Source organism: Rufibacter ruber (genome assembly GCF_014138425.1).
GTDB lineage: Bacteria > Bacteroidota > Bacteroidia > Cytophagales > Hymenobacteraceae > Nibribacter > Nibribacter ruber_C.
Map to the genome: position 1 here is coordinate 1 of NZ_JACJIQ010000006.1, position 115343 is coordinate 115343.

Genomic DNA, 115343 nt, shown 5'->3' on the forward strand with positions numbered 1-115343 from the left:
AGGGCGCAGCACTGGCTTGCCCTGCATCTGCTAGCCTTTACAGCCTTGTTTATCCGAAAATTCAACCAAAATCAAAAACTCTAAACAGCTTCTATATCATCCTTTATGCCTTTTCAGCTTTTGAAAAAGCGCTTCTCTTCTCAATCTACTCACAATTAAAATGCTTACAGCAAAAATCACCAAATGGCAACTAAAAGCTAATAACCTCTCAAAAAAAGATTCTTTGGAAATTATTGTCCAGCTACTAGGGAGAAAGTCCCTGTTTAAGAGTGGCAGAGAGGAGATTCTATCAAAAAGAAAATGAGTGAATAATAGAAGGAAAGCGATGAGAAGCAAAGTAAATCTTGAAGCCCTAACTTTTTTTGACCATAGAAAAGAAGTTGCTACTAAGAAGAGTATAGGTTTTAACCAGAAATAAAACCAATAAGGGCCAAACATTCTATTGATAACCGCAAAGTAAGAATCATCAACTAATGAAAATTCATTGTTCCAAAACGCTTCTAATATCAAAATTGGCAAATACAGGAACCCCGCCCACTTTACAGCCAGTAACATAGAAGCTTCTATGTTAGGCGAGAAAATGGTGTCACTATCTTTTCTTGAATAACTAACCAAATACCCTAATAGATAGAATACTCCAAAGCCAACAAAATAAGATTCTGTAATACTGACCAACATTTTTGCTTCTACAGACTTAACAACAAATGCGCCACCAGGAAATACACGCCCAGTCCTAACAAGTCATTGGCAGTGGTGATGAAAGGCCCGGCGGCTACAGCGGGGTTCACGCCGTATTTATCCAGAATCATTGGTGTGACGGTGCCCATGAACGAAGACAGCAACACCACGCTGAACAACGCCACGGCCACTACCAATGACAAGGTCAGCTCCACGCCAAACAACAGATTGAAACCCAGCACCAGCCCTGACATGACTAACCCGTTGATGATAGCCACCAGCAATACTTTCACAATTCTGGTGGTGAAATTATCAAACAGCACCGTCTTGTTGGCCAGCGTCTGAATGATGATGGATGAGGACTGAATGCCCACGTTTCCGCCGGTGGCGGTAATCAAAGGGGTGAACATGGCTAAGGCGGGAATAATGGCGATATCGCCTTCAAACAGGCCAATGAAACGGGCACCCAGTAAACCGCCCACCATGCCTACCATGAGCCACGGCAAACGCGCACGGGAGAGCCGGAACACGCTGTCGTCTTCCTCAATGTTTTCGGTGATACCGGTCATGAGCTGGCGGCTCAGTTCAGCTTGTTCCTGAATCACGTCAATGACGTCGTCAATGGTGATGCGGCCCAGCAAACGGCCTTGTATGTTGACCACCGGAATAGCGTCCAGATCATATTTCTGCATCACGCTGGCTACTTCCTGTTCGTCTTTGAACGACTCAATGGCAATCACATCGGGGTCGTAGACTTTGGCAATGGGCGTGTCATCTCCGCAGAGAATAAGCGTTTTCATGCTCAAGCGGCCCAAGAGTTTGTCGCGGTCATCTACCACGTAAATGGCGTAGACTTTCTCCACGTCTTCGGCTTGCCGCCTGATTTCATCTATGCATTGCCCCACATGCCAGTTGATGTTCACTTTGATGAGCTCCTTGGCCATGAGACCGCCGGCGCAATCTTCGTCATAGTGCAAGAGGTCAATAATGTAGGCTACGTGTTCGCGGTCTTCCAGCTGGGCAATGATTTCCTCTTTGCGCTGCACGCTTTGCTCGTTGAGCACGTCTACCGCGTCATCAGAGTCCATCTCGGCTATGTAGCGGGCCACCTCCTCAATGGTGAAGTTCTTGAGGAAATTGGTGCGCACATCGGTATCCAGGTCGCTCAGGATTTCAGCGCCCACCTCGGCGGGCAGTAAATCCATCACATACTTGCTCTGCTCCAGGTTGAGTTCATAGAGCACCGTGGTGATGTCTGGAGGGTACATTTCCTCCATGTTGGAGAGAATGAACGCGGCATCACGGCGCTCAATGGCGTCTTCTATCTGGTCAATGAACTCGCGGGTGATTTCAGTTTGCATGCTGCTGAATCAAGAGGGTCAACTGGATAAACTCGTCTACGCTCAACTGTTCGGCGCGTTTATCAAACTGCGGGTCTTGCGTGACCGCCACAGGTAAATTAAAGGGTTTTAGGCAGTTTCTTAAGGTTTTCCGCCTAGTGGCGAAGCTGGTTTTGACCACCTTGAAAAACAGTTTCTCATCACACGGCAGCTGCGCCACTTCATTACGCGTCAAGCGCACCACGGCAGATTTCACCTTAGGCGGTGGATTGAACACGTGCTCATGCACCGTGAACAGGTACTCAATAGTATAAAACGCCTGCAAAAGCACACTCATGATGCCGTAGGTTTTGGAGCCATGCGGCGCGGCAATGCGTTCGGCCACCTCTTTCTGAATCATGCCCACGCTTTCGGGCACCTGGTCGCGGTGCTCCAGAATCTTGAAGAAAATCTGGCTGGAGATGTTGTACGGGAAATTCCCAATCACCGCGAAGGGCCCTTTGAAGAGCGTTTTCAGGTCGGTTTTCAGAAAATCGGCGAAAAGTACGCGGCCCTCCAGCTGCGGAAAATGTTCGTTGAGCCAGGCAATGCTTTCGCGGTCAATGTCTACAATGGTGGTCTGGTACTCTGGGTGCTGCACCAGAAATTGGGTGAGCACGCCCATGCCGGGGCCCACCTCCAGCACCTCCTGCACGCCGTTGGGCAGCCTGAGCGCCTCTACTATCTTCTGGGCGATGTTGAGGTCGGTGAGGAAGTGCTGACCTAGGTGTTTCTTGGGCTGGACGGGCTTCACAGGTTTTCGGTTTCCGTTTGTTCAGGCTATATTGCAGCTCAAAGATACACATCTTATGCGCACAGAACTGACCTACGCCGCAACATTACCGGCAAATACCAGCACCGCCGTGCTGATTCCCGGCCGCGAGCAACTCCCCGTGGAGCTTTTCTCCGCTGATGAACTGGACTACATCAACCGCCAGCTGGAGCTCAAGAGCACGCTGGTGACCCTGAATAAACTCACCCACCAACTCTACCTGGTGCTCACCGAGCCCAAGAAAAAGGAAACGCTCACCCAGGAAGCCCTCCGCAAAGCGGGAAACGCCCTGCTGCAGCGCCTGGCGGCGGATAAAGTGGAGCATGTGGTGCTGCTGGACGGTGCCGACGGCGAAGCCGCCCTATACGTAGCCGAAGGGTTGGTGTTGAGCAACTACGCTTTCACCGGCTATAAAACTGAAAAGAACACGCCGCCTTGCCTGAACACGGTGACCATTACCGGCGTGGGCGTGACGCAAACCCAGGTGAATGAACTGGCCAACCTGCTGGATGCCGTGTATCATACCCGTGACTTGGTGAACACGCCGCCCAACATGCAGACGGCGGTGATGCTGAGCGAACAGATTGCCGAAATGCTGGAAGGCACCGGCGTGAAGGTGGAAGTGCTGGACGAGGTACAGATTCAGTCCCTAAAAATGGGCGGTCTGTTGAGCGTGAACCAAGCCTCTGACCAAGCCCCGACTTTTAATATTCTGGAGTGGAAGCCCGAGAATGCCACCAACGCCCAACCGGTGATTCTGGTAGGCAAAGGCGTGGTCTATGACACCGGCGGGCTGAGCATTAAGCCCACCCCCAACTCCATGGACTACATGAAGTCAGACATGTCGGGAGCGGCGGCTGTGGCCGGAACGTTGTACGCCTTAGCAAAGAACAATGTACCGCTGCACGTTATTGGCCTGATTCCGGCTACCGATAACCTTATTAGCGGCAAGGGTTTCGCCCCCGGCGATGTGATTACCATGCACAGCGGCCACTCTGTGGAAGTCTTGAACACCGATGCTGAAGGCCGCCTGATTCTGGCTGATGCCTTGCACTTTGCCAAACGCTACAACCCGGCCTTGGTCATTGACATTGCCACCCTCACCGGGGCCGCCGCCCGCGCCATTGGCCGCGAAGGCATCTGCATGATGGGCACCGCCGATGACCTGCTTAAAACCGATTTGAAATTGGCCGGCGAAATGGCGCATGAGCGGCTGGTGGAATTTCCGCTGTGGGATGAGTACCAGGAGCACCTGAAATCAGACATTGCTGATTTGAAGAACATCGGCGGGGCCGAAGCAGGGGCTATCTCGGCGGGAAAATTTCTGGAGTTCTTCACCAACTACCCCTGGATTCACCTGGACATCGCCGGTACGGCGTACCTCTTGAGCCCAGACTCTTACCGGGGCAAGCACGCCACCGGCAGTAGCGTGCGCCTGCTGTACCATTTCCTTACCTCACAAGCTACTGCTTAAGCAATGGAGCCAAAACAAAAGCCCCGCATTGGGATTACCATAGGTGACGTGGCCGGCATTGGGCCGGAAGTGATTCTGAAAACCTTCGCCGATAACCGGGTACTGCATTTCTGCACGCCCGTAGTCTACGGCACCGCTGCTGCGCTGAACAAATACCGTAAGCTGCTGGCGCTGGAGAACTTCAGTTTTCACACCATTCAGGCGTTTGACCAGCTGCATTTCAAGAAACTGAACGTTCTGAACGTGCAGGAGGAGGAAATTGATTTTACGCCCGGCGTTCCTACTCCTGCCACCGGCGCCATTGCCCGTACGGCATTGCTGCGCGCCGCTCAGGACTTGAAAGATGGCCATATACAAGCCATTGTCACCGCGCCCATCGACAAAGACAACACCCAGGGCGAAGGCTTTCAGTTCCCCGGACACACCGAGTTCTTCACCACGTTTTTCAATGCACCGGAGAGCCTGATGTTCCTGGTTTCCTCCAGCGGCTTGCGCGTGGCTACGGTAACCGGGCATTTACCGCTGAAAGATGTAGCCAACACCCTCACCCCGGAACTGCTCATCCGGAAACTCACCATTCTGGACAATTCCCTGCGCAAAGACTTCGGAATTCAGAAACCGAAAATTGCGGTGCTGGGTCTGAATCCGCACGCGGGGGAAAACGGATTGCTGGGCACTGAGGAAGCAGAACTGATTCTGCCCGTGATTGAGCAGTTGAAGAACAAAGGCAACCTGGTCTTCGGGCCGTTCCCCGCCGATGGTTACTTTGGTACCCGCAGCTATCAGAAGTTTGATGCTACGCTAGCGCTGTACCATGACCAAGGGTTGATTCCGTTCAAGACACTGGCCTTTGAGAACGGTGTGAACTTTACCGCCGGCCTGCCCATTGTGCGTACCTCCCCTGACCACGGCACCGCCTATGACATTGCCGGTCAGAACAAAGCAGATGAGACCTCGTTCAGAGAAGCTCTGTTTGCGGCCGTAGATATTCTAAGGTCGCGGGCTGGGGTGTAACTCTTAGCCTGGTAAAATTTTCTTGAATGCGTTTTCGGCCTGTTTTCTGGAAAACGGGCCGAAAACGCATTTTAGTTTATTGTACATATTTAAAAGAACCTTCGTATATTGGGTATATGAGAACAGTGGTTTTACATCTGCCAGCAAATATAGATCTAGATGAACGGCAAACAGCCCGCTTTCTAGCTGCTAAACTCTATGAGTCAGGCAAACTATCTCTCGGCCATGCGGCCGAACTTGCAGGCCTTTCCAAGGTGGCTTTCGCTGAAATCTTGGGAGACTTTAATGTTTCCTTGTTTAACTACCCCGCGAGTGAAATAGGTAGAGATGCCGCTGCCATCTAAAATAGTCATTGCAGATACCAGCTGCTTTATCCTGCTAGACAAGATTGGCGAACTGCCCCTACTTAAAGCTCTCTTCAGAGAAGTAGTGACCACTACTGTTATTGCCACTGAGTTTGGCTCACCGCTTCCAGACTGGATTTCTATTGAAGAAGTAACCAATATAAGATATCAGAAATTACTCGAATTAGAAGTAGACAAAGGAGAAGCAAGCGCTATTGCCCTAAGCTCTGAAAAAGAAGAGAATGTGCTAATTCTTGACGACCTTCAAGCTCGTAAACTTGCTCAAAGACTAGGGTTACCTTTCACTGGAACATTGGGAATAATTGCCAAAGCGAAACAAGTAGGTATTATATCATCTGTAAAGCCAATTATTGAAAAGATAAAAGGCACAAATTTTCGCTTTAGCGAAGAAATTTTCTCAAGTATGCTCAAAGTAGCGGGTGAGGTTTAGAATAAAGTAGGGTATGAACAAGAAGCCTGTCATAATCTCACAAACTATTAAAACCCTGCAGATCAGCACCATTGCCAAGCTACCTTGACTACAAGAAAGAATTGAAGAAAGTATTATGGAATAAATATTTGGGTTCAGATTCATGTAAGCCATAATTCCCACCACATCTACTTCCAATTTATATCTCCCTCATTATGAACCACTCCTGTTTTTAGCCTGTTTTCCCAAAAGTAGGCCAAAAACGGCTTTTGTTTAACCCCAGCAAAAAAGGCATTTGTATTTTATATTTAAGATATTTCTGCTAATTTTGCGACTTGCTAAAAAAGAGGCAACGTGAAGGAGATAAAGAAATACGACATCAACCTTGTACGGCTCGCGAACAAGCAGCACACCTACGAGTTTGAATTGGGCGAACCCTTCTTTGAGTTGTTCAGCCGGGAGATCATCCATGGCGGCAACCTGAAAGCGGAGGTGACGCTGCACAAGTCAGAGCTTCTTTTGCAGTTTGACTTCCATATCAAAGGAACGGTTCGCCTGACCTGCGACCGGAGCCTGGAGGAATTTGAGCACCCCCTGGAAGTTAACCAGACGCTGCACGTGCGGTACGGGCCAGAAGATTTGGAACTGGACGAGAACGTGCTGCAGATAGTACCAGAGACGCAGTATATCAACATCGCACAGCACCTGTATGACTACATTGGGCTGGCGGTACCCATGAAAAAGCTGTGCCCCCGGTTTGTAGAGGAAGATTTGGAGCGGGAAGATGACCCGGAGGCAGACGGCCTCTTAATCTACTCCACTCCTGTGGAAGACAATGACGACGAGGACGATGATGAGGACGGTCCGCTGGACCCCCGCTTCGCCGCCCTTAAAAAGCTTAAATAAGTTTCTAACCAATTTTGTAATAATTACCTGAGATGGCACATCCTAAGCGAAAAATCTCCAAAACCAGAAGAGATAAGAGAAGAACGCACGACAAATTGACGCCCAAAGCGATTTCTATCTGCCCTAACACCGGTGAAGTACACCAATACCACAGAAGCTACGTGGTAGACGGTGATTTATACTACAAAGGCAAAGTGGCCATCAAAAATTATACCTCTGTTGCGTAATAAAGCTTGCCTGGTCAGGCTTTATTTTAGTTACTTGTAGTATAATTTACGAAATACGCTTTACATGAAAATAGCTCTGGATGCAATGGGCGGCGACTTCGCCCCCGAAGCAGTTGTAGAAGGCGCACTTTTGGCGGCTGAGACGTTAACGGATGAGATTGAGATTTTCCTTATTGGAGATGAAGATACCGTTCATTCCCTCCTGCAAAAGCACCACTACACCGGTTCCAGAGTTCAGGTTGTTCACGCATCTCAAGTCATTGGGATGGGTGAACACCCTACCAAAGCCCTCACCCAGAAACCAGACTCCAGCATTGCCGTGGGCTACGGCCTGTTGGCCAGCAAGAAGGTAGACGCCTTCTGCAGCGCCGGCAACACGGGGGCCATGCTGGTGGGGGCAGTTTTCAGCGTGAAACAGGTAGAGGGCATCCTGCGGCCGGCCCTGGCAAGCTTTATCCCTAAGCTCTCCGGCGGCTACGGCGTTCTTTTAGACGTGGGCGCAATAGCCGACTGCAAACCGGAGATCCTGGAGCAGTTTGGGGAGATTGGCTCTATCTGCGCTGAATACCTCTTAGATATTGAGAAGCCCCGCGTAGGGCTCATGAACCTGGGCGAGGAAGAGGGCAAAGGCACCATGGTGACCCAACCCGCCCACAAACTCCTCAAAGAAAACAAATCCATCCACTTTATCGGCAACATTGAAGGGCGTGATGTCTTTAATGACAAAGCAGATGTCATTGTGTGTGACGGTTTTACCGGTAACGTGATTCTGAAAATGGCGGAGTCTATCTATGACATACTCCGGGAGAAAAACTTCAGAGACCCCTTCTTTGACCGTTTCAACTATGAGGCGGTAGGCGGTAGCCCCGTGTTAGGGGTGAACGGCAATGCAGTGATTGGCCACGGCGTGTCCAGCCCCACTGCTATCTGCAACATGGTGCACCTGGCCAACAAAATGGCAGAAAGCCACATTGCAGATAAATTCAGGAAATACTTCAGCGCTTAAACGGCGCCCTTCACCAGACAAGCCCAACCGAACCATATGAGCAAACTTACGGCCGCCATCACCGGTGTGAGCGGATATGTCCCTGACTATGTGTTAACCAACAAGGAGTTGGAGACCATGGTAGAAACCAATGACGAGTGGATTGTTTCCCGTACCGGCATCAAAGAAAGACGCATTCTGAAAGGCGAAGACCAGGGAACGTCGGCCATTGCCATTCCGGCGGTACTGGAACTGCTGAAGAAAACCAATACCCAGCCAGAGGAAGTAGACCTGCTCATCTGCGCCACCACCACCCCAGACATGGTGTTCCCGGCAACGGCTAACATCATTTGTGCAGAGGTAGGCGCCGTGAACGCGTTTGGCTATGATTTACAGGCGGCCTGTTCCGGCTTCCTGTTTGCGCTGGCTACCGGTGCCCAGTTTATAGAAACCGGCAAATACAAGAAAGTGATTGTGGTAGGGGCTGATAAAATGTCTGCCATTGTTGATTATACAGACCGGGCCACCTGCATCATCTTTGGAGATGGCGGCGGCGCGGTGATGCTGGAACCGAACACTGAAGGCCTGGGCATACAAGACAGCATCTTGAAGTCAGACGGCTCGGGAGCCCCCTTCCTGCACATGAAAGCCGGCGGCAGCCGCAGGCCCGCTACCGCAGAGACCGTGGCCCGCAGAGAGCATTACGCCTTCCAGGAGGGCCAGCAGGTATTCAAATTTGCGGTGAAAGGCATGGCAGACGTGTCTGCCGAAGTCATGGAGCGCAACAACCTCACCCATGAAGATGTGGCGTGGCTGGTGCCGCACCAGGCCAACAAACGCATCATTGACGCCACGGCCAACCGCATGGGCGTGGGTCCGGAGAAAGTGATGCTGAATATCCAGAAGTACGGCAACACCACCAGCGGTACCATTCCGCTGTGCCTGTGGGAATATGAGTCTCAGCTGAAAAAAGGGGATAACATTATTCTGGCCGCTTTTGGCGGAGGTTTCACCTGGGGTGCCGTTTACCTGAAATGGGCCTATGACCCTAAGTAATCTGCTCATTTTTAGACGTTATTTCTGAAACAGAATCAAAAAATTCGGCTATCTTTGGCCGAATTTTTTTATGTCAAATCGGGAGAAACCCGCAGGCATTTTAAACCGAAACACACACAACCACTATGGCAACTACCGCTGATTTCCGCAACGGGCTTTGCATTGAATTTAACGGCGACCTCTGGATCATCACTGAGTTTCAGCACGTGAAACCAGGGAAAGGCCCGGCGTTTGTCCGTACCAAACTGAAAAACATCAAAACCGGCAAAGTGGTAGACAATACCTTCACGGCCGGTGTCAAGGTAACCACCGCCCGCGTGGAGCAGCGCCCGCACCAGTTCATCTACAAAGATGACTACGGCTACAACTTCATGGACATGAGCACCTTTGAGCAAGTGGTGCTGGAAGAGAAGATGGTGCCGTTTGCTGACCTGATGAAAGAAGGCCAGGAGGTAACCATTCTGTTCCACGCTGAGACAGAAACCCCGCTCACCGCTGAACTGCCCACGTACGTAGAGTTAACCATTACGTATACAGAGCCGGGCATCAAAGGTGATACCGCCACCAACGCCTCAAAACCTGCCACCGTAGAAACCGGCGCCACCATCTCAGTGCCGTTGTTTATTGGCCAAGACGAAAAAATAAAGGTAGACACGCGTACCTATACCTACGCCGAACGAGTAAAATAGAACTATGAAAGCTAAGGAAATCCAAGAACTGATTGATTTCATTGCGAAATCAGGCCTGAACAAAGTTGACATTGAGACAGAAGAGTTCAAGATCTCTGTGCAGCGCGAGGCAAGCCAGAAAGTAAAATTCACTTCGGCCCCGGCCGCCGCCCCGGCTCCTGCCCCGCTGGCTGCTGCTCCGGCCCCGCTGGCTGCCCCGGCCGCTGCCCCGGCAGCGCCAGCGCAACCCGCCGCTGATGATACCAGCAAGTACATCACCATCAAAGCGCCCATGATTGGTACCTTGTACCGCTCTGCCAACCCAGAGTCACCCGCGTTTGTAAACGTAGGAGATGAAATCAAAAAAGGACAGGTGATCTGTATCATTGAAGCCATGAAACTGTTCAACGAGATTGAATCTGAGGTTTCTGGCCGCATTGTGAAAGTGCTGGTAGACAACGCCTCACCGGTTGAGTACGACCAGCCGTTGTTCCTGGTTGACCCGAGCTAACTAATTATGAATTAAAAATTAAGAATTATGAATGGGTGAACTATTCATAATTCTTTGGTTTAGAAGAGTCCGTTTAACCTCCGCCTTCTTTCAAGCAAATAGTTCTTTTCTTACAAGGTCTGCCGTTTTTGGCCTACTTTTTCAAAAAGAGGCCGAAAACAGGAAATTCAGGAAAGGCACTTGGCATTGAAGCCACGCAAAGTTGAAAGGCAGAAACAGGACAGGTTCTTCCATTTTTAATTCTTAATTTCTAAATCCTAATTAAAAGAACTGTGTTCAAAAAAATACTAATTGCCAACCGGGGTGAGATTGCGCTAAGGATTATCCGGACGTGCAAGGAGATGGGGATCAAGACAGTGGCGGTGTACTCAACCGCCGACAAGGAAAGCCTGCACGTGCGCTTCGCGGATGAGGCGGTGTGCATTGGCCCCGCCCCAAGTGCCAAGTCTTACCTGAACATCCCTAACCTGATTGCCGCGGCAGAAATCACCAACGCAGACGCTATTCACCCGGGCTACGGTTTCCTGTCTGAAAACGCCGAGTTTTCCAGAATCTGCGCCGAAAACGGAATCAAGTTCATTGGCGCCACGCCAGAGATGATCAACTCCATGGGAGACAAGTCATCTGCCAAAGACACCATGAAAAAGGCGGGTGTGCCTACCATTCCTGGTTCTGAGGGTCTGTTGACCTCTGCCGAGCAAGGCAAGAAACTGGCTGCCAAGATCAAATATCCGGTGATCATCAAGGCTACGGCCGGGGGCGGTGGCCGCGGCATGCGCATCATCAAGTCTGCCGAGGAGTTTGACAAGGCCTGGAACGATGCCCGTCAGGAAGCCAAAGCGGCCTTCGGGAATGACGGTATGTACCTGGAGAAGTTTGTGGAGGAGCCCCGCCATATTGAAATCCAGATAGTGGGCGACCAGTACGGCAAAGTGTGCCACCTCTCAGAGCGTGACTGCAGCATTCAGCGCCGTCACCAGAAGCTGATTGAAGAGACACCGTCGCCGTTTATTGATCAGGAACTGCGCGAGCGCATGGGCCAGGCAGCCATTGCCGGGGCGGCGGCCATCAACTATGAAGGCGTGGGCACCATTGAGTTCCTGGTAGACAAGCATAAGGAATTCTACTTCATGGAGATGAACACCCGTATTCAGGTGGAGCACCCCATCACGGAGGAGGTTGTGAACTATGACCTAATCAAAGAGCAGATCAAAGTAGCGGCCGGTATTCCTATTTCAGGCAAAAACTATTACCCGCAGATGCACGCCATTGAGTGCCGCATCAACGCGGAGGACCCAAAGGCTGGCTTCCGTCCCAGCCCAGGGAAAATCACCGTATTGCACATCCCGGGGGGGCACGGGGTACGGGTAGACACGCACGTGTATGCGGGCTACACCATTCCGGCCAACTATGACTCCATGATTGCCAAACTGATTGTGAGTGCCCAAACCCGCGAGGAGGCTATTGTGAAAATGAAGCGTGCGCTGAGCGAGTTCGTGATTGAAGGCATCAAGACCACCATTCCGTTCCACCTGGCCATGATGGATGATGAAGGCTTTAAGTCTGGCAACTTCACCACCAGCTACCTGGACAGCTATGACTTTACCCAGTTCTAATCAATTCAATTATTCCTAGAAACAGAAAGAGCAGCCGGTTTGGCTGCTCTTTCTGTTTTTGGCGTGTTTTTGGAAAAACAAGCCAAAAACAGGGTCATAATTTCTAGCTTAAGCAGGCTATACAACTGGTTTCAGCTTCTGGTCTGCGGCCACCAGTTCTTCCAGCTCCTGAAACCACTCCTCGCCGTATTTCCGCACCAGCGGCTCCCGCAGGAATTTGTAAACCGGCACCCCTAACTCCTGCCCAAATGAACAGGCCGGGTTGCAGATTTCCCAGCGGTCATAGTTGAGCGCCTCAAAGCCGTCATATTTCGTGATTCTGATGGGGTACAGATGGCAGGAGATGGGTTTCTTCCAGGAGATGATCCCTTCCAGGTACGCCTGCTCAATGGCGCATTTGAGCGTGAGGTTCTCGTCATAGATGGCGTAGGCACATTCCCGGTCGCCAATGGTGGGCGTGCTGTAGTCGCCTTCAAAATCCTCCACAAAGAGGCCTTGCTCCTCTACGGCCTTGATTCCCTCTACAGACATGAACGGTTTTACGTACTCATACGCCTCCGCTAGCAGCGGAAGCTCATCTTTATCCAGGGGGGCACCCAAATCACCCTCTACACAGCAGGCACCTTTGCATTTCTCCAGGTTACAGACAAAGAACTTGTCTTTGAGATCATCAGAGAGAACGGTATTTTGTAAGACTATCATGGCGGTTAACTATCAACAGGAAGACAAAAGTACCGCTAATTAAGTTCGGCCGCAAAACTGAGGGCACAACCAGAAACAGCAGCTGCGTTTTTGACCTGTTTTTCAGAAATCAGGCCTAAAACAGCTATCCTGCCATTACCCAGGCAAAGGAGTCTTCTTGGTTGTCAAAGAAGTGGGTGTTGAAAGGAACCGTATCACTAGACCTCTGGATTATGTTTTCTACTGCCATTTTATTGAAGATATCACTGGCCACAATCACTGCCATTTTCTTTAAACTTCCGGCTCTTGCAAACCGAGGGGCCCATTCTAAGGCTGTATATTCCTGGTCAGCTGGTCTTATAGCCTTGGCGTTGGTATTGTCGCCAATCCACCGCACCACCTCCTTCTCTTGTACTACTTGTAGATACACGTCCAAGACGGCCCGGTACTCATCACTGTTGGCAAACCCTTTCCAGCGGGTGCGCACCAGCTTCAGCTCCTCCTCATACGTGATAGAGATGATGTCACTTTTATAATAATCCATTGATATACCTATTGTCTGTCTGTCTGTCTGTCTGTCTGTCTGTCTGTCTGTCAAAGTTGGTTTAGTCTCTCTGCTAGCCCAATATAAGCTTTCACATGAAGACGGAAATATTTTGACCATTTGAAACTCAGTGGTTCCAAGCGCTCTGGTTAGTGCCCCCGCACAAACCTGGAACAGCCTACCAGAATCGCTGAAACCACAATATGTTTAGAAAAGCTGAATTTTAAAAGAAAAAGAGCTTCTTATACAGAAGCAGGCTTTCTTTTGGCTAGCCCCTGAACTTGCCACCTTTTTCCGTAAATTTGTGTTTCTTCTGAAGAAAGGACGATAGTACGCATGGATTATTTAAAACTCCTGAATGACTCGCAGCGCGCCGCTGTTTTAAATACGGAAGGCCCTTGTATGATTATTGCCGGTGCGGGCTCCGGCAAAACCAGAGTGTTGACCTACCGCATTGCGCATTTGCTCAACAAGGGCGTAGACCCGTTCAACATTCTGTCGTTGACCTTTACCAACAAGGCGGCCAAAGAGATGCGCGGGCGTATAGAGAAGGTGGTGGGCCCGGAGGCCAAGAACCTCTGGATGGGAACCTTCCACTCTGTTTTCTCCCGCATTCTGAGGGCAGAGGCCCAGAAGATTGGCTACCCCAGCCACTTCACCATCTATGACTCAGATGACTCCAAAACCCTGATCCGGAACATTGTGAAGGAGATGAACCTGGATGACAAGCTCTACAAGCCCAACGTGGTGCTGGGCAGGATTTCAGGCGCCAAGAACAAGTTGATCTCTGTAGCCCAGTACCTGCGCGACCCCGCCATTCAGGCAGATGATGAGGCCGCCCTTCGGCCCAAGATTGGGCAGATCTTTAAAACCTACGCTGAGCGCTGTTTCAGGGCCGGCGCCATGGACTTTGATGACTTGCTCTTCAACACCAACGTGCTGTTCAGAGACCATGTAGACGTGCTCAACAAGTACCAGCACATCTTCAAGTACGTGATGGTAGATGAGTACCAGGATACCAACTACAGCCAGTACCTGATCACCCGCAAGCTCTCAGCCAAAGACCGTAACATTTGCGTGGTGGGTGATGATGCTCAGAGTATCTATGCCTTCCGCGGCGCGGATATCCAGAACATTCTCAACTTTGAGAAAGACTACCCGGAGCTGGAGGTGTTCAAGCTGGAGCAGAATTACCGGTCTACCCAGCACATTGTGAACGCGGCCAGCTCAGTGATCAAGAACAACAAGGCCCAGCTGCGCAAGAATGTGTTCTCTGAGAATGAGGAAGGCCAGCTGATTGACGTCATCAAGGCCAGCTCAGACAATGAGGAGGGCAAGCTGGTGGCACACGCCATCTTTGAGGAGAAGATGAACAACCACCTCTCCTATGAGGATTTCGCCATTCTGTACCGCACCAACGCCCAAAGTAGGGCCATGGAAGAGGCGCTGCGCAAGATGAACATCAAGTACCGCATTGTGGGCGGCTTGTCGTTCTACCAGCGCAAGGAAATCAAAGACCTGATTGCATACCTGCGGCTGGCCATCAACCACAATGACGAGCAGGCGCTGCGCCGGGTCATCAACTACCCTAAACGTGGCATTGGCGAGACCACCGTAGAGAAACTCATTGTTACCGCCAATGAGATGAACCACAGCATCTGGGAAATTGTGAGCCACGCCAACCAGGTATTAGCCGGTAGAGCCGGGGCCGCCATTGAAGAGTTCGCCACCAAAATCAAGAGCTTTGCCGTGATGGCTGAGCAGAAAGACGCCTTTGACGCCGCCACCTACATTGCCAAACACTCAGGGCTGGTAGATGATCTGTACGCAGACAAATCAGTGGAAGGCCTGGCCCGCTATGAGAACATTCAGGAGCTCCTGAACGCCATCAAGGAGTTTGTAGACGACCCCGAGCGCGAAGACAAATCACTGGCCAACTTCCTGCAGGACATTGCCCTGCTCACAGACGCAGACACCAAGAAAGAGGACGAAGGCGAGTACGTGACCATGATGACCATCCACTCGGCCAAGGGTCTGGAGTTCAGGAACGTGTTCATTGTGGGCATGGAGGAAAACCTGTTCCCCAGCCAGATGATGATGCAGAGCCGTGCTGATCTGGAGGAGGAGCGCCGTCTGTTCTACGTGGCCATTACCCGGGCTGAGAAAAAACTGACCCTCTCCTACGCCACCAGCCGCTACCAGTGGGGCAACCTGCGGGCCGCTGAGAAAAGCCGGTTCATTGACGAGATTGACCCCAAGTTCCTGAACTTCAAGTTTGGCGATGAGCGTGGCCCGTTAGAGAAAGTGCTGCAGCGCAAGACACCCGCGGCGCAATTGATCACGCCCGCTCGCAAACCGGCAGCGGCCCCGTCTTATACCCCGCCAACCGACTTCACGCCCAGTGACACGTCTAACCTGCAGGCCGGAATGCGCGTAGAGCATCCTAAATTCGGGTTTGGCACCGTCACCAAGATGGACACCCAGGGCAATTCCACCAAAGCCATCATTACTTTTGAGGGCGTGGGTGAGAAAACACTGCTCCTGAGTTTTGCCAAGCTGCGTATACATGCGTAATTAGTAGTTATTCGTTCTTAGTTATTAGTTGTTCGCAATCCGGCCATTTCCGTTTTGGGGCTGTTTTTGTGAAAACAGCCCCAAAACGGAAAATGGTTTATTCACTTACCTTTCCTTCTCCCAAATGGCTCCTCATTTTGAGGTTTTGTCCTAACTAATAACGAACAACGAATAACTACCAACTAATTTTTCCTATTTTTGACACAGCAATCCAACCCATAGATATGGTAGCCAGTTCAACTTTCAAGCAAGAGCTTTTACTGCGGGAGTACGGCCGCAACGTGCAAAACATTGTCCAGTATATCTTAACCGTTGATGACCGCACCAAGCGTACGCAGTTGGCCCAGTTGCTGGTAAACCTGATGGGGCGCCTGAACCCGAATGTGAAAGACATTCAGGATGCCCAGCAGACTCTCTGGAATCACCTGTACGTGATGTCAGACGGCAAGCTGGACGTAGACGCCCCCTTCCAGCTGAGTGCCATGGAGTACCTCAATGACAAGCCGCAGAAGGTAGACTACCCCAGCCATACTCCCAAGTACATGCACTATGGCACCAACCTGGAGCGCCTCATTGAGAAAGCCAAGCAGATCAATGATGCCCAGGAGCGGGAGGCCGCCATCATCTCAATTGGCAAACTCATGAAAGTGCTGTACCGCACCTACAACAAAGACAGCGTCACAGACCAGGTCATCCTGGAAAACCTGCGCGACCTCTCTAAAGGTGAGCTGGACCTGGATTCTGCGTTGTTAGAGAAAGGCGGCCTCTTTGAGAGCAACATCAAAACCCCGCAGGGCCCCAGCAACAACAACTACCCTAACAACCAGAAAAACAAAGGGTACCAGAACAAGAATCAGAACAACAGAAAGAATAAGTAAGAACGCATGGCTTCTTTTGAAGTAATAGGTGGCCGACCTTTAAAAGGCGAAATTATTCCGCAGGGAGCAAAAAACGAGGCGCTGCAAATTCTGTGTGCGGTCTTACTGACCCCTGACCCCGTGATTATTTCTAACATCCCTAACATCAGGGACGTGAACAAGCTCATTGAGCTTCTGCGGGACATGGGCGTACAGGTGGAGCAGACAGCGCCAGACACGTATATCTTCCAGGCCGAAGACGTGAACCTGGACTACCTCACCTCAGAGAAATTTATTGACCAGGCCCGCGCCATTAGAGGATCTGTGATGATTTTAGGGCCTTTGCTGGCCCGTTTTGGGATGGCAAAGCTGCCTAAACCGGGCGGGGACAAAATTGGCCGCCGCCGTCTGGACACCCACTTTATTGGTTTTGAGAAACTAGGGGCTAAGTTCACCTATGACTCTGAAGACAGCTTCTACCACCTGGAAGGCAAGAACCTGAAAGGCACGTACATGCTGCTGGATGAAGCTTCTGTGACCGGAACCGCCAACATTGTGATGGCGGCCGTGCTGGCCGAAGGCATCACCACCATCTACAACGCCGCCTGTGAGCCGTACCTGCAGCAGCTTTGCAAAATGCTGGTGCGCATGGGCGCGAAAATCAACGGCATTGGCTCCAACCTGCTTATCATTGAGGGCGTGGAGAAACTGGGCGGTACTGAGCACCGCATGCTGCCAGACATGATTGAGATTGGCTCCTTCATTGGCTTAGCGGGTATGACCGGTTCTGAAATCACCATCAAAGACGCGCAGATCAGGGAGCTGGGGCTAATCCCAGATACGTTCCGCAGGCTGGGCATCCAGATGGAGTTCAGGGGCGATGATATTTACATTCCGGCCCAGGACTCTTATGAAATTGACACCTACATAGATGGCTCTATCCTGACTGTTTCTGACCATACCTGGCCCGGCTTCACGCCAGATTTGCTGAGCATCGCGCTGGTGGTGGCCACCCAGGCCAAGGGAACGGTACTCATTCACCAGAAAATGTTTGAAAGCCGCCTGTTCTTTGTAGACAAACTGATTGACATGGGCGCGCAGATTATTCTCTGTGACCCACACCGGGCCACAGTGATTGGCCAGAACAAGCAGGTGCCGCTGCGCGGAATCTCCATGACCTCCCCTGACATCAGAGCGGGTCAGGCCCTGTTGATTGCCGCCCTTTCGGCCGAAGGCCGTAGCGTGATTCACAACATTGAGCAGATTGACCGCGGTTACCAGAACATTGACGGCCGTCTGAACGCCATTGGGGCACAGATTACGCGTCTGTAACTGAAAATTATTTTTGAATAGCAAAGGGAGCCCGGTACAGGCTCCCTTTCTGCGTTTACAGCCATTCCGGGCGCATTTCACCAGAGTTCTGGTTTGGGTCTGTTTTCTTAAAAACAGCCCGGAAACGCAAAAGCAGCCCTTTTTATTGTGCTCAATTTTTGGGTTACCATACTGTAGATGAATGCATTAAGGGGAAAACCTTCGGCTATGGAAACAAAAAACACCTCTCTCCTTTTTGGCCTTCTGCTGGTAGCCCTTTCTTTGCTCAGTGGCTGCGCTGCCCCCCAGGAAGAAGGCACAATGACAGCCCAGATAGAAGCGGCAGAGACCGGGGCAGCTTCTGTGAACCCTGCAGCACCCACGGCGGCCAACCCAGAAAAGCAAATGCTGATTAAAAACGCCCAGGTGAAATTTCAGGTGGAAGACCTCGCTAGCAGCACCCAGCGCATTGAAGCTACCGTTAAAAATGCTGACGCCATTCTGGTCTCTACGTTTCAGCACCAACAACAGGATCAACTGGCCATGAGCTTTAAGATCAAGGTGAAGCCTGACCAGTTTTCTGCGCTGCTGGAGCAACTGGAGCAGGAGAGCATCAAGCTGGACCATAGAAAACTGGGCGCAGAAGATGTGGCCATGGAATACATAGATGTACAGGCGCGGTTGGTGGCCAAAAGAGCCGTAGAGCAACGGTATCTGACCCTGCTGAAACAGGCCAACAGCATTCAGGAGGTACTGGACGTAGAGCAGCAGCTGAAGAGCATCAGGGAAGAGATTGAAAGTGCAGATGCCCGCCTGAAGCACCTCCAACGCCAAACGGCCTACAGCACCATTGAACTGGAGGTATATCAGATTGTGCCCATGAGCTTTTCTGAAAGAAGTGGGCTGGGTGTACGGCTCTACAACGCCCTTGGTACCGGCTGGCAGATGTTTATCACGCTGGTGGTGGGCGTATGTTACCTGTGGCCCCTGCTGTTGATTTTGGCCGGTTTCTGGTTCCTGCGCCGGCGCAGACTCATCTAATCATCTGTTTTTGCCCTGATTTCAAAAAAATAGCCCGGAAACGCAACCGGGCTATTTTGTTATTCTTCTTCCCCAACCAGATGCTCCTTCTCCCGCCGGCTGCCCCCGTACAGCTCGTACTTAAACAAGCGGCATTCTATGGGCCCGTTATACAGCGGAATTCTTCTGGAGGGCTTTAAGCCAATATGTTTGGCGGCCTCCAGGTTGCCCGTGAAGACAAAGGCGTCCCAGTTCTGGAAATTGGTCTTGAGGGTGTCGCCTATCATTTTGTAGAGGCCGTTGATTTCACGCTCGTCGCCAATTCGCTCCCCGTACGGGGGGTTCATAATCAGGAGGCCCTTTTCTTCTGGCTTGGAGGCCACTTTGAAATCCACCTCTTTTACCCGCACATACTGGTCCAGTTCGGCATATTCTAAATTTTGGAAGGCGGCCTCCACAAAGTCTGGGTCTATGTCTGAGCCGTAGATCTCTACCGGATTGTCTGGGTCCTCCTGGGCCAGCACCGCCTGGTACACTTTGTGGAACATGGCCTCATCATAATCTGGCCAGCGCATAAACCCGAAGTCTTTGCGGTAAACACCCGGCACTATGTTATGCGCCAGCATAGCCGCTTCGGTCAGAAACGTACCGGAGCCGCACATAGGGTCATAGAGGGCGGTTTTCTTGTCCCAGCCGCTCAACAGCAGAATACCTGCGGCCAGCACCTCGTTGAGCGGGGCCACGTTGGTCTGCTGCCGGTAACCCCGGCGGTGGAGCGAATCACCCGATGAATCAAGCGCCAGCGTGACAATGTTCTCGTGCATGTGCAGGTGCAGGCGTACGTCTGGGGTGGTCACGTCAATATTGGGGCGGCGGCCGGTCTTCTCCCGGAACTGGTCTACAATGGCGTCTTTGGTGAGCTGGGCCACGTACAGGGAGTGTTCAAACGTGGAGCGGGATACCACGGCATTAATGGCGAAGGTGCTGTCCAGAGTCATGAATTCATCCCAGTCGCGCTCCCGCACCTTCAGGTACAGCTCTTTTTCGTCGCGGGCTTTGAACTGGGCAAACGGCTTTAAGATTCTGATAGCAGTGCGGCAGCAGAGGTTGGCCTGGTAGAGCAGGTACTGGTTTCCGCTGAAAGTCACGGCCCGCACCCCCGGTTTCACAAACTTCGCCCCCAGGTCACTGAGTTCCTGCGCCAGTACTTCTTCCAGCCCTGCCAGGGTAATGGCCGTCATGTTGAAATCTTGAGATGCTTTTTTTGCCGCCATGGTATCTAAATACTAGTTGATCCTGAGATTGAACCTGCAAGTTCGTAAAAAATACAGGCAAACGTGCTATCCTGTTTTAGGCCTGTTTTCTGAAAAACAGCCCCAAAACTGGAATTATGCAGAAGCGGCGGCTTGCCGGCTGCCGCAGCTTCTGAATTCTGTTGCGGTTTCCGTACTTTTGCGGGAACACACCATTTTCTGCACATGAAGATTCAACGCCAGGCCTCACTGCAACCTTACAATACCTTCGGGATAGACGCCAAAGCCGCGGTACTGGCAGAGTTCACCTCTGTACAGGAACTTCAGGAGCTGCTCCAGCACCCTGAGGTAAAGCCGCTTCCGTTGCTGATTCTGGGCGGCGGCAGTAATGTGCTGCTTACGCAGGATGTGCAGGCCGCCGTTCTCCTGAACCGCATCAAAGGCCTCTCACGGCAAGAGGATCCGGACGGAACACATGTGCTGGTGACGGCGGGGAGCGGCGAGACGTGGCATGACCTGGTGCTCTACACCATTGAGCAGGATCTGGGGGGCATTGAGAACCTCTCCCTGATTCCGGGCACGGTGGGTGCGGCCCCGCTGCAGAACATTGGCGCCTACGGGGTGGAGTTGAAAGACACCTTTGTTTCGCTGGAGGCCCTGGAAATTGCAACTGGCCAACTGGTTTCGTTCAGCAAGGAGCAGTGCGGGTTTGGCTACCGCGAGAGCGTGTTCAAGAAAGAGGCCAAAGGCAACTACATTGTTACCTCCGTTACGCTGCGCCTGACCCGGGACGCCCACCAGTACAACACGTCTTACGGGGCCATTCAAGACACCCTGGCGCAGCAGCAGGTAAAAGAGTTGAGCCTGAAAGCCATCAGTGCGGCCGTTTGCCACATTAGAAGAAGCAAACTGCCAGACCCCGCCAAGATTGGCAACGCGGGCTCCTTTTTTAAAAACCCCGAAATCCCAAAAGAACAGTTTGACGCCCTGAAAGCCCAGCACCCCTCCCTCCCGGGATACCCGGTGAGCGGAGACGTGGTAAAAGTACCCGCGGGCTGGTTGATTGAACAGTGCGGCTGGAAGGGGAAAGTCCTGGGCAAACACGGCGTGCACAAAGACCAGGCGCTGGTGCTGGTAAACTACGGCGGCGCCACGGGCAATGAGGTAAAAGAGCTGGCCTACGCGGTGATTCAATCTGTGCAGGAGAAGTTTGGCATAGCCCTCACCCCAGAAGTGAACATTATTTAGCGCTCTTTCTGTTTTGGGCCTGATTTCAGAAAAACAGGCCCAAAACAGAAAAACCATTACAGAGCATGTTTAAATTTGCCTTTTGCGCTGCAAACGGGTGTCAAAAGAACCTGACTTCGCGGTTGACTCGCACCATAGCGGGCGTATGCTGCTCAAAAAACGCTATAGAAGAACCTTTCGCTCCCCGTTTTCGCTTGCAGAATCAACATGTAAACAAGCTCTCACCTTAACTGTATGCCATGACCACTACTGAGTTGATTTCGGCCCTGGCCGAAGGAAAGAGCGCAGGAAAAGGCCGCGCCGATGAGGTAGCGGCTTACCTGCTCCAGCAGGGGCAGGAGGCACTGGAACAGCTGTGGCCGGGGTTGTATCATACAGACGCTGTACTCAGAGCCAGAGCCGCCCATGTGGTGGAAGCCGTTGCCAAGCAACAGCCGCTTTGGCTCCAGCCGTACCGAAAGGAAATTTTACACCAATTGGCCCAACCCAATCTGGACCCGGCTTTTAACTACTGCCTCCCGGCGCTGCTGGGGCAGCTGTCTTGGGAGGAGGAGGACCTGCCGTTGGTAATAGAGCGGCTGGAATTCTGGCTGCAGCACCTGCACAACCAGTTTGTGAAAGCCATCTGCCTCCAGTCACTCACTGACCTGTCTATGCAACAGCCCTGGTTGCAGCAGGAGGTCCTGGAGCTGATTCACCAGCACATGGCCAAAGGCGGAAAAGCCATCAATGCACGGGGGCGCCTACTGCTGAAACAACTGCAGAAACAGGAAAGGCTGGTAGAATGACCAGCCTTTCCTGTTTTACGTTTTGGGGCTGTTTTTAGAAAAACAGCCCCAAAACAGCTTATACCAGGTGCCGCTGTGGAGAACCCGCCTGCGGCAGTCTGTTCCTCTGCCCTTCCGGCCTTTTGAACGGCCCTGCTTTCGGGCCTCGGCCGCCCAAAGCAATTACTTCAGCACAATCACGGTGGCACCGTCACCGCCCCGTTCAATGTGTTCATCACTCACGCTGGCTACTTCCCGCTGGCTGCGGGCGTAATCCCGTACCACCTGCTTAAGGATGCCGTTGCCGCGGCCGTGAATGATCTTGACTTCTGGTATGCCCAGCATAATGGCGTCATCCAGAAAATTCATGACGGTGGTCAGGGCGTCTTCGGCATATTTGCCGCGCACGTCCAGCGTATGGACAAAGTCAGCCATGCGTTGGGTCACATCCAGCCCCTTAGAAGGGGCTGAAGCCTGTTCTTCATTGGCTTTCTTCTCTTTCTGCTTGACCACGGCCATGTCTGGCCGCTCCAGCTTCTCCAGCTTCACAATGGTTTTGAGGCCGCCAAAGCTCACCTCGGCGGTTTTTCCTTTCACCGCCAGAAGTTCGCCCACCGAGTCCTGCCCCACCAGCACCACCTTTTCACCGGGTTGCAGCGGTCCGGTAGGTACAGCCCCGCTGGTGCGCCTTACAACCGGTTTAGGATCAGGCGTCAGCTTTTCTTTAAAGGTCTCCAGCTGCTGACGGGCCGCTTTGGTTTGCTCCTTTTCAGCCTGGCTTTTCCTGATCTGCTCAATGGTGCTTTCTATCTGCTGGTTCGCGTCTTTGAGCAGAAGCTTGGCCTGGCCTTTGGCCGTCCGGATAATGTCCTGCTTGCTTTCCTCCAGATGTTGCTTCAGGGCAGTGTATTCTTCTACCGCCTTCTGCAGCTTGCGCTCCTGCTTGGCCACGGTGGCATTGCGGCGCTCAAAGTCGGTTTTTTCCTGCTCCAGTTGCTCCAGGAGTTTATCATATCTGATCTTCTCCTTGCCCACCAGGGTTCCGGCTTTTTCAATGATGTTCCTGGGCAGGCCAATCTTGCGGGCAATCTCCAGCGCGAACGAGGAGCCGGGCTTGCCAATCTCCAACTGGTACAGCGGCTGCAGTTCAGCGGGATTGTAGCGCATGGCACCGTTCACCATTCCAGGGGTGCGCTCGGCAAAGTTTTTGAGATTGGTATAGTGGGTGGTGATCACGCCAAACACTTTCTGCTGATGCAGCTGCCCCAGCACAGCCTCGGCAATGGCCCCGCCCAGCGAAGGCTCGGTCCCCGTGCCAAACTCGTCTATGAGCACCAGTGACTTTCTGTCTGCAAACAGCAGAAACTGCTTCATGTTCTGCAAATGCGAACTATAGGTACTCAGGTCATTCTCAATGGACTGTTCATCGCCCATGTCCAGGAACACATCCCCAAACAGACCGGCCTCAGAACCCTCGGCCACCGGAATCAGCAGCCCGCACTGCAGCATGTATTGCAGCAAGCCTACTGTTTTCATAGCCACTGATTTACCCCCGGCGTTTGGCCCTGAGATTAACAGGATACGCTGCTCCTGGTCCAGTTCCAGGCTTAAGGGCACCGCCTTCTTGCCCTGTGCCTGCATGGTGAGGTGCAGAATAGGGTGGCGGGCATCTTTCCATTTGATAAACGGCCGCTTATGCAGCTCTGGCATGACAGCTCCTATCTTATTGGCCACTACCGCTTTGGCTCTGATAAAGTCCAGGAGCGCCAAAAACTGGTACGCCTTTCTCAGCGACGGCAGATGGTGCCGCACCTGATTGGTCACCGCCGTCAAGAGCCTGATCAGCTCCCGGTGGTAGGCATTCTCCAGGTCTTTGATGTCATTGTTGAGCTCAAACACGCTCTCCGGCTCCAGGTACACGGTCTGGCCGGTGGCCGATTCATCATGGATCAGACCTTTGATCCGGCGTTTGTATTCGGCAATGACAGGAATTACCAGACGGCCACCGCGCACGGTAGGCTCGGCATCACCGGGGGTCCAGCCCTCTTGTTTGGCATGGCGCATAATGCTGCTGATCTGCTTGCGCAGCTGTGTCTGCTGGCCAATCAAATCCCGCTTTACCCGCTGCAGCTCAGGAGACGCGTCTTCTTTCACGTTTCCGGCGTCATCTACCAGTTTCTCCAGGGCCGCCACCAGTTGGCGGTCTACCTCCACGTCTTTGGTCAGGGCTTTGAGCGCCTCGTACATGCCTTCCTCAGACTCCACGAAGAACCCCAGCGCCTGCCTTATGGCCCGCAGTGACATTTTGATTTCAAACACGCCCCGCACCTCCAGGAACGCCCCCTCTAAGGCGGCGCGGCTCAAATGCTCAGTCACGTCAAAATAGTAGCTGGACGGAAAATCTTCCCCGGCCCGTAAGATGTTGGCAAATTCATGCGTTTGCTGCAACAGGCGCTGCACCAGGTCAAAGCGGTCCAGAAACTGCACGCGCTCCACAAACCGGCGGCCCAGCGCACTTAGACAGGCATCTGCCAGCATCTCTCTGATCTGGCCAAACCCTATCTTCTGTTCAAAATTAGTTGGATATATCAAGCTTACTTGTTTGTTCTGTTGTTGTTCTTTTTACTTGTCTACCATCTGCCTATTCTGCTACGAAGTCTCAGAATAGCTTGCCCCGGCTGTTTTACCACCCCACGTCTGCCTTCATCACAAACCGCACAGGGTGCACCTTCTCCTGCCTTTTCACGGACAGATAGTTATTTCAGCTGGATGTAGCTGAGGTTGTTTCTGTTTTCAGGCTGTTTTCGCAAAAGTAGCTTAAAAACGCTATTGCCCAGCATTGTAGAACAGATTGCCGCGGCGGCTTGTTCCGGCAGGGGGAAAGAAATTTGTTATAATTTTGATCTTTAGTAAATATATTGTTACAGATAAAGACCCGTCTGTGCTTTCACGTTTTTTTTAACCATTCTTTCGCACTCTGCTGAAAATCCTCCCTTAGCAGGTCTGTTCCTGTTTTTGGTTTGTTTTCAGAAAAGTAGGCCGAAAACGGAAAAGGCTCCTAAAACTTCTCCTCCACCCCCAGCCCAAAGAGGGCGTAATCATATTTCACCGGATCTACCGGGTCAAAGGCTCTCAGGTGCTGGGTCAGTTCTTCGGCCATGGCCCAGTCTGACTGCGTGCGCTGAAGGAGCCCCAGCTTTCGGGCCACCCGCTGCACATGCACATCACAGGGGCAGACCAGGTCTGCGGTGGGAATTCTGCCCCAGATCCCGAAATCAACGCCGTGGCTGTCTTTCCTGACCATCCAGCGCAGGTACATATTGATGCGCTTACACGCTGATTTCCTGGCGGGCGTAGAAATGTGTTTGCGCGTGCGGTGCGGTGCGTCAGGCAGGGAGAACACCAGTTGATAGAAATTCTCCAGCCTCTGCTTCTGGTTCACGGCTTCTCTCTCAGGACTGCCCAGAAAAGCCACCTCCAGGCTCTCGTGCTGCTCATAAAACCACCGGAAGAAGTACACCAGGTACAGCAAATCAGTGTCATTGAAAGTGCGGTGCTTAAACCCGAGCAACTGCTTCAGGTCATTCTCCTGGTGCTGCAGAATGAACTGGTACGGCGCGTGGTCCATGCGCTGCAGCAGCTCCCTGCACTTGTTAATGATGGTCTTGCGCTGTCCCCAAGCCAAAATGGAGGCAAAAAAACCGGCAATCTCCACATCCTGCCTGCGAGAAAACAGGTGCGGAATAGACACCGGGTCATTTGGAATAAAGTCTGGGGTGTTGTACCGCTGGTACCGGTCATCTAACAGGGCTTTGACGTGGGCGTGGGAATAAGACACCTTATTTTAATTAGGGATTGGGAAGTAAGAATTGATACTTTTTAGGGCTCTATGAACGCGGTAAAGACAAAAGAGGCGAAAAGCGGGAGCTGCGGCAGCTTTCCGTTTTTCGCCTCTTTTCCGGAAAACAAGCCGGAAACAGGATTTAAGGCATGTAAGACACCTCTACCCTGAACCGTTTGTCAACCGCGCCAATTTGTTGGCAGGCCTTTTTTGAAAGCTTCAGCACCAGTTTGTCATTGTCACCGGTTGCGGGCAATTTGCCTATCACGCGCACATACACGGTCTGGTCGTTCATGGGGTTTTTTACCGCCATGATGGTCCCCACCGGGGCTGTTTTGTGCAGCGCAAGGAACTTGTTGGCATCTGATCTCGTGTCAATCTGCTCTGCCATCCCGCTCTCATTGATGCGCGATACATACTCAGTGGTTCTGGCGGAAGTCTTCTCCTCTTCAGGTTCTGCTTTAGGACTGGGCTTGGCGGTGGTAGCGGTCACCGGAGCAGAGTTGGCGGGCGGGGTAGAAGCGGCGGGTGCCTCCGGGGTTTTAGCGGCAACCACGGCATCATCTTTTTCAGGAACGTAGATGTCAGCCTTGCCAGATGCTGTATTGGCGCCAACCCCCACAACCAGGTTCTGCCCCACTACCACATTGTTGCTTGTAAGTTTATTCCATTTCTTGATGTCCTCAACGGTTACCTCATGCAGCCTTGAAATGGAGAACAGGGTCTGGCCCGCTTTCACGGCATGCATTTTATTGCCTTTGCCATCAACGGCGTACGTGCGGCTGGCCGCAGGGCTGGCGGTGGTAGCGGGTGAAGGTTTGGCGGGCGTGGCAGCGGTGCTGGTGGCAGCTTTTGCCCCTGCCACGGGAATCAGGACAATCTGGCCCACCATGATAGACTTTTCAATGTTCTTGTTGGCTGCCACAATCTTGTCAACGGCCACCCCGTATTTGCGCGACAACGCATACAAGGTTTCATTGGGTTCTACCTTATGGGTGATGTAGGTTTTGCCATTCTGGGTTTTTACACCAACAGAATCCCGCACAGCCATGGTACCAGCTGAAGCAGTTCCCCCCAATGCCAGGCATACTCCCAATCCAAACACAAACTTCTTCATTATGAACTCTTAACTCTTAGTAGTAAACGTTGATCAAAGGCAAGTGCAAAAAAAGTGCAATGACTACCGTACCTCCCCACCCTTCAAAAATCAGACCCGTTTTTTTTAACCTCTTTCGGAACAAAAAAAAGAATTTGCGGTTCCAATTACGGTGTAAGTTATCAAAAAACTGCGGGTTCTCCAATTTATACAGAGGCAGGATCTGTTGGCTTAAGGCTTTTTGGCAGCCGCTTTTGGTTTATTCTTCAGGTTTCCTTCTTTTCTTTTTCCCTCTACCGGTACCTGGCTGCCAAACGGAAGAACGGCTTTAAGTTGTATCTTTGAAACCGAAGAACCGGATGAACTTTAACCAAACGCAACTGCCTATGAAAGCCCTTGGCATACTACCTGCCCGCTACGCCTCCACCAGATTTCCGGGAAAGCCGCTGGTTGAAATAGGCGGAAAATCAATGATTCAACGGGTGTATGAGCAGGCGCAGAAATCTACCCTTGACGGGGTGGTGGTAGCCACAGATGATGCCAGGATTTTTGACCACGTCATGGCCTTTGGCGGAACTGCGGTGATGACCTCTCCTGACCACCAAAGCGGTACTGACCGGTGCTACGAGGCGCTCCAACAGGTACAGGAGCCGTTTGAGGTAGTGGTGAACATACAGGGGGATGAGCCTTTTATTCAGCCGGAGCAAATAGACAAGGTCCTCGCCTGTTTTGCCCAACCCGAGGCGCAGCTGGCTACCCTCATAAAGGTGGTGCAGAGCCAGGAGGAGCTCTTCAACCCCAACAGCCCCAAGGTGGTGGTGGGCGAGCAGGGGCAGGCCCTCTATTTTAGCCGGCAGCCAATCCCGTATCTGCGCGGTGTGGAAGAGCAGCAGTGGCTAGATCAGCACACGTATTTTAAACACATTGGCATTTATGGGTACCGCAGTACAGTACTCGCTGAAATCACGCAACTCCCCCCCTCTTCTTTAGAGAAGGCAGAATCTCTGGAACAGCTGCGTTGGCTGCAAAACGGCTACCGTATTGTCACCGCCATCACAGAAATAGAAACCATTGGCATTGACACTCCCGCAGACCTGGAAAAAGCTTTGTCGTACTTGCAGAATAAGTCTTAAAAGCAGCGGTAACCAATGCCATTGGTGGCGTTTCTGTTTTGGGGCTGTTTTCTGAAAAACAGCCCCAAAACAGGAAAAGCTACTTTCTTTACCCGCCTGCTTTCTTAGCTTTGTATCCTTGGTCTACCAGCAGTTGGAGAACCTTGTCCCTGAAATCACCCTGGATAAAGATTTCGCCGTCTTTGGCACTCCCCCCTACCGCACATTTATTTTTCAGGAGTTTCCCCAGTGCCTGCAGGTCTTCGTCCTGCCCCACAAATCCGGTGACCAAGGTCACCTGCTTGCCGCCCCTTGCTTTCTTGTCTAACTGCACCCTGAGGTTCTGCTGCTGAGGCGGCAACGTAGTCACCTGCCCCTCCTGCTGGTAATCATATTCAAAGTCTGGGTTGGTGGAATACACCACCCCCTCCCGGTTTTTCTTGTTTTTGCTCATACCTTATATTAATTGGTCAGCGGGCGCCACTACTTCTAGGGATGTAGGGAACATTTGTACTTCAAACGCATTCGCCAGCCCCACAAATTCCCCATCTGCGTGAAAATGCAGGGGCTGCTCACTGTGCACCGACACCGTGGCGCACGTGTGGAACTCTGCCAAGTTGGAATGGGCTATCTGTTTGGTCAGCAGGCCATACCCCAGCTGCAGGGCCTCTGCCAACCCCACGTGCCTAATCAGACAAACGTCTAATAATCCGTCTTGTATATTGGCCATTGGCGCAATATAGGCGTTGTTCCCATATTGGGACGCGTTGGCAAATGCCACTACAAAGAAATCAGACGTTAGTTCATGGTCATTGACCCGCACGGTGGCCATCTGTGATTGATAGCTCCTGAATTCTTTCACCACCAGTTGAATATAGCTGCTCAAGCCCCGCTTGGTGCTGTTGGCAAACGCAGAGCTCACCACCCCGTCAAAGCCAATACCGGCAGTACAGAAAAACGGATGGCCGTTAATGGCGCAGGAGTCTATTCTTCCAAATGTGGGTTTATTGAGCAGGGCCAATGCCTGCGGGAGAACCAGCGGAATCCCCAGGTGGCGCGCCAGCCCGTTGCCAGACCCTTTGGGGAGAATTCCCAGCGCCGCGGATGTTTGAAGAAGCCCCCTGGCCACTTCGTTCACCGTACCGTCTCCCCCTACCGCCACCACCAGCCTGGCCCCCTGGGCAGCGGCTTCCTGGGCTAGTTGGGTGGCATGCCCGGCGTGCTCTGTCAACAGCAGCTCATACTTCCAGCGCGAATGGTCAAGATGCGCCTCAATCAACGCTGGAACGTTCACACTGCTCTTTACCCCAGATTTGGGATTCAGGATAAAATATGCTTTCTCTGGTATGCCCATGACTAACTTCTGCGCTTGGCGGGTTGGCCAACAGCCCCTTTTCACCCGCCCCCATTGCCTGGCACCGTAGTGCCATGGCCTTTGGGCCGGAATGCGACTGTTGAGGTAAAACTACATAAAAAAAGTGGTGCCGCCCTGAGGCAGCACCACTTCAAAATGCTATTTGCCTGGTTAAGCGCCCAGACGCTCAATTAAATCAGCGGCACGGTTAGAGTATCCGAACTCGTTGTCATACCAGCCTACTACTTTGGCCAGGGTGCCGTTGGTAGAGGTCAGTTCGGCATCAAAGATGCACGAGTGTGGGTTGCCTACAATGTCAATAGAAACAATTGGATCTTCAGTATACTGCAGAATTCCTTTCAACTCATTGTCAGCGGCTTTCTTAACGGCAGCATTAATTTCTTCTTTGGTTACCTCCCGCTTCAAGATCACAGTAAGGTCAGTTAAAGAACCATCTGGAATTGGAACGCGCATGGCAATACCGTCTAATTTCTTGTTCAGGTGGGGCAACACCAACCCTACGGCTCTGGCAGCACCGGTTGAGGTAGGCACAATAGAGTAGGCCGCGGCACGGGCCCGGCGCAGGTCAGCGTGCGGGGCATCCTGCAGGTTCTGATCTGCCGTGTACGCGTGCACAGTAGTAATATACCCTTTCTCAATCCCGAAGGCCTCGTCTAACACCTTCGCCATTGGGGCTAAGCAGTTAGTGGTACAAGAAGCATTGGACACAATGGTCTCTTCACCGGTCAGGGTCTCTTCATTCACCCCTAACACCACTGTAGGGATGTTGCCTTTGGCAGGAGCGGAGATCACTACTTTTTTGGCACCAGCCTCTAAGTGTCCGCCTGCACCTTTCTCATCTACGAAACGGCCGGTAGACTCTAATACCACGTCAACGCCAAGTTTACCCCAGGGCAGATTCTTGGGTTCCCGCTCGGCGTATATTTCAATACGCTGGCCATTTACCGTGATGCTGTTTTCATCAGCAGACACTTCTCCGTTGAAACGGCCGTGTACGGAATCATATTTTAATAAGTGTGCAAGTGTAGCGTTGTCTGTCAAGTCATTGATAGCAACTACTTCTACATTACCGCGCTCAATCAGGGTCTTAAAGGTAAGACGGCCTATGCGGCCGAAGCCGTTGATGGCTACTCTTATTTTCTTAGACATGTTTGTTACGTTTTATTACTCGTTTAACCCCGGCAATTTACATGTTCCCACAGGTAAAACAAACTAAAAATTTTTCCCGCTCATTTTGAGCATTTTATCCATTACTACGAATTATTTTAAAACGAGGGCTTGGCAAATAAAAAACAGCCTTCTATATTTGCACCATCAAAACCGAAAGATGGTCCGTTCGTCTAGGGGTTAGGACACCAGATTTTCATTCTGGTAACAGGGGTTCGATTCCCCTACGGACTACGAATTAACCTTCAAAAAGCCGCTTAAACTGATGTTTGAGCGGCTTTTTCTGTTATAGAGTAACAAAAAAGTAACAGAATAGATTTCTTATTCTGTTACTCTCCTTCGTTTCCTGATTACTCAAATTCTAAACGGTTGCAAATTCCGGTGAATCTCCAGCTTAATTGCTGGAAATTACTACTGTCTTTGTTCCACCCAATAGACTGATAGATTCACCTAACTATTCCTATAGAACTGCTCAACCCTGGAAACATTAGCGCCTCCCTGAATACAGGCTCTGCTTCCACTCATCAACCTTAGCAACGAAATCAATTATTGCGTCAGCAACCATTTTCTCCTCAGCTGGCGCCGGTTCATTGATCGTTTTTGTCTGAATAGTCTCCTTAGTAGTGGCCATCACCCTATTATAGTCACCGTCCCTATGGGGTACCAAGGAAATTGCCAAGCCTTTCCCAAAGTAGTGGCTTCCGCTGCTCTTTGCCTGGAGCTCCTCAAACTCACGCTGGGTCACGATCCCTGTGATCTGCAACACTCCTCGCGCGCTGTCAACGCTTGCAACATAGGTGTTGTTGGTCTTTACGCGGATCTGGTTCTCGTTCTCTTGGATCCAAGGCTCCCACCCGCTAGCCTTGGTGATGCCGTTGAAAAGGTATTCCCTCCAATCAAAGCTCTCAACTTTAGGAAGGTTCTCCGTCTCCCTCACCTGTGAAGTAGAGGAACCCACCAGGTATCGCATGTAGTAGGCCACAAGCTCCTGATACTCCACCTCCGTTGTGGTTTTGTAGGCGATCTCCAAGGAATTGGTCTCTGAGCTCAGGAGCAGGTTCATGGAGGAGACGATCCCGTACTTCTCATTCAGGTACAACTTGGCATGCAGATGCGGAATCTCAATGGGATCGAAGCCCACCGCCCTCACCTCGCATGCGCTTTCGTACTCCCCCTCCCTTACGTAGAACTCCACGCCTACCCTCCTCCTCTTGAAGTCCTCCAGCTTATTGAGGAGCTTGTACCACTTACTGATCCGGCAGTACGGCGTGACGATGATCAATTTTTCGTCCGCCTCCTCTATAAGGGTCATGATCTCACCCGAGATCATGCTGGGCTTTATTAACTGCATACTTAGTTTAAAAAATATAGGCCTGAAAATAAGGATAAGAAGGCAGATGTGGAATAAGATGGCTGTCCACTTAGCCTGAACCAGACTAAATTTGACCAATACTCTCATTAATTTTTAACTTTTGGTTTTACAGCCAGGCCGTTACGCGATAGACTCAAACATGAGTTTTCATCCGGCCAAAACATCACTCTGCTTAAACCCTAACATTTACCTCGTTGAATATGGAAGTAAAAACCATTACAAGACAGGAACTTTATGACATGGTGTTGGAGGAACCCATGACCACCCTCTCCAAACGCTACGGGCTCTCGGACAACGGCCTCAGGAAGATATGCCTCAGGATGCAAGTGCCACTACCCAAGGCTGGGCACTGGATGAAGGTGAAGGCAGGAAAAAAAGTCAAGAGGGTACCCTTGTCCGAGCCTAACAAAGGGGAGCAGCAGACAAGGCTTAGTGTTGGAATGGAAACGAATGACCATGATCCGTACGGTCTTGCTGCGCTGAACTCCTTGCAGAAAGACCTTGAGGAGAAACACGCAAGTCTGTTCACAGTGCCTGAAAGGCTGACAAGACCCCATCCGCTGACCGCAGCCGCGAAGGAGGCCTTCGACCGGAAAAGAAAGGATAAAACCTACAACGGCCTCTACTCCAGCGACGGGAGGCTAAACATCTACGTCTCCCCTTCCACCGCCTCCAGAGCATTCAAGCTCATGGACACGTTAGTCAAAGCCTTGCATGCACTGGGGCATGAAATCATAATTGACAACCGGGGCTCCTTTGCGATCATCAGCGGGGAGCGGCTTGAGATCGGGATCCGGGAGAGACAGAACAAGCACATGGTCAACCGCGGCACCTGGACCAGCGCAGAGTATACGCCGTCCGGCACTTTGGTCTTCTGGTACAAGTACATTCACACGAAGGAATGGGCGGATGACACAAAGTTGCTAGAAGAGCGGCTTTCCCGAATTATTGCTTCCTTGATCTTGAAGGGCCGAAAGGAGCTTCAAGAAAGGCTAGAGAGAGAAAGGAGGCATGCCGAGCGCGAGGAACGTGCACGGGCGCGCCGCGAGGTGGAGGAACTGCAGGAACGGGAGCTTTTCAGGCTAAAAGGACTGATGCTGGAGGCCGAGCGCTGGCGGCAGGCGAAGGTGATGCGGGAGTACGCCAATGAGGTGGAAAGCATAGCCCGTTCGGGAAACAGCCACACTGACCAGCTAAGCGAGTGGGCGGATTGGGTGCGGAAGAAGGCGGACTGGCACGATCCCCAGGTCAAAGGATATGACGAGCTGCTGACCGAGGTGGATTGGGAAACGATGACCCTGAAAAAGAAGCCTTCCTCCTTTTTTTATTAAAACACTATGCACATCATTTACTAATTCATATATACGGATATAAACAGTATGTTAAATTTGAAGTTCTAATTCACCTGGGCCGGGCAACCTCCCCATTTGACTCGCTTCCCCGTTTGCTGGCTACCCTTGGGTTCTATGCCCTTCTTATACTACTTGTCATCCTGGGCCTCGGCTTCTCCAGGTGGCGCAGGTACGAGAAATCCAGAAAGGTGCTCTACGATTACCTCCTGAGCAGAAAGGGCGAGGCGGTGGAGGCGCTTTCCATGTTCCTGTACCGTGATCGCCTGGGTTACTTTACCAATCACGACTTAACTGAGTGGCGCACTAGATACCAGGGACTGTATTCCACCCTTAAAAAGAACCCTATAGCGGCGGCGAAACTCCCCCAGACGGACCTGATGCCGTTGAACCAGTTCATCTCATACTATGAGACCTCCGAGGCGCAGCGGGACCTGTGCAACCAAGTGTTCCTCCAGCGGGAGCTAGAGAATTACAAGGGATTCTTTGACACAGTGACGGGCCACCCGCTGGACCTTCAGCAGCGGACCGCCATCGTGCAGGACGAGGACGCGAACCTGGTGATCGCGGGGGCGGGCTCAGGGAAGACCACCACCATCGTGGGGAAGGTCAAATACTTGGTGGACCGCTACAAAACCGACCCCAGCCGTATCCTTCTCATCTCCTTCACCAAGAAGTCGGCTGCCACGCTCGCCTCCCGCGTGGGCGTGGAGGGCGTGCTCGCCAAGACCTTCCACAGCTTCGGCATCGAGGTGATCCGGGAGGCGGAGGGCCGGCAGCCCACCATCTTCGATGACAACCAGCTTAAGCCCTTCCTCTCCAAGACGTTCAGGGAGCTGACCAGGGACGAGGAGTACCTGAAGTCCGTCACCGACTATTTCACCCACTTCCTTAAACCCGCCAGGGAGGCATCGGAGTTCGAGGACCAGGGGAAACACATCCAGTACCTGAAGGACCAGAACTTCAGGACCTACAAGGCTGTCGAGCACACCTTCCAGGGCAGGACCACCTACCGGCAGGAGGTGGTCAAGAGCATAGAGGAGTGCCAGATCGCCAACTTCCTGCTCTTCCACTCCCTGGACTACCAGTACGAGCAGCCATACGAGCACGACACCGCCACCTATGAGAGGCGCCAGTACCGGCCCGACTTCACGGTGACGCAGGGAGAGAGGCGCGTCTACATAGAGCACCAGGCCCTCTCCAAGGAGAACACCGTGCCCCCCTTCTTCAGGAAGGCCGGGCAGACGCAGGAGCAGGCAAACGCAGCCTACCTGGCCAAGGCCCAGTGGGCTCGGGATACCCATAGGGAGTATAATACCGCGCTGATCGAGACTTTCACCCATGAGATGGCCGACAACACCCTGTTCCCCAACCTAAAAAGGAACCTTGAGGAGGCGGGCATCGTCCTCACCCCGAAGACCCCGAGTGAGCGGTGGGAGATCATCCAGCAGGCGGCAAGCGAAGAGGTGGAGGCATTCCTCACCCTCTTCCAGACCTTCCTCAGCCTGATGAAGTCGAACAACCACTCCTTCCTGGACCTGCTGGAGAAGAATGACCGCATCAAAGACAAGGTCACCAGAAAAAGGAACAAACGCTTCCTCCAGATCATCCGCCCGATCTTAGAGGCGTACGAAAGACATCTTTCTGAGCGGCAGGAGATCGACTTCAGCGACATGGTCAACCGCGCCGCGGCCCTGGTCCGGGAGGGCCGCTACAAGAGGGAGTTCGACTACATTATCATCGACGAGTTCCAGGATATCTCCGTCGGGAGGTACAAACTGATCAAGGCGCTCCGGGAAGCCAACCCCGCCTGCCGGCTCTTCTGCGTGGGGGACGATTGGCAGTCCATCTACCGCTTCACGGGTAGCGACATCTCCCTCTTTAAGGACTTCGAAAGGTACTTCGGCTTCTCCATCAGGTCCAGGATAGAGACCACCTACCGGTTCTTCGAGCCATTGATTAAACTCTCCGGTGATTTCATCCTGAAGAACCCCAACCAGACCAAGAAGGACCTTAAAGCCGCCTTCCCTGACAGGAGGACCGATTTCAGGTTGCGCTATTCCAGAACAGGCGACCATAAGGACATTGCCGCGGTGGCCGCGATTTTGCGGGAACTTGCGGTTGAGTTCGGTGACCTTAATAAGAAGTCGGTTTACATCCTGGGCAGGTACGGTTTCGATATCGACCGTCTCTCTGACGACACGGGCACCTTCACGATCCACAGGAACAGGGAGATAAAGGAGCAGATTAACGGAAAGGTGTTCTCCCGCACTACGGACCTGGTGGAGTATTCCCCATTAGGATTGGGTACGGTCAGGGCCGAGTTCATGACCGTCCACCGGTCTAAAGGGCTAGAAGCTGATTTTGTGGTCGTCATAACTGCAACTCGGGTAGGCTCGGTTTCCCAGCCGAGATGTCTGACGACCAGTCACTGAACCTGCTGCTGAGCGAGGCCGACCGGTTTGAGAACGGCGAGGAGCGCCGCCTCTTCTACGTGGCCATGACCAGGGCCAGGGAGCGTGTGTACTTCTTGGCCCACGAGCAAAACAAGTCCAAGTTCATCACGGAGCTTGAAACAGAGCACCGGGAATCTGCTTCCCGGAGCAAATGCCCGAGGTGCAAGACCGGGGAGTTGGTGGCCAGGTCAAAGGGAACCTCCAAAAAAGGATATAACTACACCTTCATGGGGTGCAGCAACTACCTCTATGGGTGTGAGCACAATGATAAAGTTTGGGAACCTGCACCCGGCCTAATCATCAGCTAGGTTCAGCTAATTAGAAAAAGCCATACTACCCAAGGCAAGCTATTACAATTTCAGGGGCAAGCTCGCACAGCACAAAAGCCCTCCCTCCGATGCAATCTCATTGTTGTTGGCAGGCTTTATATTCCGTCTGGAAAGACGCCTTGATTACTTCCAGAGCCTCCGAATCTCTGTTTCCCAATATCTCAAATACCGGGAACAGGATCACCTCCCCTATCTCCAAGTAGTTGACATAGCAACCTATTGCTGAGTAAGGGTGGTTCTAGGTCTCGGTGCTCAAACCACGGCATCTCCGCGAACCTATGGCCCACCAGCAGCAATCCTTTTTAAATCCATTTTGCTAATAGGCGAACTCCCGCACCAGTTCATTCACCTGAACCTCCTATCAAACAATGAACCGCAGGTATCCCTCGGCATTACCGCTCATATCCCCTGTGATTTCAACATATGAAACAGGCAGTCCCTAATTTTAGTTAATTTCTACCGAGTGAAACTCTATAAATTTGAAAAGTGAGCCGAGTAATTTAATTAAGAAAGGCATGTAACACAGACAGCTAAACCTATTTTGAACTGGCCTATGCTTATATTGCAACAATCTTGCTAATTATCTATTCTTCAGAAATAGGAGTTAGGTTCCAATTTTTTTTAGAGCTAATTAGGAATTTGTTATTCCTACTACGATCAGAAGGTTTTGGGTTCGACTCCCTACGCGACCACAGTTAAATTCATAAAGACCTGCAAGACAATAACTTAAAGGCCTTTATTTTTTTTATTGCGTACATATACACGTACAACTTTCTTATTCAAGCTGTCCTCTGGTTTGATGAATAAATCTCATTCCCTACAAAATATATCCCAACTTACTAAATCAGGTAATCGATTTTCTCGTCCTAGAATTGAAATCAAAGTATCGATTAAGAGTTTTGTATAGCTAAATCCTACTCATCTACATATCAGATTATTTAATCATTCTGAACGAATAAAGGGCCTTGCCCCTGTAATTCTAATTCAAATACACTTACTTCCCGAAAAGTGAAACAGATAACTGAGCAAAAAATATGCAATCAAAGCTATCCCCCTTCCAGCTACAACTATTGCGGCACCTCCTCATAACGAAGGCGATCATCCTAATCTGCTTTATTCTTTAACCAAACATCTTCCTATCATTTATCTGTTTAGTTGAAAGGGTATTAATCATTTGTATTATATTCGCTGAGGGCTACAAAGGGCTTGCTACTATTTAAAGTCCACCAACTGCTACTAGTCATCTGATGGAACTAGACAGCAAATATTTCATTTACCTATGAAAATCCTTTTAAGTTTTATCCGCTGGTCATTCGGGCTCTTCTTCTCTCTCGTCTCCATTGCCGGATTCGCAAGCGGTGACACTGGGATGGCACTGTTCATTCTGACGATCGGACTTTTATTGATCCCCCCCATCTGGAAAGCGATCCGAAGTATGGGCAGCAAACCCAACAAAGACCCAATTCAGTCTCATAACCCCCATTCGGCAATCAATGGAATCAATAAATCCAGCCGCAGGGACTTGAAAGCGACAATTGAGAATACTAATCCAGTCAACCACTCAGGAAAAGCACATAGGATAATAGTAAGAGATGTGAGTCAAACAGGCAATACCAGTCTTGGGAAAGAAAAAGATAAGGGTCTGTATGGATCGAAAGAAAATAGTATGGTTTATCCCGCACAGGACGATTCCATCATTGATGTCACAGGACTTGATGTCAGGATTGACTTTTCAAAGGAACCACAACCGAAGGAGCGGTTTCAAGAACTCTCCCATAACACAGCGAAAGAGGGATTCAAAGGGAGAGTACCCTTCTGGAGCCACCAGTATGTCTATCAATACAGCGAACTATATGGCGCCTCCTTGGAGCAGCGCAAATTCTATCAGTACTTCAAAGAGTCATTCTTGGCAGGCACTTATCTGGATCTGAACGGGAACACCAATTATGCCTTCATCCTGCTCTTCGATCTGCTAGATAACGACTACGAAAGGCACCGCAACCTGGCCATCTTGGAAAACCACCTGGCCGCGCTGGCGCTGCATTACCCGAAAACCGGAAACTACAGCACATCCTTCCTGATCACCAAAATGAAACAGGCGGGGGACCACCTGGGGGTTGAGAGGCTGCAGCGGGACACCTACCAGAGCAGCTGGTACGATGAGCAGTGGAAACTGGGGAACCGATACAAGAAAAAACTGAACCTGACCGATGCGGAGGCTGCGACCCTCAACAACCTGTGGAGCCCGGGGAACAACTTCTGTGCGATAGAGTTCTGCATGGAGCAGGTCCTGAGGCTGTTCCTGGCGGTTATGAAGGGGATGGAGGCCGAATACTCCTTGGAGGGCTCATCGGTGCGGGCCGAACTCGACGCTGTGTCCGACGCCATCGCGCGCAAGCACTTCCGATACAGGAAGGGCTCCAGCAATTACAGGTACAGTTTGGAGTCCACCAACAGCGAACTTTACAACAACCTCTTCAAGCATTGCGAGAACGCCGTGCGGGAGCATTACGGGCACAAGCGGAAGCTGAGCACCGAAACCCCATACCATGCTCTCCCCGAAGTGGCCACCCTTTATAGGGAGAGAATCGCCACCAGGCTGGACCGCATCCTGCCTGCGTGCACCCCTCTTATAAGCCCTCCGGATGAGGACACCGAAATTGAGCTGAACTCCCGCAACACCAGCCGCTGGAAAGGGCAGTTCGAAGCGCTCACAGCCACTTTCAAGGGCCCGGACGGGAAGCAGTTTGTCGAGGATATGAAAAGACTCGGGACGCTCAACCAGAAGAACCCATCCTTGGAGAACATCTTTTTCGAGGCCTCCAAATTCATCGCCGCGACGGACCGGGAGGCGGCCCTCACCCTGTATGTCCATTACCTCTATTATGACCTACAGTCCACCACCTTCAACCACAAACCGCTGACCAAGACCCTCCAAAAGGGTCTGTTCAAGACTGAGCAGCAGTTGAGCGACTTCGAGGCCATCATAGCCGCCCTGATCAAAGAAAAGGACCTTGAGAAGGCCGTCCAGTCCGTCTCCTCCCTAAGCGCCCCCAAGCGCAAGAGAATCCAACTGGACTCCTCCCTGATCCAGGAAGTGCAGAAGCAGCACTCCAGCACAGTCGAACTCCTGAACGAAGTCCTCCAAGATGAGGAGGATCCGACTTTCCAGACAGAAAACCTAGGCAGTGGCCAGGAGGAGATCTCCTTTGAGAGGATGGCCCCGCAGGAAAAAGCGAAGGAAAGCCTTTTCTTGGAAACCCTTGCTCTGAGCGAAACCCAGGGGGGCCTTCTGCAACTGTTCCTCAACAGTGACTTCTCCATATCGTCAGATGAGGTTGAGAGTTTCGCCCGGCAGAACGGGTCCATGCGGAACCAGCTCATCGACAGCATCAACGAGATATGCTATGACCATCTGGACGACGTGTTGATCGAGGAGGACGGGGAAGCCTATACCATTTACGAAGCCAACTTCCAACAACTCATAAAACAATGATCGACAACATCAAACCGAAAGAGGCCACCGCCATAGTCAACTCACTCCTGGGCGGTGTGGTACCCAAGATAGGCATCCAGCACATCACCGTGGGGCGTTCGGCGGAGATCGAGGCGTTCCTCAAATCCCTGGAGGACGTCAAGAACGGACACAGCATGGTGAAGTTCTGGATAGGGGACTTCGGCTCCGGGAAGTCCTTCATGATGCACCTGCTTAACACGGTGGCGCTCAAGCAGAAATTCGTAGTGGCCAACGCGGACTTCACCCCGGACAACCGCCTGTACTCAAACGACGGCAAGGCAGTGGCCCTGTACTCCGCCATCATGGACAATATCGCCATCCAGACCAAACCTGAGGGTGGGGCCTTGCCTACGCTCATGGAGAAATGGATTGAGCAGGTCATCACCAAGGCTGCAACATCGAACGGAATTCCGCTGACGGACATCAGAAGTGAGCGGCACATGCCCCTGATCCAGAGAAACATCATGGACACCATCAACGGGCTTACGGACGTGGGAGGCTTCGACTTCGGGATGGTTATTATGAAATACTATGAGGGCTATATCACCGACAATGAGCCGCTGCGCAGAAGCGCGCTCAAGTGGCTCAAAGGTGAGTACCGGACCAAGACCGAGGCGCGGCAGGACCTGGGGGTGCGGGAAATCATAAACGACCTGAACTACTACGACATGCTCAAGAATTTCTGCCGCCTATTCGTGAGCATGGGCTACAGCGGGTTCATGGTCAACCTCGATGAGGCCATCAACCTCTACAAGATCTCAACGGGCGCGGTGCGGGAGAAGAACTACGAAAAGATCCTGACCATTTACAACGACTGCTTCCAGGGGAAGGTCGAAAACCTCTTTATCAACTTCGCGGGCACACGCGAGGTGCTGGAGAACGAGCGCCGGGGGCTGTTCAGCTACCACGCCCTGAAGTCAAGGCTTGAGACGAACAAGTTCGAGACCATGGAAGTGCGGGACTTCTCCCAGCCGGTGATCAGGCTCATGCCCCTGAACCACAGCGAGATCTTCGTTCTCCTCAAGAAACTGAAGGCGATCTTTGACTTCAACTACAAGATCCAGCTGGACATCACCGACGGCGAGATCCAGCTCTTCATGGAGGAGATGTTCAACAAGCCGGGGGCCAGCGAGTTCCTGACGCCGCGTGAGGTGATCCGCGACTTCCTCAACATCCTGAGCATCATCCGCCAGAACCCCGGGGTCGACAAGCAGCGCCTTTTCGGGGAGATCGAGATCCAGGACGAGCGGCCCGACGAGACGGCCGTGGACAGCCTGGTGGACAGCATAGAGGTTCTGTAATGGCCTACGAACTGCTCTCCGAGCCCATACGCCGGTACGTCCGCGACAAGCGCTGGGAGTCCCTGCGGCCGATCCAGGCGGCGGCGATCCAGCATATCCTGTCATCAGAGGCCAACTTCATTCTGGCCTCCAGGACGGCCTCCGGGAAGACGGAGGCCGCCTTCCTGCCTATCCTGTCTAAAGTGAATTTCAGGGAGCCCGGGGTGCAGGTGCTATACATCTCCCCGCTCATCGCCCTGATCAACGACCAGTTCCACCGCGTCGAGGAGCTGTGCGCCTACCTAAACGTGAAGGTGACCAAGTGGCACGGGGAGGCGAGCCGCGCGGCGAAGAAAAAGCTCCTTCAGTCACCTCAGGGTATAGTGCTGATCACACCGGAATCGCTGGAGGCCATGTTTGTGAACGCCCCCTACTCCGTGAAAGCGATGTTCGCCCACCTCAAATACGTGGTAATCGATGAGATCCACTCCTTCCTAGGGACAGACCGGGGGATACACCTGAAGTCAATTCTCTCGCGGCTCGACGGGGTGAACCAAGCCGGTTTCCGTGTAGTAGGGCTCTCGGCCACCATCGGGGACTACCAGGAGGTGAAGAACTTCACCGGGGACGCAAGCAACACCAAGGTTCTGCGGGACAACAGCTCAAAGGAAATGGTCACCTCCTTCTTCTACCACAAGGCCAGCACCCAGGAGCTGCCGCTGGACCTGATGAAGGACCTCTACAAGCAGACCTACAACCACAAGGTGCTTATCTTCCCCAACTCCCGCGGGAGGGCGGAGGAGATAGCCGTCAAGCTTAAGAAGATCTCCGGGAAGACGAACGGACACCCCTTCTACTTCTCCCACCACTCCTCTGTGGACAAGGAGGTGCGCGAGTATGTGGAGGACTTCGCCAAGAACAACCAGCGCCACAATTTCTGCATCGCCTGTACCTCCACCCTTGAGTTGGGCATAGACATCGGCTCCGTGGATAAGGTCGTGCAGGTGGACGCGACCCAGTCCATCGCCTCCCTGATCCAGCGGGTGGGCAGAAGCGGCCGGCGAAACGGGGAAAAAAGCGAACTTCTCCTTTATGCGACGGATCCTTGGAGCTTGTTGCAGTCACTTGCCTGTTGGAAACTTTACCAAGAGGGATACATAGAGTCTGCCCCGGTCGCACAGAGGCCTTATGATATCTTGCTACACCAGCTGCTCTCTACTGTAAAGGAACTCTCTGGCTGTACTAAGACACAGTTGACTCAGCGACTTACGAGTAATTACGCCTTCGCTGGTATCGAGGAAGGAGATATACAAAAAATCACACAGGAGCTGGTTCAACAGGACTTCCTAGAGGAGCTTGGGCAGGAGGTGATCATCGGGGTTGAGGGTGAGCGCACCGTGAACTCAAGGGACTTCTACAGCGTGTTCAAGACCGAGCCTTACTTCAAGGTGGTGCACGCGGGCAAGGCGGTCGGCGAGATCCCGCTCACCCCCCAGGTGACGGAGGACGAGAACCTGCTGTTGGCCGCCCAGATCTGGAAGATCAAATTCGTGGACATGTCCGCTAAGAGGATTGAGGTAATGCCGACAAAGGACGGGAAAAAGCCGCTCTTTTTTGGTAGTGGCGGTTTGGTGGATGGCAGGATCCGGGAGAAGATGCTTCATTTGCTGTTCTCCGGTGAAGAATTCCCTGAGCTGGATGAGGCGGGAAAAGCGACTCTTAATGAGATGCGCCAGGATTTCAATGTGTTTCCCCTGGTGGAGCCTGTCATTGAAAGACCGTTGCTGGAAAAGGATGGGAGCATTACTCTATACACCTTCCAAGGAACTAAGGTGAACCGAAGCCTTTCCTTCCTTATTGGCTGCGTAGGCCTGGAGACAGGTTACAATGAACAAAGCAGTAGCTTCACCCTCTCCATCAAAAAAGAACTGATCAGTGACCTGATTGAACAGTTGCTCCTATTCATAGATGATGTGGACTTCCACTTGGAGCAAGCCTTAATGGAGAATGATTCATTACTTGATTTCTCAAAATGGGGAACCATGCTCCCTCTGAAGTATAAGACTATGATTCTTAAGGAACGATACTATGATTTTGGGGAGGCAAGGCGATTCTTGCAAAGCGTAAAACTAGTTACTAACCAGATTATGAACACAACAGAATAGTAGATTAAAATTTCAAGATTTGGAAAACCATTTACAAAAAACTATAACATTTCGTTTAAATCCATTTTTCCCAAAACAAGCATACTTAGACTCAAACGCCAAGTTACCTAACTTTTTGCAGCAAGATTTACGCTCATTAGGCCACTTTTTTAGAAATGAAAACCTTAAACAACAAAGCTAATGCTACCGTTAGGATGAGTTAAGCACCTTCAGTTTGATCTTTGTGTTCTTCTCCCAAGTTCTTCAAAACCTTTAGAGAAGAACTCCTCAAGGGTAACACCTAGGTACTGGCATACTGCCTCGAGTGTGCTTAGTGTCACGTTCGCCCTCCCTGCCTCAAGCCTTGCCAAGTGGATGCCTGTGTCAAGAAAGACTACCTCAAGCGTCACACCCTTCGCCTCGCGTAGTTGCTTCACCCGCGCCGCCACCGCGCCTATAAGCCGTTGGTTTCTCAATCTTGCCATTCCTTTCGGCAAGCTGGTGAAAGAAAAATTTTATTTTAATGACATATTTGTCATTATTGGTTAAAGGGAGTAGATTTGGTAGAGTATTCAATCTCCCCTTTTGTATATTCAACTACGGGATAAACATTTCTCAGGGACCGGCCACAACGCATTTTACATTTGGCCCAAAACCCAGAAGACTATTAATAAATTTTGACACCTAATCATTTACTATAAACCAATTCCACTAAAACTGCTTTTGGCCCTTCCCTGAAAACAAGACAAAACAGAAAAATCCATCCCATATGGTAGAAGAACTTAATCCATTAGAAGAGATACTAATATGGTATCACTCCCTTGACAACAGGACTAAGGTAGATGTTGTTGAGTCATGTCGTAGCTTTCATCCTGCCATGTCAGAGCACGAATACGATCTAGATGTGTTTCTGCCAGAGTTTGAGGGATACCTAAAAGACCAAACACTTTCACCTCTAGAAATCATACATAGGGCCTTCTTCATCAAGGCCCTCATTGATATGCACTTTCATAATAGAAACACAGAGGCGCAATTGGAGGAATGGCGTGACAGAAAACAAGAGTACAGGCAAAGATTCATTCTTCTCGGGATAGACCCAGACGCTTATACAGAACCCGATGAATCCTATTATGAAAGGAAACATTCTTGGCTAAAGGCCGCGAATTCATGGAAAGAACTTACTACATATAGAGATCCTTCCATACCGTCAATCTCCAAAGGTCAACTTCTGAAATGGTACCTGTTTAATAAAGATTGAAACTCATCATTTATGAGCTCCCGGGCCCTGGTGGCAATTGGTTTATATAAGTGGCTATCAAAATGATTGCTGAATTCACGGTCTTCGCGTTTCTCTTATAAGTCCGGACAAATACCGGACAAACTGTATGGGATATTTGTCTCCAAATCCTATAATTCTTTACCCCCTAATGGGGTTATTGTTTCTCATTTTTTCTAAATATGTATGGCATAATCTTATTTACTACTTCGTTAGCAGCTTTGTCTAAGATCACCTTAGTTAAGATTGTGTTCTCTGGTAAAGAGCCAAGTGAGTCCTTAACAGCTTCATCAAGTAGTTCTGCACGATGAAAGTCGTCTTGGCGTTTTAAGCCAATAGAAATGGCATGATCAAAGGCTTTTTTTACTCTATCAAAAGGTTTTTTATCTTTATTAATAAAAAAATCAATAAGTGTATTTTTGTTATAATCTAGATTTACTCTGCGGTTTAATGTCTGATTGTTTATCAAATCATAGCAATAGGTCTCTGTTAATTCTTCACCTTTATATTCTTCATCCAGTAAGACTAAGTATTTATAAGTGCAGAAATAATCAACGTAACAGTATAATATTCCTTCTTTTGGATTGCCAACTAAATGAATTATATGGAAGATTTCATCTGATCCTAATTCATATAAGTTATCTTGGTAATGCATCCATACTACATTCTTTTCTTCTTCTCCCTTTATATAAGAGAGTAAATGATTGATAGCTGACGAGCTACCTCCTTTATAGATAAAGAAGTTGATTGCGCATTACAAACAGCTCTAAAGACATCTTTACACCCAATAGTATTTTGGAAGTGCAATGGCTCATCTAAATATTCTTTTTGCCATTTTGCTGATTTTAGTGCCTCCTCAACATCAAAGCCAGGATATTTATTGCCTAGACCTTTAAGTATATCTTTTAGTTCCTTTTCACTCCTAGCCTCAATAGAGACTTTAGATATCTCCGCATCTTGAGTGATTTCTATATTAGGTTTTAACATTTTTGGCTTCCCGCCAACTTCAAGAATATACTTCTCTATTCGATTTTAACTCTCCTAAAATTGGCTGTGGGTTACCTCGATGGCGTTTTACCATCAACATATTAGATAGGTTGTTCAATTGATCCGCAAGCAAGCTATCTATTTTTCCTCCGAATGTGGAATTGCAATCTTTACATATTAAATCCTTGGATTTGAGTCTTCCTCCAGCGGCGTTTATAATAATATGTTCTTCTGTTTCAGTTTCAGAAGTAATCTCTATGCTGCATACATAACATTTCATATTATGATAATTGCTTTTATAAAAATCCTAAGAATAATATTTATAATGATAGGTACTGTTCAAATAATATCTTGGAGTAATAATTCCCATATCTTTTGATGAAAAATTTGCTCAAAATTATTGGTATTAGGTAGACAAGTAATAATATTATTCCTGTTGCAAATAATAATTCTATTCCTTTAAAATAAGAATATACGGTAATAAAAATTGAAATGAATGTTGCTAAAAAAGAACCTCCAATAAGGTTTCTAAAGAATCCATATTCTATATTATGTTGAAATAGTAAAGGGTTATCTCTTAGCTTATTCCTTATTTGTGATACTGCAGTGGCATTAATCTTTCTAGCTCTATGTTCATTGCTTCTTTCATCAAGTTCAGACAATAGCTCAATACCTAACTTTTCTTTTATTTTTTTATGTAGCGCCTCTTTTATTTGAGTATCTAAGTAGTCGTTAATCCAGAGTAAATACTCGGTTGTTGGCATCTTTAATTCGTCATTAAAAAAGAGATGTTCAAATATCTCTTTTGAAACGACCCTGTTGATCTGTGTTGATAGGAAAATTACTGCTGCGGATAAACCAAAGTTGGTAATGATAGGTAAGACTTCGTAGATGCTTTTTAAGCTATCTTCATAAAATGGTGTAATCACCTGATTTAAAAAAATTAGTAAAGGGACACATGTAAGTAAGGTTGGGAACAGTCTAGCTCTTAAGTAATATGGATCCGTAATCATGCCTAACTAATTTTATCTATTTTTATAAAAAACATATGGATGAAGTTTGTTTGGTGTCACAATTAAGATAAATGTTGGTAAATTAACTTTGTCTAAATAACTTTTAAGTTCGCGAACCGTCTCTCTATCTTTACCACTTAGTTTAGAGCCACCCATTGGATGAGTATGCCATTCACCTACAAAATCAAGCATGCCTCCAGTTAACTTCCTTACCCTCTTGATGATTTTACTAATACCTGTTATGCCTCTTGTAAATAAATAGGGTGTCATTATGCTATCTTCTGGAGCGTCAAGAAACCTTGTAACATAAATAGTTTTATTGCGGAGATCGGTACGGCCTACCAGTAAGCCTCCAGTTTCATTTGGAGAGTTTAAAGAAAGTTGTTTAAAAAGTTGATCAGCTATTCCATTTTTCAGGCGTACTTCCCATCCTTGTAGATTTCTTGCTTTAAGAATGTCGAGTGAGCCAAATTTTACTTCTTGGGCATTCACTTTAAACCCTGCTTTTAAGCTTATATGGTTGAATAGAATCTTCCCGTCATGTTCTTCCTTATAAATTGTATTTCTAAGTCCTGCTACAATGGTAGAAGTATGTAAAGAAACAGTTTCATCAGCCAATTTGACAGAATCAGAACTGCAGTTAAGGCCAATTGTGATTCCTTCATCTGCTGCAGATCCATTCTGTTGCGAGTTCTTATTTCTTATTAGCCACTCTGAAAGCGAGGTGTCTTCAATAGCTAAATCATAGGTTAACATTTTTAAATCATCCATTCTAGGGTTTCTGCTCGCCCCTTCAATTCTCAAAATTCCAAGATTGCCCTCGTCACCAATCTCCATTCGTGAATACCTTATGTGTGAAGGCAAATTTGAATAAGTTAAAAATTTTTCTACTATGTTAGAAGCAGTAGCATCAATGATAAAATTGTGATTTCTTATATCTAAAGTGTTAGTTTCACTATTGAAGAGCTCAACTATTGATTCATTATAGGTTTTTACATTTAGCTTTTGATTTGGAAAAAGCTTTTCAATCTCTGATTTTACAGCTTCAGCCTTGTTTTGCCACAGGCTATCACCTAACAAAGCGTGCCTTGCAAGATTATGAGGAAGAATGGAGTCATTATCTACAAGTGTTAAATCTGTACTTCCACTTTTAGCTAAATGGAAAATGGCTTTTGAACCTACGGCACCGCAACCAATAACCAACACTTTTTCTATGCTTTTAAGTGCTTCAAAACCTGATACCGCTTTTGCTCGAAAAGGAGAAAGCGGATTAAGATTCATCATAGGATGCACAACGCTTTTATCGTCCCACTTTTTACCCTCTTTCTCTTTTGTTATAGTTGGGTAAGTTATAAAGCTAATTATTTCTTGATTTGTACTGTGACCAATGAGTTTCCTTGGCCTTGGTAAAATTAATGTGATTGGTATGCCCGGTAATAAATTTAAGTCCTTCTTCAGCAAATCTGCGAAAGACTCTCTAAGTGGAATATTTAATGTTTCTGCCCAATCTAAAAATGGGCCTAGTTTATCAGGAACTGACGAAAAGTATTTATGTATTATATCAGTTTCTGTAGGCCAAGCTAAAATACCAAAGGTGCAATAGTCATTACTCTTACCTTCTAAGGATAACTGATTTCGTTCTTTGCAATGGTCTGCAACTTTAAGAGCTGCTGAAAGGTCAAAAACGTAGTTATTGTTCCGTAGGAAGTAATCATCAGAGAACTGTGGTTCAGAATTATTCCTTTTTGTTAGTACATCATATAATACAAATATTGAATCACCATGGATCTTGTTTTTTTTTCTGTGTAAAGACAATATTTTTAATAGGTCTTCTTCTAGAAAAACACTACATCCAAATTTGTTATTAAAAAGTACTGGTTCGAAGTCATCGTCTTGGCGATTTAAGTTGTCACATGCAGCATCCTTTAGCCAGTTGCAGACCCTGTCAACTAAATCTATTATATTATGTTCCGCAAACCACTCATTGATGTTGCCTCTATGTAAACAGAAGCATGCAGGATGTTCTTTAGGGGTGGGATTTAAATGAGCTAAGTCTCCTTTTGGAAATCTTATTCTATCGGATAGTACTTTCGGCGCTTCATGAGGATATAGATACTTGTTGAAAAGAATGATAATAGGTTCTTCTTCTCGTATGTCAATACCGTTCACAGTGCCCCTAGAAGGAAGGGAAACAGGTACTGTTAAGGCAACTGCTGTCCTCTTTTCTCCATGCCATTTTTTTACTTTTAAGTTTTTATCAATTTCTCTCAATTCTGTGATCGCCTCTCTTATCTCTATGGATAAGGTGCTTTCATCATCATTGTCAAACTTTTCGGTAAATAAATTAACCATAAGTTTTAGGCGTGCTAGTGATAATACCTATAGTTGCAGCTTTTGATCCACTTTTTGATTTTTGCTCAGACTGCTTTACAGGTCCATTGCTACTAATTGTAAAAACAATGGTTTCTAAAGGTTTATCCATTGTTACTAAAAAGTTTTCTTTTACTTTTTTCTTATACTCTTGCTGTGCGGGATAATGAGGAGGGTTGTCCTCATCATCTACAATCTTCTTAGAAGAGGAAATAACCCAAGCGCCTTCCATTCTCTTGTCCAAAAACTCTATGGATGAATCTTGGGGAGTTGTATTGTCTTCATACGGTGTCATGTTGAAGTAAGTCCAAGAGCAATGATGTGGTGCTAAGAAAATATCCCAATTTAAGTCAGCATCATTTCTGTCTTTTAGTAATCTAGCAAATCGGTTGTAATCTGCGTCGCCGGCAAAAAATAATAGACCCGCATTTTCTTTACCTCCAACTTTAAATCTCATTTGCAGGATTACACTAGTCTCATTTCTATCCTGTGAGTCTTCAGTTGGTGTTTTGAAAGGAGCGTGAACGAAAATTGAAAAATCGTTTTTATCAGAATTGTTGATATTATTTGTTGCTGTTCCAGGCTCTATGATGATGTTGATTAACTCTTTATTATCTTCATTATCTTTAAAATCAATGATTTTTAGTCTGTTCCCTGGCTCTTGTGCTTTCGATTTATCTTTTTTATAAAGATCTTTTCTTCTTTTTGCTTCCTTCTTGAAATTCTTGGCTGCTTCAGATAAAGGTGCTTTGAATCTATTGAATAGAGTTTCGCTAAACCAGAGTTCATCAATTATTATAGCGTCTCTCTCTTCATCACTTTCATTATAATCGTCTGGATCACCTGTATGAAAGGTATCTTTAAACCCGCGGCAATGATCTTGATCAGGATGAGTTAGAATAAAAGTATCCAGATGAGGTCTGTCTTTCTCATCCCTCCTTAACACTTCTAACAAATCTGCCTTTACATCAAAACGGTCATCGTTGTCTTCTGCATCATTGCAAATGTTACAATCAACTAAAATTGTAGTCTCATCTGATAGCGTTACTAAACTCGTATCTCCGTTTCCAACAGGATATACTTTATATTGAGGTTCACTCATGATTACCGGCTTTTAGAAATGAAATTGATTGCTAGAGCAAGTCCAATAAGACCAAAAGCGTTAGCGATTTGTCTGCTTGAAGGCTTGTTTGAGACTACATCATTAACAAAGTGTTCGCAATTGTAGTTGATAAGATCATAAGGCTTGCCAAGCTTAGACAATGCGCTTCTAACAATCGCTGTTCTTCTGTGATATGGCTCGTTAAGTTTTTTTATTTTGGTTAATCTAGGGTATTTGTTAATGAACTTACTTAGGCTAGACATGACTACACCTCTGCCATAGGCGTTTTCACAAACGAAGTGGTTGCCATAGTGGTCTTCACCTAAATAAATAGCATGATGCTGAATGATGTCAAAATCACTTTTGGGAGCAATAATTGTGTCTCCAGGAGTAAGTCCTAGTTGCTTTGCAATAATTTTATCAGGATGCATGATATTAGCCTTTAGGTGGATGCGGATCATTTCCATAGCTGTTCCTTTCGCGGATTCTACCATCGCGACCATGAACTAGCATTTCTGAATTCTGATTAGAAGCAATCTGTTTTGCATATTGAATTGCTTCGTTTTGAGTTTGAGTGACTTTAGTCGCCTTCTCATTTCCTGCGCCTCTGACTGCCCAGCCATTTGAGTGCTTTACTACATGTTGATTTTTCCCCATTAGTTTATAGTTTTTATTGTTTGGATGCCACAAAGGTAAATAACTTTTTAGATTCATATCAAGTCAGATAAAAATTATTTGATGTTTGTAATGCAAACAGTTTGTAATATTAGCTTTGTGAACTATATTTGTATCAATATCTAATGCAGATGCTAGAAGAAGATAAAGAGTTTTATGCTCTTATTGGAGAGAATATAAGGAGGGTGCGTGAGGAGGCAAATCTCAAGCAGGAAGCATTTGCAAATATGTTCGGCTTATCTCGTGCATCTATTGTCAATATTGAGAAGGGGCGCCAAAACCCAAGTCTTTATTTTGTAGTAAAGATTGCTGTTACCTTGAATATCAAGATTGAGAAAATACTTGGTAGTACCTATAGCGTAAATGACAATGCTCCAGATGATGGACTTTCTCATTCCTTCGAGAGGAAGATTTCTCAACTACAAACGGATCAATTCAGGAATCCGGAAACAATCAATAAACTTAGAAGTTTTTTAATAGAAAATATCTCTAAATAAAAGCCATGTACAACAGAATAGAAAATCAAGCTATTTCTATTTTAAAAGAACTGGATATTAACACTTTGCCGATACCTATCGAGGATATTGCGAAGAGAAGGGGAGTGCAAATTAAACCTTATGATTTAGGTGAAGATGTTTCAGGTGTATTACTTATTGATAAAGATAAAAGTGTAATAGGGTATAATCCTACTGAATCAGTAGTAAGACAAAGATTTACAATTGCCCATGAGTTAGGCCATTTCGAATTACATCGAAAGTATTCTGAGTTATTTGTAGATAAAGATAAGCCTCTCTTTAGAAACCAAGACTCAAGCACAGGTGAATTTAAAAGAGAAAAAGAAGCTAATGCTTTTGCTGCAGCTATATTGATGCCTGAACATTTAATACAAAAAGTAGCAAATAACCTTGGATTAAATTTTATTGATGAAGTAGCTATCAAACAACTAGCTAAAATTTTCAATGTTAGTCAACAAGCAATGACGATTAGATTGACTAAGTTAAATTTATTTTGGTAATTATTTTATTGATTAGATTTGCTAATTATAACCTCTGAGGCTGATATTCTAAGATTATCGGAGATTTTTAAATGCAAATCGAAAATTTTGAAATTCTCTTCAATTAGTAAATGAAAGGCATCTTAAAAGCCCCCACCTCCAGCAATTGATTCGCAGTTAATATATCTAATTTTTTCTTATTATCTCTAGATAATTTTGTCTTAAAACTATAGAATAACCCATTGTCTTCTTCAATAGTTGAGGTATTCATATGTATGCTCCTTTTCTTAGCATTTAACCAGGCAGCTTATGGTGGCCTACATGTTCCCTATAGATTTTTGCGTGTAAGCGGTCCAGTAACCTGAATTGCACCGTATCCTTTTCCACTATTTTGATCATCTGCCAATGCTTGCCCCAAGAGTTCCGCTACTTCTCCTAGGGTGTGCCCCACCATTTTCCTAGGCTTCCACAATACTGGTTAGAACACGAAGCCAAATACGCCCCTGATGGTCTGCCAGCCTTGCCTCCTTCCCAGAAAGAGACCAGGTACTATAGGGAAAAACCCAAGAAAACATATAGGTTGGCGGAGTGTAGCAGGTCCCCTTCCACCAAATCATCGACGGCCCGGAGTGGTACCTGCGAATTGATCAGAAATCGCTCCTGGGGGGAAGGTCATGCTCCTGACTGAAAAGAGGGAGGCTTCCTAACGAAAGTCTCCCCTCACGTGTTAACTTACCCATAGGCTCTGGCGGAAAAATCCATACGGTGTAATTCAAGGGGGATCCGAATAGATCATTTGCCCTTTAAGGTAGGGAATTTATGGACGATAGGAAAATCACTTTAATGTTGGTAAGCAGACAATGTGAATGAGAAGTGGAACCCTAGGTATTCGTTGACGGCTATGATATCTGAGCAACATCCTGCAATCCTCAATTCATCGAAAATCTCCGGATCCGGGTGGGAATAGTGTGACAGAGCCCAATGGTGTATGCCATAATTAATAAATTTTCTTGCCGACCTGTTTACCCGTGTGAACAAGTTCCTGTTGGCATTTTTCTTCGAGCCGTGGTGTGGGATCTGGAAAAGCCAGAACCGTTGCCAGTACGCTTGGTACCGATGGAAAAATGCGTCCACTTCCGTTTGGTGCAGTAAGAATGAATCTGAGGTAAGAAGGCAGTTAGGGAAAAAATCTCTATCATAATACGGTTCGTAATCACCATGGAAACTATGGTAGGGAAAGAGGTTATGTTCAATCCTTGTCTTGTTGGTGCCGTCAAATTTTTGGATCAGTCCTGTCCTTCTTTGATAATATAAACCGTCCGCCTGCCCATGGGGCAGTAATGTTGCCGCCAAGCTTTCGTAATAGGTTGGGTTCAAATGGAGCATGGAGAGGGCTGTGGTGTTTAAGTTCTCAGCGTCCTTTGCCAGGATTTCCAGGTCAGCTGCAAATACGGTAATCGCTGCCCAATAGATCTTTTTCCTTAAAGTGGTCCCTCCTCTCAAGCTCCTCAGCTTCTCCAGGATTTCCTTTTGCACAGCTTCAGGGGAGGAACCATTTTTGATGCCGAAATGGGCACAGAAGCGTTGGAAAATATCCTTATAAAAAACTCTTTCTCTTTTGGTGATCCGCCTTCTATAAAAGAGGAATTCCATCACGTTTACCCCCTCATTGATCAGGTGGATATAACCTTTTTCAGAGTCTTTTACTATTCTAAGCTGTTCAGAGACGGTCATTGCTTTAGTTCCAAAAAAAACTCTATCCTTAGCGGTGGCTTTCCGGCCCAAGCTGCCGAAACCGAAGTCCATTCGGGGGGCATCGGTTCTCTCGGTATCTCTGCCCTTCCTGCCCGGGAAACCCTTTCCATCGCCGTCACTCCCTTCTGAGGCTGGCCGTGGGTCTCCTGTGACAAGGTAGACAGTTGAGTCTCCGTCCAAGTTCTCACGGAGAGTTCCCAAGGGGTCTAACACGAACTGAATAAAAAACGAATCTTCCCTTTCCTCGTCTGCAGGGGCAACCCCCTTCCTAAGGAAGTGCTTTAGGACGAGGAATAGCCTCTCCTCAAATAGGGTGAAGGGGAGAATGAGATGGTCCACTTTCACCTTTCTCTGCAGCAGGGTGCCGATTTGGTTGACATGGTCGCCGTCAAAATGGGAGACTACGAGCATGTCCAGCCTGCCGCTTGCCTCTAAGTAGTTTCGCCTGAAGGTGTCCGCCTCCTCATACCCAGCCCCTTTCGTCATGCTGCCGCAGTCGAATACGAATTTGAAAGGGTTTGAATTCCCTGTCTTGCCCTCTGCAGTGACAACTCCAGAATAGAAGAAACCCTGGCCTACTGGGTGGAGGGTGAAGCACTGCTTTAATAGATTTATTCTGGTATATGCCATTTCAATCGGTGTTGGATTCGTCTGCCTTCTCTTGAAGGAGATAGGGAGGTATGTCTAGAGCCTAGGTAGAGAGAGAATGCTTCTCGATGGCCGCTCTATCAATCTTATCTACGATTCCCGCCACATACTTTAATTTGGCGCAAATTTCATCAATAGGCATCCGGTGCTCCGTGTTGATAGGGTGACCGACCGGGAAATAGGCCAGGAATTTCTCATCCACCATGCCGTTCCTATGGGAGTAGAGGTGCCGTATCTGGAGCAGCCTCTCCAATTCCGTCTGCTCCCCTGGGCTCAAGGCATTGAGGTCTTTGATTTGCTGGTTCTCTTTGATGAATCCGGCGACGCTGCCCTTCTGAAGCTTGCCGATTTTCTGTTTGGCCCAGTAATGGACAAATTCCTGTAAGTCCGCGCAGTTCAATACCTCCGTGATGGTTACTTTCTGCTCAGATTTTAGCGTCTCGGGCTTGGCCAGGAAAATCTCATAGAGGAGATCGGAAAGGTAAGTCTCGAAGTTGTCCATGGCGGAGGAAAACAGGATGCGGTTGAGTATCCTGCCTTCCGGATTGGAGGTGGGCTCGAGGGGGGAGTCTGGGTACAGTATTCCCCCTAGGTCATTGAACATCCGCAGCGTACTTAAGTAATGGTCCAGGAATTTCGCCTTAGAACCGGTGGATGAGGCCTTATACCCATTGAATAGTGCATACAGATCCCCTACCTTACTGAAGCCGGTGGCTTCCATTGATGGGGAGGGGGCTCCTTGCAACGGCTTTTCCTGGGTGAGGGAACCCACTTTGATGAAGTGTTTTCCCTCTACATAGACCGTGCCCTCAGAAGTCCCCACCTGGATGAAAAAAAGCTGTTTCCCCTCCACCTGGATATAGTTGAAACTGACGTTTGGGCGCGGGGTGAGCATGTCCAGTGCTTTATGGGTGATGTCCAGCGCGTGGAAATCGCCGCTCAACCCTTTTACCTGGTTGGCACCGGCTCTCACCAAGACCCCCAGAAGGATTGTCCCTCCGAGGGTGTTGGCGAAGGAGGCCAACAACTGGGCAATAGTCTTCGAGGGGGGGAGCACCGCCTTGAGCTCCAGAGTCTCACTTCGCTGTTGGCTGATGAGCGCGTGTATTTGGTTCTTATCCATCCTTAGACAGGTATTCTGTTGAATTCAGTGCTCCGCAGCAGTTTGCCCAGTGTCATCTTCTCAGGAAGGTCGACCCCATTCTCGTACCAGAGTTCAGCCTCCTCATACTCCAGAGCGTCCATCTCCGCAGGATAATAGACGATGACCTCGCCGTTGTCAGACGGCCGGGTGATGATGTAAATATCCCGATCCCCCTTCCGTATACCCCCGATGATGCTCGGGGCAAGGTCCTCGCTATCAGTGCAGGTATATTCAGGCAAGTTGTTAAGATGCGCCAGTATGCGTGCCTTGGCCCGGGCGATTTTTTCCATCGCCTTCTGAAACATTTCCAAGGTGGGCGTCGATTCATGGAAAAATTGGGAAAAATCCCTTGTCTGCCTAAGGCGGGCCAACTCTTCGAGCGAGCCAATCCCCAAACTGGAGATGGTCTCCTCGGTTAAAGGCAGCGTCTGGGGGCTGTCCTGGCCCTGACCTTCCGAAGATGTGGGGACAGGCTCAATTTCCTCTGGAACATCTGGAAGGCTGATGTTCTCCTCCGTGAAAAATTCCCTTACCTCCTGGTTTTCTGCCCGCAGGAGGAACTCCAGCTGCCTGGCATAGCCTTTCACCCCCAGAAAAGAGCTCAACTTCTCCGCCAACTGCAGGAACACCTTGTTGCTGTTCCAGGGAGACGCCACAACCAGGACGCTGCCGTCTAAGTGCACATTGACGGATTTAGTCCAGTCCTGCCCGAAATGCACTGTCATCCTGTCCACCTCATACATCGTCAGGGATTCCACCCTTTCCTCTAGGCGGGAGGGTGCCACCTCCACCCCTTCAGGCTGGGACTTCTTTATCCATTCCCCCAGATAGGGAAGAATGGTTTTGAGCCTCTTCCGTAGGGTTACCGCCTGCCGCTGTCCTTCGGGCACCATCATTAGGTCACTTTGCCTTATTAGTCTGATCTGCAGCAGGGATAGCAGCCGTTCTAGGTTTGGGTGCTGGCTATTTTCCGCGCTCAGGTTCAGGAAACGGAATTCCCCTAGGAAGATGGCGGGGCTGCCGTCCAGGAAATAATGCAGGTCCGTGCAGGGAGCCAATTCCAGAGACGTGTCCGGCAGGCTGGCGGATCCAGCCCACTCCTCCAGCAGGGTTGCCTCTGCTCTACCCCAATGCCCGCACCTATCCAATAACAATCCGAACATCTCCTGTACCCTCTTTTTGTTCTCCGGCTTCAGTTTACCCTGCTCGGTTGTGTCCGCAGCGATTTTGGATAACAGCAGTAGGTAATCTCCTACCTTCATGACATCCCTGAATTTGAAGAATGACCGCCATTCTGGGGAAAGTTGTTCGCCGTTGAAAATGGGCAGGTAGCTTCCCCCTAGCTCCAGCATTTCCTCCGTGTTGAGGAAAACCTCAGAGGCGGGCAGGCATTCGCCGGTAAGGGTGGGGATGCTGGGGATATGGCGTACAAACCAATCAAGGTAACTTTGGACTTCGGTCCCCACGAGTTTCCCTCTGTGTCCTTCATCCCCCCAAAAGGCGGTGGCAGGGGCAATTAGGTCGAAAGGCTCCAAATTTTGGATCACGTCCGCCCAGAAAAGTTTGGCGAAAGGAAGCTCCTCTGTGTCCTTTATAAACAGAAGCGACCACAAGTTAGAGTATTCGTCAGGTTTGAAGGTCCTAACTAGGGGTTTGAATGACCTTTCAGGAGCGTCAAAGTACTCTTCCTTCATTCCGTAAGCTTGACGGAGTGCCGCCACCGACGTCTTGGCTTCGGAACCTATGAGTTCTATCCCCTCCCTTACGCCCATGAACTTGAAGAACCGTTTCCATTCCCCCTTGTCCGCCGAGGCGGGTAGGTATTTCTCACTGACATACATGTCTTCCAGTAGTATTCCCTCCAAGGGTAGCCTCGGGTGGTAGGCATTGGAGAAATAGCAGGAGGCGGCCGGCCTCATGGTCCCTTCCTGCGTCAGGATTCTTAGCTTGGAGAGCTTCTGGAAAAGCTCAGTATCAAGTTTATGATGGCTATAGAGATTGAAGATGTTGAGGATAGTGGGCAGGGTGTTTTCCACTGTCCCATACTTTTCCGGATCTTTTAGGATGTTTTTTTTGAGGAAGGCCTCATCCGTTCTTTCGAAGACCCCTAAACTTTCCACCCATTCCCGGAACGACTGGTTTTCCTGAAGCCAGACCTGGAGACCGGGGTGCAGAAATTGAATCTCGCTGTCGGGGCTGTTCCAATTTGAATCATCCGCCGTGGGGAAGTAAATGTCCGATGGTTTTTCCAAGGCCCCTTTGTGCGTGAGGAGAAATGGGGTCTTTTTCAGCAGCAGGTCCTGTACTTCCTTTGGCGACTCTTCGTCCCTGAGGGTTTTCAAGTGGAAAATGAGCTCTATGTTCCTTTCGGGCGTGACGCTGCTGGAATAGAACTCGGAGGAAAGGAAATCGGGCAGATCCGACCACTCGAAAACGGGCGCCCCCGCCCGCTTGAGGAGATGGCCTAACCCGGAATAGGCGGCAAAGGGGGAATCGGGGATCGACTCCCCTTCACCGCAATTCTGCCGGACGAAGTCGCGGATGGCATCCGGGCCTACAAATGGTTTTTCGGAAAGGAAGGTAAAGTCCACGATGGCCTCCTTCAGTTTTAGGAGCGTCCGGTGATCCCGGGCTAGGATAAAGGGCACAGATTCCTGAGCCTCCTCCACCCCTTCGTTGTAAGCAACGCTCAAAGACAGTAACGTGGGAGGACTGGCCGAAGACGGCTTTGAACCCGATGCCTTTGAACCCCGTCTTCTCTATCTGGTCTTTCTTGGTGCCGTCACGCACACCGCAGAGCGCCCTTACATCCCGGCTATCAAACGGTTTCCCGGTGTGGGCCACCACCAATGCCCCCTCTTGGAAGGTGATGCTCACCTTCACCTTTTGCCCCGGCTCGGCGGAATCGTCGGCATTTTGAAGGAGTTCGTAAATAAAACGCTTTGACTCGGTGTACAGATCACCTGACAGCGATTTAAGGGACTCCGCCTGGTTGATGGCCTGTTCCGGCGCGTTATAATTGGTATTGATCAAGTACTGTTTCCTAATCTCTTCTTTCAATGACATCATAGGGTGGGCGTTTACATCCTTCAGAGTTGGAAGGTAAGTAATTTTTAACAGTCTTTTAATCTGAAAATTCACATCCTATCGCCTGGCTGATAATGTCGGGGAATCCAACTAGGCATTCTTTTTGACCGTTAAAAAATTTATCTTTCCCAGCCCAAGCGATCGGCCTTTCTCCCGCGAAGAAGATATGGCTTGTCAGAACTTCAATCTATCCTATGCGAGGCGCGTCTCAAAGCATCCAATAGGATGGTATGTTATTAAAACTATGAGTGGAAACACCAATTTGCAGATAGTGATCGATGCCTCCACAAAGGACGTTTAATTGACCCAATCCATCACTAGCATCGGTATCAACAAAACAGAGCTCTTTATATTAGGACTTTCGCTTAGCAGCAATCGTACTATTTTCAGTAGGGAAAAGGATGTTAAGCAAGAAAGAATATGTCGAGTATCTATTGAGTATACCATTCAACTATACGTGTACGAACCTAGCCGCCCATAAAGAAGCGATGAGCCATAATGTGGTCAGTGATTTCCTGCAACGGGAACGGTTCACCCCCTCCCAGCTGTGGGATATCGTCAAACCCCATATAGAGGACTCGTCGACATCGGTCATCATCGCCGATAACAGCGTACAGGACAAGCGATACTCTAATTTCATTGAGTTGGTGAAACGGCAGTACTGGGGCAGCGTGCACGGCTTGGTAAAGGGCATCGGCCTGGTGAACTTCGTGCATTCCTCGGGCAACGACGGTGATTTCTTTCCTATTGACTACCGGGTGTATTCCCCTGAAACGGATAGAAAGACGAAAAACGACCATTTCCGAGAGATGTTCCTGCGTTTGGTCACCCACAAGCAGCTTAAAGCCAGAACCATCCTCTTTACAGTTGTTACGTCTCTGTCGGCAACCTCAAGCTCATCCACCGCCACGGCTGGACATTCTTCACCACACTGAAAAGCAACCGAAAGGTGAGCGTGAGCGGGGAAACAGGCTACCAGAGCCTGAGCGAGCTGGTCTTTGAGGGGCATACGCTCGTTGAAGGGCAGATAGTAAAGTTGAAAGAGGTCCCTTTCATTGTCAGATTGTTCAAGATAGTCTCCCCACACTGAGGCATTGACTGGGTCATCACCAATGACCTGGACCATTCTGTGAACCTGTTCGTCGCTGAGCTCAGAAACGACAACAGGTGGCAGATCGAGGATTTCCACAGAGGCTTCAAGCAACTCACCGGATCGGAGAAATGCCAGTGCCGCAAGGCCAGGTCACAGCGAAACCATCTGGCCTGTTGTTATCATGCCTGGGTTTCCCTGAAAATAAAAGCCAAACAACAGATTGCCAAAACCATGTACCAGGTCAGAAACGAACTCTTTAGAAACTATCTGATTCAACAGCTCAAAAAATCAACTATCAAAGCTATTTGACTTTAAGCGAAAGTCATATATATGTCTTCTGGATGTGGGAAATCCCAAGGCATATCGAAGAATCTGATTTTGAGTATCTGCAATCCAAGGTGTCCTATCTGGAAGGAATGATGTCTAATATTTTCCACTATCAGAGAAAATAAGTGGCTTCAGCAAACCCCTCGCCAAGCGATAGGACCTCCAGAAGGCTCTCGCTTTTATGGACCAGGAGGGCGTCAAGTGCCTGCTCGTCCACGAGATCTCTAGGCTTGGCCGAAACACGGCAGAGGTCCTGAACCTCTTGAAGATACTGGAGGGAAAAGGAGTTTCTGTCTATATCCACTACCTAGTCCTCACCTTCTCAGCGAAGGAAGACTCGAACCAAATCTTTACCACGCTAGAGATTACCATCAAAGTGGACCTTGCGAGAATGTGGAGCGAGGATCTGAAACTGAGCATCAAGTCGGGCATCCGCAATAGTAAGGCACAAGGGCTGCATTCTTGCCGGAGGGGCAACTCTACAGAGAACAGAGAAAATTTCCTAGGCAAGCACAAGGAAGTGATAAAGTATCAGAAACGGGAGGTGCTACAGCGAGATTACTAGGCTGACCGGGGTCCCGACCTATACCATCTCAAAGGTGAAAAATGCGCAGGCGCAGGCGTAGGGGTGACAGTCGTATTCGAGAAAGTTGTGTCTCTCAATTACAAGCCCCAAAAACTAGTAACGTACTTTGATTCGTGAGTCGGCAAATTGGGGCGGACTTAATACAAAAGTTATGGGTTTCTGCAAGACTTCATTCTGTCTCATAAAACGGCCGTTTTATAAAACAACAAAGTAAACGCTTGTCAAAGGCAAAAACCACTGGTTGCTTCTTTCTCCACTGTAATAACAATATTAGTTTACGAAAGAGCAACTATTTCTCCTCTCCGGATATTTGGACCTACGAAAACTCCGCCTGAAACATGTTCAACCCCATATAAGAAGCCATGTGCCGCCGCGTGCAGAGTCCAGAGCCAGCCAGGGGGAGCCGCCCGTGAGGGCAGGCGCCTGGCTGCGCGTCGGCCGGCCCGCAGGCACGCATAACAGGGGCTGCGGCTGGATTTTTTGCGGCCGAGCGCAACGGAGTGGAGTGAGGCGGCAAAGAAGACAGAGAAAGCAGCCGTGAGGAGCGGCGCAGCGTGTGCAGGCGGGCAAAGCAGGCGGGCCACGGCTGGAGCCCTCGGCGGAAGCGGTGGAACGGCTGCGGCAAAGCAAGGCCGAACGAGGCACGAGTGAGCCGCAGGGAAGCCTTGCTTTGTTGCCCGCCGGAACTAAGCGAGCAGCGCACGAACACCGCTTAACCTGCCAAGAACCTGTCAAACGGCAGTAGCCCCTGCCCTCTGGATGGACGGCTCCCGTTTTGCGGCTACTTTCCGGAAAACAGCTCGGAAACAGGCTTCAGTTGAAAAAAGAAAAGCCCCTCCGGGAAGGGAGAGGCTTTCTTATTTATGCGCAATACGCCAATCGGAGATGGGCATCACCTAAATGCCTAGAGCGCTCCGCTAACTCTACGAATAACGGGGTGGCAACTATTCCCATTGATTCCAGACAAGATCAATAGGATCTCGCCAAAGTCCCTTACCAACTTCTAAATGAACCACAGGTTCAAGAGATTTATCACTACCCAATAATACACCCAGAGGAACTATACGAATCTCTTCTTTCGGCACATCAGGCCCAGCACCTGAGAATACTTCCCACTCATCCGTTTCCCATCTCATTACCTCTGTAGATTTTTCTCCATAAAGAACCTTTAAGTTAGTTACAGCAGTTGAGTTTCGGGGAACAGGATAATCCCACTCCCGAACTAGCCACTGCCAAATTTGCTGAGAACCAACATCAAACTTCTCTGACATGTTGGGAACATCAATAGTGTTATGCTCTTTATCTGGCAGAATCTGCAAGAAGTTAATTACACTTTGATTATAATAATCAAACACGCCTAAGGCCACCAATTCACTCCAAGATCTGTCAACCTCTGAAAGTGAGAATGAACCTAATGAGTCAATTTTTATGTAGAAAGTTTGCTTACCTAAGCCCTTTTTAAGCTCTTCTACTGTTTGTTGTATAATAGTTACGACGCTATCTTTTGAATAGTACTCCCCACCAGCAAAAATAATTTCTGCCCCGAAGATTTCTTTGCATCCAATAGTATATGCAAATCTTGGCAAGTCTATGCCATTTACAATGGTTATGTGATACTCATCTTTCTCAATATTTGCTTGAACTATTTTAAAAAAATCTACTCTGTCTATCATACGTCTATATTAATATTACCACTACTGACCGTTCTTATGTACTAGTTTGTGACAGTCTGTGCAAAGATTAGCTGTATTTTCTTTAGTCGTAGCTCCTCCATCAGCATGTCTTTTAATATGATGCCCCTTAACGTCTTTTGCTGTGGCAGGAGTATCACATCCTTCACATTTTCCACCTCGCTCGTTCAGCATTTCTTGTTTTTCAGAATTCGACACGACTCTCTTTTTGTCTCTTTGCCCAGGAGGCACGGAACCTTTACCTTTTCCAGGGGCTGGTAGTTCAGACCCGTTCGGCATTTTAACCTTTGCCTCACTAACCTTATCGGCCACCCTCTTACCAGCTACCGCAACTTTGGCAACGGTCTGCTCAGTCTTATTAACTTTAGTGGCAGCGGCTCCAAGCTTAGCTATACTCCCTCCAGCTTTCAACACTGAAAGCCCTGAGGTCGCTGCACCAAGCGCTGCGCTCGCACCTATAGACCCCACGTCTACATCGGTCATCGCGTCTCCCAGGTCCTTACCCTGGATCAGGTTTGCCGCCACCTGGATGCCGTAGTCTGTGGCCGCACCGACAATTGCCCCAACTATGAAATTAGGCAGTTGCCCGTCCGGGTCTGTATGTGCCAGCGGGTTATTATAGACGTAGTGGTACGGCGTCCAGCTCTCCTGGTCTCCATCGTCAGCCTTAGGATCTATGGAGTGGAATCTGGCCATCTGCGGGTCGTACATCCTGGCCCCGTAGTCGAGCCAGTCGAGGCCCAGCTCGGTCTGCTTCTCCTTCCCGTTGTACTGGAACTACAATCCCGCTGCGCCACTTTCCGCCTTAAAAGCAACCGCCGCCTATAGCGCACTTCTTTTCAGAGAACGTCCGGCCCTAAAGCCTAGCCCTAAGATAGCGGTTTTATCTTCAGCTGTTTCTCCGGTTGAAAAAAAGAAGGGCTATAGTCCTTTAAGGAGTGACGCTATTTTGCCCGGCCGTTGCAGTACTCGTAACTCCGCATTCACTTGATTTAAGTCCACCGATAAATCCGGATCGCCGGGGTAATGCTGAAGCAGATATTTCAGGTAATTAATCTGCCATTTCTTTCTTTGTATTTCTTTTGCTCTGTTCATATAGCTTATACACCGGATTCTTTTTAAGTTGTGTCGGAAGGCAAAGTTTTTATCGTTTTCTTTTTGACCTGCTGTCTCAAGTTGGTTAGACGCTTACCCCCTGAATGCTTTTCTATTGCAGCGGATGGTATTTAGCGATCACGGCTTTTAGTTCTTCCAGCCCCGTCTGGCGGTATTTCTCCGTGGTGCCTGGCTTGCGGTGACCGGCGAACGCCTGCACCACCCGCAGGTCTTTCCCCGCCTTGAGCATGTTGGCCAGCACGCTCTGCCGGATGGTCGTCGGGTTCAGGTTGCGCTCCGGGAACAGCGGCTTGAACGTTTCCACCAGGTACATGACGCCCTCGCCGCTCTCCCGCTGGCCGCGAAGATTTACCAATAAATATTCCGTCTCGTTTTTCAGGAGCCTGGGCCGCACCTGGTGGATGTACTCGTAAAAGAGCATGACCTGCTTGGGCTTCAGGCTCAAGGTTCGGCTGTTGCTTTTGGGGGTCTCGCCCACGTAAACCGTCCCTTGCTGCAAGTCCACGTCATCTGTTTTCAGCCCGACCAACTCGCTTAACTTCAAGGCCTGGTAAACTAATAAGCTGATGATGACCTGGTTCTTTACCTTGGCCGCTTCATACCGTTCTTCCCTTTGTAAAAGAAGTTCGAGTTCTTCGGCTGTAAACAAGTCCTGGAGCTGCACGGGCAGGTCTTTGGCGTCCTTCAGGTTCAGGTAACGGCACGGGTGGCCGTCTCTCTGGCCGGTGGCAATCAGCCAGAAGTAATAAGCCTTGATGCTGTAGATTGTCCGGCTGACTGTCCTGGGGTTTGGGTACTTTTTGCGCAGGTAATCCACGTAAGGCAGCACATCCCGGTAAGTGGCCGCCCTGGCTTTTTCCTCCGATAGGTAAAGCAAGAACAGCTCGATGTCGTGCAGGTATATTTTCACCGTGGCCGGGGTGTGCTGTTCCAGTAAATACGCTTTCAGTTTACCGGTTTCCATAGGTTTGGCTCGCTAGGTATTTTTGACTGATGCGGGTGTAAATCTGGGTGCTCTCCAGGCAGTTGTGCCCCAGGAAGTCCCGTACCTGTTCCAGGCTTAAACCGCCTTCCAGTAAGTGCGTGGCGATGGAGTGGCGCAGGTGGTGCAGGCTGTAAGAACTTGGCAGCTCCGCTTTCTGGAGCAATAGCTTGAACTTGCGGCTGTAGTCCTGGCCCCGCATCCGCTGGCCGTAGTAGTTGAGCATGAAGGCCTGCTGGCTGTCTTCCGTTTGTTTCTGCAGATATTGGCTGCGTTCCTGGTAAAAGTATTCCTGCAGGTCTTGCGCTACCTGTTTGCCCATCGGCACCACGCGCCGCTTTTTGCCTTTGCCTTGCCGCACGTACAGAAGCTGGTTCCGGAACTGCACGTCGGCAATATTTAGTTGCTCGCCCTCCGAACGCCTTAACCCGCACCCGTAGAAGATACCCAGCAAAGCCCTGTCCCTCAGGCTGCCGCAGGCGGCGTAAAGCTGGTTGATTTGCTCTATGGTTAAGATTGCCCGCTCCGGTTGCGTGTGGCGGGGGAAGATCAGGCCACTGATGGGGTTGGATATAATGGTGCCCAACGTCTCTTGCCACTTGAAGAACAGCTTGAGCGCGTACAGGTGGCCCTCGACGGTGCTGCCGCTCAACAGTCCGCCCCGCTGCTGGTTGGGCCTTTCGAGCAGGTAATGATAATGCTCCTGGATGTGTTTGGGTGTGATGCTTTCCAGCTGCGTGATGCCCTGTTGTTCCATTTGGTGCAGGAACTCGCGCAGGCTGGCGGGTTGGCTTTCCCAGCTGGGTTGGTTGTAGCCCAGCCGCTGCAGGTGCCGGGAGAACTCCCGCACGTAGTTCTGATAGGTAGATGTATGAAGCGGCAGTCTTTTCATGGGCTTGTGCTTTTTCAGAACGCCGAACACCAGGGGCGTTTTCGGCCTTATTTTCGGATTTGAGCCCAAAAACGCACTTGCTGGCGTTCGGCCTGGTGTTCCGTGGCGTTCGGTCTCTTGTTTCTTTCGGTCGTACTTACAGGTTTTGCAGCTGGCCTTTCAGGTCTTCCTTTATCCGGGTGCGCAGGGCGGCCATGTTGTCCCAGTGGGCTATCTTATATTTAAAACCCCGGTTGGCGAAGCCGAACTGCTTTATGTATTCCAGCCCCACGAGGCGGCCGATGTAGTAGTGCTGCTGGGTCTTGCTCACGCCGGTGGCCGCCCTGACCTCGAAGCGGTTGAACTCGTAGTCCTTGCCCTTGGGCTGCACGAAGCTTTTTAATTGCTCGTAGAACTGCCGCAGCGAGCCGTCCAGCTCGTCCACCTTCAATAAGATACTCTCGAAGAGGATTTCGCAGGCGGTCTGCATGTCCTCTTTCTGGGTGATGAGTCTGCCCTGTCCGTCTTTCTGCCGCTGGTATTGGTTCAGGATGGTGACCTGCCGCACGATGCTCTGGTACATCTCGTTGAGCCGCCTGATCTTGTGCGCCTCCGGGGGCAGCTTTATCTTGTTGGCGTAGGGGTTGATCACCGGGCAGGGCTGCAGCAGCCGCACGCAGTTCTGGATAAAGTTCTCCGTTTCCCGTTCCTGTTTCTCGTTTATTTCCCCAGCCGCCCGGTTGTTCTGGTAACTGATCACCCGCTGGGTCTGCTCCCGGCTCTCGTCCACGGCGATCAGGAAACAGCGGCTGATGTTGTCCTCGTAGTACTCGCCCCTGGTGGTGCAGGAGAGCGTGGCCACGGGGCCGCGCACCGTTCTCTCGGCGGAGCGGATGTGGCCCTCCTCGGACTTTACCGAGGTGGAGCTGATCAGTATGTCGTTGCTCTGTAGCTCCCGAAGGGCAAGCTGCGCTTCTTCCTTCAGGCCGTCCACGTCCTCGAAGCAGAGGAGCTTGTTCTGCAGGTCGTATTCCCCGTAGTTGTAAAAGCTGCTCTCCGTCACCCGCGTGAACCGCTTCACGTCCTCGGGCGGCATCAGGGAACTGATTATCTTCAGGAGCCTGGTCTTGCCCGAGCCGCTGCTGCCCTGTATCAGGCCGTGCAGCGTCTGGGGCATCTTGTAGGAGGTGGCTATCACGAACAGGAATATCCGGTTCACTTCCTCGCCCGTCACGCCCGCCTTTCCTATCAGCTGGTTGAAGCGGCTGAGTAAGTCGGGCTGCTGCAGGAACCTAATGCATTCCTTTGCGCTGGCCTCGGGCACTTTGATGCTTTGCTTGGCGGTTGGGCTTTGGCCTTGCTGCAGGTACTGCTCGCGGTAAGCTTCCAGAAGGTTGGTGAGCTGCATCAGGTCTTGTTCAACTAGATCTCTCCGGCTGCCTAAAATTTCGGTGGCGGTTTCGGCTACTTGTTGCAGCTGCTTGTACTCGTACAGGTCGAGTTTGCAGCGGTAGTCCCGGTGGCCGCTGATGATCTGCAGGGCTATCTTCAGGCTGTCCAGCTGGGGCTTTACGCCGCCCTTCACCGCGTACGTGGCCGCAAGGCCCGTGAACATTATATTATTGGGGTTGCCGGTGTTGAGGACATATTCCGGTTGCTGTTTTTGGCCTGTTTCCGGAAAAACGGGCGATAAACGCCCTGCCGCCTTTTCTTTTTCAACTGACTTTTCAACTGAAAAAAGAAAGGGGGTTCTCTCGTTTATCAGCTGCATTAATATTTCCGGCTCGTGGCCCTGCAAGAGGCTGTTCACGTCCTCTTTCTCCGGCGTCTGGACAACCGATATCTTTACCTGGGGCAAGTCCCGGTGCAATAAAACGGCATATTTACTCACGGCCTCTTGCCCCGCCTGGTCGCCGTCAAAGTAGAAGACAAGCTCCTCCAGCTCCGGTAAATCTTTGATGGCTGCCTGGTGCTCCGTCGTTAAGCCGTTGGTGCCGTAGCCGGACAGTACTGCAAACTGTTCCGTAATAACTGTTTCCTGTTGCAGAAGGCTGGCCGCGTCTATGATGGCTTCGGTTAAGATTAGCTTTTTCGTGCCTGGCTTTGGGTAGCCCGGGTACAGGCCCTCCCGGTTGGCCAGATAGTAATGCCTCTGGTCGGACTCGTTCACCGTGCTCCTGAAGTACAGGCCGGTTATCTTGTCGGCCCTGCTCCTGAGCGCGAACACCAGGCAGTACTTGCCGAACACGCCGTACGCCTTCTCGCCCGTCTTGGCCGTCAAGCCCCTGTCCTGCAGCAAACCTACCTCCAGGCAGCTCTTTATCAGAGCCTCGTCCCGGCGGCTGCCGTGGTGGAACTGGCCCGAGTTGTAGCCTATCTCCAGTCTGCCGTAATCCAGGTTTCTGCCTTTGATGTATTCCTGGGCGGGCTTTGAGTTGTGCACCGCGTTCCGGAAGTAGGTGAACATCTTCAGTAATACAGCCGCCTTGGTTTGCGGGGCGTCTCCGCTGCTGTTTCCCTGCAGCATGGCCTTGGCCTTCTCTATCGCCTCGTGCTTTGTGCAGCCTTCCTTGTGGAGGATGAAGTCGATCACGTCCAGGCTCTTGCCGTGCGTTTTGCAGTTGCTGGAAAAGCAGTAGGCCGTGTGGGTTTTGTAGTAGAGCTGCAGGCTCGGCGTCCTGTCCTCGTGGAACGGGCAGCGCAGCCGCTGGTGCTTGTCGGGCTTCAGGCCGTAGTGATTGAGCACCTGGGCGAGCGTCAACTGGGCTTTAATGTCGGTGATCTCCATGGCGGGAAAAGGTAGTTGCTTATTTTTCTACCGTAAAGCTATTTACAAGTTTACATTTTAGCAACCATGTTATTTACTTTTCTTCCATATATTGCGTAAAGTTTACATATCGCCTATTTTTACGGTATGAGCTTAGCCGACAACATAAAGGCCATCCGCGAGGAGAAGGGCCTCAAGCAGATGGAGGTCGCCGCCCACATCGGCGTGGACAAGTCCACCTACAGCAAGATAGAGAAGGGAACCAGGGCCCTGACCGTGGACGAGCTCCAGAGGGCCGCCCGCCTCTTCGGCCTGACCACCGACCAGGTGCTCAACTACGACGGCGGCGTGCCGCAGGAGGTCACCGTCGAGGACAAGACCGCCGCCGAGCAGGTGCGCCTCATCTCCCAGCTCGACGAGGACGACAGGCAGACCGTCTTCAAAATCATCGACCGGATGCTCACCACCAAAAAATTCAAGGACTTCTTCCAGAAGAACGTCGCCGCACTTTAACCTACCGCCATGGAGACCGCTACCGCAAAACCACACATTGGCCGCAAGATCGGCCGCATCCGCGAGCTGCGCGGCATCAAGCAGGAGGCCCTCGCCCACGAGCTCGGCCTCAGCCAGCAGTCCGTCTCCCGACTGGAGGCCAGCGAGCACGTCGACGAGGAGACGCTCCAGAAGGTGGCCACCGTCCTGGGCGTCACCCCCGAGGCCATCCGCCGCTTCAGCGAGGAGGCCGTCTTCAACAACATCAACAACTTCCACGACAACTCCGTCCAGAACGTGTTCAACCCCATCGAGAAGATCGTCGAGCTTTACGAGCGCCTGCTCCAGAGCGAGCGCGAGAAGGTCGAGCTGCTCAAGGCAATGAACGGCAAGTAAACCAGCAACATTACCTTACAAACAGGAAAGCCCGGCCATAAGCCGGGCTTTCCTGTTTTCGGCCTTATTTCCCAAAACGAGGCCTAAAACGCATTGCTTCTGACCTTGCCGGGAGTGGGTGGGCCAGCGGCCCGCACGCGAGCGGCAAGGCTCGGGGGTGGAAGGGGGCGGAAGGCCCCCTTGGCCTCGCGCGTCGGCCATCCGGTCGCCACGCAGCGATGGCCGTGCCGTCCGAGGGCGGAGCGCAAGCTTTTGTCTTGCGTGCCGCCGCGTGCGGAGGCCAGAGCCAGCCAGGGGGAGTCGCCCGTGAGGGCAGGCGGCTGGCTGCGCGTCGGCTGACCCGCAGGCACGCATAAAATGGGCTGCGGCTGGGCCGCAAAGGCTGCGTAGCCTGTCGGAGCAGGATTGCGGAACAGAGGGAGCAGCCGTGAGGAGCAGCGCAGCGTGTGCAGGCGGGTAAAGCGCAACCGGCACGGCTGACGGCAGGAAGCGGTGCCGGTTGCGCGGCAAAGCAAGGCCGAGCGAGGCACGAGTGAGCCGTAGGGAAGCCTTGCTTTGTTGCCCGCCGGAACTAAGTGAGCAGCGCACGAACACCGCTTCAACCTGCTTGGACGTTTCCAATGGTAATGGCTTATGTTCCCTGAATGGCGGTGCGTTTTTGGGCTCTTTTCAGGAAAACAGTCTATAAACGTAAGCCCCTGTGGAAAAAGAAAAAGCCCGCTCTGGAAGGAGACGGGATTTTTCTTATTTTCTGCTTAGCTAGATAGGTAATAAATTGGCTCACTAAATATATAAATCTTTAAATATATAAATAAGCTTGCTGCAACGAAAACTGCTATTAAGCTTACCGCTTTGTTATATGACGTAAAATAGCTTCGAAGCAGTAAAAACCTAAGCACCAAAGATATAAAATCATAAATAACAACCCCTTCATCTGGTGCTCCACCATAACCAACCATGTATCCATCTTTTATCAGCAAAAGCCTAATCAGCCAGATAACTAGTTCAATTATTACGAAGACTTTCTGAAAATTTCTATTATCGGATCGGAAGGCTATAAAAATTAAAATGGCTGATTCCAGAAAAAACAACAGTTGGTACCTAAAGACCAAGCTGTTCGTATTTATCCCATATTTAACAGCATCAATACCCCTGCTGGAGGAGTAAGTAGTATAGTCAAGTCCAAAAATCAGACCTATTAGCAACCAGAGCAATAGAATTACAAACAGTGCTTTTTCCTTTCTCATCGTTCTAGCGCTTACGTTTTATCTCTTTCACTCTTTCTCCTGTATCATAGGTCTTTCGTGTAGCCCCAGCAGGAATAATTCTTTTGCTGCCATAATCTGTTCTTATTTTCTTCTCTCCAAATGCTACTCGTGTTCTATTTTCTGTTTCTACAGCTCTCCTTTCACCTTTCTCACGAACAGTAGAAGGATTGTTTTCTTTTTGATCTTTTGCAACTGTTCCATCTGCAAAATCTTTTGCATGTCGAAGTTCATGGGATAAGGTGAAGTGTGACTTAGATTCCACTCCTCCTATATCTGCACCATTAATTTGGGAATATTCTAAAGTAATAATTCCTCCAGAAATTTTTTGATTTGTCCCTGACGCTAATACGTGGTCTGTACTTCCGTCCATGCCTACAAGCTCCTTTAAACTACCTAATATACTACTAGCTTCCGACACCACTACAAGACAATTACAATCCTTTTCTAGAAATTGAAGCATAGCTGCTCCTTCTTTTGTTTGAGCAAGGTTTGCCCTATCTAAATTATACTGTTTTTTGAATTCCTCAGAGCCATTGACTACGACCGAATCACCATTGACATCAATATACTTGATTGGATTATTTAGCGTGTAGTGGTAGGGTGTGTTATCCATGTACTTCTCGGCGAACCTGTCTTGGGTGTGGAACCTCCCTATCTGCGCGTCGTACATCCTGGCCCCGTAATCGAGCCAATTTAATCCTAATTCTTCCTGTTTTTCTTTCCCGTTGTACTGGAACCTGTGGTCCGGGTTCCCCTGCCTCTCTATGCCGGCCAGGTTGAGCCCCCACGGGTCGTAGTGGTTCTCCTGCACCAGTTCCGGCTCACTCGCCGTCACCTCGATGTCGTCGAACCACAGGCCCATGGGCTCATAGCTCACCACTGAGACCTCCGCGAAGCCGTCCTCCTCGGCAAGGTAACCAATTTTGAGTTCCTCCCAGCCCCCCTTCGCCGCCTCCGTCACCGGCCTGTGGCCCGTGGTAACGAGGGTGGAGTCCCTCCTGTACACGCTGTACACCAGGAACGCCTTGGGGCCCTTTTTGTTGCCCCCCCTCAGCAGCGGGGCTATCGCGATGCCCGCCCCCAGGTACGGCGCATACTTTTTCGCCTGCGGCTGGGCTCCGTCTCCTGTTACGGCCGCGGTGCCCGCCCCGCCCAATCCGGCTATCACCACAGGGGCGACCTGTGCCAATACGCTCTTTCCGTCCTCCTCCTTGGCGTACATGGCGCGGGCCACCGCCCTGAGGCTGTCGCCCGCCTGCAGCGCCACCCTGGCCGTTGGCCCCAGCCGCCGCCCGTTCGGGCCCAGCAGCGCCGCGTGGCTCCCCGAGAAGGCCCTAGCCCTGTCCAGGTGCCGCGTCTCGGCCACCTGCGTGAAGGACTCCTCCTCCCGCCCGGCCTGGCTCGGCTCCATGGTGGCCGCCATGGTGGTCGTCTGCGCCTCGGCCACGCTCACCCTGAGGCTGCCCAGGTGGTCCCTGAGGTGGTACTCGTAGCGCCACTTATGGTCTTTGCCCGGCGTGTGCAGCGCCCGCCCCTCTGCCGTGTGGGCGAAGCGGAGCGTGTCCCGCTCATAGACGAAGCCGCCCGCGTAGTCCGTCACATGGATATAGCTCTTGGTTGCATCGTGCACCTCCTTGCGGAGCTTCCGCCCGTCGGCAGTGTAGGTGTATTTGATGTAGCCCTTGGTCGGGCCCATGTGCACGGAGTCCGGCAGGTTCAGCAGGTTGTAGCGCACGTGCCCGATCTGCTTGTTGGCGTCCGACACCATGTTGCCGTTGGCGTCGTAGCCGTACTCCCAGGCAGCGGTGCCGAGGTTCTTCCCGCCGCCGTCGCGGAAGTCCCCCGCGTCCCCCGCGGCCGCGGCGGCGTCGTCAACGGCCCTGAGGCGGTTGCCCGCGTAGGCGTACCTGAGGCTGTCCACCTGCCCGTACTGGGGTGTGGTCTGCGGGTCGGTCAGCCCCTTGTTGGTCATGCCGTTGCGCCGCATGCCCAGGATGTTGCCGTTGGCGTCGTAGGTGAGCCCTGTGACCGAGAAGCGCCCCTGCCCGCCCGCCAGCCGCTCGCCTGTCCAGGCGGTGCCCTCCAGGGCGCGGTACTCGGCGCCCTGGAGGCGGCCGGCCCTGTCGTAGCCGTAGGCGTAGCCCCGCTGCGCGCGGTCGGTGCCCGTGGCCCAGACGGCCTCGGCTATGTTGCCGTTGAACTGCGCCGCGGAGAGCCCCATCCCCAGCCCCCGGTCGTAGCGCAGCTCCATCCCGAACCTGTCGTTGGCGTCATCGTTGTGCTCCCCGTCGTCCGAGAGGGAGGCGTTGTTGATGTGGGTGAGCCAGCCCCTGATGTTGTAGCGGAAGTCCACGCTCTGCAAAAAGTGCAGGCTGTCGCGGCTGTGCAGGCCTTTGTCCGCCAATTGCCCCAGCGCGTTGTAGCGGTGGCGGGCCAGCAGCACCTCGGGGTCAGAGTCCATCCCCTGCCACTGCTCCGTGAGGCGCCCTGCGTGGTCGTAGGCCATGCGCCCCGCCGTCACCACGGTTTTATTGGAGGTCACGTGCGTGGCCAGGGTCTCCAGGGGCTTGTCTGTGAAGTCGTAGGTGGCCGTCTGGCGGTCGTTGCCGCCCAGGTGGTTGTCCGCCAGGCTTTGGATGACCCGGTAGTCCCTGTCGTAGAAGTTCACGGAGGTGAGCCACTGCCGGCTCCCCAGCACACGCACCCTTGAGCCCGTCACCTGCCCGCGCACCCGCGTGTTCCTATCAGACTCCTGGAGCCCAAGCTCCGGGGTGAAGCTCTTGCCAGATAGGGCCTGGTAATCGTAGCGGTCGTAGTAGGTGATGGTCAGCAGGTCATTCTCCTGCACCGCGGGGAAGGACCTGTCCAGGGTGAAGCCGGCGGGGCAGTTCAAATCAGGGCCCTCCCAGTTCTCCCTGCCCGCCTGCGCCGGGTAGGCGTCGGCCCGCGCCTGCATGCCCGCCCTTCCGGTGGTGTCTGCCAGCTCCCCCGTCATCACGGGGCGCCCCAGCGCATCGAACTTGGTGAAGGACCAGCGCCCTCTCTGCGCCTGCAATGCGTCCCGCTGCAGCACGGGCTGGTCCAGCCGGTTGTAGACGGTTTCCACGGGCCCCGCGCCCGGCACCTGCTTCTCTACTAACCTGCGCAGTCCGTCGTAATTGTAGCGGAAGCACCACTGGCCAGTGAAGGTAGCCGTCAGCGTTATCTTCCCGTTCACCGCCGCCGGAAGCTTGCTCCGGTACCCCTCTGGCTGTATCACCAACCGCAAGTCGCCAACATTGTCGTAAATATAGTGGGTCACTAAGAAACCGTCGTCATTGGCGGTGTCCGCCACTGCGTAGGACTCCTGCACCTTTTTCTTCACTACCTGTCCCTGTTTGTCTTGGTAGATCAGCGTCATGGTTCCATGCTCGTCGCGCGTCTGGGTCACGTAAAGCTGCCCGGCCCCGTAGAAACCAGTCGAGGAAACGGTTCTGGTAGTGTGATCAAATTTCCAAAGCCGGACCTCGGAGGAGCCGTTAGCCTGCTCTCTCGTTTTCACCGTCCGGTCTTGGCTAGTCTTGACCTTCACCCCATCGGGTTGCCAGGCACCCCCCGGAGCGCCCTGTTTTTCCAATTTCCCCAGCGGGGATGCCTCGTAAACCGACACGGCATACGGTGCACTGTCCTTAGGGGTGAGAGGATCGGGGTTAGATGGGGCGTAGAAGGCGGACTGCTCTGAGACCGCGCCCGGCCTGAGCCGCCCCGTGGCCAGGGAGGTATAGGGAAGGTATTGCCGGTTTGGCCGCCCGAAGGCATCATATGTTGTTGTTGTCACAATGTCCATAAGGGACGGGGAAGCTTGGACGGCGACCGATTGCTTAGGTCTGCCCAGCCCATCGAAATAATCCACCTTCATCAGCGCGTCCTTCGCCGGTAGCCTACTTATCAGAGAAGTGTCAATTACCCCTTCCTTAAGTAGAGTGTAGGAGACGATATAGTTCTCGTTCTCCTGCAGTTGCCTTGTCGCCGACACGGTGATGGACTTCGTCTCTGGGCATCCGTTCTTAAAGCCGGTGACCGTGTAGGTGGTAGTCGCTGTGGGGGTCACCGTGACAGATGCAGAGGTGGCCGAAAACCCAGAGACAGAAGTCCAGGTATAGCTGTCGGCCCCAGAGGCAGTCAACTGGGCTGGGGCACCGGGAAGGATGGAGACGTCGGGGCTTGTCGTGAGGAAGGCCGCCTGGGCAGAGGAGATTGAGAGGCTGAAGCTCCCCGCGCTGTTGCCCGAACCCTCCACCACCGCATAGTATTCACCAGAGGAAAGCTGCTGACGAAGTGAGGCCTGTGTTGTTGGGCAGGCCGGACCGTTATCGTCCTTGGAGGCGATGGTGTTACCATACTGGTCCAGAAGGTGCAAATATGTATTGAGACTCGTCCCTGCACCGCAAGTGGAAAGCGTCACAAGGGTGGGGGCTGTCACAACAAATTTGTAGAACACATCATCACTGGGTTGGTTCCCCTGCCCGGCAAAGTAATTACCGAACCCACTCTGCGGTATATTGTTGCCCTGCCGGCTGACAGCGGGTGAACAGGCGCCGAACGAGCCGATAAAAATTGCGCTTGATTGGCTTGCGCCTGGGGTGGAAGGCGAAGAGGGGTAACTTACCGTCACCTGAAACTCATAGTCCTGCTTGGTGTTTACATCATAGTAGTAGACAGAATGGACACCCGGATCAGTCCAAAGGACCTCCACACTATGCCACATCGGGTCACTGTAGTTATAATGTTCCGCCCCAGCCGTTCCCCCTCCTGAGATGGAGTATAACCCTGCAGGGATAAACATGAAGTCCCAAGGCAATGTAAATGTGTAGGTGTGAGTCTCCCCTGCCTTTACCTGGGAGGGACCGTAGAGGTATTGCCCCTGGGAGACCTGCGGCAGTAGCAGAAGGAGCGTGGCCAATAAGAACCAGAAGGGAGTCCAAGGGGTTTTGCCAGGCTGCCGAAGGGCACCAATGGCTGTCGGTGGGAAGGAAAAAAGCATATAGATTTTCAGAGGGGTATCTAATTGATTTTATGTGGTTTTCTTCCTTCTAGCGCTCGCGCAAATGGTAATCGTATTTATGGGTTATGTTGCCCTCGGCGTCGCGCATTATTGAGAGGCGCCCAAAGGCATCATACTCATAGAATGAGGGCATACCGTTAGGGTCAGTGGAGCTGGTCATGCCCTTCCCAGGGTCGTGGGTATAGGTTGTCATCTGCGCCTCCGAGGGGTGCAGCCGAACATCGTCGAACCAAACGTTATTCCCTCCGTTGGCCTCCCTTTTGTTGCCAAGGCGCAGGCCCAGCTGCACCACGTCGGCCGGCACCGTCGCTCTCCCCTCCAGCAGGGTCCACTGGCCACGGTCGGTGGTGGAGACCGTAGCCACATGCGTGAATTCTACTCCCATGTCGCGCCCGGTAGCGTCGCGCATGAAAAGTGAAAGCTCCGCTTCTGGCCCGTCGCTATATACCCAAACCGAGTAGGTGAACTCCTTGGGCAGTGACAGGGAAATGTCGAGCCACCTGTAACTGCCGGTGGATTGGTCGGTCGGATGCGCGGTCAGTTTATCGGTCAGGCTCTGGTTTACAATCCTGCCCGAGGTGCGTCCTGTGTGGGCCCGGTCAGTGTCATACTGCACGGTCCCCTGCCAGCCAGCGCCCTCCTCGAAATTGGCATGGAAAATTTGGCTGGCTGGAGCGTTGCGGGCCTCGGCGATCTGCAGGCGTCCCCTGTATCCCCAAATGTAGGCCACCCGGCGGGTTCCCTGCTCTAGGATCTCCTCTGGGAGCCAGTTAGGACCGTATTTCACGATTTGGATTTCTCGCTTGTCTGCCCCCCCTGATGGATGCACTATCTCCCTGTGAGGTAGAAACTTGGGGATTCCAGGCTGGCTGGGGTTTGTCCAAGCTTTGTAGTACACCTGCCGCTCATATATTGAGGTTCCATCCCTTAGACGCCTGGTCCACAGCGGCTGGATCACATTCGCGGCCCTTAAACCTTCCACCGCCGCCCGCTCCCCGGGCGAGTAGCCTATTAGGGTTACGTCCGAGTTTGTGTAGAGGGTAGAGTCCAGCTCCAGCACTCCATCGCTGCCGGTACGCGAGGCGCGCACCGGCTCAAGCAGGAGGCTGTCGTAACCGTAGTTCGTCTCAACAACTACCTCGTCTCCCCCCTCGTAGCGGCGCGACACCGTCTTCGTCAGATATATCGGCACTAAATCTAAGCGATGGTCTCGCTGGAGGAGGACAGAGGGATAACAAAGCGAGAAAGTAAACCCTTGGTCTTGAGATCCTATCACAGTATTCTGAATATCAGGCCGAACCATCTCCAACTCTTTCATGAAAAGACGGACCTCCCTGGGGTTTGAAGGCAGCTGAAAGAATGGTTCCGTGTTACTCCCTGGGTTTCCGTAGTCCCGGGACAGGGAATAAAAGCTTTCCTCAGACTGAACAATGTCAAATGCACTATTCTCCCATTTATAAACATGCTTCTCTGTCAGCAAAGGGGGAAACCTGATAAATTCCGTCCTCCCATATCTCTCTAGATTAGTGTCATACTTATACACTATTTTGCCGGCCTTCCCTTTGCCGTCGGCCTCTTGGCTGTCATAAAATTCTGAAACCTCGAAATAGCTCAGCGAATTATCAAACCAACTGGAGAGCAGGGGAACCACAGGTGAGGACTGCTCCTCAAAGATAGTGCAGGTTAATACTTCCAGTAGTTCCCTCGGGATATCGGAGTTCTCGTATCCGCTGGGCATGCTCCCTAAGAAGCTGAACTGGCTGAAACTTTCAAAGAGCAGTGAATTCTCGGTAACACCCTCGTAGGTATAAGAGCGCTTTTTGAGATTCATACCTCCAAAATCACTTTCTAAAATCTCTTTTACCCTGAGTCCGCTCCAACCACCTGTGTTCAGCTCATAGGCGAAGGAGGTGCTCCCCCCTGTTGGGTAAATCATCTTCGTTAGAATAGAAGCTTTTGCAAAAGAGAGGTTGGGCTGCCGTTCTGAACGGCTTGGTAACAGTGAACTATTGGTAGCCCCATTGTAGAATCCACTGATATCAATGGAAGTAGACAATCTATCGGGAAGGTTCAATGGGTCATACTCAAAAGAATACAGTTCACCATTGGTGCTACCAGACTTCTTCTTCAACCCGTAAAGCTTAAGTCTCCTGTTGGCGCCATTGGGGCCAGAGAAATAGTCCTGTAGCAGTTCCATATTGTATTGCTCCGCCAACGATCCGTTAACTTCCTCATAAAATGTAACTTTTGAGAGCCTTCTGTTAGAGGGGTGGTCCAACCGGGTACCATATTCAAAACTTACCTGTTGCCCATTGGAGGCGACAATCCTCTTTAGAAAAAACTCAGTAGCGCTGGCTTGGCCAGGCATGAGCGTTTTAAATTCTTGCCCTCCCTCCAGGTGGCATCTGGTGCAATCATAGGCATTTACCCTTTGTTTAAATTCTATTCCTTGGGTGGCGTACCCATAAAAGACTGTCTCATATTCGAAAGTCAGGCTTCCCCCATCGTAAGTGTCAATCCTGGTCAGGGCATAGGTGGGGTTTCCCATCATCCCTCCCGTCATGGATGCTTCCCTCCTCCCGAAGGTATATCTGTTCCCCTTAGTGTCTACAAAATAGTAAGTGGGCGAGGCCCCATCTGGAGTACCTGGATCCTCCACCCATATCCTATTATCGGAGATCGGCACCGTATAGCCGTCTGTTCCATTCATAAGGAATCTTGCACTCTGGGTAGGCATATTGATGTAATAGATGTCTGGTCTGTAAAGCCTCCCAGTTTCTATATAGTAGAGGGCGGTTTGTGCGTCTTGGGGATTGTTGTAGATTTGGTCCTTCGTGGTGCATGGGCCCGTGAATGGATTTGCCGTAATGGAAAGGTCAAGGAATCGTTCGACTTTTTCGGTATGGGGGGTTCCCATTATTTTGGCAGAGATAAACCCGCCTGCGTTTAGGGTCCACCCCAATCCTGCCACGGAGGCAAAGTCCTCCACTTTGTTCCCCCCAGAATGGTAGCTGAGGCTAATAGGCCATGTGAAACTCCCTACCACCATTTGCCCCAGCGGGACCTTAATTTCAGGCACACCGGTGTTGTAGTTCACAGGCACATCGCCGTACCGTTGGAATGATGCCATTTCAGGACTTGAAGGAACGAAAGTTTTTATGACCCCGTAACCACTGCTTTTGCCCTCCCCCCCGACGCTAGCCTGCCCTAAAGCTTTACTGTAAAGGAAGGGTGATGCTATAATTAGGATTACTTTAAGATGTCTCTTTGCTGCCTCCCTTACTTTAGCTAACTGTCGTTGGGTGCTTCCTTTAGTTGCGGGGTATAAATATATCATATTTTATTGTAGGGAATTTGATATGAAGTGTTCTGCTGAATATTCCTGCCATTCCCCTCGCGAGTAGAAGGTACTCGTAACTTTGGCAACTTTTCCCAGCCGTCTCTCAACCAAGGGGGTAGCCTATGGTTTTCAAACTCAGATTTGAGGGGGTGTTGTTTTTATTGGTTTTGTATCTGTTTGTGTAGAATCATCTTTGAGAGGCCTATCATGGTATGTGGCTACGATCGATATCTCAAAGCAATTGGTCCTAATGATCTAAAGTGATTTAGGCCTGGGAGCAAGTGGCAAACCTTAATTAGTTCTGTCTGGATCATTCCACCTATAATGGCTTTTGACAGTTCAGGTAAGGCATAGGAGTTTAGGAAAGCCTAAGACAGTATGAACGTATTAGTAGGTTTTTACGTTTAGGGGAACTCCATCAGTGGATACCATACAAACAACCATTAATTTTTTAAATAAAATCACTTATAATCACACAACTATAAATGATTTTTAATAAATATCAAAATTATATTGATTTTTTTTTACAAAACAATAAAATAACAACCTACATAATTAGAAGCTATCTCATAAATGATCTTAGCAGAATTAGCATGCAAGCCAGCAAAATGAATGGTTTGTAGTTCTCCACCTTGTACTCATATCGAGTGACACATCTTCTGTGATTGAAGAGCTAGGCGAAGGACCTTTTCACTTTCCATCTTCTCTTGTAGCACCTTAGTTTCCTGCCATCCTGGGTCTTTTTCTTTTTCCTGTTGCCCCTATGGGGAGCAATCATGTCAATGCCTTGCTGATGAAGAGCCTCATCCGGAGGATCAGAATCATAGGCTTTATCGCCAATGGGCTTTCTAGGTGAAGGCTCGGTAAACCGCTCTTCCAGCACCTTTTCCACCAGCTTCACTTCATGGGGAGATGCTGATCCGACTAAGACAGATAGTATAGTACCACCAGCGTCAGTGACTGCCATGATCTTGGTCCACTTCACTCCGCTTAGTCTTGCCAACAGAAGCCCCCCTTTTTGGCCATGCATAATGAGCCATCGATAAAACACTCGCTCAAATCCACACCGCCTCTTTCATGGAGGTCCCTTGCCAGGGCCTCTACCGCCTTCTGCATCACTCCCTGTTCTCTGCACTGCTGAAATCTTCTATGGCAGGTCTGGTAAGGAGGATACATGGGTGGTAAATGGCTCCACTGTGCCCCAGTCTTCAGGATCCATAGAATCCCCTCCAGTACATCCCCCCTATCTCTCCAGGGTCTGCCTTTGCCGTCAGACCGTTTAGGACCGTCTAGAATCAAGTCCTTTATTACCTCCCACCGCTTATCTGCCAACTTCATGACAAATTAACAACCTCCTAAGAAATAAGGTCCCCATTTATGAAATAGCTTCTAGTAACTATTTTCAATCTTATAACGGCTTTTATGTAAAGCCGAAGGGGATTCACTTAGCTTAAGATGTGTCTTATGTTCAAAGGATAAATAACAAAGATTATTGGATAGCCTATCTTCAAAGCAGCCGTTTTATGGGATATGACTATTTTTATTTGAGATACAAATTCGATTTAGCTCTCAGGCTTCTGATATCGTGATTTTTAGAAATCATAGGTCAGCTGAGTACCAGGACATAACCATTTGATATGTCCTGGTACTCAGCTGAAATTCACTTTGAGTCCCCTGTCTTATACTTGTGAGGCTTCAGATCTGGGTGCTTAGGTTGTGTTGCAGGAGTAACGCGTATTCTCTCATCAGGTGTCCCATCTTGTTTTTTCGGCTTAGGTCCTGGCTTAATTGCTTCTATTGTTTGCATAAGATAAAGAATGTACGGTTAAAGGTCGTATCATAAAAATAGAATTCATTTTCCAAGGTAAATGAGATGATTCAGAAAGAAGGTTATGGGTGAAAGGGCTGCCCAAGGAGAAAGGCTCATCCGAAAACGCGCCGGACGCGGTCCTAGGCCAGAGGGGATCCAATCATCCTCCTCTTCTCTGGATTTAAACTACCAGGCTGGTAGAAATTGCCCGGCGGCAAAAACCTTTCCCCTGCCGCTCCCAAATGTGATTCCAGCCAAAGAGTAATCACTGGGTGCAGCGGGCATCGGGGTGCCACTGGAAAACTGAATTAAAGACTTATTTCCCCAAGCCCCCGTATTATTTGTTAACTGGTAGGCGCCGGCAAAAGGCACAAGTCGGTGCGCATACTGATATGGAATCCCTAATGGCGCCGTACCCCGACGGCTTTTCAAAATGGACGGCAGGAAATTTAACAGTCGGACTCAGAGCTGCCGGGAGGACTGTGAAAAGGATGTATGGAATTCTCAACCAGCCGACCACGGCTCCAAGAAAAATAGGACGGGGCATGTTTCCCCAACGCACATCCCCCTGCAACACCCTGTACTAACTCTCTATGAGTCACTTTCATATAGGTCGTATTTATTTACTCATCACCCATACCTGTTTAACCATTCTCTGACGCCCGCCGGAGCCTTTCCGGCTCATGGCGCCTTGGTCTCCATCCACCATCTTAAGCACCGGTAGGAGGGACACGGAGATCACATCCGTTTAGGGACCACAATAGGTAACCGGCTACACTGTCCTGTTTTGGTTTTAGAATAGAAAAAAAATAAAAGAGCAATTGAAAATTTATGACCTAGAAATAAGGTGAGCATTTTTTTATCCAAGTTTAATGGAGCGGCTGTGAGTAAGTCCTCCCTTTCTCTTGGCTTTCCACTTGAACTTGACCCTATTTAATCACGGCATGTTAAGTAGTAACAGTAAGTAACAAACCTCAAGTCAAAGCTAGAATTACTTTTTCTCTTTATTTATTTTCTGGCACTGCCTCTGGTTAAAAAATAGGACTAGGCACATCACCATTATTAGGAGGCTAAGGACCAGCAAAAATTTGATTGAGAGGTTTTTACCACCCACCGCTACTTCTCCGGTGAAGAAGAGATCATCGGGATCGATCATAAAATTATTTTCCTCCATAATTAACCCCTCCTTGTTAATTGAACATACTTTTTATTTTTGTCTGCATAGGCCCAACCGTAGCTCCCCGAGAAGTAAAAGTTCTTCTCCCCCTCCGTAACACCCTGTGACATGACATTGAACCTAAAGCCTTCCTGTGCCATAAGCTGGCGGGGGACTGGCTCGGCGCCGTGTCTCCCATACAAGTCACGCATGATCTCATCGTTGCGCAGGAGGGCCTGCAGGCTGGAGGCCATGGGCTCCCGTACCCACGGGCTGTCCTCCAGTTTTTGCTGTAACTCATTGTTATACATGAGTACCTCTTGTAACTTTTCCTTTACCGGTTGAAGGTCCGTGTTCCCGTACTGGCCCAGGGAGAGCGTCATGGCCACGTACTCTGCCAGACTCAGGTCCAGGGAGTCCGCATCCCTGAGTAGATCGCTATGCATCTGGGGGCTTACCCTACAGGCCACAGCCACAGTGGGGTCCTTTTTCTTTTTCATTTGTAACATTAAGTGAGTTAGACATTGTTAAACTAATACCTGTGACAGGTCGATTCAGCCGGGAACACCACCGGGTCGCACATGCCCAGGATGCGCTCGGTGGTGCGCTTCCCGTACTCCTGCTCCAGCCTGTCCCGGCGGTAGTTGGTGGTGAAGTGGGTGAGAAGGCTGTGGGAGTCGAAGAGCTCGGCCCGGATGTTGACCAGCTCCGCGGTGGTGTCCACCTCCTGCCCGCCGTAGTACCTCCCCCTGCGCTCTGACAGGATGTCGTCGAAGGCGAACTCCATGAACCTTCCATTGTACATAGTCTTGGCGGTCCTCTGGATGGAAGCCGGCCCCTCGGTCTCGAAATCATGCATTATGCTCTGGGCGGATTTCAACCCAAAGGATCTGTCGCGTCCCCACTCGTTCCTGAAAAGCCGGAGCAGTTTCAAAATATGGGTCTTCCCCACGCTGGGCGGCCCGCTCAGGAGTACGCCGTGGTAAGGACGCATGCCGAATCTCTCCAGGGCCCCCAGGTCCTGGGCGAAGCAGGCGCAAACCTTGAGAAGGGGAATACGGTTCCATTCGTCAACTGTGAATTCGGCTTTCCAGCTCCTCTTCTCCTCCTTGGAGGCCTGGCGGGCATGGAAGTCCGCCAAGCAGGCCAGCAGTTGCTCGGCCCCCATCCCGTGCAGCGGGCTAGAACCCCGTCCCCTGGTAATCCGGGATGTCGTGGTTGGCGCGGACCGACCTTCCTTGAGTAGGTTTCCTATCTGCATCTTTTCTGTGGTTAAATCTGTGTGCCTTCAAAATCCACCCTTTAACTGCGGCATGCATATCCCGCATCTCATTTAGGCCGACCATCCATCCTTTGGACTGGTAATAATTATGGAACATTTGGCTCTCTGCTGTCAAATCCAAGTCCTTCACCATCTCTGCCGGCAGGAGCCCCATCTCCTGCCTCACCTGGTCCACCGTGGGCACAGACCTGGCAGCGAAACTTGGATTAGATTTTTCCGTTCTGGCGGGGGTTCCCCTTTCCCTCTTGTCATTCTTATTGTCATTCATTTTACCTATATAGAGTGACGGCAAGGATTGTGAACACGGGTGTCCCACCCCCTGGACTTGTGTGTCCAGTCCCCCAGACTCCGGCGTCCCGGGCAGGGGAAGCAGGTGGATCTCCCGGCGGTCGAAAGGAAGCGGGCTCACCTTTACCTCCACATAGCCGAGCTTGGACAATTTACTGATCCCGCGGGAGATGGTCTTGGTGGTCTTGCCGTAGAGTTCGGCCAAGTACTTGTTTTTAGGCCAGCAAAACCCATTCCGGCCGCAGAGAGCCACGATCTCGGCATTGAGGAGCTTTTCCCCATCCAAGAGCCTCTCGTCGAACCGCACCGCCGCCGGCAGCACGGACTTGTTGCTAGGTCTTTTAATGTCTACCATCTCTCCCCCTTTTTTCTGTTGATGGCCTGTGCCTCCAGGCCGATCTCGTCGGCCGAGCGCACGACGTTGGAGAGGGCGAACCGTTCGCACTCGGCCCGCTCGAAGTAGATCTTCTTGCCGCCCGGGCGGCTGTAGCGTAGCTTGCGGGCGCCGATCAGCTTGTAGACCTGGTGCTCGGAGAGGTCCAGGAAGCTGGCGCACTCGGCCACGCTCAGGAAGGGCTTGTAGTAGGCGGCCTGCCTGTTCAGGAGGTCCTTTATCGCGGACAGCTCCTCAAGTAGTTTTTCCATTTGTTATGGGTTTAGGTTTAACTGATACCCAATGTTACAACCCTTTTGAGACCATGAAAAACCACCGCAAATTCCTATGTCCCTTATCTCAATCCTATGTCCAAATGCCGAATCCTATGTCCTTGCCAAATGCGGTGGGATTAAGTTCCTATATCCACCGGCCTATTAGATAAGGAGACAAGTCTTTGATTATGGCTTTGCAAAAAAAAGACCGCAGGGTGCAGTCTTCATTATCGGAACTAATTGTTACAGAGATATGATCTTCTTGTTTAGGGCCTCACTGAAGTAACGCTCCATTTCACTGATCCATGGCCTCCCTACAGACGAGGAGATGTTGAGCTTATTAGCTGCCTGGGAGAGCGCTATTGATTGGAAACTGTTGCCTTCCCCGTCCCTGAAAGTCCCGATCAGCCTGGGCAGAAGCCAATACCCGAACCTACCCACCTCTTCCTTTGAGTAGTCCTCCAAAGGAGGGCCCTTCTCGTCCTCGTTAAGCACATTCTTCCCCAGCCACCTGAAAATATGGACTAGCTTCCCAGGGTTCCCAATCCAAGCAATGGGGGCTGAGGGGCCAGACACACTGAATAGCAAGTCGAACTCTTCCTTAGGAAAGGATCTATCCAGCAGCCCTTCCCTGATGAAATAATCGTAGAGTTGCTGCATTGTAATCGGCTCTGGGGTAAACGCCCATGGGAAACCGTGAAGCCTGCCCATTAGGTCCTTTCTGCTTTGCCTACCCCTCTTCCTTTTGTAACCGGTTGTTCCCTGCTTCCCCTCAACCTTTGGAGGCTCAGGAATCTGACCTGCTGCGGAACCCTTTCCAATCACGGGCAAACCTTGTATCTGATTGTTACCGCCATTCTGCCCTTCAAGGGTTTGCTGTCCATCAGAGATCTCCCCGTACCATTTCACCAGTACCTGCTTGACAGTAAATAACCGCACCGCCTCAGAGAGCATGCATACGTAGCGGTTGTCCTTTTCAAGCCCCTGGAGTGTTTCGCAAGCCTCAGCAGTAGTTTCACCAGATAGATGTGCCCTGGCAAAAACCTCGGAAACCTTACCGACGCTAACCTCTGTCAATGAATGGACGAAATGGTTTTGTTTGGAGGCTTCCAACATCAAGGAAACGTGGTGCTCCAACTTAGACTCTAAAGCCTTAAGGAAAGACGCATCACTGTATGAGCCTGTCCTCAGCTCTGCTTGGATTGCTCTCAAGGAGTACCTGGCCCAGTAATTACCTTCGTCAATGGCTATAGAAGCAACACGCCTAAGCTCTCGTATCAGCTTTGGGTCATCACTCTTCCAATGCTCCTGCAGTTCATCCACCTTCAACCACATATAACGCTAGCTATTTTAAGTCTTAGAAAATGATCTCGGGCAGCCTCTCCACCGCCTTCTCCTTGAGCGACTCCACCAGCCGGACGTACTTCTGCGTCTCCACCAGGCTGGAGTGGCCCAGCAGACCCGAGACCGAGCGCACGTCAGCCCCGGAGATGAGCAGGTTCGTGCCGAAGGAGTGCCGGGCGCAGTGCCAGGTCACCTTCTTGCCTATCTCCGCCTTGTTCGCCCAGCGCTGCAGGTGCTTGGCGCAGGTCGTGCTGGAAGGCAGCTCGAACACCTTCCCGTCACGCTTCGGTTTCTCTCCCAGTAGTCTGAGTGCGGTGTTATTTAGATTAACGACAACCTCCTTGGAGGTCTTCTGCTGCTTGAGCCGGATCACTGAGCCCGCGACGCCCTTCCACTCCAGCGCCTGGATGTCGCAGAACCTGAGGCCCGTCACGCAGCTGAAGAGGAAGGCCCGCTTCACCTCCGGGAGGTAGCACTCAACATTCGCCATCAGTTGGATCTCCTTTGTGGTGAGCACCTCCTTCTCGATTCCCTCAGCGTAGCGGTTCTCCACCTCCTCGGCCGGGTTGCGGTCGATCAGGCCATCCTTCACCGCCTGCCGGAGCACCTTGCGGAACTTCTTGAAGTAGTTGTAGGGCGTGGAGCCGGTGCACTTTGATTCCAGGTGGCTGCGGAACCTGGCGCAGAGCCGCACGGTCACCTCCGAGAAGGGCAGCGCGCCCGTCTCCCCCAGCATGGCCTTGAACTGCTTCCCCATCGCCTCCATCACCCGAAGGTCCTTCTTGGGGTAGGACTCGACGTACTCGTCCAGGTAGGCCAGGAAGTCCGCCCGTCTCTGGACCGAGGCCTTCACGATGAGGCTGTTCTTTGACAGCTGCAGCTCCCGCTCCGAGCGGATGCGCTCGGCCAGCAGCTGGTTGTCCCTGTTCTGCTGCCGGTCCCTGGAGGTCTTGGGGCTTTCCATCAGGTGCAGGCCCAGGAAGTCGTAGCGGCGCTTGCCGCCCTCGTTGTAGTCCAGGTAGAGTGTCTCGCCGCCCGCCGGTAGTCTGCGGGCGCGCAGCTTCACCAACTTCCCCTTCACGATAACGCGCGTCTGGGATACCTTCCCCGCCTCGGCGGCAGGGCTTGTCTTTGCCATAGTTTTATTGGATTTTCAGAAGGTGCAACTAGCACCTCTCAAACGTAGGAAAAGGAAGTATGAGTAACAAATAAGTAACATAATTTATTTTACCACCTATTTTCAACTACCACCAAAAACTATAAAACGTGCCTTGAAATGCTTAAAAAAAGGTTTTTACTTGTAGTTGTTTGCACATCTTAACCTATTGTATTCCCCTACGGACTACCAGAGGGGAAAAGCAGGAAATATCCAGCTTTTCCCCTTTTTTCTTTTTCAGCATTTTAGAAAAGTAAAATCCATCTGTCCCCAAAACGATTTGATACGCTCAATTCCCCAGTAAATAATTTCTTCCACTTGCCGGATTGTCATTTCACTTGTTATAAAATTGTAATAAACCACTCACTATTAAAAGGAACTTCCCTTCCATTAATTCTTCCCTTCCATTAATTAAAAAGTGCCAAATAAAGCAGTCCCATGTGCAAATTGCACATAGGACTGCTTTCTTTGGCACCGGAAGGGTATTACTCTGGTTGGTCTTTTCTGTTATTTCCAGCCGCCGCCAAGCGCCCGGTAAATATTCACTACGGCCTGCATCTGCTGCATCTTGGTTTCCACCAGGTCAAATCTGGATTCCAGCGCATCGCGTTGGGTCATGAGCACTTCCATGTAGTCGGCCCGGGCTGAGTTGAAGAGCGTGTTGGAAATCTCGATGGACTGCGTGAGTGCTTCCACTTCTCTGGCTTTCAGGTCATAGCTTTTCTCCAGATTATTGATCTTGGCTAACTGATTCGCTACTTCTATGTACGCGTTCAGGATGGTGCGCTCATAATTGTACACCGCCTGAATCTGCTTCGCGTTGGCACTGTAATAGACGGCCTTGATCGCGTTTCTGTTCACCAGCGGCGCGGTGATATCACCGGCAAGGGAGTACAGCAAGGACTCTGGCTTTAACACAAACGTTGGGTTGAACGCCTGGAAGCCAATACCCGCCGAAATCTCTAAAGAAGGGTAGAAACGCGCTCTGGCCACCTGTACATCCAGCTTGGAGGCTGCCAAGTCCAACTCAGCCTGTTTGATGTCTGGCCGGTTGGCGAGCAACTGCGCCGGAACACCGGCCTGAATGGCTTGAGGCGTCAGGTTCTCTAATGGCTGGGAGTTTCTCTGCACCGGTTGCGGAAATCTGCCAATCAGGAAGTTGATGCGGTTCTCGGCTTCCGTGATCTTCTGCTGAATGTCATATTGCAGGCTTTGGGTGTTGAGCACCTGGGCCTGGAAGCGGCGCACCGGCAACTCGGTCACCCGGGCGGCCTCTTTCTGCAGCCTGACAATCTTCAGAACATTGCTTTGCAGCGCTATGTTCTGCTTGACAATAGCCAGTTGGTTGTCCAAGGCCAGCAGCTCATAGTAGTTCTCGGCAATCTCAGAGATCAGGTTGGTCACCATAAAGTTTCGGCCCTCCACTGAGGCGAGGTACCGGCTAACCGCCGATTTTTTGGCATTCCGCAGCTTCCGCCAGATATCCACCTCCCAGGTAGCATACGCGCCTACCATATAATCCTGAAGCGGTTCCGGCATTTCCTTGCCCGGCTTGATGTCCGTGGTCGCTTCCAGGGCCCCAATGTTGGTGAACCGAGCCACCTTATCCAGGCCCGCGGCTCCTCGCAGCCCCACAGATGGCAGGTATTCGCCTTTTCTGGCTCTTACTTCGTTTCTGCTGATCTCAATTTCCTGTTGGGTGATGTTCAACTCCTGGTTGTTCTGCAAGGCCGTGTCAATCAGGGCCGTCAGGTAAGGATCGGTGAAGAAATCCTTCCACTTCACCTGCGCGGTGTTGGTGGTATCCTGCGAGTTAGAATAACTCGCGGGCATGGCCGCATTCGCTGACTTCTGGATTAACTCAGGGGTTTTACAGGCTGAATAGGTGAGGGCGATAAGCGCTATCCCCAACCAATTCCATCTTCTATTCTTAAACATTTACTTCGGTGTCTACAGGTTGGGGAAAATTGTCAATGGAATGGACATAGTCCTCGGTTAAAGTGGTCTCCTCTTCATTTCTGATCAGCTGACGTCCATCGGCCAGATGGCCGAAGATGAAGTACAGCCCCGGCACGATGATGACCCCGAAGACAGTCCCGAACAGCATTCCGCCCATGGCGGAGGCTCCAATGGTCCGATTCCCGATGGCCCCGGCCCCGGTGGCGATTACCAACGGAATCAAACCGGCGATAAAGGCGAACGAAGTCATCAGAATTGGCCGGAAACGCACTTTAGCTCCTTCAATGGCGGCATCGAGAATTGTGGCTCCCTGCAGGCGCTTGAGCACGGCAAATTCCACAATCAACACGGCATTTTTACCCAGGAGACCCACCAGCATGATGAGCCCGATCTGGGCGTAGATGTTGTTCTCCAGCCCCATGAGTTGGAGCACCAGGAAGGAACCGAAAATCCCCACGGGCAGGGAAAACACCACCGCCAACGGAATAATAAAGCTCTCATATTGGGCGGCCAGCACAAAGTAGACGAACGCCAACACAATGGCGAAGACGTAAATGGATTCGTTGCCGCGGGTAGCCTCATCGTACGAAAGACCTTCCCAGGCAATGTCATAGCCTTTAGGCAACGACTTAGCTGCTACTTCCTGAATGGCCTGGATGGCGTCTGCGGTGGTATAGCCTTTGGCCGGTTGCCCCTGAATGGCCGCTGAGTTATACAGGTTGAAACGGGTAATCTCATTGGGCCCCTGCGTCTTCTTCAGCTTCATGAACGCCGAATACGGCACCATTTCGCCCGCTTCGTTCTTCACATACAGATTCAACAAATCAGAGGGAAGTCTTCTGTATTTAGGGTCAGACTGCACGTACACTTTGAAGAACTGGTTGAACTTGGTGAAACCTTGCTCATAGGTACTCCCAATCAGGATGTTGAGATTATCCATGGCTTTGCCAATAGACACTCCTTTCTGCATAGCCATGTTGTTGTCAATCTGCAGTTCGTACTGCGGATAATTGGCGGCAAAGAAGGTGAACAAGCCCGAGAGCTCTTTCCGCTTGCCCAGATTATCCATGAACTCTTGATTCACTTTGTCGAACTCGTGGTAGTCGGTCTCGGAGTTTTTGTCCAGAAGACGCATGGAGAAACCTCCGGAAGAACCAAAACCGGGGATTGCGGGCGGCTCAAAGAACTCGATCACCGCGCCCAGTCCTTTGGATCGTTCCTCCAGCTCTTCCATGATCTCTTTCACGTTGTGCCTGCGGTCTGACCAGTCTTTCAGGTTGATCAGACACGTCCCCGCGTTGGAGCCCCGGCCTTCGGTCATGATCTCGTACCCAGCCAGCGAAGACACTGATTCCACGCCGTCAATCTCTTCACAGATTTTCTGAAGCTTTTGAGACACTTGGTTCGTTTTCTCCAACGTAGAGCCCGGCGGTGTCTGGATGATGGCGTAGATGGTGCTCTGGTCTTCGTTCGGGATAAAGCCGGACGGCACAATCTGGTTTTCGTAGAAGATACCGGCACCAAAGGCGATCAACACCCCAAACGTCACCCATCTTCGGCTCACAATAGAGGTCAGCAAACCCACGTATTTTCCGGTTAGTTTTTCAAAACCACGGTTAAAACGGTCCAGGACCCTAGAAAGGATATTGCTTTTCTTGGAGTGCCCGTGGTGGTTTTTCAGCAGCATAGCGCACAGCACTGGCGTAAGGGTAAGCGCAATCAGCGCCGAAATCACAATGGAACTGGCCATGGTGATGGAGAACTGGCGGTAGAACGTACCCACCGGACCCGTCATGAAGGAGATAGGCAGGAATACCGATACCATTACCGCGGTAATCGCAATAATAGCACCACTGATCTCGCCCAGCACTTTTTTCACCGCGCTGTAGGGTGAGAGATGCGGCTCTTCCTCCATTTTGGCGTGCACGGCTTCCACTACCACAATGGCATCATCCACCACAATCCCGATGGCCAGCACCAACGCAAAGAGCGTCACCATGTTAATGGAAATGCCCAGGAACTGAATGATAAAGAAAGCGCCAATCAACGATACCGGAACCGCCAGGATGGGAATCAGGGTAGAGCGCCAATCGCCCAGGAAGATGAACACCACAATGGCCACCAGAATAAACGCGTCGCGCAGGGTATGCACTACCTGCTCAATAGAGGCATCCAGGAATTTGGAGACGTCATAGCTGATTTTATAATCCATGCCCGGCGGAAAATACGGACGCATCTCCTCCAGCTGCGCCTTCACGTTGGCAATCACTTCGCTGGCGTTGCTGCCGTAGTTCTGCCGCAACACAATAGCCGCCGACGGACGGCCGTCCAGGTTGGAATAGATGTCAAAGAATTCACTGCCCAGCTCCACTTTGGCAATGTCTCTCAGGTGAATGCTTTCCCCTTCGGCGTTCGCCCGGATGATCACATCATTGTATTCCTCCGGCTTGTTATATCGGCCTTTGTAGGTGAGCACGTATTCCAGCGACTGCGCCGCGATACCAGAACTCTGCCCTAACCGGCCCGGGCGACCGATGATGCTTTGCTCCCCTAACGCCTTCATTACTTCTTCTACTGAGATGTTGTAGGCGCGCATCCGGTCGGGGTTCAGCCAGATGCGCATGGCGTAGCGGCGGCTACCCAGAATCTGTGCCCGGGCAACCCCTTTGATCCGCTGGATCTCGGGGATCATCTTCACGGTGGCGTAGTTGAACAGGAACTTCTCGTCCATGCTCTTTTCCTTGGAATAGAGGTTGACGTACATGAGCATGCTGGGCTGCACCGGGGAGATCACCACGCCTTCACGCTGCACCAGTTCCGGCAAAAGCGGCATGACCTGGTCTACCCTGGTTTTCACCCGCACCACCGCATCATTGGGGTCGGTGCCGGGCTCAAAGATGATCCGGAGCGTTGCCTCGCCGGCACTGGTGGCATCTGAGGCGATGTACCGCATGCCCTCCACACCATTAATGGCTTGTTCCAGGGTAATCAAGGTGGACTTCACCAGCACATCGGCACTGGAGCCCGGGTAGGCAATGAAGATGTTGACCGTGGTGGGAGCAATGTCCGGGAACTGGGAGATAGGCAGCTTTTTGATGGCCAAGCCGCCCACAAAAACAATCATGATCGATATTACAATCGCGAATACCGGTCTTCTTATGAATTTACTGAACATGTCTTCTGCTTTTTAGGACCCCTACACTACTCCGCATATAAATTCAACTGCGATAGGACAGACTTCGGCTCCACGTATTTTGAGTGTATTTTTTCGTTTTCGCGCACTAAACGCAAGCCTTCCAGCAGGATTCTGTCGTCTTTGGAAAGCCCTTCCTGCACCACATAGATGTGCGGAAGCTCAGCGGCCACGGTGATTTCCCTTGACTTGATCTTGTTGTCATTGCCCACCACGTACACATACTTCTTATCTAAGACTTCAAAAGTGGCTTTCTGCGGAATGAGCAAAGCATTCTTCATAGGCACCTCCATCAGGATATTTCCGGTTTCGCCGTGCCGAAGCAGCCCTTTGGGGTTGGGGAAAGTAGCCCGGAAGGCGATGTTCCCGGTCTCGTTGTTGAAATCGGCTTCAATGGTCTGTACTTCGCCGGGGTAGTCAAATACCTGGTGGTTGGCCATTTCCAGCTTCACTTTGGTGGTGTGGTCGCTTTGCAGGCTGGTCTTGTAGTCCAGGTACTCGGCCTCGGGCACGTTGAAGTACACCCACATCTTGCTGTTGTCAGAAAGGGTAGTGAGCAGATCGCCTTCGTCCACCAAACTGCCCAGCCTTACCTGGAAATGGTCCATGATGCCGTCAAATGGGGCTTTGATCTGGGTGAAGCCCAGGTGCACCTGCGCCATGGAGACTTCGGCCTTGGCCTTGTTCAGTTTGGCTTTGGCCATGGCCAGTTCGTTAGGAGACACCACGTTACCGGAGGCCAGCTTCTTCGTGTTCTGGTATTCAATTTCCGCGAAACTGGCTTCAGCCTGGGCTTTCTGCAGCTCGGCCTCGTACATGGCTGGCATGATCTGAAACATGAGCTGGCCTTTTCTTACCGTTTGCCCTTCGTCTACATAAATCTTCTGCAGGTAGCCTTTCTCTAAGGCTCTGATTTCAATATGGCTGATGGCGTGGATCTGACTCACGTATTCTTTGGTGATCAAGGTGTCCTTTACCAGCGGACTGCTTACCAGAAACTGGGTGGCCTCTTCCTTTTCTTCTTTTTTGGATTCGCAGCCTGTATGGCATAACAAGACATACAAACCCAAAACCATGGGCATGAAAATTCTCTTCATGATACTTGATTAAAAAATATTTGGAATGGGTAAAACGATATACTGGTGCGCCCTTTCAGCAGTAGACACAAGGGCGCGGTGCAGTAAATACAAGGAAAGGCAATATGACTTGCCTGATGAATAACTTAACTTATTTCTGAAAACCTGAGACAGGTGTTGCTATGGTTTCTTTACAAAGCATACCGATACATGACGCCCCACAAGTGGCAACGAAATGATTAACAAACCGGCACGGCACGAAAGAAAAAAAGCGAAGGAATAGGCGAATCGCCTAAAGAGGGAATGGTAAACTAGATCCGGAAGACCCGGAAGAGAAGATAGAATCTTAAAGGGGAGAAAGAGAAAAAGTCCTTACAGTACGTGAGGTTCTTTTTCAGAAAGAAAAGTAGAAAGGCTAGTACCTGGGCGTAGAAAACCGTGGCGAGAAAGGGGCCGGTCGCCTGGTTTTTCTTTAGAAGGGATTCGGTTTCCTCAATCTCCGTTTCAGCGACATATTTGTCAAAAGGGGTTTTTTCTGCACTGGGGGAGGAATATGCTACTTGTAAGGAAAGGTCTTGGTGAACAGTGCCAACGGCGGTTTGTACTGTCCGTTGATTATTTCCGGAAGAAGCAATGTAAAGGCTTCCCTTATTCGCGTGGGCGTAGAGAAAACTATATCCGCTCAGCAGGAGGATACACAGGGAAAGAAGATAGTTCAGGAAAGCCTTTGGCATCTTGGGCGTAAAAGTAGAACAGTCTATCAATATAGACAACGAAGCTCTTTAGAGTTTTTCAATTTTATTGATTTTTCGGATAAACAGGACTGTGAAAGCGAGTAAATGTAAAGCCATCCAGTGCAGCGCCTTTGTCTCGAATCTAACCAAAAGTGCCTTGAAGCTGTCATGCCAGGCGTTGGCGTGCTCTATCACTGTCCTGCCTTTGAAGAGCTCTTCATTGAAACACACATACGCCCCGTCATATCTGCCATTCCTGGGGTTGAAGGCAATATTTGACTCAATCTTCATCTCTGCGCACAGGCACCTGAAGCTTTCCGAGTCTAAACAGACGTCCGCGTTCAGAAACCGCCCTTCGGTCTCAATGCCTGCCTCCTGGATCAGAGACCGCACAGCTGCCTGAACACCGCCTCTATCTCAAACAGGTCATGGTGGGCCCCCTATACCGGCTCGCTGCAGGCAAGCAGCACTCCCTTGCTGTCAGACAGAAATAGGCTGTTGCAGGTTCTGGCGGCTTTCCTGGCCTGGTAGCCTACGCACTCCCCACCGTTCTTGCAAAGCGTCTGGCTTCTGTCCAGTTGCATTGAGGAGAGGTTAAGCAGCCTGCGCTTGCTGTGCAAAAGCTGCATCCATACCTTTTTCGGCCATGTTTTGTAATGCTTGATGTCTTGATTTTTACATGTTTCTGTAGTTGAACATGAGGTTCAGGCTTGCATTGTGGTCCCAAGCCCACAACCTCATCAATTTCAGCTAAATTCTATTTTTCAGACATAGCCTAGGATACCTGCCAAGGTTTCAAGTGTGAGCGGCTTTGGGAAGAAGGCAACTGAAGGGACCTCAGCGGGCCAGTTCAGGTTGGAGTAGCTGGCCTTCCCGCTGTTCAGGATAACCTTAGTGTGGCGGTAGTCCACCAGCCCGAGTTTGGCGAGCTCCTTTATGAAGTCCAGCCCGTTCATGCCCGGCATCTCGATGTCCGTGATGATCACCTGGGGAAGTGCACCCATCTCGGCATCCTTTTTTAGCATCGCCAACGCCTCCGTACCTTCCTTGGCGGAGACAACCTCCATAAGCGGACTGTGTTTCCTGAGCAGTCGGGTCAGAATGAAAATATAGACACTATCGTCATCCACTAGCAGCACTTTCTTATTCGGATCCATCGTTTTCTACATTATGTCACTACAGTGACATAATGTCATTGCTTTTGAAGTCTCCTCCCCCGTCAGTGTTGGCAAAGGAAGAGCAGCCATCGGGGCCTCCTTTGCCCCGGAGGTTAGTTCCAGTGATCGGAACATAAACCTACTATACGTTTCCAGGGGAAGAACGAACTGGAATACCTGGAGCCAGCTCTATTACCATGGCTGGCCCTGCCTTACACCCTACCGCGGGAATTAGCAACGGTCAGTAAGGGAGGAACGGGAAAGGAATTATTTTTGGGTGGGGTTCTGCCTGAAATAGACCCTGAAGGTGGAGCCTTCCCCCACGGTGCTCTCCACCTCGATCCTGCCCCCCGAGTCCTCCACCATGTTTTTGACGATGAACAGGCCGATGCCGCTACCTTCCACATCGTCCCGCAGCCTGGTGTAGCGGGCGAAGATTGCCTCCTTTTTATCCTCCTGTATACCCATCCCGTTGTCGCGGACGGTAAGCACGACGGTGTCATTCGCCCGCTCGGTCCTGATAAGCACCTCGGGCAACCTTTCCGGAGACCTGTACTTGATGGCGTTGCCGAGCAGGTTGTAAATGATACTCCGGATGGTTTTCCTGGGAATCCCGATCTCCGCCTCCCTGATCTCGGAGGTGATCTTTGCCTCGGACTCGGTGATCTTGTCCTTAAGGGAGAGGATGGCGTCTTCGATAACGTTCCCGAAGTTCACCCGCTCCGTGGCATTGGCGAAATCCATCTCCGCCTCCCCGATGTCCACCAGATCCTCCACCGTCTCGCGGAGCTTGGCCACGGAGAGTTTGAGCATCTCCATCACCTCCTTTGCCTCTGCCTCCGAGTTTCCCCCTTCGCCCATTGCCTCGTCCATGATATTCACCAGCGCCTCTATGTTGGACACGGGGCCCTTGATGTCGTGGTAGAGGGCGTGGATGACGACCTCGTGATTCCTGTTGAGCCGCTCGTACCCCTTCAGGATCTGGATGCGGTCATTGATATCGATGAAGGTGATGATGACGCCGTTGCTCCTGTTCTCCCTCCGGACGATGTAGGGCAATATATTCATCTGATACCAGACATTGTCGGTGGTCTGTATCTCCTTTTCCAGGCTTTTATTGCTACCGATCACCTCATGGATGTTCTCGATAATCGTGGGAAAGCGGATGTTATTGGATACTTCATCTATGTGTCGGCCAACGTCACTGTCAGAGAGTTTGAAATGTGTCATGGCCGCGGGAGTGAACTTGCGCAGGATCATATCACCATCCACGAAAAGCTGAGGGATAATGGTGTTACTGAAGTAGTTCTCCAGCTCCTCGTTCAGCTCCGTGAGCTTATCCAGTTTATAGGTGTTCCCAGGTGAGTTTCCCATCAATAAGGCGGCTAAGGTTATTAAATTCTAGAAGGATGGTATATAAAGGTGTTTCCCAGGACCCTACAATTGCTTTTCCTAAAATCATGCGGCAGGCCATCTTCTGGCTGAGCCATTTGGGTCAAGGGTTGCACGCCACGTCCACGGGTAGCCCTCTTCCATGGTGGAGGAGTGGTTCTCCAGGGAAGCTGCAGTGGCTGATATGCAGTTACCCCTCCTGTCTTTGGGTTTACATCATTCAACCCTCCTATACGGGAAAGGGTGATTCCCGACCATCTCCAGGCTTAAAGGCGTCTTGTTCCGAATCGGTCTGGGCAAGGTTCAGTACTGCTTTCCGGTATCCCCACCGTTTATAGCAATTAGTCCTCCCTTATGAGCAGATAGGTAGTGGAGAGGATGGAGTCTTGCCTGGACCCCTCTTCTATGCCGGGGCTTATCTGTGTGGATACGCTCTGGATACGGAAACCGTGACCCAGCAAGTGAGTGACCTGATGAGCTGTATCATTCGATGTCACATGGTTGTTGTCGGGTCCGGGGCACCCCAACCTACTCAGCACTGTGATGACTCTCTGTTCCATGGTTTCACTGCAAGGTGTTGTTTCCGCAAGGTCCTGCTAATAAACGGTACCGCAAAGCTGACCGGGAAAAAGTTTCAGGGGAGAGAACGGGCTGTTGGAGATGCCGAATAGATAGGGGCTTTCCATCCATCCAAACAGAACTTTTGAGGAAATACACAGTGGGCATATCGTCAAATACATGGGTTTATCAATTGAGCAGGTCACCTCACTGCCGGATGAAATACGCTGAATGATTAGCTGATCTTTTTACTGCCGTTGTAAATGGTCTACGTTAGCGATGCCCAAGCCTGCCAGCACGCGGGTCTGCACGGTTAAGGCGCCAATCAGACGTACCTCCGGCTGGGGCCATTTCCTGATCAGGGTGGGGATAGCCAGGATACCGGCTTCCTCTGCCTTATCCGGGTGTTCCTGGATGTCGATAATCTCGAGCTGGTAGTCACCAGGATAATATTTCTTGAGGATAGCATTCAGATTTTCCTCAGCCCCTACAGAAGTGGTGCTGTTTCTATTGATGAATAGTTGTATCCAGTAATTAGTCATTTTTCTTGTCCTTGGTACTTGGATTCCCTTTATGCCCGGGAGGATTTCTTTTTTAAACTTCCCTTAGGCCACTATCGGGGTGTTTGAGAGCAGGCCGCTTATACCGGTGATGGGCCGGCCTATCTGCATGCCTTCCTCGTCTATCAAGATCTGGCGGATGGAGGCGTCATGCCGGGAGCCGCGCATCTTGAGTACTGTGATGCTCCGCTGCATCTCGCCGGTCAGCTCCACATACCTCAAAAGAATGATGGTGTCGGTGATGGTGGCAATGTCACCCTCGGTGATGGAGGCGCCCCCGGTGAGCATGTGCGTGGTGGCGGTCAACATCGTGGTGACCCCATCGTGCTTCAGGAAATTGGTGAGTGCGACCACGAACTCCTGGAACCCTTTCTCTGACGGGTTGCGGGTCAGGGCCGAGATGCTGTCAAGGGCAATGCGATCAGGCTTAAATTCCTTGACCAGTTCCTGTATGTTGATGAGGTGGTCTTCCAGCGAGCAGACCTCCGGATAGGTGGAGACCACCTTCAGCAAGCCGTCGGCCTCCAGTTGCCCCAGGTCCTGTCCCCAACCCTTGGCATTCCTGAAGATCTGTTCTCTGCTCTCCTCGAAGGCCAGGAGAAGGCACCGCTCTTGGCTTTCCTTGGCGCCATTGATGAAATTCGAGGCCAGCAGGGTTTTGCCGGCTCCCGTGGCCCCAGATACCAGGACGATGGAACCTTTGAAAAACCCGCCGCCGCACATCTGGTCCAATTCCCGCACCCCCGAGGAGACGCGCTGGCCTGATGCCTGCTGGGTCAGTTTCATGGCTGAGATAGGGACAATCACCACCGCCTGCATAGGCACAATGGTAAAGGGGCTTTCCCCTTTCACGTGGTTGCTGCCCCTGAATTTCAGGATCTCGATGGTGCGCCGACGACGCTCGTTCGTGAGCACATTACGCAGGATCATGACATTGTCTGCCAGGAACTCCTCCACCCCGTACCGGGAAATGGCCCCGTATTCTTCGGTGCGCTCAGTGGTGATGAGGGCTGTGGCTTTCACCCGCCTGAGCGTCATGGTCACTTTGGACATTTCCTGTCGGATGATGTTATGCTCAGGAAAGTGGGTGAAGATGCTGCCGATGGAGTCAATGACTACCCGTTGAGCGTTGTTTTTGGCGATGGCCCTCTCCAGCCTTATCCTGAAGGCACTCAAATCGAATTCACCAATGGTGATTACGTCTTCCTCTTTGGGGGAGGCGTCTATAAACGTCCATTTCCCCTCTGATTCCCATAGGTCTATGTCCCAGCCGAACCCTTTCAGGTCATTCCTGATGTCCTCCACCTGTTCCTCAAAGGTCACGAACACTCCGTTCTGGTTGAACTTAAGGATTCCCATGGCCAAAAACTGGGCCGCGAATAGCGTTTTGGCGCTCCCGGAACTGCCAGCCAGCAAGGTGGTCCGGCCCATGGGCAAGCCGCCCTCGGAGATAAGGTCAAAGGCAACAATGCCTGTCTGAAGTTTGGGAATGCTCATAAAAGGTTAACTATGAAGGGGTGGGGTGATGGAAAGATGCCAAACGCGCTATAGGTGAATGGCACTGTTTTTCAGGCGTCTGGAGGTAAAGGTAGGGGAAGGTAGTCAATAAAAGAACAGCAATGGAATAAATAGTAGCCTGCAAGAGATTGATGCTTCTTGGGCCTTTCATATAGGTGACCTCTTTTGATCCTTATAAAGTCTAAAAAACCATTGGATAGAGCACGCCACCCCGTCCTTAAAGGGTATATCATGAATGGAGCTGATTCCGCTTTGCATTAGACATTGGTCAAATGCAAAGCCTATGTTAGTTCGCTTTGTATAAAACCCCTCTTATGAAAGCCAATAACGGACAATATAATAAATGTGACCCTTGAATTTACTAAGTCGGGAACTTAAACAGCTATTATCAGATCCCCTATACTCCGGGTGAAAATTCTCCACCCTTGTTCAAATAAATACCACAGAGTAGGCTCTTTTCAATTTAGGGAACACGCAAAGTGTCCGGCAAGATGTGTTTTTGTCCACAAAAATGCCCTCCGCCCCCAAATGGGCTAGGGCGGAAACCGCTGCGGAACTTGCGGTTTCAGTTTTCATAAAAGAGAGCATACCAGCTACGCGGAAAGGCATAACTCCTGGCTACTCCCAACCGATAAGCTACCCAAAAAACGCACCTTCCACTAGCTTTACCCCTTCCCCAACCTTTCCAGAGAAGTCTCCCCTTTTAAAAGAATCACCCATGAGATAGCTGTGGGGGCTGATATCGGCAGTATAAAGTTACCTTAGACCTTTCCCAGTAGCAGACAATTCCTATGGCTTCTAAGTGAGAGGAAAGGGCATTCATTCCGGCGTGAAGGTAGCCCGCAGGTCCGGACACGGGACAAGGTAGTACTGACAAAATGGGTATCCCCTGCCGTGGTCCCTCCGCATTTTCACTGTCTCCACCTTGCCCTCAGTCCGCCCGCGGGCTGGGTGGGCACCATAATCAATTCCCTAACCTCCAAACATGAACGATTATGGAAACGACAGCCAAGAAAACCGTGAACTGCAGAGTGGCCCAGGTGAAACTGACTTACCGCTACAAGGTAAAACCAGCCAAGAGCCCAGGGATTACCTGATCCTCCGACACACACGACTTACTCAAGAGAAACTGGGACGACGGGAAGCTGGAGTTCCTGGAGCAGTTCAAGGTGCTGCTGCTCAACAGAGCCAACAGGGTGCTGGGCCTCTACGAGCTCTCCACCGGCGGCGTGGCGGCCCCCAAGCTGATCTTCGTGGCCACGCTCAAATCGTGCGCCTCAGCCATCGTCCTCTGCCATAACCACCCCTCCGGAAACCTCTCCCCCAGCTCAGCGGACATACAGCTCTCCAAGAAGCTGAAAGAGGGCGGCAGCTTGCTGGGCCATATCATCAACACCAGCGAGGGGGTATTACTCCTGCGGCGGTTTGTACTGTCCGTTGATTATTTCCGGAAGAAGCAATGTAAAGGCTTCCCTTATTCGCGTGGGCGTAGAGAAAACTATATCCGCTCAGCAGGAGGATACACAGGGAAAGAAGATAGTTCAGGAAAGCCTTTGGCATCTTGGGCGTAAAGTAGAACAGTCCATCAATATAGACAACTGTTGGAACTCAAATAGTTGATAGACCAGAGAATTACCCCTCTTACTTTTTACTGCATTTCTGTTTCAGCCTCTGCGGAGCAGGATATACACCGGGTTGCCCCTCCCCTTTTTCAACAGAAGTGAGAGTATTTCAATAGTACACTCACCTATACATTTTTGCAATAAATTTCCGTAGCGTATGCGTCTCACCGTGCCCTCAGCCTGCAATCTTTAACCAGGTTCAAAACCCCAACCCGCACTAAAGGCATGTCTTCTGCCTTTCCCTTCTCAGGTATGGGAGAAAATGTTATATTTACTTTAGCAGACTACTCCCTTACAGCACAAGTTATATGTCAATTTCATTGGAGCCGCTTTATGAACACATAGTAGCCAAGTTACGGGAAGGGTTGTCTAAAGACTTAACCTATCATTCGCTGCACCATACCTTAGATGTATTTGAGCAGGTAAGCCTAATAGCCCTGAAAGAAGGAGTTACCGCTCCTCAAGAACTTTTGCTGCTACAGGTGGCAGCCCTGTACCATGACGCAGGTTTTTTATACACCTACCAGCAGCACGAAGAAAGAAGCTGTACCCTGGCCAAGGAGGAACTTCCCGGTTTTGGGTTCACCCCGGAGGAAATAACCATTATCTGCCGTTTGATCATGGCCACCCAGGTACCGCAGGCCCCGCAAAACAAGCTGCAGGAAATTATCTGTGACGCTGATCTGGATTATCTGGGGCGTGATGACTTTTTCCCAATCGGGCAAACGCTCTTTCAGGAATTCACCTGCTACGGGGTGGTGCAGAATGAGGAACAATGGAACCAGCTGCAGGTCAGGTTTCTGGAAAGCCACACGTTTTTCACCTCTTTTTCAAAAAACAGCCGGGAAACGCAAAAGCAGCAGCACCTGGCACTGATCAAGGCAAAGCTTAATCAGCGGCCGTAGCGGCTCTGCTTTCCACCAGCAGGATGTCCATCTGCCGTAGGCGCTTGCAGAGCGTTTTCAAGATGCCTTTTAAAACTTCTGCGTTAGAGATCATGATTTCATAAAACGGCTCCCGCTCCAGTTTGAGCAGAATGGTTTGCTCTGTGGTGGTGGCAGTAGCTGAGCGGGGCTCGGCATCCAGAATAGACAGCTCCCCCAGAATCTCATTTTCTCCCAGGTTGGCAAACGTGTGCTCTTCATCATGAATGCGAACATTGCCTTTGTACACAAAGTACATGCTGTCTCCGTGGTCCCCTTTGGCGAACAGTTGAACATCTGCGTCTAAATGCAGCTCCTCAAGTGCGCCTGCCAGTTCCACTAAGTCAGACTCTGGAGTGTCATGAAAGATACGCGAAGAATGCAAAGTGAGGACCTTCTCAATCAATAACATAAGCAGATTTGGTAAGCTGTGATAAAACGAACCCGCGGGTCTCTGAGTATAACGCGTCTTGAACCGGTACTGGTTGGGCGGCCAAAACGTCTGTAAGGCCGGAAAAAGGAGTTTGAAGTAGGCTATAGCAGGCAACAGACCTGGTCCAGGAGGAGCAGCTGGCTGAATTGGCGGTGATCAGGTCTTTGAGAATGGAAGCCGTATCTAACCGCTGCAATTCGGCGGGGCGGGCCAGTTGTTTTTCCGGGTCTAAAGTTACGTCCAGGAGCGCTTCCAGAGGCAGGAAGTATTTCTTGGGTACTACTTGTTCCAGCATTTCAATGGCGTTGGCCACTTTCTCTGGGGAGCCAATGGCCAGCATCTCCATCACCCGGTTAACCTGAGCCCGGTCAAATAACAGTGCCAGGCTTTCCATCATACGCTGCAGGTCCTGCTTTCCTTCGGCGTCCAGTGCTTCTTTTAGCAGGGGGAGGGTATTCTGTTGGCTCAGGAACTGGCTGTAAAGGGCTTTCTGCCTGCCCTGCCCCAGCTTTGTTTTCAAAAATGCCTCAACCTGTTGCTTTGCCTCAGAACCCAGTTCGGCATTTTTGTTCCAGAGGGCTTCTACCAAGGCACCCTGCCGCGCCAGACCTGTAGCAAACTGCCGGGTTAGAAAATGGGTAGAATGCTCGCCCCGCACCTTGCCCGCTGCTTTAATGGCGGCCAACTGCAACCCGGCAGGAATGTGTTGCAGGGGCAGGTTTTGCGCCGTAAAAGCCTCATCCCCTAAATGCACGAAGGCAGCTTGCAGGGCATAGGGGGCGTCTTTGGTATGCGCCACCTCCAACACAGTAGGGAAGAGCCCAAAGTCTTTTACTTTTCCCACCACCTCCATGGCTCTTTTATACACAGCGGCTTTCCTGTCTAGCAAAAGATCTTTCAAAAGGGGCCGGAACTCTTTACGGTAAGTTCTGGAAATAACCTCTAATGCCATTGCCTGTTCTGACTCAGAGCCTTGCACCAGCTCCTGCAGGTGCTGCAACACCAACTGTAACGCTGCTGCCTCTGCTCTCAGGGCCAGCCCAGTCAAAGCCGCTGTTTTCATGTGTGGGGATTGGGCCGCCTGCAGGTCCGGCAGCACCGGATTCAGAAAATAGGCGGCTCTTATAAATTCAGGCTTCGCCTTATCTTCCGGGTAACGCCCCAGCGCCTGCTCTATCAACGGAAAAGCCTGCGGCCACCTCAGGTCTACCACCTTGGAGAGCACATATTTCCTGATGGTGGCAGAAGGGCTCTGCAGCAAAGGCAGCATCTGCTTCTCCAGGTGGCGGTAGCCGGAGCGCTCCAGTAACTCCAGCGCCAGAATCACCTCTTTTGCCTTGCCGCTGCCCAGCTTCTCCAGCAACAGCTTTCTAACGGGTTCATCATTGAGAAAGAGTTCGGTTCCGGTAAAATACCCCTTCTTCAACGCCTGCACCAAAGAATGCACATACTCCTTTTTGATCAGGTAAACAGTAGCCACCCAGAGCACTATCAGGGAAACCAGAATCTGGCAAACCAGGGTGATGGAGATGCTTCCGCCATTGTAATGTTTATAGATGGCCAGGAACAAACCAGTGGCCAGCAGCGCCAGGGGCATGGTATAGCCTTTTGACACCAGGTGCCCCTTTAATCTGGAGTGGGGATCCAGTGGCTGGAAAAGCACAAAGAAGGCCGGTTCCTGCACGGCAGATTTCAACACCTCAGACAGCAGCACCATCACCCCAAAAGTATAAAGAATGGTTTTTTCACTCTCCCCGGGTATCAGCATAAATCCTGAAATGACCAGAAGCACCGCCGGCGCAATTAAAAGGGAATTAGACAGCCCCAGCCTACTGATCACGCGGCTGCTGAACAACAGCTTGACCAGCAGGGCCAGCACGCGGCCTACCGCAAAGAACACCCCAATGAACGTAGCCAGATCTGGGCTGCTGGTAAACTTTGACTTCACCTCTGCCAGCAGGGTATAATCAATGAGGGAGTAGACGGTAAACGCCGCCAGAGAGAAAAGCGTGATGGCGAAAATAAGGCGGTTCTGAAAGTACTTCTTCAGGAAAGAGGTCTCTGCCGGGTGGCCATGACCGTGTGAGGCGTCATGCCCATGGCTTTCAGGGTGGCCAGAGATGGCATGGTGCTCAAAGCGTTTCAGAAAGTAATAGGCCAGTACAAAACCGCCAATAGAAAACCACAGCAGGTTCTCAACCCCCAGCAACGGCGCCAGTACTGAAACGGCGGTGTAGCCCATCAATTTAGCCGGAATGTCTCCCGCCCCCACCACAGAGAAGAGACGCTTACTTTCCCGCACGTTAAAAATGATTGCAGCCATGCCCCAGAAGGCATATCCCACCAACATGTACACCACCATGTTCCAGGAAGACAGCACCAACGGCAGCCATTTGGCGGCCAGAAAAGAACCCCCCGCCCAGGTGAGCAGAATTGAAAACGCGGAGAACAGGATAATGGTCTGCAGAAGCCGCTTGGCCGGGAGTTTCGCCTCTAGTTTGGCATAAAAGGCATTGGCCACCAACAATAAACCTGCAGACAGGATGTACACCCGGGGAATCTCCCGCACCTCAAAAGAATGCAGGAACATGGCCAGCGTGCAGGTAAACAGGAAGGCGGTGGCAACGCCCAGGAAGAACTGCACCAGAAACAACTGCCGCACCAGTTTGGCCTCAGCAGGTTTTATGTTCAACAGCAAATTGATTTTGCTATTCATGTAAAAGCGTATATCTCAGTTTCAACCTCCCCCCTTACCCCTTGCAACAGCGCGATAGACGCTTCACTTGTACCGGTTACTTCTGTTCCAGGGGGGAATTCAATTTATTATTCTCAACAGACATTCTGGGAACGTCTTCGTTTCTCCTTAATCTGGACGGGAGCGTTTCTGGCCTGTTTTTAGGAAAATAGCTCTAAAACACACCCAACAACCAGCAGCTTCACCAGAGAAAACACAAAACCGCTTCAAGCCAACGCACATAAGCTGTTTTAGGCCTGATTTCAGAAAAACAGGCCTAAACCGCTATTCCAGCACTTCAAAAACCGTTACCGGTTTGGCTTTGTTCTTAAGAGACACTTCCCCTATTTTCTGGCACTTGAAAGACTCTTTGGCTTTTTCATAGGTGGCCTCTGAAATCAGCAGCTGCCCCGCTTTGGCAGTTGACTGGAGCCGTTGCGCCAGGTTTACCACATCACCAATCACGGTGTAGTCCAGCCTGCGCAAAGACGCTGACCCAATGTTGCCGGAGACCATCTCACCGGTGTTAATGCCAATAGACACCTGTGGTTTAAACGCCACCCCATCCATGTCTACCTCGTCCATCTCCTGAAAGTGCTGCCGCACCGCCAGCCCGGCGTCCATGGCCCGGTCCAGGTGGTACTCGCCTTTAAAGACCGCCATCACGGCATCTCCCATGAACTTGTCTACGTGGCCTCCCTGGGCAATAATCTCTTTCACCATAAGGTCGAAGAAATTATTGAGCAGCTTCACCACGGTATTGGCCTGCACTTTCTCTGTAATGGAGGTAAAGCCGCAGATATCCATGAACAGAACGGTGCCGTCAAGGGTCTCATTGGCCATAAGGCTGTGCTCAAACTCCTTGTGGGTCATAAAGTTGAGCACGTTCTCATCTACGTACATGCGCAGAATGTTATTCTCTTTGATGGCCTGTACCGTCTCCCTGATTTGGCTTACGTGCTGCACGGTTTTCTCCATGGTCAGTTCCAGGTCCTCAAAGTTCACGGGCTTGCACACAAAGTCAAAGGCGCCGCGGTTCATGGCCATTCTAATGTTGTCCATGTCGCCGTAGGCGGAAACCATCACAGCCTTCACAATGGGGTTGGCCTCTGGCAGTTTGGTGAGCAGCGTCAGGCCATCCATCTCCGGCATGTTGATGTCACTCAAGATGATGTCCATGTCTGGGTGTTCAGCCAGTCTCTCCAGCGCCTCTACGCCGTTATGGGCAAAAACAAATTCGTACGCGTTCTCCCTGATTTTCTTCCGAAACTTCTGCTTAATCAGGAGCTCTAAATCAGTCTCGTCGTCCACCACCAAAATTTTGGCCATTAGGAAGCAAAAGTTTTAAGTTTATCTTTTAACGCACTAAAGTCTAAGGGCTTGGTCAGGAAATCATCGGCGCCAAACTGCATGGCCTGCTGGTAATTCTCCTCATCGCCGTAGGCGGTGACCATCATGATAGTGGGCGGGGCTGAGTCATGTTTGGCCCTGATTTGCAGCAACAGCTCTAACCCGCTCATGCCCGGCATGTTGATGTCTGAGAGAATGAGTACAATCTCTGAGAAATGGTCTTCCAGGTAGCTGAAGGCCTCCTCCCCAGACTGGGCAAACGTAAACTCCACCTCACCGCTCCTGATCTCCCTTCTAAACCGCTGTAGGAACAAAGGCTGCACATCTGCCTCATCATCTACCACTAAAACTTTCATGCACGTTATTTTGAATTCAAATTAGAACTTCTTTCCCGTTTATGCTAGGGTTACCGCTGATAAATTCATTTGGAGGCCCCTGAACAGAATGCTGATACCGGTTTGCGACTTCCTCACCCTGGCGCTGGCCAGCTGCCGGCATTTCTGTTTTCGGCCTGTTTTTGGGAAATCAGGCCGAAAACAGAAGTGGGAGTTTTTAAAACTGCCCACCAAGGTGTAAGGCACAGAAATGCTCAGTAGCTTTCTTAGAAAAGGCCGCCTGGCCGGCACCGTTGCCTTGTGCATGACCTGTGAGGCTGCCCCCTCCCTGCCCTGGGTTAGACACGTACTTTCTCCCCCTTTACCTGCCCGGAACCGGACGCAACGCCCTCCTGCAGCGGAAGCGTGATGATAAACTCGGCGAACTCCCCCTCCCGGGTATTGATTTTCAGCTCACCGCCGTGGCCTTTGGTGATGATGTCATAACTCAGCGACAAGCCCAGCCCGGTTCCCTGCCCGGTGGGTTTGGTGGTAAAGAAAGGCTGGAAGATCTTATCCAGCACCTGCTGCGGCACCCCTAGCCCGTTGTCCTGCACGGTGATCTCCAGGGAGTTGCCCACCCTTCTGGTGCTCACCTTCACGGTTGGCGTAAAACTACCGTTCAGCTTCTTCTTTTTTTCAGACACAGAGTAGAAGGCGTTGTTATACAGGTTCAGCAACACCCGGCCCATGTCCTGCGGAATCACAGAGATGGCCTGTAAGTCAGCCCCGAAGTCAGTGACTAGGCTGGCGTTAAACGTTTTGTCTTTTGCCCGGAGGCCGTGGTACGAGAGACGCAGGTATTCGTCTGCCAGGGCATTGAGATCGGTGGCTTCTTTCTGCCCGGTACTGATGCGGGAGTGCTGTAGCATTCCTTTCACAATTGAATCAGCGCGTTTGCCGTGGTGGGTGATCTTCTCCAGATTTTGGGTGAGGTCCTGCAGGATTTCTGCGGCGTTTTCCTGTTCAGCAGCCGGCAGATGCTGAAAAACCTCTTCTTTCAGCTCCTCCAGCAGCTCAATGCTTACTTCTGAGAAGTTGTTCACAAAATTAAGCGGGTTCTGAATCTCATGGGCAATACCGGCGGTCAACTCCCCTAACGACGCCAGCTTCTCCTGCTGAATGAGTTGGGCCTGTGTGGCCTGCAGCTCCTCTACGGTATGCAGGAGCTCTTCTTTCTGTTTGGTCAGCTCAGCGGTACGCTGGGCCACCTGCCGCTCCAGCTCCTCTTTGTGCGCCTCAATGATTTTGCGCTGCTTCTCTTCTACAATTCTTTTCTCCCGCTCCACCTCCAGCGCCTTCTGCCCCTTGTTGAAGCTCATCCAGGCGGCAAAGATGTACACAAACCCCGCCAGTGCCGCCATGGTGATGTAATCATCCCAATCATTGTGCAGTTCTGGGGAGATGAGTTTCAGGAGCAGGCTTAGCAGGCAAATGACCACATACGGGTAAAAGGACTGCAAAAGAGACCGTACCATTTTAAAATCCTTCTCCTTGTACACCAACGTCAGCACCAGGATCAGGTAGGCAATGCCCACCACATCTTCCCAGAACTCGCTTATCCAGTTGCTGAAGATGATGAACGCCCCTAATGATACCCAGCTGGCAATGTTCAGGGTTTTATCCCATTTAGCCCCCTGGTCTGTCAGGAGCATAGATTTCCGCAGTCTTCTCAGGAGCAGGAAGGCGGCCAGGAAAGAGAAAAAATACATAAGCAGGAAATACCTTAATCTTTTATGAGAGCTTTTTTAAAACGGTCTTTGATGCGGCCCGGGCCCATGGTCCAGCGCCAGCCTGTTCCCTTTTTACACTCTAGCAGCGCAGCAGGGAAGGCGTACACCACCCCTGGAGAACCTGACAGGGCCCATCTTATTGACAAAGCCTCCTGTTAAACCAGCTCTAAAGTAATTCTTTAAATGGAAACTGTTCTGCCCGCTCTGATAAAATTATTTGCCGCTTGCTCACAGCCAGGGGCGCAAGTGCTGCAGACCAGTATTTTCTCCCGTATTTCCGGCTTCATGACGGTGTATCACGGCAGAAAAACAGGCAATGGGCTTAGCCCCGGCTTCCGTTTGAGGTTGCGCGGCAAGCGGGCGGCAAACCTTCCTTCCCTAGTTTCGCTCAAGAGCCTTGCCGGATCCCTTAAAGATATTTGCACCAGCATCTTTCGCTCCCCTGGTTGGCGGGCCAAACCTCCCGGATTCAGGCTCTTCTCCCAAGAAGTTGTTTAGAGTTTTCTTTTTAGTTCCGGGCGCAAGCGTCTGGAAGACTTTTAGGAGGGTGAGCTTCTGTTTCTGGGCTGTTTTTGTGAAAGTAGGCCCAAACCGTGGCCCAGCCGGACGCTCGCGCCAGCCCAGATCCTCAAGTGCTGAAAAAGGGAAATGTTAAGCAGCTTCTGGCACAACACCAGTAAATGCACTGCACAGAGGTGTTTCTGTTTTCGGCCTGTTTTCTGAAAAACAGGCCGAAAACAGAAATCTGGGTACACAGGCGCCAACCTGGCTTGTGGAATTCTTCAAAGGTTAACCCCTATCTCACCCCCATTTTACGCCTGGCAGTTTCTTTGTCTGGAAAGCGAATGGCAATGCACTTAGGCGTAGAGCGGGAGGTGCACCAGAAAGGTGGTTCCCTCGCCTACCCGGGTTTCTACCTCCACTCGCCCGCCCATGGCATCCAGGTGGCTCTTGATCAGGAAAAGGCCTATGCCTCTCCCCTCCTGTACCGTATGGAACCGTTTGTAGAGTTTAAATAGGTTTTTCTTTGCCTTCTCCAGGTTGAAGCCAGAGCCGTTGTCAGTGAAGGAGATGAGCACTTCCTGCGTATGCGGCACGGGGTGGCAGGTCACCTTGATCTGGAGCGCGCGCCCATCTGCCTTGTACTTGATGGAGTTAGACAGCAGATTGTAAAAAATACTGTGCAGATACGCTTTGTTCGCCCGCACCAGACAGCCCTCCTCTATCTCCAAAACCACCTTGGCCTCGGTCTGGACCAATGGCTCTTTGAAAGAGGACAAAGCAAGCTCCACCACCTCCTGTATGGCAACAGGCTCCAGTTCCAGGTTAGCGGTGGTATCTCTGATACTCAGCAGGGTGGTCAAATCCATGAGCACATCATCTAGCTTGACCACGCTTTGCCGCAGAAATGTGAGTGATTTTTGGAAATTCTCAGTAGCCGCGTCTTCCATGACCAGTAGTTGGGTTAACCCCAACAAGTTAGCCACCGGCCCCCTCAGGTTGTGCGAAATGATGTACGTAAACTCCTGTAGGTCCCTTTTCTGTTTGTAAAGATCTTTGGCCAGCTTTTCCAGGTCCAGTTCAGAGTTCTTCAGCTTGGTGATGTCTGTTTGAACGGCAATGTACCGGTAGACCTCTCCCTCCTCGTTCACTACCGGGGTGATGTCTACCGTCATCCAAACCTCCTCGCCGCCCTTGGTGACATTTAAAATCTCAAAGAATATGTCTTCGCCCTTCATTAACTTCCCCCAGAGCTTCTCATACGAAGACGTATCCGTTTTGGCGTTATGCAGCACCTGCGACGGGCGTTTTCCTTTCACCTCTTCCACCCGGTAGCCAAACAGCCGGGAGAAGCCTTCGTTCACCCATTCAATGCGCCAGTCTTTGTCAACCAGCATTACGCAGTTGTTGGTCTTGCTGGCCACCAGGGAGAGCTTCTCCAGTTCCTGCCTGGACACCACCTGCTCCGTGACATCCTCAAAGTAGACAGATACACCTTCGGCAGAGGGGTAGGCTTTCACACTCAGCCAGAGCTCCTTGCTATGCACCTTGGTGGTCAGGTAGGCGGGGGTGTCTGCCGCAAGCATGTGGCAGTAGTGGGCATAGAGTTCGCCCTCTACCTCCTGCGGGAATATTTCCCAGATATTCTTCCCCAGATCTTTTTGTTTGTCAAGCCCTACCAGCCGCTCTGCCTCGTTGTTGATGTAGGTGAGGCAGCCGTCTCTGTCAAGCATGATCACCGCATCTGAGATGCTTTCAAAGATGGTATTGAGCTTGTTGGCCTGCTGCTGAATGGTTTTATAGGCCTGTGCAGCGGCAGTCACATCTTTGGCTATTGTTTGAGCGCCCACCACCTGGCCATTGACTTTAATAGGGAACTTGATGGTGTCATACATCCGCTCCTCTCCGCCCACGTTGATTTCCAGCATATGCCTGAGCGTATTTCCCTGCAGTACCTCTTGCAACGCCTGTTGGGTGGCAGCCTCCATGGTTGCCGGGAAAAAAGAGGCCGCCGACCTGCTGAGGGCTTCCTCCAGGGTCACCCCCCATTTCTCACAGAACGCCTCATTCACCTCGGTGATCATACCCGCCCGGTTTTCCAGAAATATCACATCGGGGTTATGCTGGAACAGGCCCTTATAGCGTTGCTCGCTCTCAGCCAGCCGCTGCCGGGTGGCCACCAGTTCAGTAATATCCCGGGCCACGCTGTACATTTTCCCATCTTCATGAGACCAGGAGCTGGACCACATCACATGTACGGTTCTGCCTGATTTGTGCAGGAGCCTGTTCTCAAAATTATGGGGGGCCCCGTGGGTTAGGAGTTGCTGGACCGCCAACGTGGTACGCTCCACATCTTCCGGGTGCAAAAGGCTCAGGTAATGCTTGCCCACCATTTCACTGCTGGTGTACCCAAGCATCAAGAGGCTGGCATCACTGGCGAAGGTGTAATACCCGTCATTGTCAATGGTGCAGATCATGTCAAGTGATACCTGGGCCAGCTTTTCCCAGTAAATAGGACTTTGGCTTTTAGAAGGGGGCAGGGGTTGGTTCCTCACTTTTCTCTGATTATACTATAAATCTAAGAAAAAGTAATGGTAAACATAATATAACTAAAAGGAAAGCGGTTAGGGTCAAGGCGATCATGGGGAACGGTAAAATTTATCACTCCACCTCTATACCATACCCGTTGCAAAAAAAATCTTTCTTCTTATCAAGGCTCCTGGTGCCAACGCCTGCCACTGTTCCCCATTTTCTGTTTTGGCCTGTTTTCCTGAAAGTAGCTCCAAAACAACCCCACCGGTCTTTTCCCCATAAGAGGAATTCTGGCCCCAAGCCTACCTGGGCACCACCTTGACCCAGGAACCAGACACCCGGTAAAAAATGCGTAATTTGCCGGTTCATTAAGAAAGTCAGACGTGTTGCTGGAGATTATCTATGAAGATGCGCAGTATGTAGCCATCAATAAGCCGAACGGGCTGTTGGTCCATAGAACCCGCATTGCCGAGGAGAAGAAAGAATTTGCCCTGCAGTTGCTGCGCGACCAGCTAGGGTACCGCCTCTACCCGTTGCACCGGCTGGACCGGGGCACCTCGGGCGTGTTGCTCTTCGCCAAAACGCCCGAGGCGGCGGCCCCACTGGTGCAGGCTTTTGCCGAGCGCCAGCCCGACAAGACGTATTTTGCCATAGTGCGGGGATATGCCCCTGAGGTCGGCACCATAGACAGCCCTATTCGGCCTGACCGGGACAACGGGCTCAAAGAGCCTCAGGAAGCCGTTACCCATTTCCAACGACTGGCCACGGTGGAGCTCCCCATTCCGGTGGGCCGCTACCAGACCGCCCGCTACAGCCTGGTGAAGGTCAAACCAGAAACGGGCCGCATGCACCAGATCAGGAAACACTTCGCCCACCTCAGGCATTACATCATTGGGGACAAAAAGCACGGCGACTGGCGCCATAACCTCATGTTTCTGGAACAGCAGCAGAGCCCCTTCCTGCTCCTGCACGCCGCCTCGCTGGTGTTCACCCATCCGTTTACCCGGCAGCGCGTGGAAATCAAAGCCGCCCTGCCCCAGAACATGCGGCGGTTGTGTGACCAATTCTCCTGGGGCGCCGTGCTGGCAGCGCAGGCAGAACTGGCAGGTTCTTTCTAAAGTGTTCCCTTCTGGTGTAGCGTACAGATAATTTGAACAACAGCCCTCTTGCGGCAGAGATGCCGTGCTTAGTACGCACGTTAAAAATGGTCACTCCTGGCTAAATCCGTTTCTGTTTTTAGCCTCTTTTCTTAAAAACAGGCCAAAAACAGAAGCCAAAGGGCAAATCCCTTTCTGCCTGCTTCTTCAGACACTCCTCTTGTTTCTGCCACTTACGGTGAATCTTCCTGAGCAGCGGTTGCCTCTGGCGTACCTAAAACAGACTCAGTGCTACTTATCGCTAAGAAAATACTACCTCCCATCCTGTAAATTTTGCTTTCTTTGCGCAAAGCCAAACTTAACGCACTATGTTCAAACAAAACCCGTTAAACCTTCTATTCTTTTTTTTCGCCCTGCTCCTGCTTTCTCCCGTAGCCTCTGCCCAGCCTGGCCTGCAGAGCAATGAGGTAAAGCGGGAATGGTGGCATATTGAGCGGCTGAAGCCTTTCAAAGTAGATCCCAGCTATAAGAAAATGTCTTTCATTAGCGTGAAGGGCAATGCATTTGTAGATGAGAAGGGAAAGACAATAGTCTTTAAAGGCGTCTCCATCTCAGACCCTGATAAGCTGGTCAAGGACGGCCAATGGGGCAAGAAGCACTTTGAAGTGATCAAGAGCTGGGGCGCCAACATCATCCGGATTCCGGTACACCCCATTGCCTGGCACCAGCGCGGCGTGGAGGAGTACATGCGCCTGCTGGACCAGGCCGTGGACTGGTGCTCTGAACTGGGCATCTACGTGATCATTGACTGGCACTCCATTGGGAACCTGGACATGGAGATCCTGGCCCATGACATGCACAACACCACCAAGAAAGAAACCTTCAACTTCTGGAGAACCATTGCCGCCCACTACAAAGAGGCGCCCGCCGTGGCTTTCTACGAGATCTTCAACGAGCCCACCCTCTATGACGGCCAGTACGGTAACACCACCTGGGCAGAGTGGAAAGGGCTGATGGAGCAGATCATTGATGTTATCTACGCCCAGAACAAAAAGGCGGTGCCGCTGGTGGCGGGCTTCAACTGGGCTTATGACCTGACGCCGGTGCGCCAGAACCCCATCGCCCGTGAGGGCATAGGCTATGTGGTGCACCCCTACCCCGGCAAGCGCCCCATTCCGCGGGAGCCAAAGTGGGAGCAGGACTTCGGGTTTGTGGCAGATAAATATCCGGTAATGGCCACTGAGATTGGCTTCATGAAGGGCGGTGAGGATGAGAACCTGCATGATGACGGCAAGTACGGCCCTTCTATTATGAACTACTTCCACAAGAAAGGCATCTCATGGGTGGTGTGGGTGTTTGACCCGGTGTGGGTGCCCCAGATGATCAAAAACTGGGAGTACGAGCCCACCGACCAGGGAAAGTTCTTCCGGGACGTGATGCAGGGTAAGTTCAAGTACGATAAATAATCCCTTTGCCTACATGCAGACTGGTCATTTACCAAGGCCAGTCTGCCTTTCTGTTTTTGGGCTGTTTTGGCCAAAACAGCCCAAAAACAGAAAGGCTTTTAAGTGAATCATCTAGCCGCTTGCTTGAAAAGCGGTACCAAACCCAATACCGGTATGAGATTTAACTTTTTTCGTCTGGCAGGTTTACTCCTCCTCTGCACCCTGTCTGTGCAGGCACAGACCCAACCAGAAACGGCCCCTCCCACCCTGTTCCATTTGAGCTTTGAAAAAGGCTTCGCCGCGCAGGCCAAAGGGAAAAATACCCCTGAAAATAAAAACCTGCCCGCATTAGTAGACGGAATCAGGGGCAAAGCAGCCTATTTTGAAAAAGGACAGACGCTGCAGTTCCAGTCCTTACACAACCTGAACAAGCAACAAGGCACCCTTTCCCTCTGGGTCAAAATGCCGGCCAGACAGGAGGGGAAAAAAGGCGGCCCGTTTGTGCTGTTCAATGAGAATGGCCCCGGCACCAAGGGCAGCCTGCACTACACCTGGGACATGCTGAACCAGCGTATGCGGTTCCAGTTGCGCGACCCGCGGGAAAGCATTGTGTATTACAGCAAACTCCTGCCTTCAGACCAGCCAGAGTGGCACCACCTGGCCATTACCTGGAACGAGAAAAAAGGGGTTTCGCTTTACGTAGACGGCCAGCAGGCCTCCACCGGCTGGATGCCCAACTGGAAGCACCAGAACCATCCCTTCTTCTTTCTGGGTGCCCTGAATGAAAAAGGAGAGCAGGCCTGGAACGGCGCTCTGGACGAAATTTACATTTACAGCCGCGAGATCACTGAGGCAGAGGCCCGTCAGGCGTACCTCCAGTACCGGCGCTTCACGGCAGAGGTCTCCATCAAAGACCCTTTTCTTTCTTCCGGCAAAGCCGAATTTGTACATGTGGCGTTACATAACCCGGGTGAGCAGGAGATACAGTTACAACAACTGGCCTATCAGCTCAGCGGCCCCAACGGCAAAGTTCTGGAGTCCGGTAATCTACCTAACCATACCCTGCCCGGTTTGAAGAGAGGCTTTGTAAAGATTCCGTTGTTAGTGCAAGCGGCGGGCGAGTACTCCTTAACGGTGACGTATTCTGAAGGTCAGAAGACAAAAATGGTTACCTCTCCGCTGCACGTCCTCTCCACCCAAAGCAGTACCCACTCAGCCCCAGCCACCCAAAAATTAGTAGCGCAAATAGACGCCGCCACCAGGCACCCTATTGCTCAGGCGGGCAGCAGCACCGTTGTCACCTCCCCGCTGGGCAAGTACCGTGAATCTGGCCCCGCCCGCCATAACCGTTTTGTGCTGGAATTTGAAGTGCAGGACGTGAATGAGCCGCACGTGGCCTTCATTACGTTTCCAGATGACAAGGAGCGAACCATGGAGGTGTTGCTGCAGGACTTTGCCAATACCCGGGACTACCAGGCCCATACCGGCATTTATACCGGTGGCGAGTTCCCGCTGTCCAATAGAATGCAGGAGCACCGCATAGTCTTCTGGCCACGGTCCAAGCGGCAGGCCTTCATCTTTATGACCGCAGAAACCGCCAAACCTGCGGCCGTGAAAGAAATTAAGATCTACCGGGTGAGCCATCTGGAGGCGAACCAGCCCCCAACGGTGTTCAAAGGAAGCGCCCCCGCCCGCCGCACCGGCCTGTATTATGAAGACCCGGTGTTGAACCTGAGCTTTGGCACGTCTGCCCAGCTAGATGGTTTCTCCCAAACCACTGACCGGTTGATTAGCTACCTGAAATCTTTTGGACAGACCGAATTTGAGTATCCCATTGCCTGGTATGCCGGTCCGTTGTACGGCACCTGGGCAGAACCGTTCCAACCAGACATTGACGGGGCCCAGGGCGGTACCCGTCCGCACCCAGACGGGTTCCCGGCCTATCTCTTAAAACGGCTGGACCAGGAGGGCATGAAGTTCAATGCCGGTCTTCACATACACACCCTTCCCAGCCTGAACAAATATGCCCTGGCAGACTCGGCAAAAGTCATGCAGGGCGAAGAAACCGTGATCAACGTGAACAAAGACGGGAAGCTCTGGTACGGCTATTGGCACGGGGCGGACCCCAACTACAATGCGGCAGACCCACGGGTTATGCAGGCGGTACAGGAGGTAGTGTCTGAGGTCTGCGAACGGTACGGGCAGGAGCCCGCCCTGAAAGCAGTTTCACTGGTGATCACCCGCCCGAAGCTGTACACCTTCGCCTCCCTGGAGTCTGGCTACAATGACATTAACCTGACCCGTTTTCAGCAGGAAAGCAACATTAAGATTCCCGGGTATGTGGCGGGAGACCCAAAGAGGTTCAGCAACAGCTACAACTGGCTCATGGCC

91 protein-coding genes, 1 tRNA gene and 3 pseudogenes (1 of these 95 running past the window's edge) are annotated in these 115343 nt (G+C 50.9%); 39 read left to right on the forward strand and 56 right to left on the reverse strand.

Features of this window, described 5'->3' with window-relative positions; genetic code table 11:
* The coding region (locus FHS90_RS22270; protein ID WP_220483024.1) for a hypothetical protein at nt 1-194 on the forward strand (194 nt) is incomplete at its 5' end.
* 492 nt (nt 195-686) lie between these two features.
* Here FHS90_RS22270 and mgtE read toward each other — a convergent pair.
* Both mgtE and rsmA read right to left on the reverse strand, forming a co-directional pair.
* Entirely contained in the window at nt 687-2039 is a 1353-nt protein-coding gene (gene mgtE / locus FHS90_RS08355) for a magnesium transporter (protein WP_182512699.1), read from the reverse strand.
* Nucleotides 2029-2811 (reverse strand): 16S rRNA (adenine(1518)-N(6)/adenine(1519)-N(6))-dimethyltransferase RsmA, encoded by a 783-nt coding sequence (gene rsmA / locus FHS90_RS08360; protein ID WP_182512700.1) that lies wholly within the window; start codon nt 2809-2811, stop codon nt 2029-2031. Before rsmA ends, mgtE begins: the two co-directional genes overlap by 11 nt.
* Nucleotides 2812-2866: 55 nt before the next feature.
* On the opposite strand from rsmA, the gene FHS90_RS08365 reads away from it, so the two are divergent.
* From FHS90_RS08365 to accC, 11 genes are all read left to right on the forward strand, one after another.
* A complete protein-coding gene (locus tag FHS90_RS08365) occupies nt 2867-4303 on the forward strand; it encodes a leucyl aminopeptidase family protein (protein WP_182512701.1) in 1437 nt (478 codons plus the stop codon).
* A gap of 3 nt (nt 4304-4306) precedes the next feature.
* The gene (gene pdxA / locus FHS90_RS08370; protein ID WP_182512702.1) at nt 4307-5317 is read left to right on the forward strand and encodes a 4-hydroxythreonine-4-phosphate dehydrogenase PdxA; all 1011 of its coding nucleotides are present in this window, start codon (nt 4307-4309) and stop codon (nt 5315-5317) included.
* Nucleotides 5318-5433: 116 nt separating this feature from the next.
* Entirely contained in the window at nt 5434-5661 is a 228-nt protein-coding gene (locus FHS90_RS08375) for a UPF0175 family protein (RefSeq protein ID WP_066831442.1), read from the forward strand.
* The gene (locus FHS90_RS08380; protein ID WP_066831446.1) at nt 5645-6112 is read left to right on the forward strand and encodes a PIN domain-containing protein; all 468 of its coding nucleotides are present in this window, start codon (nt 5645-5647) and stop codon (nt 6110-6112) included. The genes FHS90_RS08375 and FHS90_RS08380 overlap by 17 nt, the downstream gene beginning before the upstream one ends.
* 333 nt (nt 6113-6445) lie before the next feature.
* Complete coding sequence (locus FHS90_RS08385) at nt 6446-6997, forward strand: YceD family protein (RefSeq protein WP_066831449.1); 552 nt, start codon at nt 6446-6448, stop codon at nt 6995-6997.
* 32 nt (nt 6998-7029) lie between these two features.
* A complete protein-coding gene (gene rpmF, locus FHS90_RS08390) occupies nt 7030-7224 on the forward strand; it encodes a 50S ribosomal protein L32 (protein ID WP_066831452.1) in 195 nt (64 codons plus the stop codon).
* 64 nt (nt 7225-7288) lie between these two features.
* On the forward strand, nt 7289-8230 hold the full coding sequence (gene plsX, locus FHS90_RS08395) for a phosphate acyltransferase PlsX (protein WP_066831454.1): 942 nt from the start codon (nt 7289-7291) through the stop codon (nt 8228-8230).
* A 36-nt stretch (nt 8231-8266) separates the two neighbouring features.
* Complete coding sequence (locus FHS90_RS08400; RefSeq protein WP_066831457.1) at nt 8267-9265, forward strand: beta-ketoacyl-ACP synthase III; 999 nt, start codon at nt 8267-8269, stop codon at nt 9263-9265.
* A 125-nt stretch (nt 9266-9390) separates the two neighbouring features.
* Entirely contained in the window at nt 9391-9954 is a 564-nt protein-coding gene (gene efp, locus FHS90_RS08405; protein ID WP_066831460.1) for an elongation factor P, read from the forward strand.
* A gap of 4 nt (nt 9955-9958) precedes the next feature.
* On the forward strand, nt 9959-10444 hold the full coding sequence (gene accB / locus FHS90_RS08410) for an acetyl-CoA carboxylase biotin carboxyl carrier protein (protein ID WP_182512703.1): 486 nt from the start codon (nt 9959-9961) through the stop codon (nt 10442-10444).
* Nucleotides 10445-10716: 272 nt separating this feature from the next.
* Entirely contained in the window at nt 10717-12060 is a 1344-nt protein-coding gene (gene accC, locus FHS90_RS08415; RefSeq protein WP_066831466.1) for an acetyl-CoA carboxylase biotin carboxylase subunit, read from the forward strand.
* 117 nt (nt 12061-12177) lie between these two features.
* Here accC and FHS90_RS08420 read toward each other — a convergent pair whose 3' ends face one another.
* A complete protein-coding gene (locus FHS90_RS08420) occupies nt 12178-12762 on the reverse strand; it encodes a DUF3109 family protein (protein ID WP_066831469.1) in 585 nt (194 codons plus the stop codon).
* Between the two features lie 124 nt (nt 12763-12886).
* Nucleotides 12887-13285 (reverse strand): hypothetical protein, encoded by a 399-nt coding sequence (locus FHS90_RS08425; protein WP_182512704.1) that lies wholly within the window; start codon nt 13283-13285, stop codon nt 12887-12889.
* Nucleotides 13286-13621: 336 nt separating this feature from the next.
* Here FHS90_RS08425 and FHS90_RS08430 point away from each other — a divergent pair, with 336 nt between their 5' ends.
* From FHS90_RS08430 to FHS90_RS08445, 4 genes are all read left to right on the forward strand, one after another.
* A complete protein-coding gene (locus FHS90_RS08430) occupies nt 13622-15859 on the forward strand; it encodes an ATP-dependent helicase (protein ID WP_066831475.1) in 2238 nt (745 codons plus the stop codon).
* A 224-nt stretch (nt 15860-16083) separates the two neighbouring features.
* A complete protein-coding gene (locus FHS90_RS08435) occupies nt 16084-16737 on the forward strand; it encodes a DUF4290 domain-containing protein (protein WP_182512705.1) in 654 nt (217 codons plus the stop codon).
* Nucleotides 16738-16743: 6 nt separating this feature from the next.
* Nucleotides 16744-18048, forward strand: a complete 1305-nt coding sequence (gene murA / locus FHS90_RS08440; RefSeq protein WP_066831478.1) for a UDP-N-acetylglucosamine 1-carboxyvinyltransferase — start codon at nt 16744-16746, stop codon at nt 18046-18048.
* A 207-nt stretch (nt 18049-18255) separates the two neighbouring features.
* Nucleotides 18256-19068 (forward strand): DUF4349 domain-containing protein, encoded by an 813-nt coding sequence (locus FHS90_RS08445; protein WP_182512706.1) that lies wholly within the window; start codon nt 18256-18258, stop codon nt 19066-19068.
* Nucleotides 19069-19127: 59 nt separating this feature from the next.
* Here the strand turns inward: FHS90_RS08445 and FHS90_RS08450 are convergent, their stop codons facing one another.
* The gene (locus FHS90_RS08450) at nt 19128-20321 is read right to left on the reverse strand and encodes a THUMP domain-containing class I SAM-dependent RNA methyltransferase (protein ID WP_182512707.1); all 1194 of its coding nucleotides are present in this window, start codon (nt 20319-20321) and stop codon (nt 19128-19130) included.
* Between the two features lie 204 nt (nt 20322-20525).
* On the opposite strand from FHS90_RS08450, the gene murB reads away from it, so the two are divergent.
* Both murB and FHS90_RS08460 read left to right on the forward strand, forming a co-directional pair.
* Complete coding sequence (gene murB, locus FHS90_RS08455; RefSeq protein ID WP_066831483.1) at nt 20526-21548, forward strand: UDP-N-acetylmuramate dehydrogenase; 1023 nt, start codon at nt 20526-20528, stop codon at nt 21546-21548.
* 239 nt (nt 21549-21787) lie between these two features.
* Nucleotides 21788-22336, forward strand: coding sequence for a hypothetical protein (locus FHS90_RS08460; RefSeq protein ID WP_182512708.1), 549 nt, complete (start codon nt 21788-21790; stop codon nt 22334-22336).
* 162 nt (nt 22337-22498) lie between these two features.
* Here FHS90_RS08460 and FHS90_RS08465 read toward each other — a convergent pair whose 3' ends face one another.
* From FHS90_RS08465 to FHS90_RS08475, 3 genes are all read right to left on the reverse strand, one after another.
* The gene (locus FHS90_RS08465; RefSeq protein ID WP_182512709.1) at nt 22499-24907 is read right to left on the reverse strand and encodes an endonuclease MutS2; all 2409 of its coding nucleotides are present in this window, start codon (nt 24905-24907) and stop codon (nt 22499-22501) included.
* Between the two features lie 466 nt (nt 24908-25373).
* Nucleotides 25374-26153 carry a TIGR02757 family protein gene (locus tag FHS90_RS08470; RefSeq protein ID WP_182512710.1) on the reverse strand — a complete coding sequence of 260 codons (780 nt, stop codon included), beginning with the start codon at nt 26151-26153 and terminating at the stop codon, nt 25374-25376.
* 145 nt (nt 26154-26298) lie between these two features.
* Nucleotides 26299-27273, reverse strand: a complete 975-nt coding sequence (locus tag FHS90_RS08475) for a LysM peptidoglycan-binding domain-containing protein (RefSeq protein ID WP_246386796.1) — start codon at nt 27271-27273, stop codon at nt 26299-26301.
* 365 nt (nt 27274-27638) lie between these two features.
* Here FHS90_RS08475 and kdsB point away from each other — a divergent pair, with 365 nt between their 5' ends.
* Complete coding sequence (gene kdsB, locus FHS90_RS08480; protein WP_182512711.1) at nt 27639-28385, forward strand: 3-deoxy-manno-octulosonate cytidylyltransferase; 747 nt, start codon at nt 27639-27641, stop codon at nt 28383-28385.
* Between the two features lie 88 nt (nt 28386-28473).
* On the opposite strand, the gene FHS90_RS08485 is transcribed toward kdsB, so the two are convergent.
* The 3 genes from FHS90_RS08485 to gap form a co-directional block, all read right to left on the reverse strand.
* Nucleotides 28474-28818 carry a translation initiation factor gene (locus FHS90_RS08485; protein WP_182512712.1) on the reverse strand — a complete coding sequence of 115 codons (345 nt, stop codon included), beginning with the start codon at nt 28816-28818 and terminating at the stop codon, nt 28474-28476.
* Between the two features lie 3 nt (nt 28819-28821).
* Nucleotides 28822-29718, reverse strand: a complete 897-nt coding sequence (locus FHS90_RS08490; protein ID WP_220483025.1) for a diacylglycerol/lipid kinase family protein — start codon at nt 29716-29718, stop codon at nt 28822-28824.
* 171 nt (nt 29719-29889) lie between these two features.
* On the reverse strand, nt 29890-30888 hold the full coding sequence (gene gap / locus FHS90_RS08495; RefSeq protein ID WP_182512713.1) for a type I glyceraldehyde-3-phosphate dehydrogenase: 999 nt from the start codon (nt 30886-30888) through the stop codon (nt 29890-29892).
* A gap of 180 nt (nt 30889-31068) precedes the next feature.
* On the opposite strand from gap, the gene FHS90_RS08500 reads away from it, so the two are divergent.
* Nucleotides 31069-31140 (forward strand) — tRNA-Glu (locus FHS90_RS08500).
* Nucleotides 31141-31393: 253 nt separating this feature from the next.
* On the opposite strand, the gene FHS90_RS08505 is transcribed toward FHS90_RS08500, so the two are convergent.
* Nucleotides 31394-32257, reverse strand: a complete 864-nt coding sequence (locus tag FHS90_RS08505) for a phospholipase D-like domain-containing protein (RefSeq protein ID WP_182512714.1) — start codon at nt 32255-32257, stop codon at nt 31394-31396.
* 221 nt (nt 32258-32478) lie between these two features.
* On the opposite strand from FHS90_RS08505, the gene FHS90_RS08510 reads away from it, so the two are divergent.
* The 6 genes from FHS90_RS08510 to FHS90_RS08535 all read left to right on the forward strand — a co-directional run bounded on the left by FHS90_RS08510 (nt 32479) and on the right by FHS90_RS08535 (nt 43374).
* Complete coding sequence (locus FHS90_RS08510) at nt 32479-33609, forward strand: hypothetical protein (RefSeq protein WP_182512715.1); 1131 nt, start codon at nt 32479-32481, stop codon at nt 33607-33609.
* 113 nt (nt 33610-33722) lie between these two features.
* Nucleotides 33723-36062 (forward strand): UvrD-helicase domain-containing protein, encoded by a 2340-nt coding sequence (locus FHS90_RS08515; protein WP_182512716.1) that lies wholly within the window; start codon nt 33723-33725, stop codon nt 36060-36062.
* Complete coding sequence (locus tag FHS90_RS08520) at nt 36041-36391, forward strand: 3'-5' exonuclease (RefSeq protein WP_182512717.1); 351 nt, start codon at nt 36041-36043, stop codon at nt 36389-36391. Before FHS90_RS08515 ends, FHS90_RS08520 begins: the two co-directional genes overlap by 22 nt.
* A 1300-nt stretch (nt 36392-37691) precedes the next feature.
* Nucleotides 37692-39908: a tellurite resistance TerB C-terminal domain-containing protein gene (locus FHS90_RS08525; protein WP_182512718.1), complete on the forward strand. Its 2217-nt coding sequence runs from the start codon at nt 37692-37694 to the stop codon at nt 39906-39908.
* On the forward strand, nt 39905-41230 hold the full coding sequence (locus tag FHS90_RS08530) for an ATP-binding protein (RefSeq protein WP_182512719.1): 1326 nt from the start codon (nt 39905-39907) through the stop codon (nt 41228-41230). The genes FHS90_RS08525 and FHS90_RS08530 overlap by 4 nt, the downstream gene beginning before the upstream one ends.
* Nucleotides 41230-43374 carry a DEAD/DEAH box helicase gene (locus tag FHS90_RS08535; RefSeq protein WP_182512720.1) on the forward strand — a complete coding sequence of 715 codons (2145 nt, stop codon included), beginning with the start codon at nt 41230-41232 and terminating at the stop codon, nt 43372-43374. Before FHS90_RS08530 ends, FHS90_RS08535 begins: the two co-directional genes overlap by 1 nt.
* Nucleotides 43375-43583: 209 nt before the next feature.
* Here FHS90_RS08535 and FHS90_RS08540 read toward each other — a convergent pair whose 3' ends face one another.
* Nucleotides 43584-43838, reverse strand: coding sequence for a helix-turn-helix domain-containing protein (locus tag FHS90_RS08540; RefSeq protein WP_182512721.1), 255 nt, complete (start codon nt 43836-43838; stop codon nt 43584-43586).
* A 284-nt stretch (nt 43839-44122) separates the two neighbouring features.
* On the opposite strand from FHS90_RS08540, the gene FHS90_RS08545 reads away from it, so the two are divergent.
* Nucleotides 44123-44611 carry a hypothetical protein gene (locus FHS90_RS08545; protein WP_182512722.1) on the forward strand — a complete coding sequence of 163 codons (489 nt, stop codon included), beginning with the start codon at nt 44123-44125 and terminating at the stop codon, nt 44609-44611.
* A 175-nt stretch (nt 44612-44786) separates the two neighbouring features.
* Here FHS90_RS08545 and FHS90_RS08550 read toward each other — a convergent pair whose 3' ends face one another.
* The 8 genes from FHS90_RS08550 to FHS90_RS08585 all read right to left on the reverse strand — a co-directional run bounded on the left by FHS90_RS08550 (nt 44787) and on the right by FHS90_RS08585 (nt 50815).
* The gene (locus FHS90_RS08550; RefSeq protein WP_182512723.1) at nt 44787-45284 is read right to left on the reverse strand and encodes a hypothetical protein; all 498 of its coding nucleotides are present in this window, start codon (nt 45282-45284) and stop codon (nt 44787-44789) included.
* 29 nt (nt 45285-45313) lie between these two features.
* Entirely contained in the window at nt 45314-45616 is a 303-nt protein-coding gene (locus tag FHS90_RS08555; protein ID WP_182512724.1) for a hypothetical protein, read from the reverse strand.
* A gap of 19 nt (nt 45617-45635) precedes the next feature.
* Complete coding sequence (locus FHS90_RS22840; protein ID WP_182512725.1) at nt 45636-45896, reverse strand: HNH endonuclease; 261 nt, start codon at nt 45894-45896, stop codon at nt 45636-45638.
* Nucleotides 45897-45936: 40 nt separating this feature from the next.
* Nucleotides 45937-46545, reverse strand: a complete 609-nt coding sequence (locus FHS90_RS08565) for a hypothetical protein (protein WP_281367880.1) — start codon at nt 46543-46545, stop codon at nt 45937-45939.
* A gap of 96 nt (nt 46546-46641) precedes the next feature.
* Nucleotides 46642-48981 carry an anti-phage 6A-MBL system cap2_3 protein gene (gene cap2-3, locus FHS90_RS08570; RefSeq protein WP_182512727.1) on the reverse strand — a complete coding sequence of 780 codons (2340 nt, stop codon included), beginning with the start codon at nt 48979-48981 and terminating at the stop codon, nt 46642-46644.
* A complete protein-coding gene (mblB, locus tag FHS90_RS08575) occupies nt 48974-50101 on the reverse strand; it encodes an anti-phage 6A-MBL system MBL-fold protein (RefSeq protein ID WP_182512728.1) in 1128 nt (375 codons plus the stop codon). The genes cap2-3 and mblB overlap by 8 nt, the downstream gene beginning before the upstream one ends.
* Before the next feature lie 2 nt (nt 50102-50103).
* Nucleotides 50104-50568, reverse strand: a complete 465-nt coding sequence (locus FHS90_RS08580; protein ID WP_182512729.1) for a lecithin retinol acyltransferase family protein — start codon at nt 50566-50568, stop codon at nt 50104-50106.
* Entirely contained in the window at nt 50537-50815 is a 279-nt protein-coding gene (locus FHS90_RS08585; RefSeq protein WP_246386799.1) for a DUF2188 domain-containing protein, read from the reverse strand. Before FHS90_RS08585 ends, FHS90_RS08580 begins: the two co-directional genes overlap by 32 nt.
* A 92-nt stretch (nt 50816-50907) precedes the next feature.
* On the opposite strand from FHS90_RS08585, the gene FHS90_RS08590 reads away from it, so the two are divergent.
* Nucleotides 50908-51273, forward strand: coding sequence for a helix-turn-helix transcriptional regulator (locus FHS90_RS08590; protein ID WP_182512730.1), 366 nt, complete (start codon nt 50908-50910; stop codon nt 51271-51273).
* Between the two features lie 5 nt (nt 51274-51278).
* Nucleotides 51279-51791, forward strand: coding sequence for an ImmA/IrrE family metallo-endopeptidase (locus FHS90_RS08595; protein WP_182512731.1), 513 nt, complete (start codon nt 51279-51281; stop codon nt 51789-51791).
* Between the two features lie 819 nt (nt 51792-52610).
* Here the strand turns inward: FHS90_RS08595 and FHS90_RS08600 are convergent.
* From FHS90_RS08600 to FHS90_RS08615, 4 genes are all read right to left on the reverse strand, one after another.
* Complete coding sequence (locus tag FHS90_RS08600; RefSeq protein ID WP_182512732.1) at nt 52611-54155, reverse strand: ComEC/Rec2 family competence protein; 1545 nt, start codon at nt 54153-54155, stop codon at nt 52611-52613.
* 61 nt (nt 54156-54216) lie between these two features.
* The gene (locus tag FHS90_RS08605; protein WP_182512733.1) at nt 54217-55296 is read right to left on the reverse strand and encodes an AlbA family DNA-binding domain-containing protein; all 1080 of its coding nucleotides are present in this window, start codon (nt 55294-55296) and stop codon (nt 54217-54219) included.
* 2 nt (nt 55297-55298) lie between these two features.
* Entirely contained in the window at nt 55299-57908 is a 2610-nt protein-coding gene (locus FHS90_RS08610; RefSeq protein WP_182512734.1) for a hypothetical protein, read from the reverse strand.
* Complete coding sequence (locus FHS90_RS08615; protein WP_182512735.1) at nt 57829-58386, reverse strand: sacsin N-terminal ATP-binding-like domain-containing protein; 558 nt, start codon at nt 58384-58386, stop codon at nt 57829-57831. The genes FHS90_RS08610 and FHS90_RS08615 overlap by 80 nt, the downstream gene beginning before the upstream one ends.
* 419 nt (nt 58387-58805) lie before the next feature.
* On the opposite strand from FHS90_RS08615, the pseudogene FHS90_RS22845 reads away from it, so the two are divergent.
* Together FHS90_RS22845 and FHS90_RS08625 are read left to right on the forward strand one after the other, a co-directional pair.
* A pseudogene (locus FHS90_RS22845) lies at nt 58806-59806 on the forward strand (IS701 family transposase).
* A 190-nt stretch (nt 59807-59996) separates the two neighbouring features.
* Nucleotides 59997-60389 (forward strand): annotated as a pseudogene (locus FHS90_RS08625) (recombinase family protein); the annotation flags it as partial.
* A gap of 965 nt (nt 60390-61354) precedes the next feature.
* Here the strand turns inward: FHS90_RS08625 and FHS90_RS08630 are convergent.
* From FHS90_RS08630 to FHS90_RS08650, 6 genes and pseudogenes are all read right to left on the reverse strand, one after another.
* Nucleotides 61355-62083: a DUF4262 domain-containing protein gene (locus FHS90_RS08630; RefSeq protein WP_182512737.1), complete on the reverse strand. Its 729-nt coding sequence runs from the start codon at nt 62081-62083 to the stop codon at nt 61355-61357.
* Between the two features lie 21 nt (nt 62084-62104).
* Nucleotides 62105-62584 (reverse strand): HNH endonuclease signature motif containing protein, encoded by a 480-nt coding sequence (locus tag FHS90_RS22735; protein WP_343049645.1) that lies wholly within the window; start codon nt 62582-62584, stop codon nt 62105-62107.
* A 111-nt stretch (nt 62585-62695) separates the two neighbouring features.
* Nucleotides 62696-62866, reverse strand: a pseudogene (locus FHS90_RS22600) (RHS repeat-associated core domain-containing protein); the annotation flags it as partial.
* A 442-nt stretch (nt 62867-63308) separates the two neighbouring features.
* A complete protein-coding gene (locus tag FHS90_RS08640; RefSeq protein ID WP_182512739.1) occupies nt 63309-64181 on the reverse strand; it encodes a tyrosine-type recombinase/integrase in 873 nt (290 codons plus the stop codon).
* Nucleotides 64168-65091 (reverse strand): tyrosine-type recombinase/integrase, encoded by a 924-nt coding sequence (locus FHS90_RS08645; RefSeq protein WP_182512740.1) that lies wholly within the window; start codon nt 65089-65091, stop codon nt 64168-64170. Before FHS90_RS08645 ends, FHS90_RS08640 begins: the two co-directional genes overlap by 14 nt.
* Before the next feature lie 136 nt (nt 65092-65227).
* Entirely contained in the window at nt 65228-67858 is a 2631-nt protein-coding gene (locus FHS90_RS08650; protein WP_182512741.1) for an MTBMA_p00010-related P-loop-containing protein, read from the reverse strand.
* 126 nt (nt 67859-67984) lie between these two features.
* Between FHS90_RS08650 and FHS90_RS08655 the strand changes: the two genes are divergently transcribed.
* Together FHS90_RS08655 and FHS90_RS08660 are read left to right on the forward strand one after the other, a co-directional pair.
* On the forward strand, nt 67985-68350 hold the full coding sequence (locus FHS90_RS08655; protein ID WP_182512742.1) for a type II toxin-antitoxin system RelB family anti-toxin: 366 nt from the start codon (nt 67985-67987) through the stop codon (nt 68348-68350).
* 9 nt (nt 68351-68359) lie between these two features.
* Nucleotides 68360-68725, forward strand: coding sequence for a type II toxin-antitoxin system RelB family anti-toxin (locus FHS90_RS08660; protein WP_182512743.1), 366 nt, complete (start codon nt 68360-68362; stop codon nt 68723-68725).
* A gap of 755 nt (nt 68726-69480) precedes the next feature.
* Here FHS90_RS08660 and FHS90_RS08665 read toward each other — a convergent pair.
* From FHS90_RS08665 to kaiC, 19 genes are all read right to left on the reverse strand, one after another.
* A complete protein-coding gene (locus FHS90_RS08665) occupies nt 69481-69972 on the reverse strand; it encodes a hypothetical protein (RefSeq protein WP_182512744.1) in 492 nt (163 codons plus the stop codon).
* Between the two features lie 4 nt (nt 69973-69976).
* Complete coding sequence (locus FHS90_RS22280) at nt 69977-75016, reverse strand: DUF6443 domain-containing protein (RefSeq protein ID WP_220483027.1); 5040 nt, start codon at nt 75014-75016, stop codon at nt 69977-69979.
* A 49-nt stretch (nt 75017-75065) separates the two neighbouring features.
* Entirely contained in the window at nt 75066-78374 is a 3309-nt protein-coding gene (locus tag FHS90_RS08675; protein ID WP_182512745.1) for an RHS repeat protein, read from the reverse strand.
* Nucleotides 78375-79050: 676 nt separating this feature from the next.
* Nucleotides 79051-79407: a transposase gene (locus tag FHS90_RS22850; RefSeq protein WP_377047811.1), complete on the reverse strand. Its 357-nt coding sequence runs from the start codon at nt 79405-79407 to the stop codon at nt 79051-79053.
* The gene (locus tag FHS90_RS22855; RefSeq protein WP_377047810.1) at nt 79368-79715 is read right to left on the reverse strand and encodes a transposase; all 348 of its coding nucleotides are present in this window, start codon (nt 79713-79715) and stop codon (nt 79368-79370) included. The genes FHS90_RS22850 and FHS90_RS22855 overlap by 40 nt, the downstream gene beginning before the upstream one ends.
* Before the next feature lie 1648 nt (nt 79716-81363).
* Nucleotides 81364-81789, reverse strand: coding sequence for a hypothetical protein (locus FHS90_RS08685; RefSeq protein WP_182512746.1), 426 nt, complete (start codon nt 81787-81789; stop codon nt 81364-81366).
* Nucleotides 81790-81875: 86 nt separating this feature from the next.
* The gene (locus FHS90_RS08690) at nt 81876-82484 is read right to left on the reverse strand and encodes a hypothetical protein (RefSeq protein ID WP_182512747.1); all 609 of its coding nucleotides are present in this window, start codon (nt 82482-82484) and stop codon (nt 81876-81878) included.
* A gap of 40 nt (nt 82485-82524) precedes the next feature.
* Nucleotides 82525-83268, reverse strand: coding sequence for a helix-turn-helix domain-containing protein (locus tag FHS90_RS08695; RefSeq protein ID WP_182512748.1), 744 nt, complete (start codon nt 83266-83268; stop codon nt 82525-82527).
* Complete coding sequence (locus FHS90_RS08700; protein ID WP_182512749.1) at nt 83262-83558, reverse strand: helix-turn-helix domain-containing protein; 297 nt, start codon at nt 83556-83558, stop codon at nt 83262-83264. Before FHS90_RS08700 ends, FHS90_RS08695 begins: the two co-directional genes overlap by 7 nt.
* Nucleotides 83559-83804: 246 nt before the next feature.
* Complete coding sequence (locus FHS90_RS08705) at nt 83805-84896, reverse strand: hypothetical protein (RefSeq protein WP_182512750.1); 1092 nt, start codon at nt 84894-84896, stop codon at nt 83805-83807.
* 22 nt (nt 84897-84918) lie between these two features.
* On the reverse strand, nt 84919-86043 hold the full coding sequence (locus FHS90_RS08710) for a site-specific integrase (RefSeq protein ID WP_182512751.1): 1125 nt from the start codon (nt 86041-86043) through the stop codon (nt 84919-84921).
* A 525-nt stretch (nt 86044-86568) separates the two neighbouring features.
* The gene (locus FHS90_RS08715; RefSeq protein ID WP_182512752.1) at nt 86569-87999 is read right to left on the reverse strand and encodes a TolC family protein; all 1431 of its coding nucleotides are present in this window, start codon (nt 87997-87999) and stop codon (nt 86569-86571) included.
* Nucleotides 87992-91195: an efflux RND transporter permease subunit gene (locus FHS90_RS08720; protein WP_182512753.1), complete on the reverse strand. Its 3204-nt coding sequence runs from the start codon at nt 91193-91195 to the stop codon at nt 87992-87994. The genes FHS90_RS08715 and FHS90_RS08720 overlap by 8 nt, the downstream gene beginning before the upstream one ends.
* 26 nt (nt 91196-91221) lie before the next feature.
* Nucleotides 91222-92310, reverse strand: coding sequence for an efflux RND transporter periplasmic adaptor subunit (locus FHS90_RS08725; protein ID WP_182512754.1), 1089 nt, complete (start codon nt 92308-92310; stop codon nt 91222-91224).
* A 761-nt stretch (nt 92311-93071) separates the two neighbouring features.
* On the reverse strand, nt 93072-93416 hold the full coding sequence (locus tag FHS90_RS08730) for a hypothetical protein (protein WP_182512755.1): 345 nt from the start codon (nt 93414-93416) through the stop codon (nt 93072-93074).
* Between the two features lie 371 nt (nt 93417-93787).
* On the reverse strand, nt 93788-94180 hold the full coding sequence (locus tag FHS90_RS08735; protein WP_182512756.1) for a response regulator: 393 nt from the start codon (nt 94178-94180) through the stop codon (nt 93788-93790).
* Between the two features lie 267 nt (nt 94181-94447).
* Complete coding sequence (locus FHS90_RS08740; protein ID WP_182512757.1) at nt 94448-95554, reverse strand: sensor histidine kinase; 1107 nt, start codon at nt 95552-95554, stop codon at nt 94448-94450.
* 824 nt (nt 95555-96378) lie between these two features.
* Complete coding sequence (locus FHS90_RS08745; protein WP_182512758.1) at nt 96379-96672, reverse strand: circadian clock KaiB family protein; 294 nt, start codon at nt 96670-96672, stop codon at nt 96379-96381.
* A 63-nt stretch (nt 96673-96735) separates the two neighbouring features.
* Nucleotides 96736-98187 (reverse strand): circadian clock protein KaiC, encoded by a 1452-nt coding sequence (kaiC, locus tag FHS90_RS08750; protein ID WP_182512759.1) that lies wholly within the window; start codon nt 98185-98187, stop codon nt 96736-96738.
* A gap of 1175 nt (nt 98188-99362) precedes the next feature.
* On the opposite strand from kaiC, the gene FHS90_RS08755 reads away from it, so the two are divergent.
* Complete coding sequence (locus FHS90_RS08755) at nt 99363-99779, forward strand: JAB domain-containing protein (RefSeq protein ID WP_484592915.1); 417 nt, start codon at nt 99363-99365, stop codon at nt 99777-99779.
* Between the two features lie 359 nt (nt 99780-100138).
* On the forward strand, nt 100139-100735 hold the full coding sequence (locus tag FHS90_RS08760) for an HD domain-containing protein (protein WP_066831531.1): 597 nt from the start codon (nt 100139-100141) through the stop codon (nt 100733-100735).
* Here the strand turns inward: FHS90_RS08760 and FHS90_RS08765 are convergent.
* The 5 genes from FHS90_RS08765 to FHS90_RS08785 all read right to left on the reverse strand — a co-directional run bounded on the left by FHS90_RS08765 (nt 100719) and on the right by FHS90_RS08785 (nt 107356).
* Nucleotides 100719-101165, reverse strand: a complete 447-nt coding sequence (locus FHS90_RS08765) for a Crp/Fnr family transcriptional regulator (protein ID WP_066831534.1) — start codon at nt 101163-101165, stop codon at nt 100719-100721. The two genes, FHS90_RS08760 and FHS90_RS08765, sit on opposite strands and share 17 nt — an antisense overlap.
* The gene (locus FHS90_RS08770; protein WP_182512760.1) at nt 101152-103902 is read right to left on the reverse strand and encodes an NTP/NDP exchange transporter; all 2751 of its coding nucleotides are present in this window, start codon (nt 103900-103902) and stop codon (nt 101152-101154) included. The genes FHS90_RS08765 and FHS90_RS08770 overlap by 14 nt, the downstream gene beginning before the upstream one ends.
* A 303-nt stretch (nt 103903-104205) precedes the next feature.
* A complete protein-coding gene (locus FHS90_RS08775) occupies nt 104206-105249 on the reverse strand; it encodes an adenylate/guanylate cyclase domain-containing protein (RefSeq protein WP_066831540.1) in 1044 nt (347 codons plus the stop codon).
* A complete protein-coding gene (locus tag FHS90_RS08780; protein WP_182512761.1) occupies nt 105249-105626 on the reverse strand; it encodes a response regulator in 378 nt (125 codons plus the stop codon). The genes FHS90_RS08775 and FHS90_RS08780 overlap by 1 nt, the downstream gene beginning before the upstream one ends.
* Nucleotides 105627-105943: 317 nt before the next feature.
* A complete protein-coding gene (locus tag FHS90_RS08785) occupies nt 105944-107356 on the reverse strand; it encodes a sensor histidine kinase (RefSeq protein WP_066831545.1) in 1413 nt (470 codons plus the stop codon).
* A gap of 204 nt (nt 107357-107560) precedes the next feature.
* Between FHS90_RS08785 and FHS90_RS08790 the strand changes: the two genes are divergently transcribed.
* Nucleotides 107561-107875, forward strand: a complete 315-nt coding sequence (locus tag FHS90_RS08790; protein WP_153042590.1) for a hypothetical protein — start codon at nt 107561-107563, stop codon at nt 107873-107875.
* 359 nt (nt 107876-108234) lie between these two features.
* On the opposite strand, the gene FHS90_RS08795 is transcribed toward FHS90_RS08790, so the two are convergent.
* Nucleotides 108235-110433, reverse strand: a complete 2199-nt coding sequence (locus FHS90_RS08795) for a PAS domain S-box protein (protein ID WP_182512762.1) — start codon at nt 110431-110433, stop codon at nt 108235-108237.
* A 360-nt stretch (nt 110434-110793) separates the two neighbouring features.
* Here FHS90_RS08795 and FHS90_RS08800 point away from each other — a divergent pair, with 360 nt between their 5' ends.
* The 3 genes from FHS90_RS08800 to FHS90_RS08810 form a co-directional block, all read left to right on the forward strand.
* A complete protein-coding gene (locus FHS90_RS08800; protein ID WP_343049637.1) occupies nt 110794-111528 on the forward strand; it encodes a pseudouridine synthase in 735 nt (244 codons plus the stop codon).
* Nucleotides 111529-111875: 347 nt separating this feature from the next.
* Complete coding sequence (locus FHS90_RS08805) at nt 111876-112973, forward strand: glycoside hydrolase family 5 protein (RefSeq protein WP_182512763.1); 1098 nt, start codon at nt 111876-111878, stop codon at nt 112971-112973.
* Nucleotides 112974-113126: 153 nt separating this feature from the next.
* Nucleotides 113127-115343, forward strand: partial view of a LamG domain-containing protein gene (locus FHS90_RS08810; RefSeq protein WP_182512764.1) — the 5' portion only. 1125 nt of this gene lie beyond the right edge of the window; only the first 2217 of its 3342 coding nucleotides appear in the window; it begins with the start codon at nt 113127-113129; the stop codon falls past the right edge of the window.

Coding starts and splice junctions, on each gene's coding strand:
- FHS90_RS22855 (WP_377047810.1), bottom strand. CDS start 79,715: ATGAAGTTGGCAGATAAGCGGTGGGAGGTAATAAAGGACTTGATTCTA.
- FHS90_RS08420 (WP_066831469.1), bottom strand. CDS start 12,762: ATGATAGTCTTACAAAATACCGTTCTCTCTGATGATCTCAAAGACAAG.
- FHS90_RS08630 (WP_182512737.1), bottom strand. CDS start 62,083: ATGATAGACAGAGTAGATTTTTTTAAAATAGTTCAAGCAAATATTGAG.
- FHS90_RS08365 (WP_182512701.1), top strand. CDS start 2,867: ATGCGCACAGAACTGACCTACGCCGCAACATTACCGGCAAATACCAGC.
- murB (WP_066831483.1), top strand. CDS start 20,526: ATGAAGATTCAACGCCAGGCCTCACTGCAACCTTACAATACCTTCGGG.
- FHS90_RS08615 (WP_182512735.1), bottom strand. CDS start 58,386: ATGATGTCATTGAAAGAAGAGATTAGGAAACAGTACTTGATCAATACC.
- plsX (WP_066831454.1), top strand. CDS start 7,289: ATGAAAATAGCTCTGGATGCAATGGGCGGCGACTTCGCCCCCGAAGCA.
- FHS90_RS08485 (WP_182512712.1), bottom strand. CDS start 28,818: ATGAGCAAAAACAAGAAAAACCGGGAGGGGGTGGTGTATTCCACCAAC.
- FHS90_RS08595 (WP_182512731.1), top strand. CDS start 51,279: ATGTACAACAGAATAGAAAATCAAGCTATTTCTATTTTAAAAGAACTG.
- FHS90_RS08505 (WP_182512714.1), bottom strand. CDS start 32,257: ATGCAGTTAATAAAGCCCAGCATGATCTCGGGTGAGATCATGACCCTT.
- FHS90_RS08775 (WP_066831540.1), bottom strand. CDS start 105,249: ATGGCCAAAATTTTGGTGGTGGACGACGAGACTGATTTAGAGCTCCTG.
- mblB (WP_182512728.1), bottom strand. CDS start 50,101: ATGAGTGAACCTCAATATAAAGTATATCCTGTTGGAAACGGAGATACG.
- kaiC (WP_182512759.1), bottom strand. CDS start 98,187: ATGAGCATTCCCAAACTTCAGACAGGCATTGTTGCCTTTGACCTTATC.
- FHS90_RS08745 (WP_182512758.1), bottom strand. CDS start 96,672: ATGACTAATTACTGGATACAACTATTCATCAATAGAAACAGCACCACT.
- FHS90_RS08660 (WP_182512743.1), top strand. CDS start 68,360: ATGGAGACCGCTACCGCAAAACCACACATTGGCCGCAAGATCGGCCGC.
- FHS90_RS08805 (WP_182512763.1), top strand. CDS start 111,876: ATGTTCAAACAAAACCCGTTAAACCTTCTATTCTTTTTTTTCGCCCTG.
- FHS90_RS08425 (WP_182512704.1), bottom strand. CDS start 13,285: ATGGATTATTATAAAAGTGACATCATCTCTATCACGTATGAGGAGGAG.
- kdsB (WP_182512711.1), top strand. CDS start 27,639: ATGAAAGCCCTTGGCATACTACCTGCCCGCTACGCCTCCACCAGATTT.
- murA (WP_066831478.1), top strand. CDS start 16,744: ATGGCTTCTTTTGAAGTAATAGGTGGCCGACCTTTAAAAGGCGAAATT.
- FHS90_RS08460 (WP_182512708.1), top strand. CDS start 21,788: ATGACCACTACTGAGTTGATTTCGGCCCTGGCCGAAGGAAAGAGCGCA.
- FHS90_RS08540 (WP_182512721.1), bottom strand. CDS start 43,838: ATGGCAAGATTGAGAAACCAACGGCTTATAGGCGCGGTGGCGGCGCGG.
- FHS90_RS08675 (WP_182512745.1), bottom strand. CDS start 78,374: ATGATATATTTATACCCCGCAACTAAAGGAAGCACCCAACGACAGTTA.
- FHS90_RS08770 (WP_182512760.1), bottom strand. CDS start 103,902: ATGAATAGCAAAATCAATTTGCTGTTGAACATAAAACCTGCTGAGGCC.
- FHS90_RS08525 (WP_182512718.1), top strand. CDS start 37,692: ATGAAAATCCTTTTAAGTTTTATCCGCTGGTCATTCGGGCTCTTCTTC.
- FHS90_RS22735 (WP_343049645.1), bottom strand. CDS start 62,584: ATGACCGATGTAGACGTGGGGTCTATAGGTGCGAGCGCAGCGCTTGGT.
- FHS90_RS08375 (WP_066831442.1), top strand. CDS start 5,434: ATGAGAACAGTGGTTTTACATCTGCCAGCAAATATAGATCTAGATGAA.
- FHS90_RS08530 (WP_182512719.1), top strand. CDS start 39,905: ATGATCGACAACATCAAACCGAAAGAGGCCACCGCCATAGTCAACTCA.
- gap (WP_182512713.1), bottom strand. CDS start 30,888: ATGTCTAAGAAAATAAGAGTAGCCATCAACGGCTTCGGCCGCATAGGC.
- FHS90_RS08490 (WP_220483025.1), bottom strand. CDS start 29,718: ATGGGCATACCAGAGAAAGCATATTTTATCCTGAATCCCAAATCTGGG.
- FHS90_RS08435 (WP_182512705.1), top strand. CDS start 16,084: ATGGTAGCCAGTTCAACTTTCAAGCAAGAGCTTTTACTGCGGGAGTAC.
- FHS90_RS08450 (WP_182512707.1), bottom strand. CDS start 20,321: ATGGCGGCAAAAAAAGCATCTCAAGATTTCAACATGACGGCCATTACC.
- FHS90_RS08765 (WP_066831534.1), bottom strand. CDS start 101,165: ATGTTATTGATTGAGAAGGTCCTCACTTTGCATTCTTCGCGTATCTTT.
- FHS90_RS08550 (WP_182512723.1), bottom strand. CDS start 45,284: ATGCATTACCAAGATAACTTATATGAATTAGGATCAGATGAAATCTTC.
- FHS90_RS08590 (WP_182512730.1), top strand. CDS start 50,908: ATGCTAGAAGAAGATAAAGAGTTTTATGCTCTTATTGGAGAGAATATA.
- FHS90_RS08640 (WP_182512739.1), bottom strand. CDS start 64,181: ATGGAAACCGGTAAACTGAAAGCGTATTTACTGGAACAGCACACCCCG.
- FHS90_RS08430 (WP_066831475.1), top strand. CDS start 13,622: ATGGATTATTTAAAACTCCTGAATGACTCGCAGCGCGCCGCTGTTTTA.
- FHS90_RS08665 (WP_182512744.1), bottom strand. CDS start 69,972: ATGAGAAAGGAAAAAGCACTGTTTGTAATTCTATTGCTCTGGTTGCTA.
- FHS90_RS08645 (WP_182512740.1), bottom strand. CDS start 65,091: ATGAAAAGACTGCCGCTTCATACATCTACCTATCAGAACTACGTGCGG.
- FHS90_RS08740 (WP_182512757.1), bottom strand. CDS start 95,554: ATGGGAAACTCACCTGGGAACACCTATAAACTGGATAAGCTCACGGAG.
- FHS90_RS22840 (WP_182512725.1), bottom strand. CDS start 45,896: ATGAAATGTTATGTATGCAGCATAGAGATTACTTCTGAAACTGAAACA.
- FHS90_RS08655 (WP_182512742.1), top strand. CDS start 67,985: ATGAGCTTAGCCGACAACATAAAGGCCATCCGCGAGGAGAAGGGCCTC.
- FHS90_RS08700 (WP_182512749.1), bottom strand. CDS start 83,558: ATGGAAAAACTACTTGAGGAGCTGTCCGCGATAAAGGACCTCCTGAAC.
- FHS90_RS08780 (WP_182512761.1), bottom strand. CDS start 105,626: ATGAAAGTTTTAGTGGTAGATGATGAGGCAGATGTGCAGCCTTTGTTC.
- FHS90_RS08555 (WP_182512724.1), bottom strand. CDS start 45,616: ATGTTAAAACCTAATATAGAAATCACTCAAGATGCGGAGATATCTAAA.
- FHS90_RS08520 (WP_182512717.1), top strand. CDS start 36,041: ATGTCTGACGACCAGTCACTGAACCTGCTGCTGAGCGAGGCCGACCGG.
- FHS90_RS08710 (WP_182512751.1), bottom strand. CDS start 86,043: ATGGCAAAGACAAGCCCTGCCGCCGAGGCGGGGAAGGTATCCCAGACG.
- FHS90_RS08600 (WP_182512732.1), bottom strand. CDS start 54,155: ATGGCATATACCAGAATAAATCTATTAAAGCAGTGCTTCACCCTCCAC.
- FHS90_RS08650 (WP_182512741.1), bottom strand. CDS start 67,858: ATGGAGATCACCGACATTAAAGCCCAGTTGACGCTCGCCCAGGTGCTC.
- FHS90_RS08545 (WP_182512722.1), top strand. CDS start 44,123: ATGGTAGAAGAACTTAATCCATTAGAAGAGATACTAATATGGTATCAC.
- FHS90_RS08705 (WP_182512750.1), bottom strand. CDS start 84,896: ATGTGGTTGAAGGTGGATGAACTGCAGGAGCATTGGAAGAGTGATGAC.
- accB (WP_182512703.1), top strand. CDS start 9,959: ATGAAAGCTAAGGAAATCCAAGAACTGATTGATTTCATTGCGAAATCA.
- FHS90_RS08790 (WP_153042590.1), top strand. CDS start 107,561: ATGGAAACTGTTCTGCCCGCTCTGATAAAATTATTTGCCGCTTGCTCA.
- efp (WP_066831460.1), top strand. CDS start 9,391: ATGGCAACTACCGCTGATTTCCGCAACGGGCTTTGCATTGAATTTAAC.
- FHS90_RS08715 (WP_182512752.1), bottom strand. CDS start 87,999: ATGTTTAAGAATAGAAGATGGAATTGGTTGGGGATAGCGCTTATCGCC.
- FHS90_RS08400 (WP_066831457.1), top strand. CDS start 8,267: ATGAGCAAACTTACGGCCGCCATCACCGGTGTGAGCGGATATGTCCCT.
- FHS90_RS08760 (WP_066831531.1), top strand. CDS start 100,139: ATGTCAATTTCATTGGAGCCGCTTTATGAACACATAGTAGCCAAGTTA.
- FHS90_RS08605 (WP_182512733.1), bottom strand. CDS start 55,296: ATGGATAAGAACCAAATACACGCGCTCATCAGCCAACAGCGAAGTGAG.
- FHS90_RS22280 (WP_220483027.1), bottom strand. CDS start 75,016: ATGCTTTTTTCCTTCCCACCGACAGCCATTGGTGCCCTTCGGCAGCCT.
- pdxA (WP_182512702.1), top strand. CDS start 4,307: ATGGAGCCAAAACAAAAGCCCCGCATTGGGATTACCATAGGTGACGTG.
- FHS90_RS22850 (WP_377047811.1), bottom strand. CDS start 79,407: ATGCATGGCCAAAAAGGGGGGCTTCTGTTGGCAAGACTAAGCGGAGTG.
- FHS90_RS08580 (WP_182512729.1), bottom strand. CDS start 50,568: ATGGAAATGATCCGCATCCACCTAAAGGCTAATATCATGCATCCTGAT.
- FHS90_RS08725 (WP_182512754.1), bottom strand. CDS start 92,310: ATGAAGAGAATTTTCATGCCCATGGTTTTGGGTTTGTATGTCTTGTTA.
- cap2-3 (WP_182512727.1), bottom strand. CDS start 48,981: ATGGTTAATTTATTTACCGAAAAGTTTGACAATGATGATGAAAGCACC.
- FHS90_RS08785 (WP_066831545.1), bottom strand. CDS start 107,356: ATGTATTTTTTCTCTTTCCTGGCCGCCTTCCTGCTCCTGAGAAGACTG.
- FHS90_RS08585 (WP_246386799.1), bottom strand. CDS start 50,815: ATGAATCTAAAAAGTTATTTACCTTTGTGGCATCCAAACAATAAAAAC.
- FHS90_RS08510 (WP_182512715.1), top strand. CDS start 32,479: ATGGAAGTAAAAACCATTACAAGACAGGAACTTTATGACATGGTGTTG.
- FHS90_RS08535 (WP_182512720.1), top strand. CDS start 41,230: ATGGCCTACGAACTGCTCTCCGAGCCCATACGCCGGTACGTCCGCGAC.
- mgtE (WP_182512699.1), bottom strand. CDS start 2,039: ATGCAAACTGAAATCACCCGCGAGTTCATTGACCAGATAGAAGACGCC.
- FHS90_RS08735 (WP_182512756.1), bottom strand. CDS start 94,180: ATGGATCCGAATAAGAAAGTGCTGCTAGTGGATGACGATAGTGTCTAT.
- FHS90_RS08445 (WP_182512706.1), top strand. CDS start 18,256: ATGGAAACAAAAAACACCTCTCTCCTTTTTGGCCTTCTGCTGGTAGCC.
- rpmF (WP_066831452.1), top strand. CDS start 7,030: ATGGCACATCCTAAGCGAAAAATCTCCAAAACCAGAAGAGATAAGAGA.
- FHS90_RS08685 (WP_182512746.1), bottom strand. CDS start 81,789: ATGCATAGCGATCTACTCAGGGATGCGGACTCCCTGGACCTGAGTCTG.
- FHS90_RS08380 (WP_066831446.1), top strand. CDS start 5,645: ATGCCGCTGCCATCTAAAATAGTCATTGCAGATACCAGCTGCTTTATC.
- FHS90_RS08720 (WP_182512753.1), bottom strand. CDS start 91,195: ATGTTCAGTAAATTCATAAGAAGACCGGTATTCGCGATTGTAATATCG.
- FHS90_RS08695 (WP_182512748.1), bottom strand. CDS start 83,268: ATGGTAGACATTAAAAGACCTAGCAACAAGTCCGTGCTGCCGGCGGCG.
- FHS90_RS08475 (WP_246386796.1), bottom strand. CDS start 27,273: ATGAAGAAGTTTGTGTTTGGATTGGGAGTATGCCTGGCATTGGGGGGA.